The sequence below is a fragment of the Pseudoalteromonas shioyasakiensis genome (assembly GCF_019134595.1).
In the GTDB taxonomy this organism is placed as follows: Bacteria; Pseudomonadota; Gammaproteobacteria; order Enterobacterales; family Alteromonadaceae; genus Pseudoalteromonas; species Pseudoalteromonas shioyasakiensis_A.
The window spans coordinates 1,137,400-1,252,742 of the sequence record NZ_CP077770.1 but is presented as its reverse complement, the minus strand read 5'-3'; the positions used below and the strand labels follow the sequence as shown (position 1 = coordinate 1,252,742).

98 protein-coding genes and 5 tRNA genes (2 of these 103 only partly in view) are annotated in these 115,343 nt (G+C 41.5%); 48 read left to right on the top strand and 55 right to left on the bottom strand.

Annotated elements, in window-relative coordinates; all coding sequences use genetic code 11:
• Positions 1–80, bottom strand: partial view of a translation elongation factor Ts gene (gene tsf / locus KQP93_RS05830; RefSeq protein WP_062566883.1) — the start only. 772 nt of this gene lie to the left of the window's left edge; the window shows 80 of its 852 coding nt (coding positions 1–80); it begins with the start codon at positions 78–80; the stop codon falls past the left edge of the window.
• A 103-nt stretch (positions 81–183) separates the two neighbouring features.
• A complete protein-coding gene (rpsB, locus tag KQP93_RS05825) occupies positions 184–912 on the bottom strand; it encodes a 30S ribosomal protein S2 (RefSeq protein ID WP_054553123.1) in 729 nt (242 codons plus the stop codon).
• Positions 913–1,183: 271 nt separating this feature from the next.
• Between rpsB and map the strand changes: the two genes are divergently transcribed.
• From map to KQP93_RS05795, 6 genes are all read left to right on the top strand, one after another.
• A complete protein-coding gene (gene map / locus KQP93_RS05820; protein ID WP_217876314.1) occupies positions 1,184–1,969 on the top strand; it encodes a type I methionyl aminopeptidase in 786 nt (261 codons plus the stop codon).
• Between the two features lie 12 nt (positions 1,970–1,981).
• Entirely contained in the window at positions 1,982–4,600 is a 2,619-nt protein-coding gene (glnD, locus tag KQP93_RS05815) for a [protein-PII] uridylyltransferase (RefSeq protein ID WP_054553125.1), read from the top strand.
• Between the two features lie 9 nt (positions 4,601–4,609).
• Entirely contained in the window at positions 4,610–5,437 is an 828-nt protein-coding gene (gene dapD / locus KQP93_RS05810; protein WP_054553126.1) for a 2,3,4,5-tetrahydropyridine-2,6-dicarboxylate N-succinyltransferase, read from the top strand.
• Positions 5,438–5,670: 233 nt separating this feature from the next.
• Positions 5,671–6,000, top strand: a complete 330-nt coding sequence (locus KQP93_RS05805) for a hypothetical protein (RefSeq protein ID WP_217876313.1) — start codon at positions 5,671–5,673, stop codon at positions 5,998–6,000.
• A 217-nt stretch (positions 6,001–6,217) separates the two neighbouring features.
• On the top strand, positions 6,218–9,328 hold the full coding sequence (locus KQP93_RS05800) for an efflux RND transporter permease subunit (RefSeq protein WP_217876312.1): 3,111 nt from the start codon (positions 6,218–6,220) through the stop codon (positions 9,326–9,328).
• Complete coding sequence (locus KQP93_RS05795; protein WP_414628180.1) at positions 9,325–10,416, top strand: efflux RND transporter periplasmic adaptor subunit; 1,092 nt, start codon at positions 9,325–9,327, stop codon at positions 10,414–10,416. The genes KQP93_RS05800 and KQP93_RS05795 overlap by 4 nt, the downstream gene beginning before the upstream one ends.
• 743 nt (positions 10,417–11,159) lie before the next feature.
• Here KQP93_RS05795 and KQP93_RS05790 read toward each other — a convergent pair.
• The 13 genes from KQP93_RS05790 to pspA all read right to left on the bottom strand — a co-directional run bounded on the left by KQP93_RS05790 (position 11,160) and on the right by pspA (position 21,431).
• On the bottom strand, positions 11,160–11,546 hold the full coding sequence (locus tag KQP93_RS05790; RefSeq protein WP_217876311.1) for a hypothetical protein: 387 nt from the start codon (positions 11,544–11,546) through the stop codon (positions 11,160–11,162).
• Between the two features lie 66 nt (positions 11,547–11,612).
• A complete protein-coding gene (locus KQP93_RS05785; RefSeq protein WP_217876310.1) occupies positions 11,613–12,011 on the bottom strand; it encodes a hypothetical protein in 399 nt (132 codons plus the stop codon).
• Between the two features lie 119 nt (positions 12,012–12,130).
• Positions 12,131–12,700 (bottom strand): hypothetical protein, encoded by a 570-nt coding sequence (locus KQP93_RS05780; RefSeq protein ID WP_217876309.1) that lies wholly within the window; start codon positions 12,698–12,700, stop codon positions 12,131–12,133.
• 191 nt (positions 12,701–12,891) lie between these two features.
• Positions 12,892–14,058 (bottom strand): lipase family protein, encoded by a 1,167-nt coding sequence (locus KQP93_RS05775; protein ID WP_217876308.1) that lies wholly within the window; start codon positions 14,056–14,058, stop codon positions 12,892–12,894.
• A gap of 33 nt (positions 14,059–14,091) precedes the next feature.
• A complete protein-coding gene (locus tag KQP93_RS05770) occupies positions 14,092–14,601 on the bottom strand; it encodes a DUF4198 domain-containing protein (RefSeq protein WP_217876307.1) in 510 nt (169 codons plus the stop codon).
• Positions 14,602–14,879: 278 nt separating this feature from the next.
• Positions 14,880–15,224 (bottom strand): 4a-hydroxytetrahydrobiopterin dehydratase, encoded by a 345-nt coding sequence (locus KQP93_RS05765; protein ID WP_217876306.1) that lies wholly within the window; start codon positions 15,222–15,224, stop codon positions 14,880–14,882.
• 9 nt (positions 15,225–15,233) lie between these two features.
• Complete coding sequence (gene phhA, locus KQP93_RS05760; RefSeq protein ID WP_054553132.1) at positions 15,234–16,031, bottom strand: phenylalanine 4-monooxygenase; 798 nt, start codon at positions 16,029–16,031, stop codon at positions 15,234–15,236.
• A gap of 226 nt (positions 16,032–16,257) precedes the next feature.
• The gene (gene megL / locus KQP93_RS05755) at positions 16,258–17,439 is read right to left on the bottom strand and encodes a methionine gamma-lyase (protein WP_063529998.1); all 1,182 of its coding nucleotides are present in this window, start codon (positions 17,437–17,439) and stop codon (positions 16,258–16,260) included.
• Positions 17,440–17,573: 134 nt separating this feature from the next.
• Positions 17,574–18,608 (bottom strand): TIGR01620 family protein, encoded by a 1,035-nt coding sequence (locus tag KQP93_RS05750; protein WP_217876305.1) that lies wholly within the window; start codon positions 18,606–18,608, stop codon positions 17,574–17,576.
• The gene (locus KQP93_RS05745) at positions 18,605–20,017 is read right to left on the bottom strand and encodes a YcjX family protein (protein WP_217876304.1); all 1,413 of its coding nucleotides are present in this window, start codon (positions 20,015–20,017) and stop codon (positions 18,605–18,607) included. Before KQP93_RS05745 ends, KQP93_RS05750 begins: the two co-directional genes overlap by 4 nt.
• A 62-nt stretch (positions 20,018–20,079) precedes the next feature.
• A complete protein-coding gene (gene pspC, locus KQP93_RS05740) occupies positions 20,080–20,481 on the bottom strand; it encodes an envelope stress response membrane protein PspC (protein WP_054562063.1) in 402 nt (133 codons plus the stop codon).
• Complete coding sequence (gene pspB / locus KQP93_RS05735) at positions 20,478–20,711, bottom strand: envelope stress response membrane protein PspB (protein WP_036969793.1); 234 nt, start codon at positions 20,709–20,711, stop codon at positions 20,478–20,480. Before pspB ends, pspC begins: the two co-directional genes overlap by 4 nt.
• A gap of 57 nt (positions 20,712–20,768) precedes the next feature.
• Entirely contained in the window at positions 20,769–21,431 is a 663-nt protein-coding gene (gene pspA / locus KQP93_RS05730) for a phage shock protein PspA (protein WP_054562064.1), read from the bottom strand.
• 188 nt (positions 21,432–21,619) lie between these two features.
• Between pspA and pspF the strand changes: the two genes are divergently transcribed.
• From pspF to KQP93_RS05700, 6 genes are read left to right on the top strand one after another with little or no spacing between them, the layout of a single operon-like run.
• Positions 21,620–22,693: a phage shock protein operon transcriptional activator gene (gene pspF, locus KQP93_RS05725; protein WP_054562065.1), complete on the top strand. Its 1,074-nt coding sequence runs from the start codon at positions 21,620–21,622 to the stop codon at positions 22,691–22,693.
• 15 nt (positions 22,694–22,708) lie between these two features.
• Complete coding sequence (locus KQP93_RS05720) at positions 22,709–24,316, top strand: ABC transporter substrate-binding protein (protein ID WP_054562066.1); 1,608 nt, start codon at positions 22,709–22,711, stop codon at positions 24,314–24,316.
• Entirely contained in the window at positions 24,316–25,350 is a 1,035-nt protein-coding gene (locus KQP93_RS05715; RefSeq protein WP_217876303.1) for an ABC transporter permease, read from the top strand. The genes KQP93_RS05720 and KQP93_RS05715 overlap by 1 nt, the downstream gene beginning before the upstream one ends.
• Positions 25,337–26,230: an ABC transporter permease subunit gene (locus KQP93_RS05710; protein ID WP_054562068.1), complete on the top strand. Its 894-nt coding sequence runs from the start codon at positions 25,337–25,339 to the stop codon at positions 26,228–26,230. The genes KQP93_RS05715 and KQP93_RS05710 overlap by 14 nt, the downstream gene beginning before the upstream one ends.
• A gap of 1 nt (position 26,231) precedes the next feature.
• Complete coding sequence (locus KQP93_RS05705; protein WP_217876302.1) at positions 26,232–27,224, top strand: peptide ABC transporter ATP-binding protein; 993 nt, start codon at positions 26,232–26,234, stop codon at positions 27,222–27,224.
• Positions 27,224–27,985 (top strand): ATP-binding cassette domain-containing protein, encoded by a 762-nt coding sequence (locus KQP93_RS05700; RefSeq protein ID WP_217876301.1) that lies wholly within the window; start codon positions 27,224–27,226, stop codon positions 27,983–27,985. The genes KQP93_RS05705 and KQP93_RS05700 overlap by 1 nt, the downstream gene beginning before the upstream one ends.
• A 99-nt stretch (positions 27,986–28,084) precedes the next feature.
• Here the strand turns inward: KQP93_RS05700 and KQP93_RS05695 are convergent, their stop codons facing one another.
• The 14 genes from KQP93_RS05695 to KQP93_RS05630 form a co-directional block, all read right to left on the bottom strand.
• Positions 28,085–28,789 carry an alpha/beta fold hydrolase gene (locus tag KQP93_RS05695; RefSeq protein ID WP_217876300.1) on the bottom strand — a complete coding sequence of 235 codons (705 nt, stop codon included), beginning with the start codon at positions 28,787–28,789 and terminating at the stop codon, positions 28,085–28,087.
• Between the two features lie 5 nt (positions 28,790–28,794).
• Positions 28,795–29,136 carry a cupin domain-containing protein gene (locus tag KQP93_RS05690; protein WP_217876299.1) on the bottom strand — a complete coding sequence of 114 codons (342 nt, stop codon included), beginning with the start codon at positions 29,134–29,136 and terminating at the stop codon, positions 28,795–28,797.
• Positions 29,133–29,531 (bottom strand): GNAT family N-acetyltransferase, encoded by a 399-nt coding sequence (locus KQP93_RS05685; RefSeq protein WP_217876298.1) that lies wholly within the window; start codon positions 29,529–29,531, stop codon positions 29,133–29,135. Before KQP93_RS05685 ends, KQP93_RS05690 begins: the two co-directional genes overlap by 4 nt.
• An 83-nt stretch (positions 29,532–29,614) precedes the next feature.
• Complete coding sequence (ppiD, locus tag KQP93_RS05680) at positions 29,615–31,516, bottom strand: peptidylprolyl isomerase (RefSeq protein ID WP_217876297.1); 1,902 nt, start codon at positions 31,514–31,516, stop codon at positions 29,615–29,617.
• Positions 31,517–31,674: 158 nt separating this feature from the next.
• Positions 31,675–31,947: a nucleoid-associated protein HU-beta gene (hupB, locus tag KQP93_RS05675; protein ID WP_054553319.1), complete on the bottom strand. Its 273-nt coding sequence runs from the start codon at positions 31,945–31,947 to the stop codon at positions 31,675–31,677.
• 215 nt (positions 31,948–32,162) lie between these two features.
• Positions 32,163–34,523: an endopeptidase La gene (lon, locus tag KQP93_RS05670; protein ID WP_217876296.1), complete on the bottom strand. Its 2,361-nt coding sequence runs from the start codon at positions 34,521–34,523 to the stop codon at positions 32,163–32,165.
• Positions 34,524–34,666: 143 nt separating this feature from the next.
• Positions 34,667–35,950, bottom strand: coding sequence for an ATP-dependent protease ATP-binding subunit ClpX (gene clpX, locus KQP93_RS05665; protein ID WP_217876295.1), 1,284 nt, complete (start codon positions 35,948–35,950; stop codon positions 34,667–34,669).
• 135 nt (positions 35,951–36,085) lie between these two features.
• Positions 36,086–36,703 carry an ATP-dependent Clp endopeptidase proteolytic subunit ClpP gene (gene clpP / locus KQP93_RS05660; RefSeq protein ID WP_217876294.1) on the bottom strand — a complete coding sequence of 206 codons (618 nt, stop codon included), beginning with the start codon at positions 36,701–36,703 and terminating at the stop codon, positions 36,086–36,088.
• A gap of 273 nt (positions 36,704–36,976) precedes the next feature.
• A complete protein-coding gene (tig, locus tag KQP93_RS05655) occupies positions 36,977–38,281 on the bottom strand; it encodes a trigger factor (RefSeq protein WP_217876293.1) in 1,305 nt (434 codons plus the stop codon).
• A 438-nt stretch (positions 38,282–38,719) separates the two neighbouring features.
• Positions 38,720–38,796, bottom strand: a tRNA-Pro gene (locus tag KQP93_RS05650).
• Positions 38,797–38,837: 41 nt separating this feature from the next.
• Positions 38,838–38,914: transfer RNA gene (locus KQP93_RS05645), tRNA-Pro, on the bottom strand.
• A gap of 16 nt (positions 38,915–38,930) precedes the next feature.
• Positions 38,931–39,006: transfer RNA gene (locus KQP93_RS05640), tRNA-His, on the bottom strand.
• 23 nt (positions 39,007–39,029) lie between these two features.
• Positions 39,030–39,106 (bottom strand) — tRNA-Arg (locus tag KQP93_RS05635).
• A gap of 50 nt (positions 39,107–39,156) precedes the next feature.
• Positions 39,157–39,233, bottom strand: a tRNA-Pro gene (locus tag KQP93_RS05630).
• 337 nt (positions 39,234–39,570) lie between these two features.
• On the opposite strand from KQP93_RS05630, the gene folD reads away from it, so the two are divergent.
• Complete coding sequence (folD, locus tag KQP93_RS05625) at positions 39,571–40,425, top strand: bifunctional methylenetetrahydrofolate dehydrogenase/methenyltetrahydrofolate cyclohydrolase FolD (protein WP_217876292.1); 855 nt, start codon at positions 39,571–39,573, stop codon at positions 40,423–40,425.
• Positions 40,426–40,638: 213 nt separating this feature from the next.
• Here folD and KQP93_RS05620 read toward each other — a convergent pair whose 3' ends face one another.
• Positions 40,639–41,523 (bottom strand): DMT family transporter, encoded by an 885-nt coding sequence (locus KQP93_RS05620; RefSeq protein ID WP_217876291.1) that lies wholly within the window; start codon positions 41,521–41,523, stop codon positions 40,639–40,641.
• 137 nt (positions 41,524–41,660) lie between these two features.
• Positions 41,661–43,040: a cysteine--tRNA ligase gene (gene cysS, locus KQP93_RS05615; RefSeq protein WP_217876290.1), complete on the bottom strand. Its 1,380-nt coding sequence runs from the start codon at positions 43,038–43,040 to the stop codon at positions 41,661–41,663.
• A 177-nt stretch (positions 43,041–43,217) separates the two neighbouring features.
• On the opposite strand from cysS, the gene KQP93_RS05610 reads away from it, so the two are divergent.
• The 3 genes from KQP93_RS05610 to KQP93_RS05600 are packed head-to-tail and all read left to right on the top strand — an operon-like array spanning position 43,218 to position 45,347.
• Positions 43,218–43,709 (top strand): peptidylprolyl isomerase, encoded by a 492-nt coding sequence (locus KQP93_RS05610; RefSeq protein ID WP_054562080.1) that lies wholly within the window; start codon positions 43,218–43,220, stop codon positions 43,707–43,709.
• Positions 43,710–43,764: 55 nt separating this feature from the next.
• Positions 43,765–44,499: a UDP-2,3-diacylglucosamine diphosphatase gene (locus tag KQP93_RS05605; protein ID WP_217876289.1), complete on the top strand. Its 735-nt coding sequence runs from the start codon at positions 43,765–43,767 to the stop codon at positions 44,497–44,499.
• Positions 44,500–44,549: 50 nt separating this feature from the next.
• Complete coding sequence (locus tag KQP93_RS05600) at positions 44,550–45,347, top strand: substrate-binding periplasmic protein (RefSeq protein WP_217876288.1); 798 nt, start codon at positions 44,550–44,552, stop codon at positions 45,345–45,347.
• On the opposite strand, the gene KQP93_RS05595 is transcribed toward KQP93_RS05600, so the two are convergent.
• The 3 genes from KQP93_RS05595 to miaE all read right to left on the bottom strand — a co-directional run bounded on the left by KQP93_RS05595 (position 45,340) and on the right by miaE (position 50,464).
• The gene (locus tag KQP93_RS05595) at positions 45,340–47,241 is read right to left on the bottom strand and encodes a sensor histidine kinase (protein WP_217876287.1); all 1,902 of its coding nucleotides are present in this window, start codon (positions 47,239–47,241) and stop codon (positions 45,340–45,342) included. The genes KQP93_RS05600 and KQP93_RS05595 overlap by 8 nt on opposite strands.
• Before the next feature lie 5 nt (positions 47,242–47,246).
• Positions 47,247–49,469 carry an EAL domain-containing protein gene (locus KQP93_RS05590; RefSeq protein WP_217876286.1) on the bottom strand — a complete coding sequence of 741 codons (2,223 nt, stop codon included), beginning with the start codon at positions 49,467–49,469 and terminating at the stop codon, positions 47,247–47,249.
• Positions 49,470–49,705: 236 nt separating this feature from the next.
• Positions 49,706–50,464 (bottom strand): tRNA isopentenyl-2-thiomethyl-A-37 hydroxylase MiaE, encoded by a 759-nt coding sequence (gene miaE, locus KQP93_RS05585; protein ID WP_217876742.1) that lies wholly within the window; start codon positions 50,462–50,464, stop codon positions 49,706–49,708.
• 230 nt (positions 50,465–50,694) lie between these two features.
• Here miaE and KQP93_RS05580 point away from each other — a divergent pair, with 230 nt between their 5' ends.
• On the top strand, positions 50,695–51,294 hold the full coding sequence (locus KQP93_RS05580; protein ID WP_054553157.1) for a Yip1 family protein: 600 nt from the start codon (positions 50,695–50,697) through the stop codon (positions 51,292–51,294).
• A gap of 53 nt (positions 51,295–51,347) precedes the next feature.
• Here the strand turns inward: KQP93_RS05580 and KQP93_RS05575 are convergent, their stop codons facing one another.
• Positions 51,348–52,220 (bottom strand): mechanosensitive ion channel family protein, encoded by an 873-nt coding sequence (locus tag KQP93_RS05575; protein ID WP_217876285.1) that lies wholly within the window; start codon positions 52,218–52,220, stop codon positions 51,348–51,350.
• A 197-nt stretch (positions 52,221–52,417) separates the two neighbouring features.
• Between KQP93_RS05575 and KQP93_RS05570 the strand changes: the two genes are divergently transcribed.
• From KQP93_RS05570 to KQP93_RS05550, 5 genes are all read left to right on the top strand, one after another.
• A complete protein-coding gene (locus KQP93_RS05570) occupies positions 52,418–52,627 on the top strand; it encodes a hypothetical protein (protein ID WP_054561957.1) in 210 nt (69 codons plus the stop codon).
• A 217-nt stretch (positions 52,628–52,844) separates the two neighbouring features.
• Positions 52,845–54,983: a M3 family metallopeptidase gene (locus KQP93_RS05565; RefSeq protein ID WP_217876284.1), complete on the top strand. Its 2,139-nt coding sequence runs from the start codon at positions 52,845–52,847 to the stop codon at positions 54,981–54,983.
• Between the two features lie 89 nt (positions 54,984–55,072).
• Positions 55,073–55,930: a carboxylate/amino acid/amine transporter gene (locus KQP93_RS05560; protein ID WP_217876283.1), complete on the top strand. Its 858-nt coding sequence runs from the start codon at positions 55,073–55,075 to the stop codon at positions 55,928–55,930.
• 95 nt (positions 55,931–56,025) lie between these two features.
• The gene (locus KQP93_RS05555; protein ID WP_254907735.1) at positions 56,026–57,195 is read left to right on the top strand and encodes a glycerophosphodiester phosphodiesterase family protein; all 1,170 of its coding nucleotides are present in this window, start codon (positions 56,026–56,028) and stop codon (positions 57,193–57,195) included.
• An 89-nt stretch (positions 57,196–57,284) separates the two neighbouring features.
• On the top strand, positions 57,285–58,022 hold the full coding sequence (locus tag KQP93_RS05550; RefSeq protein WP_217876281.1) for a dienelactone hydrolase family protein: 738 nt from the start codon (positions 57,285–57,287) through the stop codon (positions 58,020–58,022).
• On the opposite strand, the gene KQP93_RS05545 is transcribed toward KQP93_RS05550, so the two are convergent.
• A complete protein-coding gene (locus tag KQP93_RS05545; protein ID WP_217876280.1) occupies positions 58,019–58,930 on the bottom strand; it encodes a LysR family transcriptional regulator in 912 nt (303 codons plus the stop codon). The two genes, KQP93_RS05550 and KQP93_RS05545, sit on opposite strands and share 4 nt — an antisense overlap.
• A 134-nt stretch (positions 58,931–59,064) precedes the next feature.
• Here KQP93_RS05545 and KQP93_RS05540 point away from each other — a divergent pair, with 134 nt between their 5' ends.
• Positions 59,065–59,751: a type 1 glutamine amidotransferase domain-containing protein gene (locus KQP93_RS05540; RefSeq protein ID WP_062565094.1), complete on the top strand. Its 687-nt coding sequence runs from the start codon at positions 59,065–59,067 to the stop codon at positions 59,749–59,751.
• 112 nt (positions 59,752–59,863) lie between these two features.
• Positions 59,864–60,454 (top strand): rhomboid family intramembrane serine protease, encoded by a 591-nt coding sequence (locus tag KQP93_RS05535; protein WP_217876279.1) that lies wholly within the window; start codon positions 59,864–59,866, stop codon positions 60,452–60,454.
• An 11-nt stretch (positions 60,455–60,465) separates the two neighbouring features.
• Here the strand turns inward: KQP93_RS05535 and KQP93_RS05530 are convergent, their stop codons facing one another.
• Together KQP93_RS05530 and KQP93_RS05525 are read right to left on the bottom strand one after the other, a co-directional pair.
• The gene (locus KQP93_RS05530; protein ID WP_254907715.1) at positions 60,466–61,485 is read right to left on the bottom strand and encodes an endonuclease/exonuclease/phosphatase family protein; all 1,020 of its coding nucleotides are present in this window, start codon (positions 61,483–61,485) and stop codon (positions 60,466–60,468) included.
• An 8-nt stretch (positions 61,486–61,493) separates the two neighbouring features.
• Positions 61,494–61,868 (bottom strand): STAS/SEC14 domain-containing protein, encoded by a 375-nt coding sequence (locus KQP93_RS05525; protein ID WP_217876278.1) that lies wholly within the window; start codon positions 61,866–61,868, stop codon positions 61,494–61,496.
• A gap of 111 nt (positions 61,869–61,979) precedes the next feature.
• Here KQP93_RS05525 and yghU point away from each other — a divergent pair, with 111 nt between their 5' ends.
• From yghU to KQP93_RS05510, 3 genes are read left to right on the top strand one after another with little or no spacing between them, the layout of a single operon-like run.
• The gene (gene yghU / locus KQP93_RS05520; protein WP_055021453.1) at positions 61,980–62,819 is read left to right on the top strand and encodes a glutathione-dependent disulfide-bond oxidoreductase; all 840 of its coding nucleotides are present in this window, start codon (positions 61,980–61,982) and stop codon (positions 62,817–62,819) included.
• A gap of 35 nt (positions 62,820–62,854) precedes the next feature.
• Complete coding sequence (locus KQP93_RS05515; RefSeq protein ID WP_055021473.1) at positions 62,855–64,153, top strand: MFS transporter; 1,299 nt, start codon at positions 62,855–62,857, stop codon at positions 64,151–64,153.
• Between the two features lie 60 nt (positions 64,154–64,213).
• Positions 64,214–64,600 (top strand): hypothetical protein, encoded by a 387-nt coding sequence (locus KQP93_RS05510; RefSeq protein WP_217876277.1) that lies wholly within the window; start codon positions 64,214–64,216, stop codon positions 64,598–64,600.
• Positions 64,601–64,914: 314 nt separating this feature from the next.
• On the opposite strand, the gene KQP93_RS05505 is transcribed toward KQP93_RS05510, so the two are convergent.
• A complete protein-coding gene (locus KQP93_RS05505; protein WP_217876276.1) occupies positions 64,915–66,837 on the bottom strand; it encodes a S9 family peptidase in 1,923 nt (640 codons plus the stop codon).
• Between the two features lie 187 nt (positions 66,838–67,024).
• Between KQP93_RS05505 and KQP93_RS05500 the strand changes: the two genes are divergently transcribed.
• Positions 67,025–67,624, top strand: coding sequence for an FMN-dependent NADH-azoreductase (locus tag KQP93_RS05500; protein ID WP_217876275.1), 600 nt, complete (start codon positions 67,025–67,027; stop codon positions 67,622–67,624).
• A 54-nt stretch (positions 67,625–67,678) separates the two neighbouring features.
• Here the strand turns inward: KQP93_RS05500 and KQP93_RS05495 are convergent, their stop codons facing one another.
• Positions 67,679–68,146, bottom strand: a complete 468-nt coding sequence (locus KQP93_RS05495; protein ID WP_054561972.1) for a hypothetical protein — start codon at positions 68,144–68,146, stop codon at positions 67,679–67,681.
• Positions 68,143–68,430 (bottom strand): EF-hand domain-containing protein, encoded by a 288-nt coding sequence (locus KQP93_RS05490; RefSeq protein WP_055021451.1) that lies wholly within the window; start codon positions 68,428–68,430, stop codon positions 68,143–68,145. Before KQP93_RS05490 ends, KQP93_RS05495 begins: the two co-directional genes overlap by 4 nt.
• A 168-nt stretch (positions 68,431–68,598) precedes the next feature.
• Here KQP93_RS05490 and KQP93_RS05485 point away from each other — a divergent pair, with 168 nt between their 5' ends.
• The 4 genes from KQP93_RS05485 (at position 68,599) to KQP93_RS05470 (ending at position 71,673) form a co-directional block, all read left to right on the top strand.
• Positions 68,599–70,095, top strand: a complete 1,497-nt coding sequence (locus KQP93_RS05485) for a cryptochrome/deoxyribodipyrimidine photo-lyase family protein (protein ID WP_217876274.1) — start codon at positions 68,599–68,601, stop codon at positions 70,093–70,095.
• Positions 70,085–70,237 (top strand): DUF2256 domain-containing protein, encoded by a 153-nt coding sequence (locus KQP93_RS05480; RefSeq protein ID WP_082401584.1) that lies wholly within the window; start codon positions 70,085–70,087, stop codon positions 70,235–70,237. Before KQP93_RS05485 ends, KQP93_RS05480 begins: the two co-directional genes overlap by 11 nt.
• An 89-nt stretch (positions 70,238–70,326) precedes the next feature.
• Positions 70,327–70,755, top strand: a complete 429-nt coding sequence (locus tag KQP93_RS05475; RefSeq protein WP_217876273.1) for an OsmC family protein — start codon at positions 70,327–70,329, stop codon at positions 70,753–70,755.
• A gap of 126 nt (positions 70,756–70,881) precedes the next feature.
• Complete coding sequence (locus KQP93_RS05470) at positions 70,882–71,673, top strand: putative porin (protein ID WP_217876272.1); 792 nt, start codon at positions 70,882–70,884, stop codon at positions 71,671–71,673.
• Positions 71,674–71,739: 66 nt separating this feature from the next.
• Here KQP93_RS05470 and KQP93_RS05465 read toward each other — a convergent pair whose 3' ends face one another.
• Complete coding sequence (locus KQP93_RS05465) at positions 71,740–73,230, bottom strand: dipeptidase (protein WP_217876271.1); 1,491 nt, start codon at positions 73,228–73,230, stop codon at positions 71,740–71,742.
• 156 nt (positions 73,231–73,386) lie between these two features.
• Here KQP93_RS05465 and KQP93_RS05460 point away from each other — a divergent pair, with 156 nt between their 5' ends.
• Both KQP93_RS05460 and KQP93_RS05455 read left to right on the top strand, forming a co-directional pair.
• A complete protein-coding gene (locus KQP93_RS05460; protein WP_064971746.1) occupies positions 73,387–73,533 on the top strand; it encodes a DUF2986 domain-containing protein in 147 nt (48 codons plus the stop codon).
• Positions 73,534–74,885: 1,352 nt separating this feature from the next.
• On the top strand, positions 74,886–75,743 hold the full coding sequence (locus tag KQP93_RS05455; protein WP_217876270.1) for an AraC family transcriptional regulator: 858 nt from the start codon (positions 74,886–74,888) through the stop codon (positions 75,741–75,743).
• A 1,082-nt stretch (positions 75,744–76,825) separates the two neighbouring features.
• Here the strand turns inward: KQP93_RS05455 and KQP93_RS05450 are convergent.
• Positions 76,826–78,958, bottom strand: coding sequence for a TonB-dependent receptor (locus tag KQP93_RS05450; RefSeq protein ID WP_217876266.1), 2,133 nt, complete (start codon positions 78,956–78,958; stop codon positions 76,826–76,828).
• 104 nt (positions 78,959–79,062) lie between these two features.
• Positions 79,063–79,914: a universal stress protein gene (locus KQP93_RS05445; protein ID WP_062565077.1), complete on the bottom strand. Its 852-nt coding sequence runs from the start codon at positions 79,912–79,914 to the stop codon at positions 79,063–79,065.
• A gap of 267 nt (positions 79,915–80,181) precedes the next feature.
• On the opposite strand from KQP93_RS05445, the gene KQP93_RS05440 reads away from it, so the two are divergent.
• Positions 80,182–81,372, top strand: coding sequence for an MFS transporter (locus KQP93_RS05440; protein WP_217876265.1), 1,191 nt, complete (start codon positions 80,182–80,184; stop codon positions 81,370–81,372).
• A 96-nt stretch (positions 81,373–81,468) separates the two neighbouring features.
• On the opposite strand, the gene KQP93_RS05435 is transcribed toward KQP93_RS05440, so the two are convergent.
• Both KQP93_RS05435 and KQP93_RS05430 read right to left on the bottom strand, forming a co-directional pair.
• Positions 81,469–81,660 (bottom strand): helix-turn-helix transcriptional regulator, encoded by a 192-nt coding sequence (locus tag KQP93_RS05435; protein ID WP_054551820.1) that lies wholly within the window; start codon positions 81,658–81,660, stop codon positions 81,469–81,471.
• Positions 81,657–82,085, bottom strand: a complete 429-nt coding sequence (locus tag KQP93_RS05430) for a hypothetical protein (RefSeq protein WP_217876263.1) — start codon at positions 82,083–82,085, stop codon at positions 81,657–81,659. The genes KQP93_RS05435 and KQP93_RS05430 overlap by 4 nt, the downstream gene beginning before the upstream one ends.
• Before the next feature lie 400 nt (positions 82,086–82,485).
• On the opposite strand from KQP93_RS05430, the gene KQP93_RS05425 reads away from it, so the two are divergent.
• From KQP93_RS05425 to KQP93_RS05410, 4 genes are all read left to right on the top strand, one after another.
• Entirely contained in the window at positions 82,486–85,728 is a 3,243-nt protein-coding gene (locus tag KQP93_RS05425; protein WP_217876261.1) for an nSTAND1 domain-containing NTPase, read from the top strand.
• A gap of 16 nt (positions 85,729–85,744) precedes the next feature.
• A complete protein-coding gene (locus KQP93_RS05420) occupies positions 85,745–86,122 on the top strand; it encodes a DP-EP family protein (RefSeq protein WP_217876259.1) in 378 nt (125 codons plus the stop codon).
• Positions 86,123–86,281: 159 nt separating this feature from the next.
• Positions 86,282–87,262 carry a GGDEF domain-containing protein gene (locus KQP93_RS05415; RefSeq protein ID WP_254907714.1) on the top strand — a complete coding sequence of 327 codons (981 nt, stop codon included), beginning with the start codon at positions 86,282–86,284 and terminating at the stop codon, positions 87,260–87,262.
• Positions 87,263–87,398: 136 nt separating this feature from the next.
• Positions 87,399–89,918 (top strand): TonB-dependent receptor plug domain-containing protein, encoded by a 2,520-nt coding sequence (locus KQP93_RS05410; RefSeq protein ID WP_217876257.1) that lies wholly within the window; start codon positions 87,399–87,401, stop codon positions 89,916–89,918.
• Between the two features lie 63 nt (positions 89,919–89,981).
• On the opposite strand, the gene KQP93_RS05405 is transcribed toward KQP93_RS05410, so the two are convergent.
• On the bottom strand, positions 89,982–90,863 hold the full coding sequence (locus tag KQP93_RS05405) for a dioxygenase family protein (RefSeq protein WP_254907713.1): 882 nt from the start codon (positions 90,861–90,863) through the stop codon (positions 89,982–89,984).
• Between the two features lie 231 nt (positions 90,864–91,094).
• On the opposite strand from KQP93_RS05405, the gene KQP93_RS05400 reads away from it, so the two are divergent.
• Genes KQP93_RS05400 through KQP93_RS05390 form a run of 3 tightly spaced genes read left to right on the top strand, consistent with a single transcriptional unit; the run spans position 91,095 to position 93,917 of the window.
• A complete protein-coding gene (locus KQP93_RS05400; RefSeq protein WP_217876255.1) occupies positions 91,095–92,612 on the top strand; it encodes an ATP-binding protein in 1,518 nt (505 codons plus the stop codon).
• A gap of 1 nt (position 92,613) precedes the next feature.
• Positions 92,614–93,309, top strand: coding sequence for a response regulator (locus KQP93_RS05395; protein ID WP_055022099.1), 696 nt, complete (start codon positions 92,614–92,616; stop codon positions 93,307–93,309).
• Positions 93,310–93,368: 59 nt separating this feature from the next.
• Positions 93,369–93,917, top strand: a complete 549-nt coding sequence (locus tag KQP93_RS05390) for a hypothetical protein (protein ID WP_217876253.1) — start codon at positions 93,369–93,371, stop codon at positions 93,915–93,917.
• Here the strand turns inward: KQP93_RS05390 and KQP93_RS05385 are convergent.
• From KQP93_RS05385 to KQP93_RS05375, 3 genes are all read right to left on the bottom strand, one after another.
• On the bottom strand, positions 93,914–94,819 hold the full coding sequence (locus KQP93_RS05385; RefSeq protein WP_217876251.1) for a tetratricopeptide repeat protein: 906 nt from the start codon (positions 94,817–94,819) through the stop codon (positions 93,914–93,916). The two genes, KQP93_RS05390 and KQP93_RS05385, sit on opposite strands and share 4 nt — an antisense overlap.
• Before the next feature lie 67 nt (positions 94,820–94,886).
• On the bottom strand, positions 94,887–95,624 hold the full coding sequence (locus KQP93_RS05380) for a hypothetical protein (protein WP_217876249.1): 738 nt from the start codon (positions 95,622–95,624) through the stop codon (positions 94,887–94,889).
• Positions 95,625–95,718: 94 nt separating this feature from the next.
• Complete coding sequence (locus KQP93_RS05375; protein WP_217876247.1) at positions 95,719–97,362, bottom strand: amidohydrolase family protein; 1,644 nt, start codon at positions 97,360–97,362, stop codon at positions 95,719–95,721.
• A gap of 107 nt (positions 97,363–97,469) precedes the next feature.
• Between KQP93_RS05375 and KQP93_RS05370 the strand changes: the two genes are divergently transcribed.
• Positions 97,470–98,369: a LysR family transcriptional regulator gene (locus tag KQP93_RS05370; RefSeq protein ID WP_217876245.1), complete on the top strand. Its 900-nt coding sequence runs from the start codon at positions 97,470–97,472 to the stop codon at positions 98,367–98,369.
• Here KQP93_RS05370 and KQP93_RS05365 read toward each other — a convergent pair.
• Complete coding sequence (locus tag KQP93_RS05365) at positions 98,366–99,718, bottom strand: magnesium transporter (protein ID WP_054560666.1); 1,353 nt, start codon at positions 99,716–99,718, stop codon at positions 98,366–98,368. The two genes, KQP93_RS05370 and KQP93_RS05365, sit on opposite strands and share 4 nt — an antisense overlap.
• 261 nt (positions 99,719–99,979) lie before the next feature.
• On the opposite strand from KQP93_RS05365, the gene KQP93_RS05360 reads away from it, so the two are divergent.
• From KQP93_RS05360 to KQP93_RS05350, 3 genes are all read left to right on the top strand, one after another.
• Positions 99,980–102,739 carry a cadherin-like domain-containing protein gene (locus KQP93_RS05360; protein ID WP_217876242.1) on the top strand — a complete coding sequence of 920 codons (2,760 nt, stop codon included), beginning with the start codon at positions 99,980–99,982 and terminating at the stop codon, positions 102,737–102,739.
• 289 nt (positions 102,740–103,028) lie between these two features.
• Positions 103,029–105,680, top strand: a complete 2,652-nt coding sequence (locus KQP93_RS05355; protein ID WP_217876241.1) for a TonB-dependent receptor plug domain-containing protein — start codon at positions 103,029–103,031, stop codon at positions 105,678–105,680.
• A complete protein-coding gene (locus tag KQP93_RS05350) occupies positions 105,673–106,743 on the top strand; it encodes a cytochrome-c peroxidase (RefSeq protein ID WP_217876239.1) in 1,071 nt (356 codons plus the stop codon). The genes KQP93_RS05355 and KQP93_RS05350 overlap by 8 nt, the downstream gene beginning before the upstream one ends.
• A 36-nt stretch (positions 106,744–106,779) precedes the next feature.
• Here the strand turns inward: KQP93_RS05350 and KQP93_RS05345 are convergent, their stop codons facing one another.
• Together KQP93_RS05345 and KQP93_RS05340 are read right to left on the bottom strand one after the other, a co-directional pair.
• On the bottom strand, positions 106,780–107,778 hold the full coding sequence (locus KQP93_RS05345; RefSeq protein WP_217876237.1) for a helix-turn-helix transcriptional regulator: 999 nt from the start codon (positions 107,776–107,778) through the stop codon (positions 106,780–106,782).
• On the bottom strand, positions 107,762–108,679 hold the full coding sequence (locus KQP93_RS05340; RefSeq protein ID WP_105174698.1) for a GGDEF domain-containing protein: 918 nt from the start codon (positions 108,677–108,679) through the stop codon (positions 107,762–107,764). Before KQP93_RS05340 ends, KQP93_RS05345 begins: the two co-directional genes overlap by 17 nt.
• Before the next feature lie 284 nt (positions 108,680–108,963).
• Between KQP93_RS05340 and KQP93_RS05335 the strand changes: the two genes are divergently transcribed.
• Positions 108,964–111,264 (top strand): TonB-dependent receptor plug domain-containing protein, encoded by a 2,301-nt coding sequence (locus KQP93_RS05335; RefSeq protein ID WP_217876235.1) that lies wholly within the window; start codon positions 108,964–108,966, stop codon positions 111,262–111,264.
• Positions 111,265–111,322: 58 nt separating this feature from the next.
• Positions 111,323–113,251, top strand: coding sequence for a phytase (locus tag KQP93_RS05330; protein ID WP_217876233.1), 1,929 nt, complete (start codon positions 111,323–111,325; stop codon positions 113,249–113,251).
• Between the two features lie 58 nt (positions 113,252–113,309).
• Here the strand turns inward: KQP93_RS05330 and KQP93_RS05325 are convergent, their stop codons facing one another.
• Together KQP93_RS05325 and KQP93_RS05320 are read right to left on the bottom strand one after the other, a co-directional pair.
• Positions 113,310–114,896, bottom strand: a complete 1,587-nt coding sequence (locus KQP93_RS05325; protein ID WP_217876232.1) for an L-lactate permease — start codon at positions 114,894–114,896, stop codon at positions 113,310–113,312.
• A gap of 94 nt (positions 114,897–114,990) precedes the next feature.
• Positions 114,991–115,343, bottom strand: partial view of a YqaA family protein gene (locus tag KQP93_RS05320; RefSeq protein ID WP_217876231.1) — the 3' portion only. The gene runs 232 nt beyond the window's last position; only the last 353 of its 585 coding nucleotides appear in the window; its start codon lies off the right edge, out of view; the stop codon is at positions 114,991–114,993.

The following is a 115,343-nucleotide window of genomic DNA, read 5'->3' as shown; positions in this document are numbered from 1 at the left end:
GTTAACGCTTTTTTACAATCCATCATGCCAGCGCCAGTACGCTCGCGTAATTCTTTAACTAGGGCAGCAGTTACAGCCATTAGAATATCCTCAATTGAATTCTGTTATAGGGAAGCGGTATAGGCCGCTTAACAAGAATAACAAGTCTTCACCTTGATTAGATGAAGACTTGATGACAGCTAATTACTCAGCTTCTACGAAGTCGTCTTTCTCAGCTTGAGCAACGATGTTGTTCTCACGACCTTCAGTGATCGCAGCTGATACAGCGCCAGTGTAAAGTTGGATAGCACGGATCGCATCGTCGTTACCAGGTACGATGTAATCAACACCGTCTGGGTTAGAGTTAGTATCAACGATAGCAACAACTGGAATACCTAGGTTGTTAGCTTCACGGATAGCGATGTGCTCGTGGTCTGCATCGATAACGAAAAGCGCGTCAGGAAGACCGCCCATGTCTTTGATACCACCAAGGCTCTTTTCAAGCTTTTCCATTTCACGAGTAAGCATTAACGCTTCTTTCTTAGTTAATTTCTCGAAAGTACCGTCTTGGCTTTGCGCTTCAAGGTCTTTAAGACGCTTGATTGATTGACGAACTGTTTTCCAGTTAGTCAACATACCACCTAACCAACGGTGGTTTACGTAGAACTGCTCGCTTTGAAGAGCTGCTTCTTTAACTGCTTCGCTTGCTGCGCGCTTAGTACCAACGAAAAGTACTTTACCTTTGTTAGAAGCAGCGTTCGATAAGAACTTAAGTGCTTCGTTGAACATTGGTACAGTTTGCTCTAGGTTGATGATATGAACACGGTTACGTGCGCCGAAGATGAAAGGCTTCATCTTAGGATTCCAGTAACGTGCCTGGTGACCAAAGTGAACACCAGCTTGAAGCATATCGCGCATTGAAACGTTTGCCATTTGTATAATCCTCTATAATTTAGGGTTAGGCCTCCACATATCCCATAGCACCAACACCGCAGTTAATTTGTAACTTAAGTGCACCCAAGTGTATGTGACGATACGTGTGTGTGTTAAAATAAAATTGTGTTTGTCTTAAATACAAAAAATCAGTTAAGAATTTATTTGTAAAAAGACGGCGCGCTTTATACCATATTAAAATTGAAAACTCAACGTCTAGTGCAAAATTTGTGCACTAAAAACTGACCTGAAAAACAACTTTGGAGCCTCAATGAGTGCTGTGATCAAGACCCCTGAAGAAATCGAAAAAATGCGTGTTGCCGGGCGCTTAGCCGCCGAGGTACTAGAAATGATAGAACCGCATGTGGTGCCAGGTGTAACCACAGATGAACTAAATACAATTTGTCATGATTATATTGTTAATGTTCAAGATGCTATTCCAGCACCGCTTAATTATCACGGTTTCCCAAAATCAATTTGCACCTCAGTGAACCATGTAATTTGTCACGGTATTCCAAATGACAAACCGCTAAAAGAAGGCGATAGCGTAAATATCGACGTGACTGTGATCAAAGATGGCTATCACGGTGATACATCGAAGATGTTCCACGTTGGTACACCTAACATTCAAGGCAAGCGTCTTGCTGATATCACGCAAGAAAGCCTTTACCTTGCAATTAAAATGGTAAAACCAGGCGTACGCTTAGGTGATATTGGTGCTGCAATTCAAAAATACGCAGAAAGCTTTAGCTATTCTATCGTTCGTGAATATTGTGGTCACGGCATTGGTGCTGAGTTCCACGAAGAACCTCAAGTAATGCACTATGGTAAAGCAGGTACTGGCGAAGTATTAAAAGCAGGTATGTGCTTAACAATTGAGCCTATGGTTAATGCTGGTAAACGCCAATGTAAGCTACTTAAAGACGACTGGACAGTTGTAACAAAAGACCGTTCATTGTCTGCACAGTGGGAACATACACTGTTAGTGACTGAAAATGGTGTTGAAATTTTAACGCTCCGATCAGATGATACTATTGACAGGATCATCGAACACTAGGAGCCAGCCCCAGTGGCATTACCCAATAAAGTAAAAAAGTTGCTCAGCCAAGCTGAGCAACTTAGCGATTATCGCGATTGTTCTAGTTATTTTTATAAATGGCTACAGAACGAATTCTCAAAACAACCCGTTAGCAACTTAATTAATGCCCGCGCTGAGTTTATCGACCGCTTATTAATTAAACTGTTTCACGATTACGACCTTGCTCACGAAAGTGATCTTGCCCTGATTGCTGTGGGTGGTTATGGTCGTGGCGAACTACACCCCTATTCCGATATCGACTTTATGTTGCTGGTAAGCGAGCAGCCAAGTGAAGCCGTGTGCGAAAAAATTGGCCAGTTCGTTACCATGCTTTGGGATCTAAATTTAGAAATTGGTCACAGCGTTCGCACTATAGAACAAGCATTAGAACAAAAACGCGAAGATGTGACATTTGCCACCAGCTTACTCGAAAGTCGATTAATTTTCGGTAACCATATCGAATTCGAAAAATTAAAAAACCATTTAATCGATACGCCTATTTGGCGCTCAGACGAATTCTTTTTGGCAAAAGTACAAGAGCAAAGTTTACGCCATAAAAAATGCCATGGTACGGCTTATAACCTTGAACCCAATATCAAAGAAAACCCTGGTGGCCTGCGCGATTTACAGACCATTATTTGGGTTGCTAAAAAGCACTTTAGAGCCGAAACATTACAAGAACTCATAAATCACGGCTATCTTACTCACGAAGAATACCAAGAGCTGTCTGAGTGTTTAGAAAACCTTTGGAACATTCGTTTTGCGCTGCACATCGCTGCGGGTCGCTCTGAAAACCGCTTATTGTTCGATCACCAGCCTAACGCCGCTGAAATTCTTGGGTTTGGTAGTGATGGTAAAGCCTCGGTCGAGCGCATGATGAAACGCTTATTCAGGATCATGAGCCGCGTACGTGAGCTTAACCAAATGCTGCTTTCATACTTTGAGCAAAGCATTTTACCGGGTGCTGGTGAGTTACCTGTGATTGAACTTGACCGTAACTTTGAGCGCATTGGCCATCAAATTCGTGTTAAGAATCCGTCGGTGTTCTTCCGCCGTGATCAGCTATTTGTGTTGTTCGAGCATATAGCTGATAACCCAGAAATCACTCATATTTACCCAAGTACCATACGTACAATGCGCCAAGTTCGCCGTCGTTTATTGGGTGATTTACAAGACTACGCCGCCTGTCGCGAAGCATTTTTGCGTTTAATCAAACATCCTAACGGTATGGGGCGCGCATTTACGCTAATGCACAAACACGGCATTATCGCTGCCTACTTACCACAGTGGCGAAATATCTTTGGGCAAATGCAGTTTGATTTATTCCATGCCTACACCGTGGATGAACATACCCATAAACTCATCAACAATATTTATAAGTACTTTGATAAATCAAAAGTCAGCGAATTTCCGCTATGTAGTGAAATTGTCACTCGTATGGACAAGCCTGAGTTACTTTATTTAGCAGGTATTTTCCACGATATTGCTAAAGGCCGTGGTGGCGATCACTCTGAGCTTGGCTCGGTTGATGCAATCGCGTTTGCTAAGCTACACCGCTTCCCTGCCTCAGATGGCAAGCTTATTTCGTGGTTAGTGGCTAATCACTTACTTATGTCGGTTACAGCGCAGCGTAAAGATATTAATGACCCAGATGTGATTAAAGACTTTGCAAGCAAAGTGAAAAATGAGCGCCAGCTTGATTACTTGTACTGCTTAACCTTGGCCGATATTCGCGCAACAAACGATAACCTGTGGAACGATTGGAAAAATACCCTACTACGTGAGCTGTATTTACACACCCAGCGCGCGCTTCGTTTAGGGCTTGAAAACCCAATGGACCAACGTGATCAAATACGTGATAAAAAACAGCAAGCCAAACAGCGCTTATTGAACCACGGTTGTAACGAAGATCAAATCGACTTAATTTGGAGTCGCTTTAAAGCCAATTATTTTACCGCTTTCAGCGAGCAACAGATTTCGTGGCACACAGAGCATCTACTAAGCTGTGACGATTTAAGCCAACCTAGCGTTGCCGTGTCTAACACCGCAATGCATGGTGGTACACAAGTATTTGCTTATAGTCCTTACTCGGGCAGTTTATTCTCGCGTTTAGTTAGTGTGATTGGTTCGAAAAAAGCACAGATTCAACATGCGCAGGTACTGACCACAAAAGATGGCTACGTGCTATTTAGCTTTGTTATTTTAGAGGTTAATGGTGACCCGATTGCGAGTAACCGTTCGCAAGGCATTAAACGTGCTTTAGATCTTGCAATTAGCGACCCGAAAAAGAAAATTCGCCTTAAAAAGAATCGCTCACAGCGCTTCAAAGACTTTAATATCAAGCCAAAAATTGTGCTTAGACCGCATGCCCGTAAAGACCGCAGTTTAATTGAAATTCAAGCGGTGGATATTCCGGGTCTATTAACAAAAATTGCGGAAGTGTTTCAAGCACACTTATTACATATTCATGCCGCACGGATCACCACAGTTGGTGAGCGTGCAGAAGATTTCTTCGTGGTATCAAATAACGAATACCAAGCATTAACAGACGAAGAACAGGCTAAAATTCATCAAGCATTGCGTAAAAAACTCAACGCAGAAACCGAATAAGAGGATCTTATGTCAGATTTAAAAACCATGATCGAAAACGCCTGGGACAACCGCGATAGCATCAGCCCAAGCACGGTATCAAGTGAAGTAAAACAAGCTATTATCGACGCGCTTGAATTACTTGATAGCGGCGCTGCACGTGTTGCTGAAAAAATCAGTGGTGAATGGGTTGTACATCAATGGTTAAAAAAAGCGGTGCTACTGTCTTTCCGTATTCGTGATAACCAACCAATGAGCGATGGTGTTAATCAGTTTTACGACAAAGTACCACTTAAATTTAGCGACTATACACCAGAGCAATTCCAACAAGGCGGCATGCGTGTTGTGCCTAATGCTGTGGCACGTAAAGGCAGCTTCGTAGGTAAAAACGTGGTGCTTATGCCATCTTATGTCAACATTGGCGCCTACGTTGATGAAGGTACCATGGTTGATACATGGGCAACGGTTGGCTCATGTGCACAAATTGGTAAAAATGTTCACTTGTCAGGCGGTGTAGGCATTGGTGGTGTGCTTGAGCCACTACAAGCTAACCCAACAATTATCGAAGACAATTGCTTCATTGGCGCACGTTCTGAGATTGTTGAAGGCGTTGTAGTTGAAGAAGGCGCCGTTATCTCGATGGGTGTTTACATCAGCCAAAGCACACGTATCTATGACCGTGAAACTGGCGAAATCCATTACGGCCGAGTACCAGCCGGTGCGGTTGTTGTTCCAGGTTCTTTACCGTCAAAAGATGGTTCGCACAGCCTATATGCTGCCATCATCGTGAAAAAAGTGGATCAGCAAACTCGCGAAAAAGTAGGTATTAATGCCCTACTTCGCTCGATTGATGAATAATAAAACTGAGCTGTAAGCCGTCAGCTTTAAGTTTGAGATAAGAAGCGCGATGCTAACTAGTTTCGCGCTTTTTTGTTTTCTGTAATGCAGTGATTTTTAGCTACTTTGTTGAGATATACCCGCAAATATGTTTTAGTATAAAAAACAAACAAAAAATAATAATGAAAATGTTTAAGTCTTTTCGGAGTTTTACCCACACGGAGTTATTTTATTACACAGGGTTATTCTATCTTGTGGCAATCTTGCTGTTTGTATCACGTAGCTATCTATACGAATTGCTTGTAACCGATACCAATTCACATCGCGCTGAGGTCAAAAAACTTGAAGTTGCTTTAACATCGCACGTTCGTAAAGAATATGTTTTTGAAGCATTGCAAGCGACCTTAGATAGCCTTGCAACCCCAGATCGAGTTGCAGTTAAAATCCAGTGTTATACAGCTTTGTGTGATGTTAGTTTTACGAACCCGTTTATCATCATTAACGACCACAACCACTACAGTGCAGAAGTAAAGCGTGTGTTTGAGCAAAATGTTGCTGCCATTCGCCGAAAAGATATTCATTAAGCTGATCTGCTTCTCATTTAGCGCTTTTTTGTACTTAGATCTTTAGGCTTAAAACTTAAAGCTCCTCGGCTAAATTGTTACACCTTATTTCAAATACACACTTTATCGCTTAATTACGGCTATTCAGCGTTACTTCTGAAACACATTTCATTTACCTCACTGGCACTTTTTTTACATCGCACTACAATGCACACAAACTGATTTTGGAACACACACAATGAATCTGACACGTAGTTCGCTGAAAAACCCTGCGAGTGTTATTGTCATCTTGGTGTTGATTATGTTGTTTGGCATGTTGAGCATTTTTAAGCTGCCAATTCAGCTCACACCAGATATTGAGCAACCACAGATCACTATTTTCTCTGGCTGGCGCCAAGCTGCACCTGAAGAAATTGAATCGGTGATCATTGAGCCGCTCGAGAACGCAGTAAAAAACACCCCGGGTGCGCTAGAGGTTAATACTTACATTAACCGTGGCAATGGCTCTATCACGTTGACTTTTGCTGTTGGGCAAAACATGCAGCAGGCCATGCTTGATGTGTTAACTAGCCTTAACCAAGCGCCGCCTCTGCCGTTAGATGCATTTGATCCTGTGGTATTTGCTGGCGGTAATAATGGAGAAGCCGCAGCAACGTTACTGGTCACCCCGAAAGATTTTAATAGCGACAGCCTTGATTTAGACATGGCGCAGTTCCAAAAACAAATCGATGAATTTGTTGAGCCCCGTTTGGCACGTATCCCTGGTGTTGCCCGTGTTGATTTAGCCAGTGAACGACCAAAAGAATTACGTATCACCTTTGACCCTCACAAAGCCGCCGCTCTTGGCGTCAGCCTTGACCAAATCAGTAACGTGTTAGCCAGCTCTCGCGATACCTCTGGTGGCCTTGCCAATGTTGGCCGCCGTCAATATACCGTACGCTTTACTGGGCAATATGATTTATCGAGCATGGCACAAATGCGCGTTGGTTATTCAGGCGACAGACCCATTTACCTTGGTGATATCGCAAGTGTAGAGCGCACTTTTTCTGACCGTTTAGGGATGAGTGGTCGAAATGGTAAACCCGCGTATTACATTCGTATTTCGCGCGCTAACGAAGCCAACACCGTTGCCCTACTCGACGACATTAACCTTGCTATTAAAGAACTAAACGAAGGGCCGCTGGCTGAAAATGGCTTATCGATTGAATTAAGTTTTGATGCCTCTGTGCATATTCGTAATGCCTTGTCGTTGGTTAAAAGTAACTTAGGCCTAGGTGTTCTGCTGTCGTGTTTAATCTTGTGGCTGTTCTTTAGAGGCTTAAAGGCCACGTTTGTGATTGCAGCGACGATTCCTGTCTCTTTGTTAGTTGCGTTTTTAACGTTGAATATTTTTGACCGCAGCTTAAATGTTATTTCACTGGCAGGCCTTGCCTTTGCTGTTGGCTTAGTACTTGATGCCGCCATCATAGTGCAAGAAAACATCGCAAGGCTCAGAAGCGAAGGCTTTGATACTAAAAAAGCCGCGCTAAAAGGCGCAGCTCAAGTAACTGGCGCTTTATTTGCTTCAACCACCACCAGCGTTGCTATCTTCTTGCCAATTTTATTTATGGCAGGTATTGAGGGGCAGTTATTCTCTGACTTGGCGCTCACCTTATCTATTGCTGTTATTGCCTCTATGATTTGCGCAATTACACTAATCCCGTTGGCTAACCACTTTTGGCCAGACAAAGAGCTAAAAGCGGATCCTTATCGTGAATATTGGCATAAGCTAACTAACTTCATCATGGCGCTTACCAATACCCGCGTTAAACAAATAGTATGGATAGTGTCGTTATTGGGTGGCTCAGTCATCGCGACCATGACCATGCTCCCGAAAACTGATTTTATGCCGCGCGCACCAACCGATGGCTTTTTCTTTAACTTAAATACCCCGCCTGGCGGCAATGTGCAGTTTATGGAAGAAGAGCTGCTGATGCGTATTAAAAAGCGCTTAATGCCTTATTACACAGGTGAAAAAGAGCCAGGGATAAAAGACTTTAACTTTTATGCTTTTGGTTCGAATGCTGGCGGTTTTATTTATTCTGCCGATCCACAACGTGTTGAAGAATTAATGAAGGTAGCACGAGAAGAAATCTTCATCGATTTACCCGACACCCAAGTATTCTTCTTTCGAGGGTCGATGATCCAAGTTGCTAATGGCGGTGATGGTCGCAATATCAATATCGATTTAACGGGTCCGAATATGGACGAGCTAATAGCCGGTGCTAATGTGGCGCTGCAAGCTGTCACCGAAGCAATGCCGAATGCCACCGCAAGGCCACAACCACGACTCGATATGGCAGAGCCAGAGCTTAGGCTCACACCCAATGACCGCCGTATAACCCAAGCAGGGCTAACTCGTCGTGATGTATCTCAAGCAGTGCAAGCCTATACAGGTGGGTTATTTGTTAATGAATACTTTGATGGCAACGAACGCATGAACGTGATTTTGCGCGGCATACCGTGGCAAACTCCAGAGGAGCTTAAAGCACTGCCCATTGTGACCCCACAATCAGGTATTCAAACTTTAGGCGAACTTGCCAATATTGAACGCACCGTAGGGCCAACCCAACTTAGACGTGTTAATGGCCGCCGTACCGTGAGTATTGTTGTCACGCCACCAGCAGACATGAGCTTGCAACAAGCGCAAACCATTCTCTCAGAGCAAGTTATGCCAAAAGTTCGTGCAAGTTTGCCCGACAGCTCTGGCGCAATTTTGGCGGGTAATGCACAAAAGATGAATTCGGCCATGCAAGAAATGACAATCAACTTTATCTTGGCTCTGTTTATTTTATTCTTGCTAATGACCGCATTGTTTAAGTCAGCCAAAGACAGCGCGTTAGTTTTACTCGTCATGCCATTGGCAATTGCAGGCGGTGTACTGGCCCTATTCGTACTTAACTTATTTACCTTCCAATCGCTCGACTTACTAACCATGATTGGCTTTATTATCTTGCTGGGTCTGGTGGTAAATAATGCCATTTTATTGGTTGACCAAACCCGCGTTGCGATGGCCGCAGGACTCAGTCGAGAAGACGCAGTTCGTCAAGCTGTACTGCTGCGCGCAAGACCCGTTTACTTAAGTACTTTAACCAGCTTATTTGGCATGCTGCCACTGATGCTAATGCCGGGGGTAGGATCAGAAATTTACCGTGGCCTTGCCACTGTGATCGTCGGCGGCATGGCCATTAGCGCCCTATTCACCCTGATATTAATGCCAAGTTTATTGCAACTTGGCAGACAACTGCCGCCCGTTAATAACAAACAGCAACCAGAAAAAACGCCTTTAAGCTTGGTATCGAATCAATGAGTATTAAAACAATGAACACACCTTTTCGTAAATTAACCGCTCGCTTTTGTGCGCTATTCAGTCTTATCGCATTTAACGCCTTCGCAGTCGTACCGGTTACAGTAGAAACCGTCACACAAGCCCCGCTGACAAGCGAAATTGAAGTCAGCGGCACTTTGTATGGTAAAGATGATGTAACCCTAACAGCAGGCGTTAGCGGGCGTTTATTATATGTTGTTGAGCCAGGTACTCTGGTTAAAAGTGGCGACACCTTAGTTCGTATGGACACCTTACCGCTTGAACTTGAAAAAGCACGCCAGCAAGAAATGCTCAATCGCGCCAAAATAAACTTACGTTTATATCAACAAGAGCTCGCTCGTTTACAAAAACTCGCCAAAGCCAGCAGTGCTGCAGCAAGCCAAGTCGATGATATGCAAAATAAGCATGACCTTGCGTTATCTGATATCGCACTGGCTAAGGTTGAATTAAAAGTAATAGACGATCAGCTTTCGCGTGCAACCGTTCGCGCCCCATTTGATGGCGTGATCAGCGAGCGTTTTAAACGCGCTGGTCGTGAAATAAATCGCGCAGATGAACTGGTCACCCTGCTCGATATTAATAACTTAGAAGTGCGTTTGTACGTGCCTGTTAAATACTTAAAGTTTTTACACAAAGGCATAGAGTTACCAATTCAAGCCGGCGACTTATCAGCCCCAGATATGACAACAGCCACCGTAACAGCGGTGATCCCATCAACCGATCCGCGTTCACAAACCGTAGAAGTACGTGCCTTACTAGCAAATGATGCCGAGCAAACATGGGCAATTGGCCAACTGGTAGATGTAGCCGTGCCACTAAAAAGCAAAGGGGATGTACTACTGGTGAATCGCGATGCACTGATCTTACGCAAAAAAGGCACCCATATCGTCAAAATCGACAACGACAACAAAGCCCTGCAAATTCCCGTAAAAGTCGGTAATGGTAAAGACAAGCTTGTTGAAGTCACCCCGACTTCTAACATCGCTTTAAATGCGGGCGATAAAGTCGCAGTACGCGGCGCTGAGCAACTACAAACCGGGCAAGAAGTTGAAGTTCAGGTAAAGCAATAACTGCAAGGCTTGAGATGACTGCCAGCTATTTAATATTTTAAGAGCTGGCAGTTCTGATAAAGGATAGTAATGATTATTAAGACTTACGCTTGTTTTTTGACTTTCTAGGAAGCAAAAAGCAAGACCTACCCCCTTTACTTACTAGTTTTTAAAGCCCCGCGAGTGCGAGACTAAAGAATAGAAGCTCGTTTAGAAGTCATAGCTTCTTTTCCGTGTAATCAATGATAAATAGAATAAGTGCTAAAACAATTGAAGCTGGTAATATTGCATATATAAAGCCATCAAGCATTCGTTGAAAACTTAATTCATAAATTTCTCCATTCAGAGCTACTTTTAAAAACGTAAGCCCTGTTAAAATTCCAATACAAACAATAGTCAATCTAAAAAATATTCTAAAACTAGTTCTAACACTCATTTTTAAGACTCGAATATGAATCACTAATTATCTTTTCACTACCTTGCGTTGCAGCCCTATCTAACTCGGAAACCACAGCTTTAGTAAACTAACCTCTTTACCAGTAAATTAGGCAAGCAAATTCAACACCTGTGCCTACAACAAAGCCTATTGCTAAATGAACAAGCTCACCAGTAGGATCTGTCATATTTATAGAATCATTCCCCAAATAAGGAGTGCTATGAGAGACTGGTCTTGTTTTTTAAATTTGTATGCAAGCAAGAGGCAAGACCTAAGCTTTCAAAATTAAACAATTCATTATTTTTACCAGCTACAGGGTACAAAAAAGTTAAACCTTACAATTTGTATCACCAAACTTAATTAAGTTGTTTAGTTGATTTTTTGATGGTTGGTATGGTGAGCACAATACTTTAATGAATTGTGATTTATCTTCCTCATCCATATCAATCCAACATCTAGTTTCTCGTATCCAATTCTTTATACACTCATAGCCATGCCAATCTTCATTTAGTTTAATTAATGACGACCAACCAATCGCTTCATCGTGCTCGCCGTTTTCCAACAGAGTATGAACAATATCCGCAAGAATCCTTGATGATAAATCTGCAATAATCCCACTATATGGAATGGCGGAATCAAAGTGCGACTCTTTGAACTTTGCCTCAACTATGGCTCTGTGAAGGGCCATCAACTCTGATGCTTTTGTAATATTCATATTTCCCAACCTAGAGTTTTATGAGGGTCAAGTCTTGTTTTTTGCCTTATGAAAGAAAAAACAAGATCAGGGCCCTTCGACTTCCTTACTATCCAGAGTACCTAATTTAATTCCGGTGACAGTACCAAGAATCGCAAAGGCTATACTCAAAGGCACTTCTACAAACCATAAAGGTGGGATAAATAACATTTGTAATAGTATCGATACCATTACTGTTCCCACTATAAAGCTCAGTAAATATACACTTAGGGCATAATTCCAAACTTTTACAACATTGCGCTTAGCCATAACGGTATAAATAGCCGCGTTCAATAAATAAGATGGTAATAACTGGTATGTAAAGTATTTGCCGAATGGGAGTGAAGCTAAGTTATCACTACCAATTATTAGAGTGATAAAGGTACTTAATACGGTATTCAAAACCAGCATGACTAAAGTGTATTTTACTATCCTTAAACTTTTCAATTTGTCTCCATGTGTTATGCCACAATCATGATTTAAAAATGGCTGATAATGGCTTCTGCAGAGCATGTATTCAGAAAACCACTTATAATTGCAGCCTCCTTTCACAAAGCCAACACCTCTCACTGCAAACAGCCAAACCCTTTTAATGAAATTTCTTGAGTATTCGCGCCGCTTTGGTTTTTATGTTGAATGATCAAACGTGAATCTTGGCTAGTAAACGTAAAGGTTCCGAGCCAAGGTAGCTGGGCAATTGGTTGCAGGTGGTAAAAACCATTGGCATCAAAGCATATAAATGAAAACTCATGATGTACCGGAGCAAATACGCCATAATCAGCGGTAAATACAGCAATGTTGTCTTGCAGCATAAAGTGTTTCGCTTGCGTGCCCGCTACTAAATACCAAAAGCATATTGCTGTCATTATCACCACCTGTAAGCCGCCGAGTAAAAAGACTGAAAATTTAATAATACGGGTCGACTTACTGGCTTCCATATAAAGGCGCTTTGCTTTAAGTAATAACCAAAGCCCAATGGCAACCATAGTGAGCTTTACAATCATCAGTGCTACGCCTATTTGATACATCAGCTTAGGGCTGTGCCATTGAATGCCAAATGTTTGCGGGATAAACAAGCTATCAATTAAGGGCAGTAAAATGAGTAGGAATGGCAGAATAAGCGCTTTGTTTTTCATTATTTACTTTTCTAGTGTTCTCGCATAGATAAGAGCCTAATGTTAATTCTTGGACTCTAAAAAAGCAAAAAGGCGCAACCTAAGGTTACGCCTTTTATCGTTCTGGGCAGAACTTAAAATTTACAATGCAGCAAATACATCGTCTGTTGTGACTTTAGCAACTTCATAAATATTTATTTATGTAATGGTTACTAGTTTTGCTTCATTGCTTGTCTAGCAGCTTTATACAAACGCCCAATAGTTACACTGAATACCCAACGAATGAAGCTCTCTGTTAATTTTATTGGGATACTTACGCCTTTACCTGCAAAAGCCAGCATACATGCTAACAAACCTCTAAGGGGTTCTGTTTGCTCTGTTTTTATCTTAGCTATATCAGCCAGAGTACGAGCCATAACATCATAAACAGTGGCAACAGGCACTAATGTAGCTTGTAAACTAGCGACGATACCTGACGCTCCGCCATCAACCAATATTGTCATTAATGCAGCCGCTATTTTATCAGCCCAATGTGTTGAGTATGTAGTCTGAAGGCGATGGTTATAATTGAGTATTACACGCTGGCTTATAGAGGTTGATGATTGCACATCTAAACTCTCCCAACGATTATGATCTGCTGTATTTATATATCCAGGCCCATTCGGCATTCCATGGGCTGCGAAACTAATTCCTTGAGCTCGTGACAATATATATTCTCGTCCATTTAACGGAGCATGGTAAAAAGGCCAGACAGGTACTTTTGGAACAGGATCATTACCATGAACACAACGGTAAGTCTTTTCAATTCTTGAGTGATTACTTATTACAAAGTCTTTTTTGCCGACTCGCGGAGCTCCAAAGGTATAAACGTAAACTGTTTTATCAAATTCTGTACTTATCCAGTCAGCAGCTAATGTCGCTAAGGCTCCGCCCAAGCTATGTCCTACACAATGAACAACCCCACCTTTTTTGTCTCTTACGCCAGGTTGGTTAAAATAATCAAAAAGACTAGGTCTTATAGAAGCAAAACTGCGCTGAAAACCAGTGTGAACAGCATTCCCATTATCACTATTCGTGCTATGGGCTGTTGCATCGGTAACCCAGTCAGCTAAGGCATCAGTTCCTCTAAAAGCAACTACATAATCATTTTTATGTATCATACTACTAGCCTTTCCTTGACCAATAAGAGCAAAGCCTGTTTCTTTACGCCAGAAAAAGCCCCCAGAAGTCCCCTTATGTACTCCGTTTGATAGGTCAAAGCTGAAGTGTTTATCGATATCTTGATTAACTGCTAATCGAGACCCTTTTGATAAGCCATTTTTAATAGAGTATGAGGCTAGTGCTAAGCTAGATGCCATCCTGGGTGAAATTGCGTGCATAATGTTTCCTTACATTAAAAAAAATATTAAAAATTAATCAATATCTGCATAAGTAGATATCTCTTGATTATTATAAAAAGATGTTATGAGGCTATCTTGGAAATAGCATATAGATAGAACGACTTGAGAACGCATACCACCATAACTTCTTGTATCAACTTCATGGTGTATTTCTTTATTTTGTAGATCTGCATTCAATCTCAATAACAAATCACTTATCGGCTTAACTGGCTCCCACACCTTACTCGTATACCATAGTTGATATAACTTATCGTCGCGCTCAACATAAATCGCTTGTAATACTGGCATGTTCTGTCCAAAGATACTGCCTGGTTTACGAGATTTGATTACCATTTTTGTAAACGAAAACTCACCATTTTCATTAGTAAATGTATGCTCTAGTTGCTCTTTACCATCTTTGTACCCATCATATGCTAGGCTTCTTGCTACTTGCACACCTGATAATGGCTTACCCCCATCAGTTATTCGACCTGATACCTCCGGCGACATTTCTACAGTATGCAATTTAAATCGACCAAACATAGCTTGTACCTCAAGTGGCTTTAATAAAAGTAATAGATAAAGGCAAATATAAGCTGATAAAAAGATATGGCGTAAAAAATAAAAGCTCTGGGTTTGAGTGCTTTTTAAAACCTTAGAGGAATAAACGATAAACCACCTTCCCTAGTATTTACCTATATGGGGTTCATGCTAGCCTTTTTATGAAATCCCTTCAAGTAGGGTGCTGAAAACAGCTCTAAAAAAGCAAAAAGGCGCAACCTGAGGTTACGCCTTTTATCGTTCTGGGCAGAACTTAAAATTTACAATGCAGCAAATACATCGTCTGTTTTAGCAGCACAGATAAAATCATTTTTGTGTAACCCTTTGATAGAGTGGCTCCACCAAGTAACGGTTACTTTGCCCCACTCTGTTAACAGACCTGGGTGGTGACCTTCTTCTTCAGCCATAGCGCCCACTTTATTAGTGAACTCAAGTGCTTGCTTGAAGTTTTTAAACTTGTAAACACGCTCTAATTGCATAATGCCGTCGCGCACTTCAGGAACCCAGTCTGGGATCACTTTGATCAATTCTGCTAATTCAGCATCAGATACTTTAGGCGCATCCGCACGACACGCTTCACACTTTTGTGTGCTTAATGAAGACATTATAAATCCTTAACTTGCTAATTTTTCTTTAGGAGGAAACTTTGGCTCATGTAGCCCTAATTCTTTTGCTTTACTCACCAGCGACATGATATCCATTTGTGAAATATCAAATAAGTCATTGATTGAGTTAATGGTGTAGTACACAGGCTGCATAATATCAATACGATAAGGTGTACGTAATACATCAAGCACGTTCATCGCATTGATTTCTGGCTTATCTGAATACACATACTGCGTTTCGCCTGGGCTTGATAAAATACCACCACCATAAATACGCAGACCTTGTTCGGTTTGCATTAAACCAAACTCAACGGTAAACCAGTAAAGGCGTGCTAAATAAACACGATCTTTCTTTTCAGCGGCATAACCTAACTGACCATATTTGTGTGTAAATTCAGCAAATGCTGGGTTGGTAAGCATGGCACAATGACCAAAAATCTCGTGGAAGATATCTGGCTCTTGTAAGTAGTCAAACTCTTCACGGCTGCGAATAAAAGTCGCTACTGGGAACTGCTTGTTTGCTAGTAATCGAAAGAACTCATCAAAATCGATCAGTGCCGGAACAGGCGCAACTTGCCAGCCCGTTGTTTCGAGTAACACTTCGTTGAGTTCACTAAGTTGTGGAATACGATCTGTTGGTAAATTAATTTTCTTAAGACCTGCTAAATATTCATCACAGGCTTTACCTTCTATGCAAGCGAGTTGGCGAGCAACTAGCTCAGACCATATTTTATTTTCTTCTTCGCTCCAATGGATAACCCCATTTTCATCAGGTTGCTTGGAGGTGTAATTACTTGCTTTAGCCATAATAACCTTCTTCGTTAAATCTTGATCAGCATTGATCAGAATCTCATTAACTTGTTAAGCCGATACTATGTAAAAGTAAGCGAAATTTTAATAGTTAAGGCTGTTTCTAAGGTTTGCAGAAACAGCCCTAACGTAAAGTTTAAATTACACCAAAAGATCTAAAAGTTTACACACCACATTTTTAAAGGGATAAAAGCAAGCACAACCGTAAATTTAAAATTACAACCTAACCAATGAATGTAAATGCAGTTTTAAGATCGTTAATAATGTCGTTAACATCCTCAAGACCAACTGATAATCGAATTAAGCCATCACTGATACCAGCAGCTGCTCTTTCTTCAGGTGTATAAGGCGAATGTGTCATCGATGCAGGATGTTGAATGAGGGTTTCAGCATCCCCTAAACTCACAGCAAGAGTGCAAAGCTGAGTGTTATTTATAAATGTTTCACCATCTTCAAGGCTGCCTTTTATTTCAAAGGCAATAACACCACCAGCGGCTTTCATCTGTGAGCCAATAAATTGATGACCCGGATGTGATTTAAGTCCTGGATAATAAACTTGGCTAACTAACGGGTGTTGCTCTAAATATTCAGCAACTACTTGGGCACTTGCACAGTGGCGCTCCATGCGTACAGCAAGAGTTTTTAAACCACGATTAATTAACCATGCATCATGAGGACTAATCGTTGCACCAATATCTTTTAGCACCGTCATTTTTATCAGGTTGATATGCTCCTCTGTGCCGCATACAAGCCCTGCCACCACATCACCATGGCCATTTAGGTATTTAGTTGCGCTGTGTACCACAATATCAATACCAAACGAGGTAGGTTGCTGTAGCAGAGGGGTTAAGAAGGTATTGTCGATAACGCTTATCAGTTGATGCTGCTTGGCAACATCGGCGATTAAACTTAGATCAAGCACCGCCATGGTCGGATTAATTGGCGTTTCTGCAAAAATCATTTTTGAATTGGCTTTAACCGCGCCGCGAAGTTCAGCCTCATTGGTCATGTCAACAAAAGTAACTTCGATACCAAAGCGCGGCAACATGTGAGCAAAAAATGCAAAGGTACAACCGTATAACGCGCTTGATGCGACTAGGTGGTCACCTTGTTGTAAAAAGCTAAGCACAGACGCAGACACCGCCCCCATACCCGTTGCTGTGGCAGCTGCTGCTTCACAGTTTTCTAACTGAGCCACTTTTTGTTCTAGCTCTTGGGTTGTCGGATTACCTAAACGGGTATAAATAAAGCCCTGCTCTTCACCAGCAAATCGGGCTGCACCTTGGGCTGCATTAGCAAAAGAGAAGGTAGAGGTTTGGTAAAGTGGCGCACTCAGTGCGCCATGTGGATCATTTGGTTTTTCTGGACCATGAATACATTGTGTATGTAAGTGATGCTTAGTCATTGTGTGTTCTCGTTTTTATTATCAGTACTTCATACTCATAAATAAAACGTAGATACCCACAATGCACAAGCATGCCGGATGCTCAGATGGCTAAATATCACTCAGCCGTTTTTATTAACTGTACACAAAAGTTGTCATTTTGTATTTTCGGTCTCTTTGTCGCTCGTGCGTGAGGCAATTTTACGGGCAATACTATTGGCGGTTTCTTTTAGCAAGCTGCGCTTATGCTCTAAGCGAGGTAATGGGCGACTAAGCTCCATCGCTTTATACCCTATACGCGCGGTAAAAATACCTGCACTTAGCCCTTGCGCTGCTCGGCCCGACAATTTCCCCAGTAATTCAGCGCTTAGTGCCGTTGCCGCTAAATCTGAAACTAACTCTGCACTACCAACAAACAATACTTGTTTCACTAATAAGCGGTACAATTTAATACGGCTTGCATAACCAAAACCAATACCGTAAATACGGCCAATTTGCTCAATGAGCTTAGTGCCACGCCATAGCACCGCCATCATATCGACTAAAGCCAACGGGCTTAGCGCAACCAATAAGCCAGACTCAGTGGCAAAACGGTTAATCAGTTTTTTCGCTTGCTGATCTTGGCTTACCAATAAGCTATCGGCATATAAGGTCATGATTTCTTTATCGGTATGGTGACTTGCAATTTGCAGCTTAAACTCTTCAAACCCAGTAAGCGTTTGATGTTTATTAAGCTTTTCAAGCCACGGCAGTGCTTCACCTACTTGCTCGCTATTAAGTAAGCGGTCGGCCTCGGTACGATGCAATTGATTACGCTTTAAACTTCTTAGCATGCGGTACTCGCGCCAAATAACACGGGCAATCAGTAGCACACCACTAAGAACAGCCGTTAAATACACCGAACCTAAAATAATTGATTGCTGAAACGTCACAAACAATGACAGCGCAAACTCAAGTAACACTAAAATTAAAAAGCTAACAACAAACACCCCTTTTAGGGTTTGCCATTTCGACTTTTTATACACAGGCTCAAGCTCAATGCTATCTTGCTGATCTTCTTCAGTGTCGATAAATTCGGCGTTTTCTATCACTTTAGCAACTGTTAACTCCTCTGCAGGAGCTTCGTTGCTTGCAGAGCTTGAAATACGGCGACCTGACTGAAAGTTCATCTCCTTTGGTTGCTCACTCATGTTAGTTTATCTCCTATCAGGTACTGCATGACATGATCTAAACGAATATGCTTTAACCGTTTATCAGGGCATGGCAGTGGCGAAAACGATAAGAACTCAAAGCCCTGTTTTGGCCACTCTTGTTTGTTGAGAAGGCGTGACGGTGGTTGCGGTGGTAAATACGTTAGCCATTCTTGTTCGCCTAAAGGCTTGCCATAAATACAAGCTAGCTGCTGGCCTTTTTCAGCCACTTGGCGCGGCTCTGTAGCGCAGATAGATGACATTGCCATAGTTTCGATTTGCACGCCTTCGAACTTTAAGTGATTCGTTTGGTCATGCACGATTGAATCAAGCAATAGCGCTAAATCTTTATGATATTGCGCACTAATATGATCTGACTTATTGGCCGCAAACAGTAGCTTGTCGATGTTTGGTTTAAACAAACGTTTAAAGAAGCTTGCTTCACCATAATTAAAGTGCGCCAGCAATTGGTTAATAACACGGCTTTGCTCATGCAAGGTTTCGCTGCCTTCATTCAAGGCGCTGAGCACATCCACCAGCACAATTTGTCGGTCAAAATGACGAAAATGCTGCTCGTAAAAAGGTTTTACAACCTCTTTTACATAGGCTTTATAGCGCTTTTTTAGATGCGCTAGATTCGACCCTTCGGTTATGTCGTCAGGCACATTCGCAACCGGAAAAAACTGTAGTAGCGGCGCTCCTTTAAGCTCGCCTGGCATCAGCATGCGACCAGGTTGCAGCATGGCAAGTTTGGTGTCTTTTTTAAGGCCCACTAATAACTGCTGATAAAGCGCAGCGACATCAGCAAGTTTGCTCTCATCAACACTGGCTGATAAATCAAGTTCAGCAAGGACTGTTAAAAATGGCTTCGCTTTTTCGTTGCGTGCTGTTTGCTGCAAGAGTGAGTATTGTGACTCACACCAATCAGCAAATGATTGCTCTAGCATTGGCAAATCAAGTAGCCATTCACCTGGGTAGTCAATAATGTCTAAATAGAGCGTTGATTGCGGTGCAAAGTGACCACGTAGCCCCGAGTTACTTTGGTACTTAATTGCCAAACGTAGCGTATTTATACGCTCGGTAGAGGCAGGCCATGCAGGCTCACCTTCAACAGGTAATAACGCTGATAATGCATTTGTGTATTCAAATGTCGGTATTGTCAGTGCTTGCTGCGGCACTATTTTTGTGGCGATATGACGCTTTTCGCGCATCACATCAAAAAAAGGTAAGTTTTTATCGTCAGCTTGGCTGGTTAAATGTTTAACCAAGGCGGTAATAAAAGCGGTTTTACCGCTGCCACTTAAGCCTGTGACGGCTAATTTCACGTGTTGATCTAAACTACGGTGAAGGGCTTTTTCCGCTTTATTTTTTAACGAATTAAAGGTGTTCTTTGCAAATGATTGGCTCATAAAGTGTCTAGCACCTTATTTGCGCTGGGTATCACGATGCAAACAAGGTGCGTATATATCCTTTAAAGTTTGTTGATTTCACGGCTAACCGTAAATTCTGTTGATGTGACATAGCGTTCCATCTCTTGTAAACGACCATCAACTCGAGCAAGACGATCTTTTAAATCTTGCAATGCACGGCGAGGTGGTTCCCCTTTTTGCCATACTTTAAATTTTACTTCAAGCGGGTCTTGGTGAATGCTGTCTGTGCTTTTCTCTGTTTTTTCTGCTGGTTTTTTATCTAATATAAACCAAGCAGCAATGTAAGCAACTACAATAAATGGACCACCTGATAATAGCACTGCTGTCACGACTAAAATACGTACCAGCCAAAGCTCCATGTTAAAGTAATCGCTGATACCTGCGCACACACCTGCTATTTTGCCACGCTCTGCGTCTCTAAATAATTCGCGTTTGGTACTCATACTTTACGTCTCCACTGCGGAGCCTCTTGGTCAAGTAAGGCTTCTAATGTTTCAACACGCTCTGCCATTTTATCTGCTTTTTGTGCAAGCTCTAATAATTGGCGGTGCTCGTGTTCACTTAAACCTTGGCTCACTTGTTTTTTACTACGGTAATGTAAAATTAGCCAAAGTGGGGCAACAACCACCATAAAAACAATAATCGGTGCCATCAAAACTTCTGCGTCGAACATGGTACTCTCCTGTCAATCCGTTATGTGTTTAAGCATTGGGGGACATGCCCCCATTTATTATTTTTTATCTGCTAGTTTTTTCTTAAGCTCAGCTAGCTCATCATCAATCTTTTCGTCTTGCTGAAGACCAGCAATTTCGTCAGCTAATGATTTTTTACCAAGATCATAAGACTCTATTTGTGATTCTAGACCATCGATCTTAGTTTCGTAACGTTCGAAGCGGTTTAAAGCGTCTTCAACTTTCGAGCTGTCGAGTGCTTTTTTAACTTCAAGACGTGACTCAGCAGAGCGTTGACGTAAGATGATTGCTTTTTGACGCGCTTTTGCATCAGCTAGCTTCTCTTGTAACGTGCTGACTTCTTGCTGTAGTTTCTCGATGTGAGACTCTACATGCTCAAGCTCAGTTTCAACCGCTGCGACTGCATCTGCTGACTTTTGCTTTTCAATCAGTGCTGCACGTGCTAAATCATCACGGTCTTTATTTAGTGCTAATTCAGCTTTTTCTTGCCAGTCTGCAACTTGAACTTTTAAAGTTTCAACGCGACGTACTAGCTCTTTTTTCTCAGCAAGTGTTTTTGCTGATGTAGAGCGAACTTCTACTAATGTATCTTCCATCTCTTGGATGATCAGGCGAACCATTTTTTCTGGGTCTTCTGCTTTATCTAAGATGGCATTGATATTAGAATTAACGATGTCTGCAAAACGTGAAAAAATTCCCATAACATTTACCTCTTTGGTGTTTTAACTTAATCAGTTGGTATATCTAGTATCAATATGCTTGCCAACTTTTATAAACTTAGAATAACTTAATATATTCAAACAGTTAAACTAAATTTATAAATTTCTTTAGTTCTCATAGATAATGAAATACACTAGATCTTAGTAAAAATGACTAAGAGTTAGGGAATATGAGCCAATTTCGCCAACAGGATAATTTACTCGGCCAATCTGACAGTTTTTTAAGTGTGCTTGATCAAGTTTCGCAACTAGCCAGTTTAGAAAAGCCAGTCCTTATTATTGGTGAGCGCGGTACGGGTAAAGAACTTATTGCTGCGCGTTTGCACTTCTTATCTAAGCGTTGGGACCAAAACTATATAAAGCTCAACTGTGCAGCGCTTAACGAAAACCTGCTCGAAAGTGAATTATTTGGTCATGAAAGTGGCGCATTCACCGGTGCTAGTAAACGCCACGAAGGCCGCTTTGAACGTGCTAATGGCGGTACGCTATTCCTTGATGAATTAGCCAATACCTCGGCGATGGTACAAGAAAAACTACTACGCGTTATTGAATATGGCGAATTTGAACGCGTTGGTGGTAAGCAAACCGTTAAAGTCGATACCCGATTAGTCTGTGCGACCAATGAAGACTTACCAACCCTAGCTGAGCAAGGCGAATTTAGAAGCGACTTACTCGACCGCCTCGCTTTTGATGTTATTACCCTGCCCCCGCTGCGTGAACGTCAAGAAGATATCATGTTATTGGCAGAACAATTTGCAATTAACATGGCCCGCGACCTTGAGTGGGAGCTATTTAGTGGCTTTACGCGTAGCGCCATCGAAACGCTACAATCTTATGAGTGGCCGGGTAATATTCGTGAATTAAAGAATGTGGTTGAACGTAGCTTATATCGCCATGGTAATGAACATATTCCCGTTCACCAGATTATTTTAGACCCATTTGCGAGTAAATTTAGACCTAAACAGCGCGTTAAAGCTGCAGTTAGCAGTGCCCCTGTTGCAAACGTCGAAGCTGCGCCTATCGCCACGACACAAAATCAAGACGTTGTGACACTCAATAAGCCCGACATTCAATTTCCTTGTAATTTAAAGCAGCTGTCTAACGACTTTGAAATTGATGTCATTAAAAAAGCGCTTGAACATAGCCAATTTAACCAAAAGAAAACTGCAGAACACTTAGAATTAACGTATCATCAATTACGTGGCTATTTGAAAAAATACAATTTATTAGATCAGCAGCAATAGTTAGAGGCTAATCAGGTGTTTAAACCGTTACTTGCTTTGTCTTTGGTGTGCTTAGTAGGCTGCCTAGATAACGAAGAAAAAACCACAGAACAAAAAAACCAGGGCTTAGTCTATTGCGCTGAAGCAAACCCTGTGTCGTTTAATCCGCAAGTGACAACGACAGGTTCAACTATCGATATTATCGCCAATCAGCTTTATGACCGCCTGTTAAGTATTGATCCGGTGTCTGCCGAGTTTAAAGCAGAGCTGGCAACTGATTGGAAAATTAGCCCAGACGGCAAAGCAATTACCTTTACCCTGCGTAAAGGGGTTAAGTTTCACACCACAAAATACTTTACCCCAAGCCGTGATTTTAACGCTGATGATGTAATTTTTACCTTTAGCCGCTTATTCGACGTTTATAACCCCTATCACTTTGTTGGCGATGCCAGCTACCCTTATTTTCAAAGTGTGGGTATTGATCAGCTTATTCGTCGCATTGTGCGTGTTTCTGATTACCAAGTACGGTTTGAGCTTTATAATGCTGAAAGCAGCTTTTTAGCAAACCTTGCAACCGACTTTGCCGTGGTGTTATCCGAAGAATACGCCATGCAGCTTAAAGCGCGAAATCAAGAAAACTTATTTGACCAATACCCTGTGGGTACTGGCCCTTATGTATATAAAGAATATCGCCGCGACCGTTTAATTCGCTATTACCGCAACCCAGACTACTGGAAGCACCCGGTAGTACTTGAGCAACTGGTGTATGACATTACGCCAAACGGCACCACACGCGTTGCGAAAATGCTCACTAAAGAGTGTGATGTTACTGCGCACCCAAGCAGCGCGCAGTTGAGTATTTTATCGCAACGTGAAGATATTAAAGTTCAAAAAGAGCAAAACTTAAATATTGGTTATTGGGCCTTTAACACAGAGCGCCCGCCTTTTGATGACGTTCGTGTACGCCAAGCTCTCGCAAGCGCCATTGATGTCGATAAAATCATGCAAGCCGTATATTACGGTAACGGCATTAAAGCGCAGTCATTACTGCCTCCTGCTTCTTGGGCATTTGAAGCGCAAAAAGCCATGCCTGAATTTAACCCTGCACTTGCCAAAACATTACTCGCAGAAGCTGGCTACAAAAATGGCTTTGATATGAATATTTGGGCTATGCCAGTAAGCCGTATTTATAACCCCAATGCCCGTAAAATGGCTGAGCTGATGCAAAGTGATTTACGCAAAATTGGTGTGAACGTTAATATTGTCGAGTACGAGTGGAATACCTTTTTACAACGAATTGGTGAGCATAGACACGATAGCGTGTTACTTGGTTGGGCTGCAGATACGCCAGACCCTGATAACTTTATGAGCCCATTATTAAGCTGTACTGCGACTTTCAGTGGTAAAAACCCAGCAAATTGGTGTCACCCTGAGTTTGATTTATTACTTACTCAAGCCTTAGACACAACAGATCTTGAAAAGCGTAAACAATACTACAATCAGGCTCAGCGGATCATAGTGCAAGAGCTGCCTATTTTACCGATAGCCCATGGTATGCGCTTTCAAGCAGCAAGTAGTGATGTTAAAGGCATAAGCTTAAGCCCTTTTGGTGGCATTTCACTAGCTAACGCGAGGAAAGAATAATGATCCTAGATTATATTCTACGCCGCTTAGCACTGTTAATGTTTATGATGCTGACACTGAGTATCTTTACATTTTCATTGAGCTTTTTGTTCCCGGGTGATGCGCTAACTAACTTAAGCGGTATTACCAATAGTACCTTTTCACAAACCAGTGTTTTAGAAGAAAAGTTCCATTTTACTGAAAACTACGTCGTGCAGTATTTTGCTTTTTTAGAGCGTATTATTCAGGGTGATTGGGGAATTTCTTTTGCATCCGGCGAAAGCGTATTTCAGCATATTCAAGATTTATTTCCTGCAACACTCGAATTGAGTCTTTATGCGCTCATTGTATCCGTCATAGTTGGCGTACCAAGTGGTATTTTAGCCGCTGCCTACTACAAACGTTGGCCTGATAAACTGATAAATTCCGGCACACTTTTTGGCTACTCAATGCCCGTTTTTTGGTTAGCATTGTTACTAATCATGGTGTTTTCACTGCAACTAGGTTGGTTTCCGATGTCGGGCCGTATGGGTCTACTTTACGAAATAGAACCGGTTACAGGCTTTATTTTAATCGATATCATATTAGGTGACTTTCCGTATGATGGCATGGCATTTTTAGATGCAATACACCATCTAACCTTGCCTACCATTGTACTTGCCATGTATCCGACCACAGTATTGGTTCGCTTTACCCGTGATTCAATGCTGAAAGTACTCGATCAGAGTTACATTAAAACTGCACGCGCTAAAGGCTTAAACCGTGCACAGCTGATCCTTCACCACGCTCTGCGTAATGCGCTGCTACCGGTTATTAAACAAATAGGTTTACAGTTTAGTACCTTGATCACCCTTGCGATGATCACCGAAGTTATTTTCTCATGGCCGGGCATTGGTCGTTGGCTTATCGATAGTATTTATCAGCGCGACTACCCTGCGATTCAAGGTGGCTTACTCGCTGTTTCTATGTTCGTTATTTTAGCTACCATTATTGCTGAGCTCACTTATACATTATTCGACCCATTATCGCGGAACCAAGCTCATGGCAAAGTTTAATTTATTCTCTGAAGAGTCGAATAAATCGCCGTTAGCGCGATTTTGGAAGAAATTTAAAACCAATCACCCTGCCCTTGTGGGTTTATGGTTGTTTATTGCTTTGGTGTTACTGGCCGTGTCTGCACCACTCCTTGCACCTTATGGCGTAAACCAACAACACAGCGATGCACTACTGTTACCACCATCGTGGCATGATGCAGGTGACGTACGCTTTTTATTAGGTACCGACGATTTAGGCCGAGATGTGTTATCGCGCTTAATGAATGGTGCAACCTACACCTTTGGTTTGTCAGTAGTCGCGGCTTTGATCACCACTGTGATTGGGGTATTAGTGGGTACTTTTGCTGGGATCAGCCGGGGTATTCGCTCAAGCTTTTTGAATCACTTGCTTGATATTACGTTATCGATTCCTTCACTGTTGCTTGCAATTATTATTATCGCGATTCTTGGCCCCGGCTTAATGAATACAGTGTGGGCGATTATTTTAGCCTTACTGCCACAGTTTATTCACTCGGTACGTAACTTAATTGTTGAAGAGCTGAACAAAGACTACATTACAGCGTTTAAACTGGATGGCGCTTCAAATTGGCATATTCTTGCTCGTGGTATTTTTCCGAATATTTACGAGCATATTGTGGTTATTTTTACCATGGCGCTTTCTACGGCTATTTTGGATATCTCGGCACTTGGCTTTTTAAAATTGGGCGCACAGCCCCCAACCACAGAATGGGGTGCTATTTTGGCTGAAAACCTTGGTTTAATTTACCTTGCCCCTTGGACTGTTGGCTTACCGGGCGTATTATTGTTTTTAGCTGTACTGTCTACCAATTTAGTAGGTGACGGTTTACGCCAAGTGCTTAAAGAACGTAAGGCCGACTAATATGCAATTACTCGATATTCGCAATCTCACGATAGAGTTACGCACCTCAGATACCGTTATTCGTGCGGTTGATAAAGTCAGCATGACCTTAAAAGAGGGTGAAGTACATGCTTTAGTTGGCGAGTCTGGCTCAGGTAAAAGCTTAATTGCAAAAGCCATTGTTGGGGTTTTAAATAAACGCTGGCATATCACTGCAGACCGCATGCATTGGCGTGGTGTTGATTTAATGCGCCTATCTAACGAGCAACGCCGTAAATTGGTTGGTCAAGACATTGCCATGATCTACCAAGATCCAAGTCGCTGCCTAGATCCAACTGCCAAGATATTTGACCAAATTGCCGAGACCCTGCCTACGCAAGCAACCAGTGGCTTTTTCTTAAAGCGAAATAAACAGCGTAAAGACAGAGTTAAAGCGTTAATCCACAAGGTCGGTATTAAAGATCATAAAAAGGTACTCGACAGCTACCCTCATGAGCTCTCTGAAGGTATTTGTCAAAAAGTGATGATTGCCATGGCCATTGCGCGTACCCCTAAACTTTTGATTGCTGATGAGCCAACTACCGCCCTTGAGAGCACCACGCGTGCGCAAGTATTTAGACTTTTAAAAAGCTTGAACCAGCTAAAGAACATGTCGATTTTGATGATTTCTCACGAACTTGAAGAAATTGTTGAGTGGTCTCATGGCATGCATGTTCTATACTGCGGACAAATGGTTGAAGCTGGCCCAACTAATCGTATTTTTAGTCAGCCATATCATCCGTATACTCAAGCGCTATTAAAAAGTTTGCCTGACTACGAGCAAGGGCTTTCTCACAAAGAGCCGTTTTATGCTTTAAAAGGCACCATTCCGACCTTACAGCATTTGCCAATAGGCTGCCGCTTAGGTCCGCGTTGCCCACAAGCGCAAAAAGAATGTGTCGTTACCCCGAAATTGACCAAGCATCATAGTCATAGTTATGCCTGCCATTTCCCATTAATTAAGGCGATGAAATAATGCAACCACTGCTCAAAGTTCAAGCGTTATCAAAGAGTTTTAACCTGCGTGCAGGCTTGTTTTCACGCAAACGATTCTCTGTTTTAAGGGATATTTCGTTTTGCTTAGGACAAGGTGAAACCATTGCAATTATCGGGGAAACCGGCTCAGGCAAAAGTACCTTAGCTAAATTACTATCAGGAGCCGATAACGCTGATAAAGGGCAAATTTTACTCGACGGTAATATCATCGAAAATGATGGCTTGCGTGATAACGACTGTCGCCATATTCGTATGATCTTCCAAGACTCTGAGGCGTCGTTGAACCCCGGTTTAACCATTGGCGACATGCTCAACGACTGCTTACAGTACAACACTGATTTAAACATAGAAGAGCGTGAAGATAAAATAAAACAAACCCTCGCAAAAGTGGGTTTGCTGTTAGATCATCAGCACTATTACCCGCATATGTTCAGTAGTGGTCAATTACAACGTATCGCGCTTGCACGGGCTTTAATCTTAGACCCTAAGGTTGTAGTGCTCGATGAAGCGTTATCGTCTCTAGACCCGTCTGTACGCGCACAAACGGTAAATTTATTACTGCGTCTACAAAAAGATACTGGCCTTAGCTATGTGCTTATTACTCATCACCTAAGTTTGGTGCGTCATATTAGCGACCAACTTGTGGTACTTGATCACGGTGAGATTGTTGAATACGGCCAAACTGAAGCGATTTTCCAAAACCCGCAGTCTAGCGTAACGCAGAAGTTGTTGAATTGCTGATCTTTAGCTATCAGCTATCAGCTATCAGCTATCAGCTATCAGCTATCAGCTATCAGCTATCAGCCGTAAGTTTAAGATAAATCGGCGAAAAGACACACCTTACCTATCATCAATGTTAATTTGCTTGGCCAATTTAACTGCTTTACAAATAACCTCTGCGCACTCTTTTGGCTTTAACTGTGCGATAAAATGCCCGCCTGAAACACTCACTTCATTGTAATTAAAGCAGTTTTTAGCAAGATCATTAACCGCTTGTCTGGAAACGAGTCGATCTTTCGATGGGCGAATATAAGTCACAGGTATTGAGATAATGTTATGCGCCTTTTGAAGAGTCGCAATATTATGTAAACGATTTCTCAGCTTTATTTTATTCGCCATATTAATTGAGTTAAAAACAGCACTAATTAGCTGGCTTTCATAGTGGGAGTTAAAACCAAAGTAAGTTAAGCTTTTGCGAGTAAAGCGATTCTCTTTAAAAAGGACATTCGGTATTAAATGAGCCATGTATGCAATTGTTGATGGCCTTGATATAAAGCTCGCAAGAAATACAATTCCCGAAATCTGATTGGGCTTTAACAGCTGAGTTAAGGCATATGCGATAGGCCCTGAATATGACTCTGCAATAATAAATATGCAGTCATTTTTTAATTGCTCTGCAATCTCAGCCGCTTGCTGCTGATAACTCTGCCCTGAAACGCCTTCAAATGAGATGATGGTTACTTCAAATTTTCTGGAAAGCTCTTTAGCCAAATTTTCGAACAGTAATCCAGTACCATCAAGGCCGGGTAACATTACAAGCTTCATAAGGGCTACACTTCTTCTCTGTCACCATGGCTTGGTGGTGTAGATGTAACAATAAAATGAAGTGGTTCAGTACCTTGATTACTTAGCTGATGTACTCGGCCAGCACTTACATGCAAACCTTGTTGCGCAGTGAGTTTGTGTATTTGGCCATCAAGTTCAATGGTGGCACAGCCACTAAGTACAAAGAAAAATTGTTCGGCATGTTTATGATAGTGTTTTACTTCACCCTCACCTACTGGGACATGCTCTTGAATAACACTCAGCGCATTAGACTTTACCAAATGCCAACCGTCGCAATTGTTACCCCATGTGTAATGATCTGCGTTGTGTTTGTCTATGATATTCAAAACTTTTTATACATCCCTTGGCTTTGTGGTGCGACAAACTTGTAGCCAAGCTTTTCGTAAAAGCCAGGTTTGTCGGCGACCATAGTGACATAACTACCTTCAAAGGCGACAGATTCAATGTAGCGGTCTACGTGTTCCATAATGACACGCCCTAATCCTTGCCCTTGATATTCAGGTGATACAGCAATATCAACCACTTCAAAATTACAACCGCCATCATCAATAACGCGGCCCATGCCAATCAACTCATCGTTTTTACTAATACAAATAGCATAAAGAGAGTTTGGTAATCCCGCCTTTGCAGCCGCTAATGAACGTGCTGATAAGCCAGCTTTAAGGCGCATATCACAGTATTCTTCGGCGCTTGGTAGCTGCTCTATTAGACTGTACTCCATAAATGCTCCTAGTAATATGCATTACCTTTAACGGTAACAAAAAAGGCGCCAGTAGGCGCCTTTTATTTAACTCATTTTACTAATTATTCAGCAGCTTGAGTCGCTTGTGGTACTTGCACTTCAGCTTGTGCTTTTAGTGCTGCAATAAATACCATGTAGTTTTTATTCACTTGAGCCATAGTGATGTTTTGCTTTTGTTGCTCATTAATCTCAACTTCAGTCGCTGGATTAACTGCTTTTAGCGCAACAATTGCCGCATCGCCATTGTTTAGGTCAACAACTTCAACCTCTGGTGCACCTTGTGGGTGAGCCATTTTGAAAGCTTGTTGAACAATCGCTGGTGACACTGTGTAAGCTTGTCGAGCAAGTGCAGCTTCTTGGCGTACTGTTAAGCCTTCAGCTTGTGCAACTTCGTTTAGGCTCTTACCAGCTTCAATCTCAGCGTATAGAGTGCGTGCTTTTTCTTTAGCAAGCTCCGATGCTTTTTGTGAAACTAACGTCGCTTTAATTTGCTCAGAAACATCTGCTAGTGCTTTCGTAGTCGCAGCTTTGTGGTCGTTTACACGAACAACAACAGCATGCTCATCGCCTACTTCAATTACTTCTGAGTTCATGCGATCTTCTAACACTTCAGGTGAGAAAATAGCAGTAACAACTTGTGGGTTGTTTAGCGGCTCAGGTAATGCATTGCGAGTAACAAGTTCTGTTTTCTGTACTTCAACGCCTGCTGCTTCTGCTGCATCAATTAAAGTATCTGAAATTTCGAACGCAAGCTCACCCATTTGAGTTTGCTTTTCATAGAACGCATTAATTTTCTTAGTACGCTCAAGTTCAGCGCGAAGCTCATCTTTTACGTCAGCATATGGTTTAACTTGCTGTGTTTGAATATCAGTAAGTTTGATGATGTGATAACCAAATTCTGATTCTACAACGTCAGAAATGTCACCTTTGTTTTCAAGAGCATACGTTGCATCTTCAAACGCAGGGTCCATCATGTCACGTTCAATCCAGTCTAGGTCACCGCCCATTTCTGCACTCACTACGTCATCAGAAGATGACTCAGCTAGTTCAGCAAAGTCAGCACCGTTTTGTAACTGCGCTAGTAGCTCTTCAGCTTTCGCTTTTGCTGCATCATCGTCTTCGCTGTTATCAATTAAGATGTGCGATACACGACGTTTTTCAGGCTCAACATATTGTGCACTGTTTTGATTATAGTAAGCTTTGATATCTTCTTCTGAAACACTTGAATCAAGCGTTAAGCTAGCTGCATTTAAGTCAATGTAGCTTACTGACACTTGCTCTGGTGATAAGAATTGCGGTTGATTCAACTCATAGTAATCAGCAATTTCTTGCTCTGTTACTTCGATACCTGCTTGTAATGATTCTTTAGCAACAACTAAGTAATCAATACTGCGCGTTTGCTGTTGTAGAGCAACGCTGTTGTTTAATTCGTTTTCTAAGATGAAATCAGTACCAGCAACTGCGCCCACTAATTGGCTGCGAGTCATGTCTTCACGTAAATATTCGCGGAAAGCATCTGGTTGGAAATTCATTTGACGAATAACTTGTAAGTAGCGGTCGTTGCTAAACTGGCCGCCTACTTGGAAGTAAGGCATTTCTAAAATTGCTTTACGAACACTTTCGTCGCTTACACGAAGACCTAATTCTGCCGCTAGTTGAGTTTGCAATTCTTGTTGTACTAAACGGTCGATTACGCCTTGGCGAATTTGTGCCATGTAATTTGGATCAGCAGCGATTTGTGCAAAGTATTCACCAAATTGTTGTTCTAAACGGTTACGTTCGTTTTGGTATGCACGGCTGAATTCGGTTTGGCTAATTTTAACTCCATTTACTTCTGCAACGGGTTGCTCTGTGGTTTGTCCTAAATAACCACCGATCCCAGCTAAAGCAAAAGATAAAATCACCGCGCCTAAAATAATTTTGGCTGCAGGTCCCTGCGAACCTTCTCTGATTTTCTCAAGCATTTATCTATCTCTATTCTGATCAGGTACAAATTAACCCTGCTCATGTAAAAAAAGCGTATCTTACCAGATACGCTTTTTCACTTGAAGTAACTGGTGATAAGTTACCTAAATTCAATTTAAGTGTGACTAGGTATCTCTCACCAACTAATCTTTAATGATTAGTTTACTGCGTCTTTCAGCGCTTTACCTGCTTTGAAAGAAGGAATGTTTGCTGCAGCAATCTGGATAGTCTCACCAGTTTGCGGGTTGCGACCTGAACGCGCTGCACGCTCACGTACAGAGAAAGTACCAAAGCCAACTAGCGCTACTGAATCGCCATCTTTAAGAGCGCCTGAAACAGCCTCGATGAATGAATCTAGTGCACGACCTGCAGCCGCTTTAGAAATGTCAGCGTCAGCTGCGATTTGATCGATTAATTGAGATTTATTCACAATATCATCCTCTTTCATTGTTATTATCAAGAGCGATTGTTTTTATAAAAAATAACATCACTGTTTTGAAAATTTATGAGCAAATTAAGTTTATGCTCAGTTTATTATATTTTTCTCAACCCTAGGCCACATAAGGCCTAGGCTTGAAAACTAGTGCTTAACTTATCATACCCTTTGTATTTGAAAAGCCCCTAAATGCACTTTTTTGCGGTTTTTTACTGGTTTTTTTCAGTTTCGACAGAAAAACTCTCAACTGGGTGCTTCAAAGCCAGTTTTAAAACGTCATCAATCCATGTAACTGGGTGAATTTCAAGGCCCTCTAATACGTTGTCTGGGATCTCTTTTAAGTCACGTTCGTTAATTTTTGGAATAATAACGGTTTTAATTCCACCACGATGTGCTGCCAGTAGCTTCTCTTTTAAGCCACCAATTGGTAATACTTCACCACGTAATGTAATTTCACCTGTCATTGCTACATCTGAGCGCACTGGATTACCTGTTAAGCTCGATACCAAACCAGTTACCATAGCAATACCAGCACTTGGCCCATCTTTTGGTGTTGCACCTTCTGGCACGTGAACATGAATGTCACGTTTCTCATAGAAGTCGCTATTAATGCGAAGTTTTTCAGCACGATTACGAACAACCGTCATTGCAGCCTGAATTGACTCTTGCATTACATCACCAAGCGAACCTGTGTAAGTTAGCTTGCCTTTACCTGGTACAGCCGCTGATTCGATAGTCAGTAAATCACCACCTACTTCAGTCCACGCAAGACCCGTTACTTGGCCAATACGGTCACCGTCTTCTGCTTTACCATAATCAAAACGTTGTACGCCTAAGAACTCTTCAAGGTTGTTATCGTCGATAAGTACCTTTTTAGTGTCTTTATCAAGCAAGATGTTTTTAACTGCTTTACGGCATAGTTTTGACACTTCACGTTCTAAGTTACGAACGCCCGCTTCACGTGTGTAATAGCGGATAATGCCAATAATTGCGCTGTCAGCAATTTCAACTTCATGCTCTTTTAAGCCATTGCGCTTAACTTGTTTTGGAATCAAGTGTTGTTTAGCAATGTTTAGCTTCTCGTCTTCGGTGTAACCCGAAAGGCGAATAACTTCCATACGGTCTAATAATGGACCTGGAATATTAAAACTGTTTGATGTTGCCACGAACATCACGTCAGATAGGTCGTAATCAACTTCTAAGTAGTGATCAGCAAAATGGCTATTTTGCTCAGGATCAAGTACTTCAAGTAATGCTGATGCTGGGTCGCCACGCATATCTGATGACATCTTATCGATTTCATCTAATAAGAATAATGGGTTCCTTACACCTACTTTAGTCATATTCTGGATTAACTTACCAGGCATAGAACCAATATAGGTACGACGGTGACCGCGGATTTCCGCTTCATCACGAACGCCACCTAATGCCATACGCACATATTTACGACCTGTAGAGCGTGCGATTGACTGACCCAATGAAGTCTTACCTACACCAGGAGGACCCACTAAGCATAAAATTGGGCCTTTAAGCTTATTAGTGCGCTGCTGCACCGCTAGATACTCAATAATACGCTCTTTAACTTTATCTAAGCCGTAATGGTCACTATCTAAAATCTTTTGTGCGCCAGCTAAGTCTTTTTTCACCTTAGAGCGTTTTTTCCAAGGTACATTGATTAGCGTATCAATGTACGAGCGCACGACGGTTGCTTCAGCCGACATCGGCGACATCATTTTTAATTTAGATAACTCAGCGTTCGCTTTTTCTTGCGCTTCTTTAGGCATACCTGACTCTTCGATGCGTTTTTTAATTGCTTCGAATTCATCGGGTACATCATCAAGTTCGCCAAGCTCTTTTTGAATCGCTTTCATTTGCTCGTTGAGGTAATACTCGCGCTGCGATTTTTCCATCTGCTTTTTCACGCGAGTACGGATTTTTTTCTCAACTTGCAGTAAGTCAATCTCGTCTTCCATCAGTGCCATCAAGTATTCAAGACGCTCAGTCACATCGGCAATCTCAAGTACTTTTTGCTTTTCGGGTACCTTAAGCGGCATGTGTGCTGCCATGGTATCAGCAAGGCGTGCAGCTTCATCGATGCCAGACACAGAAGTAAGTACTTCAGGTGGGATCTTCTTATTAAGCTTTACATAGCCTTCAAATTGGCTAATTGCGCTGCGAATAAAGATATCTTGTTCTTGCTCGTCGATATGGCTTGATTCGATGAACTGTGCTTCAGCAACAAAGAAATCATCGTTATCTAAAAACGTTTCAACGCTCGCACGTTGTGTGCCTTCAACAAGCACTTTAACGGTGCCATCAGGTAACTTTAATAACTGAAGTACTGTGGCAATGGTGCCAACACGGTAGATATCATCTTGCTGCGGATCATCAACAGAGGCGTCTTTTTGCGCCACTAGGAAAATTTGTTTGTCCTTGTCCATCGCCGCTTCTAGGCATTTTATTGATTTTTCACGACCAACAAATAGCGGGATCACCATGTGTGGATAAACCACTACATCGCGCAGTGCCAACACGGGGATTTCGACTCGATCTGTTCTCTCAAGCGTCATTATATTCTCTTCGCACTTCATTTATTTTAAAGATTACTCAAGTATATGGGGATATGTAAGGGAAAGTTCAACATATTTATAAAAAAAGGAGCCTTTGGCTCCTTTTTCGTGTTCAACTGCTTAACTTTTAAACTATTACAGCTTTATTCTGATGCAGCTTTGTCTTGGTTACCGCTTTGGTAAATCAAAATTGGGTCTGATTCACCTTTAATAACGGTTTCATCAATAACCACTTTGCTAACATCATCCATCGAAGGTAATTCATACATAGTATCAAGTAATACGCCTTCAACGATTGAACGTAAGCCACGAGCACCTGTTTTACGCTCCATTGCTTTGTGAGCAATTGCGCTAAGTGCATCTTCACGGAATTCAAGCTCAACATCTTCCATCGCAAACAATGCAGAGAACTGTTTAGTTAATGCATTTTTTGGTTCACTCAGAATTTGAATAAGCGCCGCTTCATCTAGCTCTGTTAGTGTCGCAACAACCGGAAGACGACCAATGAACTCTGGGATTAAACCGTATTTCACTAAATCTTCTGGTTCTACATTTTTAAATGTTTCACTTAAGCTGCGGCTACCTGATGATTGCTTAACTTCAGCACCAAAACCAATACCGGTATTTTTATGGCTGCGTTGTTCAATCACTTTATCTAGGCCGGCAAACGCACCGCCACAGATAAATAGGATCTTAGATGTATCAACTTGCAAGAACTCTTGCTGTGGATGTTTACGACCGCCTTGTGGTGGCACAGATGCAACCGTACCTTCAATTAGCTTAAGTAAGGCTTGTTGTACACCTTCGCCCGATACGTCACGAGTGATCGATGGATTGTCAGACTTACGAGAAATCTTGTCGATTTCATCAATGTAAACAATACCACGTTGTGCTTTTTCTACGTCGTAATCACATTTTTGCAGTAGCTTTTGAATGATGTTTTCAACGTCTTCACCTACATAACCTGCTTCAGTTAGTGTCGTTGCATCCGCCATCGTGAATGGTACATCAAGTAAACGAGCCATGGTTTCAGCAAGTAATGTTTTACCACTACCTGTAGGACCAATTAATAGGATATTACTCTTACCAAGCTCAATATCTGCATTGATTGTTTGATTGCGTAAACGTTTATAGTGATTGTATACCGCAACCGACAGCACTTTTTTCGCGTGGTCTTGGCCAATCACGTAATCATCTAGATGATCACGAATTTCTTTCGGCACAGGCAGTTTATCAGACGCATTATGCTTCGGCGCAATGTCTTTGATCTCTTCCCTGATAATATCGTTACACAGCTCTACACATTCATCACAAATATATACTGAAGGACCAGCAATTAGTTTGCGAACTTCGTGCTGGCTTTTGCCGCAGAAAGAGCAGTATAACAATTTATTACTTTTGTCGCCGTCTGTAGGAGTGTCAGACATTCAGCTACCTCATTTATTACGTTGGCAGTAGCACTGGGCTACTGCTAATTCACTATGTTTAACTATATCAAAGAATATCAGTTTTCGCATAGTAAAGGGTGATAGCTAACAATACGTTATTATTAGCTATTCAGATTACTTCGATTCGCGGCTTGAAAATACTGAATCAACTAAGCCGTATTCAACTGCTTCACTCGCAGTCATAAAGTTATCACGGTCTGTATCACGAGAAACCACATCGAGTGGCTGGCCAGTATGCTCAGCCATTAAACGGTTTAGCTTATCTTTAATCGATAAGATTTCACGGGCGTGGATCTCAAAGTCAGACGCCTGACCTTGGAAGCCACCTAATGGTTGGTGGATCATTACACGTGAGTTAGGTAAACAAAAACGCTTACCTTTAGCGCCACCTGATAGCAAGAATGCACCCATGCTTGCCGCTTGGCCAACACAAATTGTGCTCACATCAGGCTTGATAAAATTCATTGTATCGTAAATTGCCATACCCGCAGTCACAGAACCGCCTGGCGAATTAATATAAAGATAAATATCTTTTTCTGGGTTTTCTGATTCTAAAAACAGCATTTGCGCAAGAATCAAATTAGCCATGTTATCTTCTACTTGGCCAGTTAAGAAAATAATGCGCTCTTTTAAAAGACGTGAGTAAATATCATATGAGCGCTCACCTTTAGCTGTTTGCTCAACAACCATAGGGACTAATGCGTTTAGAGGGTCTATCATACCGCTATTCATTCTTATTTAATTCCTTATCCGCTGCGACTCATCCTTACTATAAGGAAAGCACATTTATACTAATGTAAGTTAAGCTGTCTATTCAATCTTTATAACTATATAGGAACTTATCAGAACAAATTCAATCCTCGTCGAAAAAAGTTCTGCAATAACATCAGTATTGTTGGTTTTTTTGAAACTGATACCACAAACTAAAATGGCCCGAGTACGCTGTATAAATACAGGGTAACACGAGCCATTTAATCGCTAGCGAGAGCTTAAGTCAATGACTTATTAAGCACCTTGCTGTGGATTCATGATGTCGTCGAATGCTTTTTCAACGTCAGTCACGCTTGCTTTAGCTAGGATAGTTTCAACTGCTTGCTCTTCCATTGCTACGTTGCGCATTTGCTGCATAAGCTGATCGTTTGCTTTGTAGTACTCTACTACTTCAGTAGGATCTTCGTATGCAGAAGCTACAGTTGCGATTAACTCTTCAACTTTAGCGTCATCAACTTTAAGCTCGTTCGCTTTAATTACTTCACCTAGTAATAGGCCAGTCTTAACGCGAGTTACAGCTTGCTCATGGAATAATTCAGCTGGAAGCTCAGGCATGTTATTAGCGTCGCCACCGAAACGTTGTGCAGCTTGCTGACGTAGTGCATCAATTTCTTGATCTACTAGCGCTTTAGGCACTTCGATTTCGTTGTTAGCTAAAAGACCTTTGATAGCTTGATCTTTAACGTTAGCTTTAACCGCTTGGTCAAGCTCACGTGTCATGTTCTTTTTAACTTCTTCTTTAAGAGCGTCAACACCGCCTTCAGCTACACCGAATTTAGTTGCGAACTCGTCGTTAAGCTCTGGAAGCTCTTGAGTTTCAACTTTCTTAACAGTGATTGCGAAAGTAGCTGCTTTACCTTTAAGGTTTTCAGCGTGGTACTCTTCAGGGAAAGTTACTTCAGCAACAACTTCTTCGCCCGCTTTTTTGCCAACGATGTTGTCTTCGAAACCTGGGATCATACGACCTTGACCAAGTTCTAGTGGGAAGTCTTCAGCTTTACCGCCTTCGAACTCTTCGCCTTCGATAGAACCAACGAAGTCGATAGTTACACGGTCGTTCTCGCCTGCAGCTGCGTCAACTTCAGCCCAAGAAGCGTGTTGCTTACGTAAAGTTTCTAGCATGTTAGCTAGGTCTTCGTCAGTTACAGATACAGCTGGTTTTTCAACAGCGATTTTATCTAAACCTTGAATTTCAACTTCTGGGTAAACTTCGAAAGTTGCATCGAATTCTAAATCTTTACCAGCTTCTAACGCTTTAGGAGCGAAAGTAGGAGAACCAGCTGGGTTAATTTTTTCAGAAACGATTGCTTCGATGTAGTTGCGTTGCATTAATTCGCCAGCAACTTCTTGACGTACTGCAGCACCGTAACGCTTGTTGATGATAGACGCTGGTACTTTACCAGGACGGAAACCATCGATACGCTGGGTTTTAGACAGTTGTTGTAAGCGTTTTTTTACTTCAGTCTCAACGTTCTCTGCAGGAACGGTGATGGTCAGACGGCGCTCAAGGCCTTGAGTCGTCTCAACAGAAACTTGCATGATTTACCTCAATCTTCAATTTTGGCGACTGTTCGCCTTCCTTACAAACAAGGTGATCTCCATGAGTGATAGCAAGTTTTAACGCTGAATATTTCAACTTAAAACGGCGCATTGTAACCATGAGATACCATTGCTGCTTTGCCGCTATGGGCACTATGTTAAACAATAGACGCGGCATTATAACCTAATATTTATGATAGTCGAGTCTGGGGGGCAATTATTTGGCGTATATAGCAGCAATCAGCGTTTAAATGCGTAAAAAACGAACGCAATAAAATAACAAAAGAGAATTAAGCTGAATTAAAGGATGAATTCTGAATTTAAGAAGCTTTGAATGAGGAATTAAAGCTTAAAAGTGGTCGGCGATGCAGGATTTGAACCTGCGACTGAATTGGATATATCCAAACCAATCGTTCTTTGACCATAAATCTTTAAAAGTGGTCGGCGATGCAGGATTTGAACCTGCGACCCCTTGGACCCAAACCAAGTGCGCTACCAAACTGCGCTAATCGCCGATACTGAGAGAAGTTATGAAAATAAAGACCATTCAAGAAAATGGTCGGCGATGCAGGATTTGAACCTGCGACCCCTTGGACCCAAACCAAGTGCGCTACCAAACTGCGCTAATCGCCGATATCTTAGAGTAAATTGGGGTGACTGATGGGGCTCGAACCCACGACAACCGGAATCACAATCCGGGGCTCTACCAACTGAGCTACAATCACCACGGCATTTACATATTTTCAAATGGCGCACCCGGAAGGATTCGAACCTTCGACCAACGCCTTAGAAGGGCGTTGCTCTATCCAGCTGAGCTACGGGCGCATCGAAAACTTCATAAGTTTGCCTGTAAGCACCGCTTCTTAAAGAAGAAGTGGTCGGCGATGCAGGATTTGAACCTGCGACCCCTTGGACCCAAACCAAGTGCGCTACCAAACTGCGCTAATCGCCGATGCTTACCGTTGTTTGCGAGTGACCTCGTTAACAACGGGGTGCATAATAGTGATTTGACCGAGTCAGGTCAAACATTTTTTTAAGAAAATAATTCAATCGGTCACTTTTAGTTCATAATGGTTAAATATTGCAAATATAAGCTAAAATTTGAACTCTTTTTTATAAAGTAGCGCTTTATATAAGATTGCATCTTGGCGCTATGATGCTTTTCTGCGAAAATACGCAACATAAATATGATCAAACAAACATGATTTGTGTATCCACGCCCCCTTTATTGGATAATCATATTTAGATGTATCAGTATCAAGTTAACTAACCCCAATTAAAGGTCACCCATGACGGCAAACATCATCGATGGTAAGGCAATAGCTAAACAAGTACGCAGCAATGTAGCAGAGCGAGTTGCACAGCGTGTAGCGAATGGATTACGCGCTCCAGGACTAGCAGTTGTGTTAGTTGGTCAAGATCCAGCTAGCCAAGTGTATGTTGGTTCTAAACGTAAAGCATGTGAAGAAGTCGGCTTTGTATCTAAGTCTTACGATTTACCTGGCGACACAACTGAGCAAGATTTACTTGCATTAATAGATCAACTAAACGAAGACAAAGAAGTAGACGGTATTCTAGTACAGTTACCTTTACCTCAGGGTCTTGATGCTGAAAAAATTCTTGAACGCATCACACCACATAAAGATGTTGATGGTTTCCACCCTTATAACATTGGTCGTTTAGCTCAGCGTATGCCGGCACTTCGTCCTTGTACACCGAAGGGTATTATCACCCTACTCGACTCTACCGGTGTTCGCTACAAAGGTATGCACGCAGTTGTTGTTGGTGCGTCAAACATTGTTGGTCGTCCTATGTCACTTGAGCTTTTACTTGCAGGCTGTACAACAACGGTTTGTCATAAGTTTACTCAAGATTTAGAAACTCATGTTCGCCGCGCTGATTTATTAGTTGTTGCGGTTGGTAAACCTGAGTTCATTCCGGGTGATTGGGTTAAAGAAGGTGCTATCGTAATTGATGTAGGCATTAACCGCCTTGAATCTGGCAAGCTTGTTGGTGATGTTGAATACGATATCGCTGAACAAAAAGCACATTTCATTACACCAGTACCAGGTGGTGTTGGCCCAATGACTGTGGCAAGCTTAATCGAAAACACCCTTGAAGCGTGTGAAAAGTACCACAGCTAAGAAGAGCTAAATTATTGCAAAAGGCTGCCAATTGGCAGCCTTTTTTGGTTTTATACCAATCCGCTTAATTAAGTAGTCTATTTTGAGGCAATAAAACCTCGTTGATAACAAGGCAAAAACTTCGTTATTTAGTTGTTCTAAATGAGAAATTTTTAACGCAGATAGCGACAGGTTTAATCCCTCAAAATGATTAAGTATTATTGCGGGTTGGTATTAAGAGCGCTGTAGTTTGAACTGCCTAAGCTTTAGCATCTGGGGGAGCACAGAAAACACAATCATCAAAAACATTAATAGGTATTGCCAGTCTTGATATTGTTCGTTTATGAGTAAAACAGCGCATACGATTCCCGCGATTGGGTTGGCTATTGTGCCGAATGAAAACTCAGCCACAGTCATGCGTCCTAATAACCAAACATACAGAATATAGGCGATGGCGGTATTGGGCACAATTAACCAAAATAGCGCAGAATATTGCAGCGCTGAGATAGGCTCAAATATCACTTTGTATTGCTCTGGATGAAGTAAACTGCCATCAATAAACGCAGCCAATAACAAAATAGTGCCGCCAATGATTAACTGCCAGGTAAGTACAACCCACCAGTGTATATGCACCGACAAACTCTGTACTAAGGTGCTACCAATCACAATAGTCAGTAAGGCCCCAAATAAAGCGGCCACTCCCAATACATTTAATGCCACGTGTGCTGGATCGAACAACAGCCAAGCCAATACCACCAGCGCCATAGCGCAAAATGCTTGAATTTTTGCGGGTCGCTGTCCTTTAGTAAGCCAAGCATATAACAAAGCCACAACCGGCACTGACACCATCCCTACCCCAGCAATGGCAGCAGGAAGGTTTACTGCCATGATAAAAATAAAGGCAAAAAACAGCGCGATATTCACAGCACCTAGCGTTAACAAGCTTGGCAACTGCGAACGGGTTGGCAAACTAGGTTTAAGCAATAAAAGTAATAACCCTGCTGGCAGTGCACGCAATGCGCCTAATAAAAGTGGCGGCCAATCAGGTGTGGCATATTTGGTCACTGCATAGGTGGTGCCCCATAAAAAGGCGGGGATCATGGCAAGTAAAATATTCAATGTCTGTCCTTGTTAATACGAGAAGATGGCAAGGTAAAAGCTCAAGTACAGTTGAGGTCAATAGCTGTATCACGTTAAAAACAAAAAAGGTTGCCTCGTTGGCAACCTTTTTTAATGAGTCATGCTTCGATGAATAGTTAGGCTTTACGCCATGTTGTTTTACCAGCTGAATCTTCAAGTACCACACCAAGCGCATTCAATGCATCGCGAGCTTCATCAGCTGCCGCCCAATCTTTGCTTGCGCGCGCTTCGTTACGTTTAGCGATTAACGCTTCGATATGTGCTACTTCGTCATCAGCTTGGCCACCTTGTAAAAAGGCTTCTGGGTCTTGTTGTGCTACCCCTAATACCTCAGCAACACTGCGTAGTACATAAGCTAGCTTACCTGCTTGCTCTGCATCGCTGTCTTTAACACGGTTTAGCTCTTTTGCTAATTCAAATAATACAGGCAATGCTTCTGGTGTGTTGAAGTCATCATCCATCGCTTTTCTGAATTTAGACACATATTCATTGCTAGCTAAATCACATTCGATTGGCGTTACGCCGCGCAGTGCAGTGTAAATACGTTCAAGTGACGAACGTGCTTGCTCAAGGTTTTCTTGCGAATAGTTAAGCTGGCTACGGTAATGACCTGAAATTAAGAAGTAACGAACTGATTCAGCATCGTACTCTTTTAATACGTCACGTACGGTAAAGAAGTTGTTTAAAGACTTAGACATCTTCTCTTTATTAACCTGTACCATACCTGTGTGGATCCACGTATTTACGTACTTGCCGTTATTTGCACAGCATGACTGAGCAATTTCGTTTTCATGGTGCGGGAACTGTAAATCTGAACCACCACCGTGAATATCAAAATGTTCACCTAAGTGCTTAGAGCTCATTGCTGAACATTCAATGTGCCAACCAGGACGACCCTCACCCCATGGTGAAGACCATGACGGCTCTTCTGGCTTGGCTTTTTTCCAAAGCACGAAATCAAGTGGATCTTGCTTATCTTGTGCAACTTCAACACGTGAACCAGCCTGTAGCATAGTTAGGTCTTGTTGCGATAAAGCACCGTATTGGTCAAAGGTTGATACATCAAACAATACATCACCATCTGCAGCAACATACGCATGGCCTTTGGCAATTAAACGCTCAACCATCGCGATGATTTCATCCATATGGTTTGTTACTGTAGGCTCAACATCCGGACGCAGCATATTTAAGCTGTCGAAATCTTCATGCATAGCTTTAGTCATACGAGTCGTTAAATCATTAATCGACTCACCATTTTCGTTAGCGCGTTTAATGATTTTGTCGTCAACATCGGTGATGTTACGAACATATTTTAAATCGTAACCAATGTGACGAAGGTAACGCACAATTACGTCAAACCCTACAAATGTTCGTGCATGGCCGATATGGCAGTAATCATAAATGGTGATACCACACACATACATGTCGATTTTGCCATCAACAAGGGGTTTAAACTGCTCTTTTTGTCGCGTAAGTGTGTTGTAAATTTGTACCATTTATAAAATGTCCTTAACGGTTTTTCGAGATTCTCTATGTTAACACTTGCAAAGCCGCTGCTCTAGCGCTTTATCAATTGAATAAGCACTTTGTTAATGGTTTTAAACAAGCTCTTTGTTAATCAAAGGCAACTACTATAAAATAGCCCCATTATTAAACCTGATATAGGAAACCTCATGGTTGTACTACACACAAACTTTGGTGACATCACTATCAAGATGCACGAAAGCGATGCACCAAACACAGTTAAAAACTTCTTAGAATATGCTAACGCTGGCTTTTACAACGGCACTATCTTTCACCGTGTAATTGATGGTTTTATGGTACAAGGCGGTGGTTTTGAGCCGGGTATGGTTCAAAAAGAAGTAAACAACCCTATCGAAAATGAAGCAAACAATGGCCTTGCAAATAAAGTGGGCACCTTAGCAATGGCACGTACGCCGGATCCACATTCAGCGACTGCGCAGTTCTTCATTAACGTTAACGACAATGACTTCTTAAACTTCAGCAGTGAAACATCACAAGGCTGGGGCTACTGCGTGTTCGCAGAAGTTGTTGAAGGTATGGACGTGGTAAACAAAATCAAAGGTGTTGCTACTGGCAGCGCTGGCTTCCACCAAGACGTACCTCTTGAAGATGTCATCATCGAAAAAGTAACGGTTAGCTAATCTAATCGTTTAGTCTTTTTAAGCGGGCCTGTTGCCCGCTTTTTTGCGAGTAACCATGAAACAAAGTTATTTTATTGCCGACCTCCATTTAACAGAAAACCGCCCAGACATCACAGCGGCATTTTTTGATTTTCTTGATAATAAGATTATTAATGATGACGTTGATGCACTGTATATTTTGGGTGACTTTTTTGAAGTATGGGTCGGTGATGACTATCAAACTGACCTTTCAAAGAGTGTTGCCGCACGTTTAAGCCAAGTCAGTGGAAGTGGTACTGAGGTGTTTTTTATCCATGGTAATCGCGATTTCATTATGCGAGAAGACTATGCAAAAAGCGCGAGCATGACTTTATTACCCGAGCAAGTTGTTATTGATTTATACGGCACCCCTACAGTTATCTTGCATGGTGATGAAATGTGCACTCAAGATATTGAATATCAAAAGTTTCGTAGAAAAAGTCGTGGTTGGTGGTGGCCAAAATTAATGCTTGCTATGCCGCTTTGGTATCGTAAAAAAATTGCCCGTAACGCCCGCGAAAAATCAAAACAAAGCCAAGCTGGCAAAGCGTTAGAGATTTTAGATGTGACTGAAGATGCTGTATTAGACATGTTTGAGAAGCATCAGGTTGCTAATATGATCCACGGCCATACCCACCGCCCTAATGTGCATCACTATAATCACGCAGGTAAAACACTAACCCGCACTGTACTGGGTGACTGGTATGAGCAAGGTTCATACTTAAGAGTTACTCCAGAGCAGCAAAAACTAGTCCACACGCCCTTTAAATAGCCGATATTTTAACTATGCTTTAACCAGTATTGTCAAAAAGTGCATTATCTATGATAAGTCGGTTAAGCCTTTTATGTTGTTGTTTACTATTTAGTTTCTCAATCAATTGCCAAACTTGGCAATTGGTCACAGAGCCGTTTCCTCCTTATTTTATTGATAAGCCAAACAAGCAGGGCTGGCTCCACGAAGTAATCATCGCAGCATTAAAAACACAAAAACATCAAGCCACCATTGAATACACCCATTGGGCTCGCGCGCTAAAGCTTGCCAAGCGCCATAAACGTGTTGCAGTGCTAGGTGCTTTTTATACAAAACAAAGAGCAAGAAATTTTGTATATTCAGCCTCATTAGCAACCGCGCATACCGTGTTATTCAAGCGTGTTGATAGCAAGATAACTTACACAGGCTCTTTGTATTCATTAAAGCCATATACAATTAGCAAAGGTGAAGACTATGTGGTTAGTGAGCAATTTGAACACCACCCAAACCTTAGCATAGCAACAACAGGTAGCTTGGTTGAGAGCTTGTTGCTATTAAAGCATGGTCGTGTTGATTTAGTTGCAGGCACAAAAGAGGTTGCCTTGTATTGGCTCGACAATAGCGAGCGCTTACAGCAAGCAAAGCAAACAGAGTTAGAAATAGTTACCCCCTATCTTGCTACTCAACACTTACATGTGATTACCAATAAAAATCACCCTCAGGCTGAGCTTTTTCAGCAAAGTTTATCTTTAGGTCTAAAAGCAATTACAGCGTCAGGCAAGCTTTTAGAGATACTGAAGCATTATGAACTGAATGAAAAAGAAATTAGCCACATTACACAACTATACGAAAAATCCTATGCTAACTAATTTTGTTCTTTTTCAAGCGTGGCAAGGTAATCTTAAACTGCGTTGCTATACCTTCAGGTAAGTCTTCGTTTGCAACTAGCTGGATTTTTCCGTTAAGAACGCTCGTAACCCACTCATGAACAAGGTACAAACCTAACCCTGTATGACCATGGTTTCTAGATGTAGTAACAAAGGGGTCAAATAAGTTACTACGTAGCGAGGCATCAATACCACAACCATTATCAGAAACGCTAATACAAAGCTCACCTTGTTTATTTAAATGTATATGTAATTGAATTAGCTTGTTATCAAGCTCGTCAAAGGCGTGAGAAATTGCATTAACGATTAAGCTCTCGATAACCTGAGAGATAACCCCTGGGCGACTGATAATGTCTTTTTTGACATCGATTTTAGTTTCTATGGTTACTTTTGAGGCTTTAAAGCGGGATTTTAAACCAAGTAGTAGATCATCGATGACTTTTTCGATATTAAAGCTAACATACTGATCATTTGACCGATCATGGGCCATCTCCTTAAAGCTTTTCACATGTTCAATAGCCTTCTCTAAGTTTACTTGAGAGAGCCTTAAGTTATCAGCAACTTTTGCTACGCTTGATTCTAAAAATTGCTTAGTGAAGCCTTCATCTATTTTATCTTTGAGTTGTTGATTAATTAATTGCGCATTCGATAATGAAATAGCAGCACCACCCAGTGGCGTATTCATTTCGTGGGCCACCCCTGCCACCATTAAACCCAGTGATGACAACCTTTGTGCTTCAATAAGTTCACCTTGTAGTTGATGCTGCTGTTTTATGTAACGTTGTAATTTAGTATTGGCTGCTAACAGCTCTTGCTGCTCGTGTTCTAAGTGCGCTCTGGCTTTAATAATCTTACGTTGATCTCGATAACTACGTTTCAGATATAAACCAGAAATTGATATCAAGCTTACAGCACAAGCTAAAGCTATTATAAAAGATCGTAAGATAATCTCGTTTTGCACCGAATCATCCGCCTTTACCAGTACAATAATATCGTTTGTACCATTTGCGCTATTATTACCTAAGGTCATTTTTAAAAAGCTAGTTGCATGACTATGCGATGCAATAAGATCCTGAGATTTTGGCAATTGGGTGATTACTTGCCATAATTGGCTATCTTCGTTACCGAGTGTCAGCATCGGCTGCTCCAGCATAAACCCCCACTCTTTCTCTTTCTTTGGGTGTAACAACCAATAACCTTCGCCATTAATTAATTGTATTTGTGCTTGTAAGGTACTGAGTGACTTTATTTGCTGTAGGGTTTTCGACAGGTCAAAATTGACAACCACTAGCCCATCTAATAAGAAGCTATCGCTTGTGGTTCGATAAGATGCTCTTAATGTTGGTTCATGTGGTGTAACAACTGCGCCGAGCTCTACATTTAAATCTATTGGGGAGATATAAACTTCACCTTCGCTGTGATCCATCCCCTCGGTAAAATAATAACGGCTACTTTTATTTTGTAACTGCTGTGTTGGTACTAGCTCCGCTTGCCCTACTTTAAAGTTAACCCGATACCTTTCTTGGCCTTCACTATCTAGCCAACGTATTTGGGAAATGTTTTCTGCGGCTAAACCAAAGTTCACAAAATGGGTTTGTATTTGATGCTCAAGTAATGCGTTTTCACCACTTTGCTTTAATATGTCATCGGCCACCAGCAACTTAACTACTTTACGTACATCACCAAGCTCTCTACTTAAGGTATTGTGAGCGGCAAGTAAGGTGTTATCTTGCAAAAGCGTGACACTACTTTTTTGTATTTGATATTGAATCACATAAACCATCAAGCTAATTAATAAGCTCACAGCAACCATGACCATAAATTTAAAAAGTAGACTTTTTTTCATTGATTTATATTGGCTTGTTACTTCTACCATAATAGTTAATTATACCTGCCCTTTAGCCACTGTAATGCATCATCATAAAACATGGGTTTTGCGTAATAGTAGCCCTGCCCTATGTTACACCCAGCTTTAATAAGCCAGTTGTGTTCGGCTTCTGTTTCAATGCCCTCTGCCGTTACTTCAAAACTAAATTTTTCTGCTAAAAGCATAATCATTTCGATAATGTGTTGGTTAGATTTTGACTCTTGGACGTTAGTTACAAAGCAGCGATCTATTTTTATTATCTGCGCAGGAATTTCACTAATATGGGCAAGTGACGAATAGCCAGTACCAAAGTCATCAATACTAATTTTTATACCCAAGCCCGCAAAACGACATAAACATGTATTGATCTTTTCATAGTTAAAAATCGCTTGAGTCTCTGTTACTTCAAGCTCAAGTAACGAAGGTGAAATGCCATATTCCTCAATGCGTGCTGCAACCTCAACAAAGTAATCATCGGCTAACAAATCAAACGTCGATGCATTAAACGCGATTGGCAAACTAACGCCCTGCTCTGCAAATTGCTTAATCGTTTGCATTACTTTATCGAAAATAAGTTTATCTAACTCACTAATAAGCCCTGCAGTTTCGGCAAGTTCAATAAACTCATCGGGTCTGACAAATGTTCCATCGTCTCTTTGCCATCGCGCCAATGCTTCAAAACCAACCACTTCATTAGTGGTTAAATTAATCTTGGGCTGTAGGGCTACTTGGAGTTCTTTGTTGCGTATTGCTGTGCGCAACTCCTGCATTAGCTCATAGCGCCGTGTGATTGCTTTGGTATTATCTAATGTATAATAGAGTAGCTCAGCTCTTTGTGTGTTCTCTTCGTTGAGTGTCGACTCTGCAAGGTTAAAAATTTGCTCAGCGCTATGTTCTTCAAACGCGATTAGCTGCATGACTAAAATACGCACATCTAAAAACTGTTTTACTCCATCAATTTCAAAAGATTGACGTTTTAAAGAGTCAACAATACTTTCATCTTCAAATGCATGACTTGAAACTAAAACGCCTAAACAATCACTTTTAAAAACGGCGATACGAGGGTGATACGGCGCTAAGGCCTGCAAAATATTCTCGCGCATTTTGAGATGTGTTTTTTTACAAAATTCATGACCAAACCGAAAAGACTTTTCGTCAAACTGGAGTATTTCAAATACCACTAACTGAGTTTCAGCTTGCTCGTATTTGTTCATATTATCGATTTCGCGCTGTAACCAGTTTCTATTTGGTATATTTAGCGTTATGTCGGTATATGCAAGCTCAGTAAGGCGGTTCATCAGTGCAATATTCGAAAAGCCTGTACTGACATTTTCACTAAATACCTTTAATAAAAATACATTATGCTCGTCGATAGGCGTATCTGACTTAACAATTGTGATGTAATAGCTAATATCAACATCTGTGGTATCAAAATAAAAAACACTGTAATGCTCAGAAAACACATGCTCTTTTTTATCTCTGGCTAAAATATACGATTGCTGCGCTTCTTCACTGAGCACATCTGTGGTGAGCTCTTTACCATCAAGCCCCCTAAAGCAGCCAATACTCGTTATAACTTTTGGGTGTGTATCAAGGTGCTTTTCATTGCCAACACATAATACGCCGCCTCCCTTAGATAGATGCAAAATTTTACCTATTTCATCTAGCACTGCATGGGAAAACGCACGTATATCGTGTTTGCTATTAATGCTTCTTGCTGCATCGAGTACTAGCTGAAGCCCTTGTTTAGCACTTGAGATTTGCGAAATATATTGATACGTACGAAGGTGGCTACTGACAATAGATTTAAGCTTATCTACCGTCATGTCTGATTTATTCCAGTATTCGTCAATATCAAGCGATTGCATTACTTGCGGTTCAGGGGCAAAGCTTGGCTGCCCTGTTAATAGCACTATGCGTATATCGTTATTGCCTAAAACGTGACGAATGGTATTTACAATCCGTAGACCAGAATCATCCTCTTCCATTACCACATCAAGAAATACAATAGCGATGTCTTTGTGACGCGATAACACAGACGATGCTTCTGACACTGAATTTGCGGTTAAGAGCTCCAGTGACTCATTGTTATCAAGAGATATGGCATTAAAGCTGTTTAGTAATGCTTGTTGATAGTCTAAGTCGTCTTCAACCGTTAATATTTTCCATATTTTTTGGACATGCGATTGTTCAGAAGCATCCTCTTTAAACTCGAAAGGCACATTAGAATCAAGCATGATTTCTCCTTTTAACAACTTATGATTCTATTTTACGAATGTTAATAGCAATCTAGGTCAAAGGTAGTGCAAAATTTAAAAAGGTACAAATTATTCACTAAAGAGATAAATGAATAAGTATTAGAAAATTAATGAGAATTAGTTAAATTGAATAGGGGTAAAACCTAACTAATAAAAGACTAAGTTTGGCAAGATAAAAGAACTAGAGCACCAAACAGGCGCTCTGATTTAATATTTTATGCAGGCACACCGCTGTGAAATTTAAAGTCTTCATCTGGGGTTGAAATAAGCTCAGCTTCAAGTTGACCAAAAAATTCAACACGCTCAGTAATATCAAACTCACTGATTTCTTGCGCAAGGGTTAAATAATCTTGGTAATGACGCGCTTCAGAGCGCAGTAGTGATATATAAAAATCACCTAAGCGCTTATCAACATGCGGGGCTAATTTAGCAAAACGCTCACACGATCGGGCTTCGATGTAAGCACCGATAATTAACTTATCTACCAAGGCATCTGGCTCGTAAGTTTTTACGTGGCGCAGCATCCCTTTGGCATAACGGCATGGTGTAATGCTTTTATATTCAATACCGTACTCATCCATGATCTCAAGAACTTGATAAAAGTGATGTAGCTCTTCTTTGATAAGCATCACCATTTTATCAATGAGATCTTGCCCATAAGGTGAGTTAGATTTTGGGATCATTGATTTAGTCAGCTTGTTTTTATCTGCAAGCTCACGCCAATCCCCTTCACGCTTATAAATAAGCGTCTCAAATGGTTTTAACCACTCAAGCAAAGCATCGCTACTTTCTTTATCAACCGCATACTTACGAATTAAAAACATAGCAGATTGCGCCGCTTTTAATTCACAGATAAGGTGGTCGATTAAAACCACATCTAAGTTTTCTTTTTTGGTTGCCGTAGCAATCCATTCATCAGGCGTTCCGCACTTTAAAAAAGAATGAATGGGCGCTAATAAATCAGAATAAGGCACTGAATAACTTCTCATCAAAAATCTTAATTCGATTTTATCACATAAATTAGCCCGCATTCCATGACCCATATCAGTGCAAAGTAATTTTCTATATGCACTAAAGAGTTACATTTAATCGACTATTTCGATTATTTCAGCTTCTTGACAAGACTTAATTACTGAACCATAACTTAATCAAAGCTGTACAAAAATAAAACAGCTCGTATTCCTTTTTTACAGGGGCAATAATTATGATTCTAAACCACTTATGGGGCTTATACGCTCACCCACTCGAAGAATGGCAGACAATTGATAACCGTCACGAAAGCTTGCGCTATAGCTTATCGCACATTTTACTCATTGCCTGTATTCCTTCATTAATGGGCTACTATTCATCAGTTTATTTGGGCTGGAGTATTGGCGCAGGTGAGGCTGTATATTTAACCCATGATAGTGCATTACTTATCGCGGTTGCGATGTACTTTGCACTAATTGCGGGCGTGTTTGCACTGGCTTACTTGGCTCATTGGATGGCAGTGACCTTTGGTGCAAAACCCACCTTTACACAAACCCTAGAGCTTGCTGCATATACAGCAACGCCAGTATTTATGTCTTCATTTGCAGCATTCTTACCTGAGCTGTGGTTTGTGGTGTGTGTAGGCCTTGTAGCACTGGCCTACTCTGTTTACTTACTTTACACAGGGGTGCCAATTTTAATGCACATTCCTGAAGAGCGAGGTTTTATCTATGCCAGTTCAGTAGTCACTTGTGGGCTGATCTTACTGGTAATAATTTTAGCTGCGACAGCTATCTTATGGACTAACGGAATTGTCCACCCTATGTTTACCTAGTTTCATTATTATTCATTCTTTCGTAAAGCAAAAAAGCGGCCTAGCCGCTTTTTTTATTTTTGGTTATTACGCCTTGTTAAAGCTATCTCACCATCGATATGAATGTCGCGCTGCGGGAATGCAATGGTAATGTTATTTTCGGCAAATACTTTATAAATGCTAAAACGCAGTTCACTGCGCACTTGGCGAAGCGGGGCTTCTGATTCAGCACACACCCAGAAAATAGCGCTAAAAGTTAAAGAGCTATCAGCAAAGTCATCAAATAACACGGATGATGCAGGTGTTTTTAAAATGGCTGGGTGATCATCAAGAATTTGCTTCATCAGCTTTTCAACTAATATCACATCTGAACCATAAGCAACGCCAACATTCACAAATGAACGAGCATTACGGTCAATTAAGGTCCAGTTAGTTACTGTGTTTTCTAATAACTGGCTATTTGGTACCAACATATGCACACCATCGTTACGGCGGATACGCGTAGAACGAGTATTAATTGTCTCAACGACCCCTTTAGCTGTTCCCACTTCTAAAAAATCACCAATACGAATTGGTCGCTCCCACATTAATATCCAACCACTAATAAAGTTATTAATAATGTTTTGCGCACCAAAACCAACACCAATTGCAATGGCACCAGAAACAAATGCAAACGCCGTTAGAGGAATGTTGAGTACCTCTAGCGAGGTAAACACAAGTACTGCGATGGTCACTACAAGGTAAATACGGGTAAATAAATGAACCGCGTCAGGGCCTAAGTTTTTTGCCAGTAATGCTTTTTTAATTAACCGACCAATCCAGGTGACCACAAACCACATTAAAAACAGTACCAAAGGTACTTGAATTACTTTTAGTACAGTAATTTGCACATCGTTGTAGGTGAACAATACAAACGATAATGCAGATTGCAGATCAGCAAGGGTCATAAATTAACATTCCTAGTAAAAATCAGTTTGGTTCAGTTGTGACTAAGTTTAGCACGGCATAATAGGTGAAAACTTGGTAAATACTAAGTTCTTTATGCGCAATATGCGCTAATTATTAACTATTTTAGCCTACAGCTGCTATATACATAGAGAGAGCTTGAGGTTTCACAGGCTTTGAATAGCACGAGGAGAACACAATGTCACAAATGACACTCACACAAAAACTTGCCACTTTACAACCCTTGGTTGATCTAAACTTATTTGAATCAAGTTTAGAGTACCGTAACCGCATCTTAAACTTACTTGCTGAGCAAGAGCACTCACTGAATTTAATTAACAAAGAGTTTGGCAACGCTATGCCAGAAAGCTTTGGCTCAGAGAAAAAGTTTGTGTTGGGTTACAACTAATCTATGGTGACTTATTACCATCAAGATTTAAACTGGCAGCTAGTGCCACTTTTTACTTAAGTGAGCCATTAATACACAATTGATGGCTTTTTACACACATTTATCCTCTCAATCACATTATTTGCGTTCAAATTCCCTAATCAAACGACAAACTTGATTGTTTCTAGCCAAAAATTTGATAAGTTAGAAAAGATTTATCCACATTTTTGGAGCTCTCATGCGTAAGACCTTAGTAGCAACTACGATTGCTAGTGTGCTTTTATTATCTGCTTGTAGTTCACAACAAGCCGACACTCAAACTCAAGTTGAAACTGCCGCTGAAACACAAACAGCTAATGTTGAAAACGTTCTTTTCAAGCCAAGCCCTTTACAATATATGGCCCCTGAGTTTGATAAAATTTCGACCAAAGACTACGAGCCAGCGTTTGAAGCAGGCATCGCACAGCAAAAAGCAGAAATTGCAAAGATTGCAAACAACCCAGAACCAGCAACATTTGAAAATACCCTTGTTGCAATGGAGTACTCTGGTGAGCTATTAGACCGCACGTCTGCGGCATTTTTTAATTTATCGGGTTTAATTTCTGACAGTGAGTACCAACGTATCGCCGCGAAAATGGCGCCGATTATGTCAGCTCACACTGATGACATTTACTTAAACAAAGCTTTATTTGCTCGCGTACAAAGCATTTACGACAACAAAGCGTCTTTAAATGCTGAAGATCAACGCCTTGTTGATTACTACTACAAAAAGTTCGTTAACGCGGGTGCAAAACTAACTGAAGCTGAAAAAGCAAAAATGCGTGAAATCAACGCAGAGCTTGCCAAGCTTTCAACTGAGTTTTCACAAAATATCTTAAAATCATTTAAAGAAGATGTGATTTTAGTTAAAGATAAAAGCGAACTAGCGGGTTTATCTGAAGGTGAAATTGCAAGCCTTGCAGCTGCTGCCAAAAAAGCAGGCAAAGAAGGTTACATGATCACACTGGTGAACACGACTCGCCAACCTATCTTACAAAGCCTTGAAAACCGCAAGCTTCGTGAAAAGATTTGGACAACTTCTTCAACGCGTGCACAATCAACAAACAGCCCTATCATCATCAAAGAAACTAAGCTACGTGCAGAAAAAGCGGCATTACTTGGTTATAAAGATTGGGCTTCGTATGTAATGACTAATCGTATGGCGCAAACAACTGAAAATGTTTACGGCATCCTTGATGACTTAGCACCGAAAGCGGTTGCTAAAGCAGAAGCAGAAGCAGAGCAAATCCAACAAGTAATTAAAAAGTCAGGTGAAACGTTTGCGCTTCAACCTTGGGACTGGGCGTTTTACGCTGAAAAAGTTCGCCAAGAGAAATACGATTTAGACCCAGCTTTAGTTAAGCCTTACTTTGAAATGCAGTCAGTGATCCACGACGGTTTATTCTTTGCGATGAATAAACTTTACGGCATTACCTTTAAAGAGCGTAAAGACCTACCGGTTTATCACGCAGACGTCATGGTGTTTGAAGTATTTAACGAAGACGGTAGCGCTATCGGTCTATTCTACATGGACCCTTACGCACGTGAAGGTAAACGTGGTGGTGCATGGATGAGTGCTTATGTTAGCCAAAGCGGCCTTAAAGACACTATGCCTGTGATCTACAACGCGCAGAACATTCCTAAGCCAGCTGAAGGTCAACCTACACTCATGACTTTCTCTGAAGTTACAACGATGTTCCATGAGTTTGGTCACGCTGCACACGGTTTATTCTCTGATGTTAAATACCCAAGCTTAGCGGGTACAGCAACTGCTCGTGACTTTGTTGAGTTCCCTTCACAAGCACACGAAGACTGGAATATTGAACCAACAGTACTTGCAAACTATGCCAAGCACTACAAAACGGGTGAGCCAATTCCAAAAGCGCTTTTAAATAAAGTACTTGAGTCACAAAAGTTCAACCAAGGCTTCGATACAACTGAGTATTTAGCAGCGGCATTGCTTGATATGGAATGGCACTCATTTGGTGTTGATGCTGACATTACAGACGTTCAAAAGTTTGAACATGATGCATTAGACAAGCACGGTATTGCTTATTACCCAGTACCACCACGTTATAAGTCTTGCTACTTCAGCCACACCTTTGCCGGTGGTTACTCAGCAGGTTACTACGCATACCTTTGGACTGAAGTATTCGCAGCAGATGCGTTTGCACACATGACCGAAGAAGGTGGTTTAACACGTGAAAACGGTGATAATTTCCGTAAAGAGATTTTATCTAAAGGTAACAGCCGCGACTTAATGCAAAGCTACATTGAGTTCCGTGGTCAAAAACCAACAACAGACGCACTATTAAAGCGTCGTGGTTTAGTTGAATAATCTAAAATTATTCGCAAAATGATGAAAGCCCGCAATTAATGCGGGCTTTTTGTTATAGTGCAATTTTTAAAATGACAAATTAATCAAACATGACCTACTTATTTGCTGTAACCCTGCTTTGGGCCTTTTCGTTTAGTCTTATTGGTGTTTATTTAGCAGGCCAAGTGGATGCATGGTTTAGTGTTTTAATGCGCATTGGCTTAGCAACTTGCGTGTTTTTGCCCTTTTTACACTGGCGTAAAACCCCTAAAGCTTTAGCATTAAAGCTCATGGCAATAGGCGCAGTACAACTTGGTGTGATGTACAGCTTCTATTACCATTCGTTTTTGTACCTTAGCGTGCCCGAGGTACTGCTATTCACGGTAATGACGCCACTTTACATCACCCTGTTAAACGATTTGCTTGAAAAGCGCTTTAACCCCAAGTTTTTATTCGCCGCAATGCTGGCTATTTTGGGCGCCGTAGCTATTCGCTATGAAGGCGTCGATGAGAACTACCTTATTGGTATGTTAATGGTGCAGGCTGCCAATATTTGCTTTGCTACCGGGCAAGTAACTTACAAACGTTTAATGCAAGATGAGCAGCTACCCCACTCTCGGGTGTTTGCTTGGTTCTTTATCGGTGCCCTTATCGTCGCACTGCTTTGCTACGGTTTATTTGGTGATACCAGTAAGCTGCCCACCACAACGACGCAATGGGGCGTGTTAATTTACTTAGGCACGATTGCTTCAGGGCTTGGTTATTTCGCTTGGAATAAGGGCGCAACTATTGTCAATGTAGGTGCCTTGGCTGTAATGAATAACCTACTGATCCCAGCAGGGATCATCGTTAACATTGTGATTTGGAATCGTGATGCCGATATCATCAAGCTTGCCATCGGCGCAGCGATTATCTTATTAGCACTTATTATAAATCAGAAACTTAATAAAACTGCCACGGAGTCATGATAGGCTAAACTCTATTCGATTAGAGGGATGCTGTTATGCGCGCACTGGTTTTATGTTGTTTAGTTTTCGTTATTCAAGGCTGTAAGAATCTGCCTATGGATCAGGCAGTGCAAGTGGGTGCAAGGCCTTACTATTTAATCGACAAGATGACAGATGGGCCTTTAAAGCAGCAACTTACTGAATGCGGTAATGGCCCTTTCTATAAAACTGATTTTGTAATTGGTCATCGCGGTGCCCCTATGCAGTTTCCTGAGCACAGCAAAGAGTCATATTTAGCCGCAGCAAGAATGGGCGCTGGCGTGCTTGAATGTGACGTCGCTTTTACTAAAGACAAACAACTCGTGTGTCGCCATTCACAGTGTGATTTACACACCACTACCAACATTTTAGCGATTCCTGAGTTGGCTGCAAAATGCAGCCAACCTTTTACTCCGGCCAAAGACGGCCAACCAGCTCAGGCTAAATGCTGCACCAGCGATATCACCCAAGCCGAGTTTTTAACCTTAAAAGCTAAAATGGATGGCGCCAATGCAAATGCCAAAACGGTCGCAGAGTATATGCAAGGCACACCAAGCTGGCGCACTGATTTATACTCAAACAGTGGCACCGTAATGACCCACCAGCAAAGCATTGAATTATTCAAATCACTGGGTGTAAAAATGACACCCGAGCTAAAAAGCCCACAAGTCAGCATGCCATTTAACGGTTTTAGTCAGCACGATTATGCGCAAAAAATGCTTGATGAGTATCGTGCTTTAGGTGTGAATAGCCAAGATGTTTATCCGCAATCATTTAATCTTGAAGATGTGAAGTATTGGCTAAACAATCACCCTGAATTTGCAAGCAACAGTATTTATCTTGATGGCCAAGATGAGCAAGCAGACTTTAATGCCATGGATGAAACAACTTGGCAGCCATCAATGCAGGCTCTATATAACGATGGAGTACGCATTATCGCACCGCCAATGTGGATGCTTTTGAGCCTTGGTGAGTCAGGTGTAATCGTGCCTTCCCTTTATGCTATTAAAGCTAAACAAGCCGGACTGAACATCATTACTTGGAGTTTAGAGCGCTCAGGTCCATTAAATAATGGCGGTGGTTATTATTACCAGTCGATTGCCCCTGTGATTAAACAAGATGGGCAAATGATGAAAGTGGTAGACGTCCTTGCTAAGCAAGTGGGTGTGATGGCTATTTTCTCTGACTGGCCTGCTACTCTTACCTATTACGCAAGCTGTATGCAGTATCCTGCCTCAGAGAGTTAACTGAGTATCAATAAATTTCAAGGGCTTTTACTCGTCCAAAAGGTGGGGCTGAGGTATTATTAGCTAAACCGTTTTTTACAAGGATAAACATGATTATTCAGCACCATAGCCACGACATAGCGACCAACACAGGTGTAATGCGCACCAGTATTTATCGTCCTGTAGAAGAAGGTAAATACCCATGTGTTATTTTCTATTCTGAGATTTTCCAAGAAACAGCCCCTATTGCGCGCTCTGCGGCAATACTTGCTGGTCATGGTTTTGTCGTGTTAGTGCCAGAAGTTTTTCATGAGTTAAATCCTATTGGGACAGTACTTGCCTATGACGATGCAGGTAAAGACAAAGGCAATGCCGACAAATGGGCAAAACCGCTTGAGAGCCATGACTCAGATACTAACGCCTTAATTGCATTTGCACGTCAGCAAGATTACTGCACAGGAAATGTAGGTGCGATGGGCGTATGTATTGGTGGTCACCTTGCATACCGTGCTGCATTAAACCCAAGTATCAAAGCCGCTTTTTGTTTATACGCAACAGATATACACAGCGATACCTTACCGGCGCAAGCGGGTAATAACTCATTTGAGCGCATGGCAGATATTAAAGGTGAGATCCACTTTGTTTGGGGTAAACAAGACCCACATGTACCAAAAGAAGGCCGCCTTAAAATTTACCAACAAGCGGTGGCAACAAGAATTAATTACCAGTGGCAAGAAGTGAACGCCCAACATGCGTTTATGCGCGACGAAGGCGACCGATACGACCCAGCCCTTGCCATCAGCATGTATCAACAAGCAGTCGCTTTATTTAATCGCACGCTTGTTTAAATCGTCATAGTGGCTACTTGATTAGTAAAATAATCCTTCAAGTAATCAAGTAAAACCCGCAGCTTTTTACTTCCCGCCGCCCCTGGCGGGAATACGCCATAAAGTTCAATATCAGCAGTTTTGTAATCATCTAAGATTGTGCGTAACAATCCTGCTTTGATCCTGGGTAGCGCATCATAAACTGGGATTTTCGCTAAGCCATGCCCAGCTTCTACAAAGGCAGTTCGTGCAGCAGCGTTGTTGGTACTTATGCCACCACTAACAGCCACTTCAAAACGGCGTTTATCTTTTTCGAGCGTGACAACAGCACTACTTGGTTGATACACCACCCATGTATGCTCTGCTAAATCGGCAATGCTCTTTGGTATAGGGTATTTTGTAAAGTAATCGACTGAACCGCATAAGCAGGTCGCCATACTTGCAAGTTTAGTCGCTTGTAAGTTTGAGCTTTCAAGGGCCACGCCTCTAATCGCTAAGTCGTAGCCCTGTTTGATGATATCAACCACATCATCACTAAGCTGTAAATCAATATCAATTTTCGGATACAAACGCTTAAACTGAGCCAGTGCCGGTACCACAAGTTGCAAGCCTACATTAACCGGACAACTCAATTTAATAACCCCAACCGGTTCCCTCTTTAAGTTCTCAAGGTGTAAGTTAGCAGCCTCAGCGTGCTCAGTGATAGCCTGACAACGTTCGTAATAAGCCATACCCGCTTCGGTAAGGGTCATGGTACGCGTTGAGCGGTTAAGTAACGTGAGCTTTAATTGCTGTTCTAATTTCTTTAAGTGATAACTAACTACGGCCCTTGATAAACCAAGTTGTTGAGCCGCTTTAGTTAAGCTGCCTTGCTGCACAATGTGGGCAAACACCACCATGCTTTTTAATTGCTCAAACGATACTTTCATACAAACTCCTAATCTAACCTGAATAATTGTATCAATAATTAAACCAATGAAGTCAAATTTATCTGCGTTGTTTAACTCGGTTTTCACCCCTATAGTGTTATTAACGATGTTTAATACACAAAAAGGGATTCACTATGTCAGCTAAGAAAATTTTAATGGTACTCACTTCACACGATGAACTTGGCGATACCGGCCATAAAACGGGCTTTTGGGTCGAAGAATTTGCGGCGCCCTACTACGCCTTTATTGATGCCGGTGCTGAGGTAACTTTAGCTTCTGTTAAAGGTGGCCAACCTCCGGTTGATCCAAATAGTGCAGCCCCTGATGCAGCAACCGATGCCACAAAACGTTTTGAGCAAGACAGTGCAGCAAAAACTTTAATGGCTAATACTAAACCTCTGGCTGAAGTTAAAGCCGATGATTTTGATGCGGTATTTTACCCTGGCGGCCATGGTCCGTTATGGGACTTAGTTGATAACCAAGATTCAATTAGCTTGATAGAGCAATTTCTTAACTCAGAGAAGCCAGTGGGTGCAGTATGTCACGCCAGTGCCGTATTACTGAATGCGAAAAATGCAGCTGGTAAATCTGTGGTATTTGATAAAAAAGTAACCGGCTTTAGTAACTCAGAAGAGGATGCCGTACAACTTACCAATGTCGTGCCATTACTTGTTGAAGATGAGCTAATCAAACAAGGTGGTCAGTATCAAAAAACCGATGATTGGGGCGAGCTTGCGATTGAAGATGGCCTACTAATCACAGGGCAAAACCCTGCAAGTTCTGAGCTTGCTGCGAAAAAACTACTAACCAAATTAGGTTAAACTAGGTCAACATGCCCTAGACCTTTAGTAAACACCTTGCATATCAAGGTGTTTACCTTCACTTTTAATAAGTTATACTCATTCGGTCACATTGATTTAAGAGCTTCTCATCATGACTGAAAAAAAAGCTGTCAAAATTCCTCCTATCAGTAGTAAGCGATTCGCAATTTTAGGCATTATGCTGGTGTGCTTGGTACTGCAAATAATTAATACCCTACCCGGCATAAACTTAAACGGTTTAGGTATTTTGCCAAGACAGATATCTGGTTTATCGGGGGTGTTTTTTGCGCCATTTTTACATGGTGGCTGGGCACACCTTTTTAGTAACCTAGTGCCATTTGCTATTCTCGGCTGGCTAGTTTGCCAATTTAGCGTAAAACGCTTTTGGCTGGTGTTTGCAGGCACAGCGCTCATTGGTGGATTACTAGTATGGCTATTTGGCCGCAGCAATATTCATGTAGGGCTAAGTGGTGTTATCTACGGTTTATGGGGCTACCTAATTAGCTACGGCATTATGCACCGCTCATTCAAAGCCATTTTAATCAGTATTGCAGTTGTTGTGTTATACAGCGGCCTGATTTGGGGTGTCTTTCCGCAGCGCATTCATATTTCATTCGAAAGCCATTTATTCGGCGCAATTAGCGGCGCATTCATCGGCTATATTATGGCAAAGCGTGATAAACAAAAGAATCTGAAGCTTTAAACTTAAAGCTTCTAGCTTCTCAGCTTCATTGTCACCATCACAACGCCATGGTCGGTACTTTGATCATCATAGGCAAACTGTGGGTTGATTAAGTGCTGATCATAGGTGTGATAATCAACCACCTCAAAAAAGCTGCCCTGAAATCCGGCATCAAACTCACGGGATAACAAAATATAATCAAATACTGAGCTACTACTACCAAAATAGTGGGTGGCTTCTCTGTCGTTCTCGGTGACAACATGGCGCTGATAGAGTTGCCAACTATCTTGTAGTTTGAACTCTGAACGAGATGGGCTATTTTGCCTATGACCGCTAAAACGAAGGTGGTCAGCGATTAAATGGTTAAGCACACCATCGTGTAACTCATTATTAAAGTCCCCCATCACAATCACAGGGTTATTGGAATTTGCTCTGCGCTTAATGATTTCAACGAGTAACAGCGCTGCTTCACTGCCACGCTGCATGCTTGATGCCCAGCGCCCAAGGGCTTGTGATTTTAACTGCATAACTAAGTTTTGCTGTTCGCTGTGGCTTTCATCATCTTGGTGATGGAGCATGCTGCGCTTTGATTTAAAGTGCACTACATAGCAATCGACGTGTCCTAAGTGAGGTACTTCAAGTGTCGCGCGAATAATACTGCGGCTAAAGTTAAAATTAGCGCTCAAGCCCATCGCTAAAATATCATCTTGTTCTGCCTCAACCTGACTGACAGCAACAATTTTATAGCGTGAGGCAATGGCCACAACCGGATCGCGATAAATAAAGTCATCAATCACCGTTGGCTCATCAACTACCGCAAAATAGGGGTAACCCTGTGCGTTAACTTGCTGTTTTAGTTCATTGATGCTGAACACTTCTTGAAAGCCAATAATATCTGGCTGCTGATTTTTAAGGTAATCGGCCAACCAGCGCTGCTTTTTGGCCCACTGCTCAGCGCTATAAATGCGCTGAAAATCATAAAATGCGTCAGGTGGCGCTAAATAATTATATAAATTAAACGTCGCCACCTTTATTTGACTGTTTTCTATCACTTAATTCCTTATTCGTTTAACCACTCAGTGGCAATGTTCGGGTCTTCAAAGTATTTCACTTCGCCACTGATAAACCAGTTACCCACTTTGCTTGCCACTTGTTGCCAGTTTTTGTTACCAAGTACTGCTATCCGGCAAAACTCTTTGTTATGTTTAAGGCCTAACTTAAAGTCATCCCACGCCGCTTGTAACTCCCAGCCTTCTAACTCAGTAATATCAACATAGGCTCTTATTTTTGCACTCGGAACTGCTGCTACAGCATTATCTATAAGAGGAGTGAGAGTTTTGTAATCGTCGTGGGTGAGCTTTCCAACTACTTTAATTGTGAGATAAAAAGTCGTGCCAGTACGCTCAAGGCCAATGGCTAAACCATGCTTTTTCATGTCATCCTCCTTGTTATTCATAATTAATAACTGTACTTCCCTTGCTCTATCTGATCAACTAGGATGGTAGTCTCGTAATGACATTCATTAAAGCACAATTTAGGAGTTTCAATGAGTAATACCGACAGTTATACGCCACCTAAAGTGTGGCAATGGGATGCAGAAAACGGTGGTGAATGGGCGAAGACGAATCGTCCGGTCTCAGGTGCAACCCACGAGCAAGACTTGCCCGTTGGTAAACATGACCTACAACTCTACTCGCTTGCGACACCAAACGGCCAAAAAGTGACTATCATGCTCGAAGAGCTATTAGAGCTTGGTATTGATGAAGCCGACTACGATGCATTTTTAATTAAAATTGGCGATGGTGACCAATTCTCTTCAGGGTTTGTCAGTGTTAACCCAAATTCAAAAATCCCAGCCTTAATGGATCACAGTACCACGCCCGTTACTCGCGTGTTTGAGTCAGGTGCAATTTTACAATACCTGGCAGAAAAGTTTGATGCGCTGATCCCAAGCGATCACGCCAGTAAAACAGAATGTCGTAATTGGCTATTTTGGCAAATGGGCTCGGCCCCATACTTAGGTGGAGGCTTCGGTCACTTTTATAGTTATGCCCCTTTCAAAATGCAGTACCCAATTGATCGCTTCACCATGGAAGTAAAACGCCAGTTAGACGTATTAAACCGCCATTTAAGCGACCATGACTACATGGCTGGTAGCGAATATTCAATTGCCGATATCGCTATTTGGCCTTGGTATGGCAGCTTGGTACTTGGCAATTTATATGATGCAGCAGAGTTCTTAGATGTTGAGTCATATAGTCATGTGATGCGCTGGGCAAAACAAATTGAGCGCCGCCCTGCAGTAAAACGAGGTCGCAGAGTTAACAAAACATGGGGTGATGAAGCTGAGCAGTTAGCAGAGCGCCACTCTAAGGAAGATTTTTAAGGGCTTAAGTGCCCTTTTTCATAAAAATAAAAAGTATGCAAAAGCTCAGTAAAGAAGATATCTACCAACGCCTTAGTAACACCGAGGATGCTCGTGCCTGCAAAGCGATTGATGAAGCTGCTTGTAAAGTGGTGCCCGGCAATTTTCTTACCTTATTAGTAAGCCAACTATTTAGTAAGTTTGCAGATGCCCTGTTAAACCCTAAAGTGACCCTACCGTGGCTTTTACAGAGCATTAATGTACCAAGTAGTTTTATTGCTTGGCTTGTGCCTATTCGTGAGTCAGGCTCAATGCTGCCACAACTAGCCATCGCCAGTGCTATTCGTAGGCTGCCTGTCAGAAAGTGGGTTTGGGTGATTGGCGCCATAGTGCAAGCCTTGTGTATTGTTGGCATGCTTATTTGTGCTTTAACACTCCAAGGTGCAACGGCAGGTTTTGCTATCATCGCTATTTTGATTATCTTTAGCCTTGCTCGTGGCTTTAATTCCATTGCTGCAAAAGATGTATTAGGCAAGGTCATACCTAAACAACAACGAGGCAGCATTAGCGGTCTTGCTGCTAGTTTTGCCGGATTTGCAACGCTCACCTTTGGTCTTGGTTTATGGTATCTACAAAGCCTTGGCTATGAAAATGGGGTGTATGTTGCTTTAATGCTGGCTGCTTTAATGTGGCTGTTTGCAGCGCTCAGTTATAGCCGCATTCAAGAATACAAGGGCGCAACCGAGGGCGCTGAAAACGGCTTTTTGCATGCTTTATCAAAATTAAAACTGCTTTACCAAGATAAACAATTTGCTCACTTTATTATCACTCGTGCGTTGTTGCTATGTTCTGCTTTGAGCGCCCCGTTTTATATCGTTCTTGCTAGTGAACAGGCTTTCGACTTTTCACTACTTGCTACCTTTATGGCGCTTTCGGGGCTTGCCAGCTTAGTGTCTGCGCCTATCTGGGGTCGACTAAGTGACTTATCGAGCCGAAAGGTATTAGTGTTTGCTGCAATGCTCGTCACCCTCAACGGTTTCGCCGTTTATTTAGTTGCTTATTTGAGCCCACAAACGCTCAATGAATTTTGGCTATTACCGCTATGTTATTTTTTACTCACCGTAGCTCATCAAGGGGTTCGCCTTGGTCGTAAGACCTACCTTGTTGATATGGCTGAAGGAAACAAGCGCACAGACTATGTCTCTGTTAGTAATACGGTGATCGGAGTTATATTATTACTGCTAGGTAGCGTCGGCTTACTAAATACTTACTTAACGACTGCTGAGTTAATTTTTTTCTACAGTATCTTAGGCTTACTTGGTGCAATTAGTGCGTGGTTTTTACCCGATGCCTAGACCCCGCAGTAAAAAAAGCGCATAATCGCGCTGATTTTGTTCCCATAAAAAGGATTTACTATGAAAAAGGCAGCGCTTGCACTTCTTACGCTACTTACACTTTCTGCTTGTAGTACCAGTGTGCCTATTCGTAACTTTGACGCAAACCCTGTACCGCAAATGGCGTCTGGCCAACATGACCTTGAAAGTATCAAAACTAATATTTTAAAAGCATGTATGAAACTAGGCTGGACGTGTCGTTCAAATGCCGAAGGTCAAATCTTAGGAAAACTAGATATTCGTAAACACCAATTACGCGTTGATATTACGTTTAACGAGCAAGAATACTCTATTAATTACAAAGATTCGATAAACCTTGATTACAATGGCAAAAAAATTCACCGCCAATATATCAATTGGGTTACCAACTTAATGCGCAATATTGATGCTGAATTAGCCTATAAATAAAATTGACGCAGAATCAGGTATTAAAAAAGGCGACCTAGGTCGCCTTTAATAGGGCGTGTTGACCTTTTATGATTGATTTTGCAGCAGTGTGTTTGGTATTTAGGCAAGGCAGAGCCTATGTAGTGTGGTTGTTCCACATAAATAGGCGATAATGCAGCATTAATGCCAAACACGCGCTGCCCTTCGGGTTCTTTCTAGGGGCGATTAACTCTTTGTTGCTCGATTTTTACTTAGCCCACTAGGTTACAAATCTCGCGCCGCGATTAAATCGCACCTAGAGTGAACAAATTTCAATCCACAAAGGCCAACACGCCCTAGTTTTTCAAGTTCTTATCAAAGAACTCTAAAAACGCTTTCAACGTTTTAATTCTATATGGCTGGTGCGATAAGTAATGGTCGCCGTCTTTGAGCTCAATGTAAGTAACATCTTTGCCTTCGTCTTTAAGTTCATCATCCATTTCACGGCTGTGATAAACAGGCACCACGTTATCATCAGAGCCATGAACCAATAGCACCGGACGATTAATTTGCTTTGCAAAATTAACAGGCGACACTTTTTCTAGTTTGTCGCCATCAGTCCCAAACTGCTTACGCACAATTTCTTTATTAGTAAAATAACGCGCCTTACTAACAATGCGCTCAAGATCAGTAACGCCAGCAAAACTTGCTGCACATTTGAATGTTTCAGGGTGTTTAACCACTGCCATTAATGCGGCATAGCCACCATAACTTGCCCCGCCAATACAAATTTTATCTTTATTAGCGATACCTTCTTCAACAAGCCAATTCGCCGCATCTTGCAAATCATCTTGCATTTCTTTACCAAAGCCTTGAACTGCAGCCATCTCAAATTCATGCCCATAGCCACTTGAACCACGGAAGTTTGGTTGCAGTACTGCATAACCATTATAAGCAAGTAACGCAGTCCAATAGTCAAAGCCAGCGTAATCACGAGCCATTGGCCCGCCATGAGGGAACACTATAGTTGGTAACTTATCACCTTCTTTGTAACCCACAGGTAGAGTTAAATACCCTTCAATAGTTAAGCCATCACGGGCTTTATAACTAATTTTCTTTTTACCGCTGAAAACAGTTTCATCAACATCTGGAAATGCCGAGGCAAATGCAGTTAATTCGTTAGAATCCCGGTCACCCAACATATAGGTACCAGGGATTTGCTCACCTGAAACGTAAACCACATATTGACGCTGTTCTTTACTGGTATCAATAATATCAATATCAAATTTATCTTTAGGTAAAACAGCGCGCAAACCTGTATAGAGCTTATTTAAATCCTCATCCCAGTAACGGATCCCCTCATCTAATTGAGAGTGCGTAAACCCTGCTACTTCACCTGTAAGAGATGAATAGAATATATGACCATCGAAGTCATAGTTATCATCGCTGAACACTAACTCTTTTTTCATGGTCGTTAGGTCCATTTTATAAAGCGCATCATAGCCATCTTTAAGAGCTTTGAAGTAAAGAATATTAGGGTCTTTATCGAAGCCCAAAACAGTCACTACATCAGGGCTAAATGCTTTATATTTGAATAACGTTTTACGGTTATCTCGATCTTCGTCATAAAGAATATATTCAAATTCGTCTTCATCCATTTTTAGGGCAATACGCACATTACCTTGGCGATCTGCTGTCCAATCAATAACTTTACTACGTGAGCGCTGAATTTTTTTCTTACGAAGTGTACTTAAATCAAGTTCATACACGCCAGGGGCATTGGCAACATCAAAGTCACCTTGAACTAAGATTTTATCTTTTTTATCGGTTAAAAAGCTGATGACCTGATCACCAAATTGCGGTTGGCGTTCATCACGATTAAAGTTAGGCTTTATAGCTAGTTTTGCCTTACCATCACCATTTATGTTGTATGCATATAAACGCGTAGAGGTATATTTAGGGCCGCCAAATTGACGTTGAATGTAGCGCGCACCTAGAAGCAGTACTTCATCATTAGCCCACTCATACCAATCGAAGAAAATAGTGTGATTATCTGAGCGAATAATAGAATCGGCTTCTTTAGTTTTACGGTTATAAACCATTAAAACCAACTCACCATTCACATTTCGAATAAACGATATATATTCGCCACTAGGCGAAAATTTTACTTGGCTAAAAGCGCGTAAAGAGGCAAATGATTCAACAGGGAGTTGCGTGTTTTCAGCAGCACGGGGCATTAAGCTCAGCACTGCAAAAAGAGTAAGCAGTAAGTACTTCATAATAAAGTCCATTTCATTTTTATTGTTCCTACAATAATAACATTAAATTAAAAAGGAAGAACAGCAGGCAAATCTAGGTACCTATCATATTCGTTTAAAGCGAACATAACACTCGATTAATAGCATTATTAATTTATTTTTTGCTAATTATAATGGCTGCACAACTTCAGTTTTCTTAGGTGACATGATGAAAAAAGTACTTGTGTTAAATTCATCTTTAAATGGTGAACAAGGTAATTCAACCAAACTTAGCCAACAATTTGTTGAGCAGCTTGCTAACAACCAACAAATTTCAGTAACAACTCGCGATTTAAGCGACAATGCGATTGCTCACTTAACGCAGACAGAAATGGCTGCTTGGATGACTGATGCAAACGAACGCAGCGATGAGCAAAAAGCACTTGCTGCAATTTCTGACGATTTAATTGCTGAACTTAACGATAACGACCTGATTGTTATTGGTATGCCAATGTACAACTTTGGTATTCCATCAACATTTAAAGCTTGGATTGATCGTATTGCTCGTGCTGGTATTACATTTAAATACACAGAGCAAGGCGCTGTAGGTTTAATTAAAGACAAAAAAGTAGTGATACTTGCTGCGCGTGGTGGTGTATATCAAGGCACCGACACGGATACCCAAACTACATACTTAAAAGGTGTACTTGGTTTTGTGGGTATGACTGACGTTAACTTTATTTATGCAGAGGGCCTTGCGATGCCGGGCGCGGAGCAAAGCTTAGAAACAGCACAAAACGAAATCAATGCTTTTGCTGCAGCACTTTAATAAGTGACTAATAAGTTAAATATAAAAAAGCGGTCATCATGACCGCTTTGTGATTTACGCTGTGACCGATAACAGCGAATCACCTTCAGATAAACCAAACTTTTCTTGCACAGAGGCTAGAATCGCTTCTTTATCTTCTTCTCCCAGTTGATCAGAATATTGCGCTAACAACTCATCTAAATAACTGACAACTTCTTCGCTATCAACCTGCTCAAGTGAATTACCACTTGGCGGCGGTGGTGGCGGACCAGGCGGACGCTCACCTTCAGGACGACCTAATTCACCGACTTCAGCGGCATCAAAGCCAGCTTCAGCCATAATTGCTTCCATTTCTTGACCCGGTTGAATACCCGCATCCATAAATGTTTGCATAATAGATTGTGCATCTTCTGCAGTTAAGTTTTCAGGATCAAACTGAGCTAAGGTCTCATTCATTAACTCTGTTTGTTCACTGGTCAACGGCTCTGCTTGAGGTCGTTGCATGGGCTGAAAATTCGCACCCGATGAAACACTGTTGATCATCGTTGATTTTCCTTACGTTTTGGTGGTTTATGGTTGTTGAACTCGTCTTCAGTTACTTCACCATTTTGATCAGCATCCATGTCATTAAAAATGGTTTGCAGCATATCTTCAGGCATAGGCTGTTCACTAAACTCAGTAAAATCAATCGCCCCATTGCCATCAATATCAATCGATGCAAAGTCAGGTCGCTGGGGTGGACCGCCTTGATGGTCGCGAGCAAAGCAAGCGGGCGCTGTGGCTAACAACGAAATAGCTAAAACAGAAAGTGCAGATAATTGCTTCATAGCGAGCCTCTTATGTCATTCAATTGACCGTAAGCATAATCTGAATACCATCCAAAAGTGTGTGGGCAATATGCTACAAATGTGGAAACTTTGTGGATTGCTTTAGTAATTAATCTAAGTTGTGACTTGCTACGTATAATCATCAAAGCAATTTTCAACTCCACGTTTATGGCAGGCTCAAAAAAACAAAAAGTAAATCTTGTTTGGTTTAAACGTGACCTACGACTATCTGATCATCAGCCACTTGCCAGTGCAATTGCATCAGAGCTGCCTTGCTTACTTATTTACAACTTTGAGCCACTGGTACTCGAAGACCCCCATTACAGCTTTAGGCACTGGCGTTTTGTTGCTCAGTCACTTAAAGACATCAACCAACAGCTCGAAAAATATAACGCTGGAATCGCCATTTATAATTTAGAAATGATTACCTTGTTAGAAACCCTTAGTGAAGATTTTGATATTGCAGGGGTTTATAGTCATGAAGAAATAGGTCTTTACAATACCTTTGAGCGAGATAAACAGGTCAAACGCTGGCTAAACAACAAAGCAATTCCATGGCACGAAACGCCACTTGGAGGTGTAAAACGAGCGCGACCAAAACAGTTTGATTGGCAAACACATTGGCATGGTGTGATGAACCAACGTCTTGTAACGCCAAATTGGCAAGCCTTTAATGCAGTGCAGCCTCATAATTACCAAGCAGCAACCTGTGTTGATGATTTTCTTAAGCACGACCCGCAGTTTCAATATGGCGGCCCTCATGCAGCCAGAGCTTGCCTTCAGAGCTTTATAGAAGAACGTGCGAAAAACTACCAAAGCGGTATTTCAAGCCCATCAAAAAGCAGAGACTCATGCTCAAGGCTCTCTCCATATTTAGCGTGGGGAAATTTAAGCCTAAGGCAGGTTTATCAAACATTAAGATACTATCTACCAAAACAACCTAAAAGTTGGCGACGTTCATTGCATGCATTTGAGTCACGATTACATTGGCATTGCCATTTTATGCAAAAATTCGAAACTCAATGCAGCATGGAGTTTGCACCACAAAATGCGGGCTATAAGCACTACCCTTATCGTAATGATGAACATGTTGCTGAGCACCTAAAGCGCTTTGAGCAAGGTCAAACAGGTATTCCCATTATTGATGCGTGCATGCGCTGCCTAGCAGCAACGGGTTACATTAACTTTCGAATGCGCGCTATGTTAGTCAGTTTTATGACTCATCATATGAACATTCATTGGCAATCCGTCAGCTTTATTTTATCGCGTTATTTTTTAGATTTTGAGCCGGGTATTCACTACCCACAAATCCAAATGCAAGCATCTGTCACAGGAACCAACACGATTCGTTTGTATAACCCAATAAAGCAATCTGAAGATAAAGACTCAGATGGTATATTTATAAAAACATGGTGCCCTGAACTTAAAAGCCTACCCATCGAAGATCTCCACCAGCCATGGCAACAGCCGCCAATGGAGGCCTTGTTTAATAACTTTAAACTTAGCGAAGACTACCCTGAGCCCATGGTCGATATAGAACACGCAGCAAAGCAGGCACGTGAGCGATTATGGTCATTTCGAGAACGTGATGATGTAAAACGTGGCACAAAAGCCGTACTGAATAAGCATGTGATAAGCCTTAAAAGACAACGCCATGGCTCATAAAAAACTTAATTTACCCAGCAAAACCTGCCCCGTTTGCGACAGGCCATTTATGTGGCGTAAAAAATGGCAACGTGACTGGGAGCATGTAAAGTACTGCTCAGAGCGTTGCAAGCGCGAAGCGAAAAGAAATATTGGCGTTTAAGTTGCACTTATATCGTTAACTCACAGTTTTCGGCACAAAACCCTGAAAGCCTTTCACGGTTGTCGAAAAAATTTACAAAGGAGATGACGATGACGATTAAAAAATCTGCACATACGAGTTGGTCTGGTGATATTAAATCTGGCAAAGGCTATATTTCTAGTCAAAGTGGCGCGCTTGAGAAACAGCCATTTGGCTTTAACACTCGCTTTGAAGATAAGCCGGGCACTAACCCTGAAGAGCTGGTTGCAGCGGCACACAGTAGCTGTTTTAGCATGGCGCTATCGCTTGCACTAACTGAAGCAGGCTTTGTCGCTGACGACATAACGACCAAAGCAACAGTGAACCTTGATGAAGTTGATGACGGCTTCGAAGTGAGCCACATTGCACTTGATGTTAGTGCAAAAATAACTGAAATTTCGAGCGAAAAATTTGAGCAACTTTGTGAGCAAACTAAGCAAGGCTGCCCTATTTCTAAACTGATGAATGCCGAAATATCACTCACCACAACGCTCAATTAATCTCTGTAGGCCAAGCGCTGCTTGGCCTCTTCATATTCTAACAGACCCACAACACTTTATTACAATGTATATACCAGCTTGTTGTATTATCTTTATGAAACAAAACCAAATACAACAAGGATATGTATGTTTAAACAACTAGCCCCTATTGCTCTGGCAACACTTGCTTATTCAAGCTGCTCAATCGCAACAGAACAACTGGTGAGTAAACAATGGTTCAATAGTATCGACTATACGCACATAGAGAATCACAGATATAGTTTTAATGCTTACCAATTAGTGAGTCATTACTACTTTGAGGAGCAGCAAAGCTCTGGGGTACTTGATGATTATGGCTACCTAGATACAGATTCAAACATTCGAGTGAATTACTTTAATAGCGATTACACTGATTATCTCGGCATGTTTGGTGAAGGGTATTATAAAAACTGGTTTGTTACAGGTGAAATTTACGATGTTGATGATGCTGATGACTATACCCTAGGAATAGGCTACTTATTTGCCGATGCCATAAAAGTCTCTGTAAATAGGGATGTGCGTGAATATGGTGATGATTATTTCCGCTTAAAAGCCCAGTATAACCTCCAAATCAACGATAAGGATTACCTTGGTTTTAGCGCAGAAACAGATGATGAACTTGACGTTTGGAATGTCTCTGCTAGATACTTTAATCATTTAAGCGGCAGCCATTACATTACTGTTGATGTTGGCCACCAAGACAGTCTTAATAATTCAGCAAGTAATGCCATGATCAACTACTACTTCGGCGAACACTATGCCATAGGCGCAGGTTTGGATGATTCTGAACTCGTTTTACAAGGTAAGTACTTTATTAATGATAAATACTATTTAACCGCTAATTACACTGAAAGCGGCTCTGCTGAACTTTACAACCTTAAGTTTGTTGCCCAGTTTTAAACTGAAATGAGCCAACAGCTTTAAACAAAAAACGCCACTATAAAGTGGCGTTTTCAGTTTATAGAATTACATATTACCTAGCTTAATCATCATTGCAGTGTACATTTTTAAATTCAGTGCTAACTGCTCTTCAGTAATAAACTCATGCTCTGAGTGGCCTGTGTACTTTTTACCTGGCATTGATGGGCCGAATGACACCGCATTATCAAATAACTTAGCATTTGTGCCACCACCAATTGACACAAAGCCCGCGTCTTTATCGCCAGTAAAGTGCTTAAAGATATCGAGTAACGCCTCTGCATGAGGCGCACCATCTAACAGCATTGGCGTACCAATCACCACTTTAGTGTCTTTTAACGTAACACCATTAGTGGTTTGCCAAGCGCTAAGCGCTTCATTAATTTGCTGCTTAAGCACCGCTTCTTGTTTACCTACCGGACGACGCATATTAATCGACAATTTAATGTCGTTACCGTCACGGCTTAATAAGGTTGGCGAAACAGTCATCGGGCCCATAAAGTCATGCTTGTAACCAATTTCACCGAATTGTGCGCCGTATAAATCAAGACCAATTAGCTGATTGATAAACTCAATTGCTTGACCATCACTATTGTTCTCAAGATCAATACCTTTAAAGATTTCTGCAAGATGCGCGATGGCATTTTCACCCGCTTCTGGTTCAGATGAATGCGCTGAAATCCCCTTCACTTGGACTAACAAGCCATTGTCTTGCTCTGTCATCGCCACTTTGACGTTTTTAAGCTTAGCGACATTGTCGTGTAATTTAGCCACTGTCGCCGCATCAGCATTATGTACTAACACGCTGGCATCTTCAGGGATTTGGCTAACAAAGGCGCCGCCTTTTAAGTCACTAACATATAAGCCTGTTTGTGCTGAGGTCGCAGAGAAAGTCGGGGCAATTAAGCTCCAGCCTTTTTCTGCAACAACCACAGGGTATGAAGCATCAATAGTGACAGCGTATTTTGGTTGCTGATAGGTTTTCATGAACTCTTCGAGTGGTGCCCAGTCAGACTCTTCTGCAAGGTAAACCATTAATTCAATACGGTTATTTAATGTAATACCCTTGTCTTTAATCGCCTTCATTGCATGCAGTGCAGTCGCAATTGCGCCTTTATCATCTTCTGTACCACGTGCAATTAGCTTTCCTGGCTCAGAGGTTTTATCCATTTTAAATGGACTTTGCTGCCATTTACTGGCATCTGCAGGTTGCACATCACCATGGGTTACTATGGTTACTTTGTCAGCTTGGTTCCCCATGCCAATTAATACTGTGTAGCCTAAATCTTGATAATCAAAACCAAACTGAGCCGCTTTCATTTTTAAGAACGACTTAAAGCCAATGAAATCTGGGTTATCAGGAGTCGCTAGACCTTCTTTATTTACCGTTGGATACGAAACTAAATTCTCTAAGGTATGAATTTGCGCTTGTTGATATTGCTCTACCGCGTAGTTAGCCAGCTTTTCACTTTGCTCAGACACAGCTGCCTGACTAGAGAAAGCAGTTAATAAAAATGCAGCAAGTAATGAATGTTTCAAGATAAGCTCCAGAGTTTAAGAAGGTTTTTAGAGAGTCGCCTTGATTGTAACGCTTATAACGCCGACATAACATCTCTAATTTAAGCAAAATAGATCGCTTAAAAATACCAACAAGGTACAATAGCCACTCACCCTATTAATTCGTTTGTTAGACTCATGAACCGCAGAAAAAAGATCTTCACTAAACTTAAGCAAAAAGATAAGCGTGCCAATGCAAAATTGCATAAAAGCAATAAACCGGCCTACATCTCAAAGGCAGAACGCGAAAAACTAGCACAGCAAGAAGCTGAGCAGGAAAGTTAAAATACCTAGCGGTCAGCGGTAAGATTGCAGGCGCGATTTTATATCGCGCAACACGCAAAAGAAATTTCACGCCGCTGCCAGCTGTAGGCGTCAAGCTTGCTTGGCGCGTCTCAAACGCCACCACAAAACAAACACCCTCGCGCAAAATAAATTTCACGCCTACGTCAAAGACATTTATTTTCACAAAGAGGATAAGAGACGCTTCGCTTTAGAGAAAACATTTTGAAAAAGACAATTTGAACCACAGAGTACACCGAGGCGCTTCGCGCTGCACAGAGAAAATAATACTAACAAAGAGTTTATGGTCTCTTCCTCTGCGCTCTCTGTGTCCTCTGTGTCCTCTGTGTCCTCTGTGGTTAGAAAAAAGATCTTTAACTCACAATGAGGGTAAGAGGCGCTGCGCTTTAGAGAAAATAAAAAGTAATCTATTGTTTTTCATCACTTTCTTCTCATTCTATTCTCTTTATGTAAAAGACAGTTTGAACCACAGAGTACACCGAGGCGCTTCGCGCTGCACAGAGAAAATAATATTTACAAAGAGATTATGGTCTCTCCTTCTCTTCCTCTGTGCTCTCTGTGTCCTCTGTGGTTAGAAAAAAGATCTTTAACTCACAATGAGGGTAAGAGACGCTGCGGATTTAGAGAAAACAACAAGTAATCTATTGTTTTCCCTCATTGTCTTCTCATTCTTTCCTCTTTGTTAAAAGACAATTTGAACCACAGAGAACACCGAGGCGCTTCGCGCTGCACAGAGAAAATAATATTAACAAAGAGATTATGGTCTCTCCTTATCTTCCTCTGTGCTCTCTGTGTCCTCTGTGGTTAGAAAAAAGATCTTTAACTCACAAAGAGGATAAGAGACGCTGCGCTTTAGAGAATACAATAAGTAATCTATTGTTTTCCCTCATTGTCTTCTCATTCTTTTCTCTTTGTGCAATTTGTTTTAACGCGAAATAAATTTCACGCTTACGACAGAGACATTTATTTTCACAAAGAGAATAAGAGGCGCTGCGCTTAAGAGAATACAACAAGTAATCTATTGTTTTCCCTTATTGTCTTCTCATTATGTTCTCTTTGTGCAATTTGTTTTAACGCGTAATAAATTTCACGCAGTCATCAAAGACATGTATCTGCACAAAGAGGATAAGAGGCGCTTCGCTTTAGAGGAAAACAAAAAGTATTTACTTAACTATCCCAAACTGATTTTTTCTAGAAACTTCGAACGCTTTCTCTGACTTAAAAGCAGCTGCTACAATTCGTGAATGTTAAGCAAAATGCGCAATTTCAATCAGGTAACGGCTTAGAGGCCATGGCAAACTGGCCCCACTTCTGAAAAGCATTAACGAGTAACCATGAAAACGAAGCAACAACAACGCATTCAGTTAGTCTGTGACTACATTAGCCAGCATCTTGATGAACCTTTATCACTGGAGACACTCAGTGAGGTGGCATGTTGTTCGAAATATCATTTTCATCGTTTATTTGTCGCTGGAGTTGGCCTAAGCGTTACCAAATATGCGCAGCTTGCGCGCTTAAAGCGTGCCTCATTTCGACTTGCATTTGAACATCAACTTAAAATTATTGATGTTGCATTAGAAGCGCAATTTGATAGCCCAGAAGCATTTAGCCGTGCTTTTAAGCGCACCTTTACGCAGTCGCCTAGCGAATTCAGAAGCAAACCAAACTGGCCTAATTGGCACTCACAGTTTGAATTTTCATTACCTGACAAAAAGGTTTGCCCTATGAATGTAAACATTGTTGATTTTAAAGCACAGCCGGTGGCTTTATTAACCCACCAAGGCGCTGCTAATACCCTGATGAATACCGCTGCACAATTTATTGAGTGGCGCAAAGAATCAGGCTTCTCACCTGTTAAAACCAGTAACACATATGGGATCCCGTATAGCGATCCGGCCACCACTGAAGACCATGCATTTCGTTTTGACTTTGCAGGCAGTATCACCTCACCGATTACTGAAAACCCGCAAGGTGTGCGAAATGGTGAAATTCCAGCAGGACGCTGCGCCGTAGTTCGGCACAATGGCTCTCATGACACCATTAGCGATACAGTTTACTACTTATACCGTGAATGGCTGGTGCAAAGCGGCGAAGAAGTCAGAGACTTCCCTTGCTTCTTTCATTACCTCAACCTCATCCATGAAGTTGACGAATGTGATCTGCAAACGGATATATATTTGCCGATAAAATGATTGCGAGTTTCGAGGCAAAGATTGTAGGCGCGATTTTATATCGCGCAATACGCAAAATAAATTTCACGCCTACGTCAAAGACATTTTTTTCACAAAGAGGATAAGAGACGCTTCGCTTTAGAGAAAACATTTTGAAAAAGACAATTTGAACCACAGAGTACACCGAGGCGCTTCGCGCTGCACAGAGAAAATAATACTAACAAAGAGTTTATGGTCTCTTCCTCTGCGCTCTCTGTGTCCTCTGTGGTTAGAAAAAAGATCTTTAACTCACAAAGAGGATAAGAGGCGCTGCGCTTAAGAGAATACAACAAGTAATCTATTGTTTTCCCTCATTGTTTTCTCATTCTTTTCTCTTTGTTAAAAGACAATTTGAACCACAGAGAACACCGAGGCGCTTCGCGCTGCACAGAGAAAATAATATTAACAAAGAGATTATGGTCTCTCCTTATCTTCCTCTGTGCTCTCTGTGTCCTCTGTGGTTAGAAAAAAGATCTTTAACTCACAAAGAGGATAAGAGACGCTGCGCTTTAGAGGAAAGGACTAAACTAACTTCTAAGGTTACCTCATTGTCTTCTCATTCTTTTCTCTTTGTTAAAAGACAATTTGAACCACAGAGAACACCGAGGCGCTTCGCGCTGCACAGAGAAAATAATATTAACAAAGAGATTATGGTCTCTCCTTATCTTCCTCTGTGCTCTCTGTGTCCTCTGTGGTTAGAAAAAAGATCTTTAACTCACAAAGAGGATAAGAGACGCTGCGCTTTAGAGAATACAATAAGTAATCTATTGTTTTCCCTCATTGTCTTCTCATTCTGTTCTCTTTGTGCAATTTGTTTTACCGCGAAATAAATTTCACGCCTACGACAGCTCAATTCACATTTGTATCAGGCACGTGATCAGGCTCGCTAACTTTACTCTCGTAACTAGAAACTCTGGTTTTTAATCTGAAAGCTGACGGCTCGTCATTTTCTTTGTGAAGATATTTTCGGCACTAAAGTACCTCCTACGAGCTAGGCCTTTGATAAAGGCCTGTAAGCAACACCGTTCAGCTTCAAACTGACAGCTGAAAGCTGATAGCTTTCTCTAAAACCTATAACTCACACTGGCATTATACGAGCGGCCTTGTCCGGCAAGTTGCTCAAAACCATTGCTCATATCTTGCTTGTAATTAGCAATGCTTACACCGCCAAGTGGCTGTTGGTAGTATTCATCAAGTAAGTTGGTAATTGCTAACTTAAAGGTTAAATTTTGCCACGTTTTCTGACTTGAGATAGCCAATAGCTGATAGCTGTCGGTTTGGTTTTCTAAACGGCGCTCATCAACATGGGTTTTACTATCAACCCACTGCCAGCTCAGTGCGTTTTGCCAGCCTTTGTATTCGTGCTCTAGGCTCAGCTCAGTGTGCAGTGGCATAATTTGATATAAGTCTTCATTGCTATCATCACGCTCGCCATGAGTACTGGTTAGTGAGCCTTTTAACTGCCACTTTCCTGCTTGCTTTGTGTTGTAAAGCTCTACCAGGCCCGCCAGTTTTGCACCGTAAAGTGTCGCATCTAGGTTCGTAAAAGTAAGAATATTACGCTTGGTATGCGCCATGTCAGTGCGATTAAAGCTTTTAGTCACTTCAGCATCAATATAATCATTTACTTGCGTGTACCAAACATTTGCCGTTACTTGCCAGCTATCGTCTTTGGCAAGTTTGGTGTAGCTAGAGCTCAACGTATGAGCTGTTTCGGCTTCTAAATCTGGGTTACCAATATAACCATTACCATCGCCAAACCAACCAATCATGGTGGTTGCCATCGTACCTACACCCCAGCTATAACGCTCATATAAATTAGGAGCACGGTTTTTACGAGCTAAACCAAATTGTAGCTCATCGTTGTTCGATAATTGATAGCGAGCTAGTAAACTAATATCAACTAAGGTGTCGTCACGTTTACGGTCTAATTGGTTAAATTCCATCGCAGCTTGGGCGTCGGTTTTTGACATATCCATCATTGAGCCCATATTAGCCATACCGCTCATGCCACCTTCGTTATAAGCCTGCACTTCGCCAGTATCTGTGGTGACTTGCTCAACACGAACACCTGCCGACACCCACCATGCTTTGTTTACTTGGTTTTGGTACTCAGCAAATGCCGCAAGACGGTCACGTTTGCCATCGTTAATATTTACGTATTCATTTGGGCCCATCATCATTGACCCTGCAACCGCTGGCCACCAATCATCTATTCGATAACCGTAATATTCTTGCCCTAGCATTAATGATGACTGTTTTGATAAATCAGTGCGCCAATGAACTTGATAACTGTAATCTTGTGCATCGGTATTCATTGGCATCATGCCGGTTTTCTCATTACTGAAAAAACCCATTTCGTGTTTTACATCATGCGCATTCACTTGCACCTGCAAATCACCATTTTCAAGCTCACGTTGATACTGAGCAACAAAACCATAGCTGGTGTTATCGGTCATATCCATGTATTGATTTGCAAAGCCTTGGTAAGGAATCTTTTGATGTGTCAGCTTAACTACAAGTTGTTGTTTCTCATCACGAATAGCGCCCGTTAACGCATGATTTTGTACTCGATATAAGGTATCTAGTACACGCTCACCATGCCCATCATCATAGCTGTTCGCATCTTCAAAGCTGCCTTGGTAAGACAAGCTAAACTGTTTGCTCGCAAGGCTGGCACCTAGCGCGTATGCTTGACTATCGTTAACGCTTTTGTACTGAGCGGTAACATAGCCTGCGCGCCAGTTCACTGAGTCTGAATCACTAAATTCAGGGGCAATCGTATTAACTCTAATAACACCGGCAATATTATCACCGCCACTGCTTACCGGTGATACACCAGCAACGACACTGTAAGAGGCAATTTGGTTTGCCGACACATAAGAGAGTGGCGGGTTCATTTGGTTAGCACACGCTGCTGTGACATCAGCACCATCGACTAAAACTTTAACTCTATCGCCCATCATGCCGTTCATCACCGGCAAGTTAGACACCCCTCCGGCTGCTGAAAAATCAACACCTAAATCTTTTAGTAACGCGTCTGCAGAGCCAACTAATTGATGGTTATTTTGGGCATGACCTTGTACTTCTATCACTTCAATAGAATCATCAGCAAAGGCCGAAATACTTAAAACACAGCTGAGTGCTGCAGCAATTTTAGAAAATAAAAAACCAGGGCGAGAAGATTGCGTGTTCATAACTCTTTTAAATTCAAAGCAAATAATTAATGACGCCGATTATAAAACTCATTAATTAGTCTGAACACGTGACATATTGTCGCACCCTGTCACAGGTAAATAACTTAGCGCAACACCACTAAAGGAATACGGCTATCTTCAAGCATTTTTAAGGTCGTGCTGCCTAAAAAGAACTGCCGCCATTTAGAGTGACCAAATGCGCCCATCACCATTAAGTCAACGGCGTGGTCACTTTTATATCGCCACAGCGCTTGGTAAACATCGCCATCGAGCATGCGCGCTCTCACATTAAAGCCATTTTCTGCCAGCCTTGCTGAGGCAGTATCAAGTTTGTCTTGGCAGTGACCGTCTTGTTTATCAACCATCACCAAGTGGCAATCTAAGCCGGATAAAATCCCGCCATTGATAATTTGTGTAATCGCTTTGTCGGTACTTTCGCTGCCATCATAAGCCAGCATAAAATTTGTAGGCTCATGAAATTGCGGCGGCACAATCGCAACCGGGGTATGCACCTGACGGATCAGCGTTTCAATATGCGAGCCCAGTACTTTAAAATCATCGTAATGGCCTTTACCAGAGCGGCCAATAATCATCACACGGGCATTGTCTTCATGTTCAAGTAAGGCATCAACAAGACTCATTGAAAGTTGCTGTTGCTCAATCTCGGTTAGGCCTGCATGCTCGGCTTTTTTCATTGCTTCATCTAGCAATAATTGACCATGCTGCGACGCTACTTTGTTGCGTTCTTGTTCAAGTTTTGCCAATTGCTCTAACAATGAGGTTTGCGAGCCTAAACCAATAATTGCGGTTAAATCATCACTGCCCTGCGGCAAAGGTGGCTCTAATGCATGCAGAAAATTAATTGGATGGCTGGAGCGCTTAGATATCCAAATAGCCGCTTCTGTCACCGCATCGGTCATGCATGAACCGTCGATACAAGCAAATATCTTCTTCATTGCGCTCTCCTTTAAACCAATTTAGTTAACCAAGTATAGTTGGCTTTTTATCTGTATTTATTTTGAACAGCAAAGACTTAAGAAGTTCAGGTTATTTTCTTATAGCAAACAAATATAGAACGTTCCAAAAAGTACTGTATCAACCCCGTCAATTTGTATTACAATAGCGCTGGGCACACATCTCTAGTCCAGAACAAAGTATTTGTTACTGGCATTTTCAATTATCAAAAATCTATTTTGTTTTTAAATTTATTTTAAAGGAATTACATGACTAACGTAGCCAACTCCCAAGGCAACGCAAGCACGTTTACCATTCTGATAGTATTGGCTTTAGGCACATTCATTTTAGGCCTATCAGAGTTTTCTATGATGCCAATGTTGCCCCTGATCAGCGAAACATTTTCGTCTACGCCAGCGCAAAGTGGTTATGCCATCAGTGCTTACGCGATAGGCGTAGTCGTCGGTGCGCCGCTATTTATGATCACAACCGCCAACATGCGTAAGCGCAATGCACTGTTGATGTTTGTCAGCATGATGTTTTTATTCAATGGCTTAAGTGCTTTTGCAAACTCACTTGAGCAACTTATTTTATTTCGATTTTTAAGTGGTTTACCACACGGTGCCTACTTCGCCGCTGCTATTTTATTGGCTGCCGACATTGCCCCTGCCGATAAACGCGCAAGCTTTATGTCAAAAGTATTTATGGGTTTAACCATTGCTACTATCGTTGGTGTGCCCATGGTCACCCTAGTGGGGCAAAACTTTAGCTGGCGTTATTGTTTGGCAGGTACCGCTGTACTTGCGTTAGTTGCCTTGGTATTGATTGTGAAATACGTACCTAACGTAAAAAATACCGCGCCAACATCGATTCTCGATGAGTTAAGTGTATTAAAGAACAAGCTCGTATGGACCATTCTAGGTATCATCATTATTGGTTTTGGTGGTGTATTTTGTGTTTACACTTACATTGCCGACACTATTTTAGAAGTCACCCATACCCCTGCTTACACTATCTCTATTGCTATGATCATGTTCGGTATTGGCTGTACTTTAGGTAACTATGTATTAGGTAAAGCCGCCGACCACTCACCGCTGAAAACCACAGGCGCAGCGCTGATTGCTGCTGTGGTATTTGCAGCCAGTTATGTAAGCGCAAGCCATAATATTTGGCTGTTATACGCGGTGATTTTCTTTATTGGTTTTAGTGTTGGTTTAGGTACCGTGATCCAATCTTTATTAATGGATGTGTCACCACAAGGGCATGCCATGATTGGTGCGCTAGTACAGTGTGCGTTTAATACAGCCAATGCGATTGGCCCTTGGCTTGGCGGCATGGCTATTGCCGAAGGTGCACTCCCTAGTCAAACAGGCTATGTTTCGGCGGCACTATTCTTAGGTGGCTTTTTAATGTGGTCGTTAAGTGCAATGCAGATGAAAAAACTACGAGTCGAAAGTTAGCAAAAATGTAGCAGCGATTTTATATCGCGTAGCAAAAAGGCGTTTAACCAGAATGATTTAACATTCGGCGTTAAAACGCCTCCTACGCTATCAAACTTATTCATCCTGAAATATCTCTTCGATACTCAGGTTAAATAAACGCGCGGCTTTAAATGCTAATGGCAAACTTGGGTCAAATTTACCTTTTTCAATCGCATTAATGGTTTGCCTAGACACATCCAAAAGCTCTGCGAGTTTCGCTTGGGTATAGTTGTGCTCAGCACGGAGCACTTTCAAGCGGTTTTTCATTCTTCGCCCTCGTCGTTTAACTGCTTATTCATAATTAAAAGACTCACTAAATAGGTTAAGCTCATAAAGATTACGAGGTGCGATATATCTTCTTTAAAACTAATTAAACCGCTTGATTGCACCACCGAGTAAGCTAAACCAAATACCAAGCTTGCACCCAAGGTAATCGCCATTGCATTAAGGTGCATACGCTGCTGCAGCTCATCCATCCCTTGTAGTTGTCGTTTGTTCGATAAAATCATCATGATACCAACTACAACATTAATTAAGATTGCTACAACACTAAAAACAGCCTGCTCTTGCCATAAAAAATGCGGCCCAAATGAGGCAATTGCTAAAGTAATCACCCATGCTGATGTCCATTTAGCGAGGTTTAGCGTGTTCTGCTTATTACGTTGTTTAAAGGTTAATCCTGTTTGATTCATTATTCTCACCTTAAAAGTAAAGTAAACTTGACTAAAGATTAACCTAGCAACACAAAAAGTCAAATAAACTTTACAAAAAGTTTTATATACACGACATCAATATGATTTTTTAATGTCAGAAAAGGCAAGGCGCTTGCTGTTAATCTCATAATATTGTATTAATCAGAGTATCACGTAATACCAATTTGCTTAATTAAGTGAGCTATTTTGAGGCAATAAAACCTCGTTGAAAACAAGGCAAAAATTTCGTTGTTTAGTTGTTATAAATGAAAAATTTTTAACGCAGTTAGCGACAGGTTTAATCCCTCAAAATGATTAAGTATTATTGCAAGTTGGTATGATCTTATAAAAACGGGTCCAATCGGACTGCGTTTCTAACAATAACAATGAAGAAAACACTATGAATACGGCACTGTTTTTCGTTGGCGAATGGCAAGTTACTCCGGCCACTAATTCAATCAGGCGCGGTGAACAAACAAAGCATCTTGAACCCAAGGCGATGGATGTATTACTGCTGCTTTGCGAAAAACAAGGTGAGCTACTAACAAGTGAAGAAATTATCAGCCATTGCTGGCCAAATGTAGCGCTGGGTGACAACCCCCTACATAAAGTGATCACCCAATTACGTAAAGCCTTTGACGATAAAGCAAGCGATCCGCATTACATAGAAACCATTCGTAAACGTGGTTATCGGGTTATTGCCGAAATCAACTTTCCACTCAACGAAGAACAAAAAGCCAGCCAAACCAGTTGGCAAGGTGATTCGCCCTTTGTTGGCTTAAGTGCGTTTGCACCAGAGCAAGCCGATGTATTTTTTGGTCGTAACAAACAAATTGCCACTTTGCTACAGCGAGTGTCGGCTCAAATTGAGTTTGGTCGCGCCTTTTGCTTAATTTTAGGCGCCAGTGGTTCAGGTAAATCGTCGTTAGTTAACGCAGGTGTATTGCCCGCTTTAATGTCGAGTAATGGCTACGATGGCATTAGAGTACACAGTTACTGCCAACTCGACTTTGCCGATGTCAGCAAAGAGCGCTTACTGCTTGATTTAGCCTCAACCTTGCTCGATTTAGAAATAAACGACGCACCTGTACTTAGCGATATAAGCGCCGATGCGTTGGCTGAATTGTTATTAACAGATCCAGAACAGGTTATTTCCCGCTGTAAAGCAGCACTTGCAATGCTAAATGCAGAGCACACTACGCCCTATTTATTTTTATTTATCGACCGGCTCGAAGTACTATTGTCATCGCCGCTATTTAGCGATGACGAGCGCAACCAGCTGTTAGCTCTTATTGAGCGCTTAGCAACAAGTGGCTGCATGATCATTTTTAGTGCCTGTCGTAATGACTTTTACCCGCAAGTAGTGAGTCAACCAAGTTTAATGGCAGGTAAAGCCAATGGCGCACACTTTGATTTATTAGCGCCAACTCGCTCTGAGCTTAAGCAAATGATCCGTTTGCCAGCACTTGCAGCAGGCTTAAGTTGGCAACATCACCCAGAGCATCACACACCGCTTGATGAACAACTTTGTAACGATACTGCCAATAACCCTGATGCATTGCCAATGCTGCAATACACCTTGCAGCAGCTTTACTTGCAGCGAAGCCCAGACAACGAATTATTGTTTTCTGAATACCAAGCCCTTGGCACTATCGAAGGAGCCATCGGCCAAAAAGCCGAACAGGTATTTTGCCAATTACCCAAAGACCAACAAACTGAACTTGCTGCAGTTCTTTCTAAGCTGATCACCTTAAACCCAGATGGCGAAACGCTCACTAGTCGTGCAGCACATTGGAGCGAATTAACCAGCCCTGCTGCAACCAAGCTTGTTCAGGCTATGGTCGATAGCCGCTTGTTTGTGTCGCACCTTAAAAATGAGCAAGCCTGCTTTAGCCTTGCCCACGAACCGCTGCTGCGCCATTGGCAACGCGCCATAGATTGGGTGCAAGAACACCAACAAAGCTTAGCAATTCAAAGTCGTGTGCAACTAGCCACCGAGCGCTGGCTGCTTGAACATAAACACAGCGACTTTTTATTAGCCCAAGGCAAACCGCTGCAAGAAGCACAAAGCCTAGTTAAAAACCCTATGTTTAGCTTATCGAGCGACGAACAAGCGTTAATTAAAGCTTCTAACAATAAAGCCAAACGTAAAAAACGCATGTTACAAATAACGGCTGCAACACTTGTGTGCTTAACCTTTATTGCTACATTTATGAGCGTGCGTAGCTACCATGCAGAGCAAGTAGCAAAACAAAAACGCCAAGAGGCTGAAAGTTTATTGGGCTTTATGGTTGGTGAATTTGCCGATAAACTCAGAAGCGTTAAGCGCATGGATTTACTGGATGGTATTAGCAACAAAGCCCTTGAGTATTTTTCCAACCAAGACGAAGAAGCAGCCTCGTTGTTTGACTTTAGCGATAAACAAGCCGAGTTTAATAACCGTTTTCAATACGCTCAAACCTTAGAGGCCATGGGCGAAGTCGCCTACTCTCGCGGCAAAACCGACGAAGCCTTCACCGCCTTTGAAAATGCGCGAACGCGCCTAGAATCATTACTAAAAATTCAACCCAACAACCTTGATGTTTTAATGCTCGCAGGGGCTAATGCATTTTGGCTTGGCCAATTACATTATGACAACAGCGACTACTATGCGACCGAACCTTGGTTTAAACGGTATCAAGAATACAGCGAAAAAATGTATCAGCTTGCCCCTAATGACTTTAATTCGATTATGGAGCTATCTTACTCGCACAATTCACTGGGTTCATTGTATTTAAAGCAGTTTAATTACGCGCTCGCAAAACAAAGCTTTACTGAGTCTTTAAAACTTAAAAACCAAGCCCTTGTGCTTAAACCTAATAACAAAAATTTATTACGCGATAAGACAGATACCATCAGTTGGATTGCAACTACAGAAGAAAACTTAGGGCATTTCAATGAAGCTCTCAAGATTTTTGAACATGCAGAAAATGAAACAAATAAAATGTTAACTAAGTATCCGGCCGATGCAAGTGTATTAACATCCTTAGCATATAAACATATCCAGCAAAGCTACTTACTAAGTTACTTCCCTGATAAATCAAAATCTTACGAAAAAGCAAAGCAAGCAACAGAAACGATTAACAAAGCAAGATTACAAGATGTTCAAAATAAAACTATTGAAAGAACATACTATCAGTTTCTAGCTTATCAACTTTCTCTCTCTGATAACCCTAATATAGATAATAGAGTTAGTGAAATAATAGAGTTTTTAGATACTAACAAGTCATCGAACAGTCAAATTATCAGTATAAAAACCAGCTTAATAGAATATTTAATTAATAGAAAAAATATAAATAGGGCATTAGTGATTCTAAAAAGCTTGGATGAAAATAATATACTACCCAGCGCGCTTGATATAGAAAATGTACGACTTCATACAAGAATCTTGTTAATTAAAGCTCGTTTAGCTAAATCACAACAAGAAAAGAATGCTTTATGTGAAAATGCAGCAACCACTCTAAATAAAATAAGTAAAAAAACTAAAAGTATAAATTTTACTTTCCCATTAATTCAGGCATATACCTGTTTAAATAAATCACACGAAATAGAAGCAACCATTGTTCCGGTAAAAAAACTGGGAATAATTAATTTTCAACTATAAAAGCAAAGGAAAAAACATGAGTGAAGGTAAAGTTTACAATTTCACAGTAAATATTGAATTAGATAGCAACAAAAAAGCTGTATTTACATACTTCCAAGATGGTCAACAAGTATCTGGTGGTGGGGTTGTTACAGAAAGAGATAGTCTTGGTATTTACACCCTAAATGAAGAAACTCAAAAAAGAGGGTTCTTATTTTCTGCCGCTACTTTTAGTAATCATGAGGGTGACTGTGCTAAAGATTTCAGTTACGAGGTTACAAACGCTGGCACGGTAATCAATATTTCAGATACCGACGAAAACAATGGCACAGCATGTATGATTTTCACGGTTAGCTGCAATGGTGAAGAATATCAAAGCGAAGACCCGCAAGTCGAAAATAAAGACCGAGTGTAGTTAATAGAAATAACACCTACAAAAGGCTCCACCAAGGAGTCCTTTTTTTATTTGAAAACAACAACTTAAAACCAGAAGGTTACCAGAAGGTTAATTTGCACTTTTTTAAGTAACTTTATAGACACCAAAATCGTTTGCATCGGCAAAAAGGAAACGAACGTGTCTACTAATAAAAATGAACAACCAAGCACTAATAAATCAGAAGCGAAAAGCGCACTTGCGCAGTCTATCAATTCAGAGCAACTTGCGCTGATTGCCCAAATGTTTCAGAACATTCCTGAGGGAGTGTTTATCATTAATGGCCAAGGCACGTTTGAATTTGCAAACCCGATGGCGGCACAGCTTTTAGGTGACAATCAAGAAGCGTTAATCGGGCAAAACATTTTACATTACCTACACGACACCGACCGTGATAAATACATGTATACCCTACTAAGTTGGTTAGACCATAAAGACTCGCCGATAAGCCTTGGGCCAAACGAAGTTAAAATAAACCGCGCTGATAATAAAACCCTTGAGGCGGATTTATGTATATCGAGCCTACCAAAAAACATTGCCGTTGTAGAAAATTTATTTATTTGTGTATTACATGATTTATCATCACACAAAGAGCAATATAATCGTTTAATTAAACAGGCTACTACTGACCATTTAACCGGCCTTGCAAATAGATTAACCCTTGAAGAGTCATTAAAAGAAAACTGGCAAGAAAGCGTACAAACCAACCAAGCTATTAGCACTATATTAATCGACATTGATTACTTTAAATTATTCAATGACCGATTCGGTCATGTAAAAGGCGATAAATGCTTACAAAAAGTAGCAAGTATAATCGCAGAATCACTCCCTTCTCGCGATTGTTTAGCATCCCGTTATGGCGGTGAAGAGTTTGCCATTATATTACCCCGCTGCCAAAAAGACACGGCCGCCGCCATTGCTAAACACATTCAAATAAAAGTAAATAACATGCCATTTACTGATATAGGTTTACCAAGTGATTTTAGAATAAGTGTAAGCCAAGGAATTGCCTGTGAGTTTAATAATCAATATCGTACTTCAGAGGCATTAATTTGTGCAGCAGATACTGCTTTATACCGAGCAAAAACAGAGGGTAGAAATAAAATAAGCATTAGCGCTTAACTAAGTTAATATAATGTAAACACCGTGAGCTAAATAGCTTGTTAAGATAATCATATAGTATACTTTTATGTTATTTGTTTGTTCCTTTTTTATTGATAAACTGCGAAGCGAAATCAACGTCAGAAGGGATCCAACAATGACAATTTTTAAAAAAGTACCTTTGCAACTCGCTATTGCAAGTACGCTAGCTACATCAGTGACTGCAATCGCTGCTGAGCAAACAACTGACAACACCGTTCAAGATGTTGAAGTTATTTCTGTTACAGGTACTCGCCGTAGCCTTCGTAGCATTTCTGAAAGTACCGTGCCTGTCGATTTATTAACAAGCCGCGATCTATCAAGCACAGGCCAGCTTGATATGAGCCAAGTATTGGCATCACAATTACCAAGCTTTAACTACCCAAGTGCCACCATTGCTGATGGCACTGACCACGCGAAACCAGCTGTTTTACGTGGCCTTGCTCCGGATCACACATTAGTGCTGATCAATGGTAAACGCCGCCATGCCGGTGCATTATTAAACTTAAATGGTACGGTTGGCCGTGGTTCAACGGCAGTAGATCTAAATAATATTCCTACTTCTGCAATTAAACGTGTTGAAATTCTGCGTGATGGCGCTGCAGCTCAATATGGTTCTGACGCGATTGCCGGTGTGATCAATATTGTATTAAAAGATGCCGATGAAGGCGGTAGCGTGAGCTACACATACGGTGAATACGACACACAAATGGCAGGCTCTCCTCAGCTACTAAACACTACAACGGATAGCGAAGGCAACTTAAGCTTTGAAACTGGCAGCGACCGTGAAGTAAACGACGGCATTACGCGCACAGCAAGTGCTAATGCGGGCTTTGCACTAGGCGATAATGGCTTTATTAACGTGTCGATTGAGTCACGTAATAACGAGCCAACAAACCGCTCTGGCTTTGATGCACGTGAGCAATATAGCCGTGATGAGAATGGCGATTTAGATTCACGTGAATTTGACTTTGACCGCTATAACCACCGCTTTGGTAAAGCCGATATCGAAGACTTCGCGCTTTTTTATAACCTAGGTTATGAGTTTGATAACTCGCTGTCGCTTTACTCATTTGCAAGTTACTCAAACCGTAAAGGTAACTCAGGTGGTTTTTATCGTCGCGCCAAAGATTCTCGTAACTTAACTGAAGTGTATCCTGACGGTTTCTTACCGCAAATTGATACCGATGTAGATGATTACTCATTTGCAATTGGCTTAAATGGCGAAACCAATGATTGGGCTTGGGATGTAAGCAGCAATTATGGTCGCAACGATTTTGGTATTGGCGTAAGCAACAGCTTAAATACCTCGATGGGTGTTAGCAGCCCAACAGAATTTGATGATGGCTCGCTTGTTTATGAACAATACTTGGTGAACATGGATGCTAGCAACACACTAGACTTAGGTTTACCTGATGATGTGTTTGTTACGATTGGTGCTGAGTATCGTCACGAAAACTACCAAATCAAAGCAGGTGAAACAGCCTCTTACCTAACTGTATTAGATGACGATGGCAACCCAGTTGCTGCCGGTGGCGCGCAAGTGTTACCTGGTTTCTCACCAGAAAGTGCAACAGATAAAAGCCGTCATAACATTGCGGTATTTGCAGAGTTTGATACTTACCTAACGACAGATTGGAACCTTGTTTTAGCAGGTCGTTTTGAAGATTACAGTGATTTTGGTAGTACCTTTACCTCAAAACTTGCTTCGCGCTACAGCATTAACGAGTCGCTGTCATTACGTGGTGCAATTAGCACAGGTTTCAGAGCGCCTTCACTGGCCCAAACATCGTATAAATCAGTAAGCACTGTTTTTGAAAATGGTGTACCAAATGAAGTAGGTTTATTCCCTGTTGATGAACCTGCAGCGCAAGCACTGGGAGCTCGTGATTTAGACGCTGAAGAGTCAGTTAATATGACGGCGGGTTTCATCTTTACGCAAGGCGGCTTTAGCTTAACCCTTGATGCGTATCGCATTGAAATTGACGACCGTATCGTATTGTCTGAAAACTTAAGCGGCCCAGAAGTTGAAGCGATTTTAGCCGAAGCAGGCGAAGTAAATACGCAGCGCGTTCGTTACTTTACTAATGCCATTGATTCACGTACGCAAGGCGTTGATATTGTTGCGACCTACTCATTAGGTTTAGAAAGCTATGGTGATTTACGCTTAAGTGCAGCAGTTAACTTTAACGACACAGAAGTGACACATGTTAAAGAAAACCCAGCAGAGCTAGAAGCCCTTGGCGATAGCTACGAGTATTTTTCTCGTCGTGAAATCACACGCTTTGAAAAAGGCACACCAGCCGATAAATGGAACCTATCTGCAACATGGGATTATGAAAACTTCCAAACGACATTACGAGCAACTCGTTATGGTGAAGTAGTTGACACTGCAAGCAGTGAAGATGGTGATGAAGTACTTGACGCTAAATGGATTGCTGACTTAGAAGTGGCTTACCGCCCTGATGAGCAGTGGAAGTTCGCATTAGGCGCTAATAACCTGTTTGATCAGTATCCTCAAGATACTGTAAGTAATATTGGTTATAGCGATTTCAACCAAATTTTCCCTTATAGTGGCTTTGCGCCATACAGCTTAGATGGCCGTTTTATTTACGGTAACATCACTTATAGCTTCTAAAAAAATAGGGCGTGAAAGCAGTAATTGCTAACACGCCCTAACCTACAATGATGAGTGAATAAATTAACTAATTTGAATAGTGTGATACGCCAATAAAGTGCCATCACTATTTTGTGCTGTGTTTAAAATAAACTGCTCATAATCACTACCAAACACGTTGTCGTTGCTAGCAAGTGTTGTATCTTGTTCACCACGTGATTTGTAATCGCTATGAGTGGTACAAATTTCTTTTGCAAACGCATCAGTAAAACAGAACTGACTAATTACATAGTCGTTATTATTGTTTGCTACTTTAAAGTGAATATGAATAGTACGGCCAGAGTACCAACCTGGGAAATGCGTTTTAAAGTTCACACGACCACTGCTATCTGTGATCAATGAACCACGATACCAGGTACTTGCCTCAGCTTCGGCATCGCCATCAGTACAGAAATCACCCGCAAAACGTGAGCTATCAGAACTACTGCTAGTATCGCCCGAATAAATACCGCTGGTATCACAGTGCCAAACCGAGATTTCGTAATTTGCTAATGGGTTACAGTCGCTATCGATTAACTGTAAGCACAGCATCATAGGTAAACCCATTAGGCCATCAGAGATGTCTTCGTCTGAATCAGCTTGGAAGTAACACGGGCCTTCGGTTGTTGCCTCAGTAAGTGCTAACACACATGCTGTTGATGTTTCAAAAATACTGTCATCAGGAAAGTCATCGGTAATAAGTGCTGTTGTGCCCGATACATAATCACTGTCGTTCGTGGTTGTTGTATCGTCTGTATCAGTACTGGTGTCTGTATCTGTTGATGTATCGGTGTCTGATGTTATATCTGTTGACGATACTGTATCTGAGTTACAGCCTAAAAATGCCAACATAGGCACAGCAGCAACTGAAACACCTAATGTTTTAAGCATTTTTCTACGAGTATAAAGTTCAGGTTTTAAAGTCATCTTGTGCCCCTTCGCTAACATGAGTAATTAACGTCGAGTATAAAGAACAAATGTAGAGACTTTGTGTAGAAAAAGTGGTGCTTTTATAGAGTGACTAGGATGCACATGCCAAAAAATAGACATTTATAGTATATTCATTTCTGGCTATTACATTTTACTATTACATCTATGAAGTTAATTCACAAACTCTTAATTACCAATCTTATCATTACGCTACTACTGGTGCTGACCATGTTTGGTCTGAATGCAATTTCCAATAAGCGTATGCTCAATAATGTATTTGAAGATATAGATAACGAAGCATTTAACCGAATAGCCACTGAAATTAGCCTGCAGTATCAGCAAACGGGTTCGATTGGGATGTTTATCGATTCTAAAGCCCTGTGGTATGAGTTAATTAACCGTAATTTTCATTCAAGCCGTTTATTGTTTTCGCCCAATAGCCCAAAACCAGGAGAGTCCGGCCCTTTTCTATTAAATGGGCCTCCTGAAAAGCGCATGCAAAACAAGGCGATGCCACCTCCCGATGACTTTGGGGTGCCACCATCGTTCGACCAGCCACCTGAATTTGACCCATCAACTGAGTTTAACGAGCCTGCAAACTTTGCTGACATGCATGAGCCGCCACCTCACAATAAACCCATGGCTGATGACTTCATGCCCTTTGAAAAACGCCTAAGTTTGCTTGATGAAAAAGGCGAAATATTGATTGCAGGCAATACCGAAACTGAGGTCGTGAACGAGCAAGAAATCACCCACAATGGCGACGTTGTTGCGGTGCTTCAGCTGCATGCTAACCGCAATCATGTCAGCGCACTGACTCAGCATTACCTTAATACACAAATTAATATCAGTTTGTGGACAGCAGGGGTTGGTTTGTTAATTGCGTTATTGTTTAGTTACTTACTCGCACGTCATTTTACTAACCCTATTTCGCAGCTGAAAAAAGGCGCAAAAGCCCTTGCAGAGCGAGAGTTTGAGACCAAAATAACCGTCAATAGTAGTGATGAATTTGCGACCTTAGCGGATGATTTTAATCGTATTGCCACAGAGCTCAGACGCTTTGAATCGCAGCAAAGCCAATGGCTCATGGATATTTCTCATGAACTACGCACGCCTTTAACTATTTTAGAGGGTGAACTAGAGGCTATTAACGATGGCATTATCGAACCAAACCAAAAAGCAATAAGCTCACTGCAAGAAGAAGTGGCGCTGTTAAGCCGACTTGTGAACGACTTACATAAAGTCAGCTCACTCGACAGACACAGCTTTAACTATCACATGGAAACTATTGATTTTAATGCCTTGGTGGCCCTACAAGCGCATAAGTATGCGTTTAAATTTCAATCCAAAAACATCACGCTAAATGCCACCTTACCAGAGCAAACGGTGATGGTTTTGGCCGACCAAAATCGTATTACACAAGTTCTACAAAACATTTTAGAAAATAATTTACGCTATACCGATGAACAGCAAAAAGTCTGGTTAGATTTAACCGTGTCTAACCATCATGTGTTTTTGTCGGTAGAAGATTCAGGCCCCGGTGTTCCTGATGAGGCCCTTGAAAAACTATTTGATCGTTTATATCGCACCGATAGCTCTCGTAACAGAAAAACCGGCGGTTTTGGCTTAGGCTTGGCAATTTGCCAAACAATTGTTGAAGCCCATCTGGGAAAAATTAATGCAACTAAAAGCCGTTTAGGCGGTCTGTGTATAACGTTAAAACTCCCGCTTGCAGAGGCGCAATAATATGTCAGAAACCTTAGCTAAACAGCATATTCTCGTTATTGAAGATGAAGTTAAAATTGCCGAATTAATAGAAAAGTATTTATATCTTGAAGGGTTTAAAACAAGCCTAATTCACGATGGCAACTGCGCACTGGATGCTGTTAATGAGCTAAACCCTGATTTGATTATTCTCGATATCATGCTGCCAGGCACAAATGGCATCGAGTTGTGCAGCAAGATAAGACAATACAGTGATGTGCCTATTATTATGCTTACAGCAAGGGTCGAAGAAATTGATCACTTAATTGGTTTTGATGTGGGTGCCGATGACTATGTTACTAAACCATTCAAACCAAAAGAGTTAATGGCGCGTGTGAAAGCTATTTTAAAACGACGCCGAATGCCAAGTAGCAAACCTAGTACATTCAAAGCAGGCAATATTATTGTTGATCCGAGCGAATACAAAGTGTTGGTAAAAAATGAAGAACTGAAACTAACAATTAATGAATTTAGCTTGTTAAAAATATTAATTGCCTCACCTAATAAAGTTTTTTCACGCCAAGATTTACTAACCATGACTCAAGGTAAGTACTTTGAGAGCTACGAGCGCAGTATTGATTCGCACATTAAAAACTTGCGTAAAAAGCTGACTCAAGCCGACCCTGATAGCCATTACATTGAGTCAATTTATGGCGTGGGATATAAATTTAAAATTTAAACAACCTTTTTCACACTTGCGACGACTAACTAAATAACATAACCCATTAGGACATCATTATGAATTTAGTACGTATTAGCGTAAGTGCACTCTTAATCACGGCCACTACTGCTTGTATTGGCCTCTCTAATGCCAGCACAACAAACAACCAGGGTGATTATCGCGTTATCACTTTTAAAGACTGTAAAAAAGTAAGCGAAAGTCCCCTCAATAACGAGCAAATTGCAGCATACCTAGAGCTTGAGCGTGAACAAGTAAAACTTGAAGCACTTGAGCAACCAATTAATGACATAGAGCTACAAGTTACTGAGTACTCTGAGCAAATAGAAGCAATCACCGAAGAAGCAGTTGTTGAAGACGAGAACCACTTGCGAATTAATAAAAGTTTATTAAAAGAGCAAGATAAGCTGGCTAAAGAGCTTAATAAACTTATGGCTGCTCATGATGCTGATTTTAAAGCACTGGAACAGCAAGCAAAATTAATTGAACATGCCGCTAAGCAGTTTGATAAAACTATGAAGCCTTTGATGGAACAAGGTGAGTCAACCCATCTACAAATTTTAGCGCCGGGTGAAGACGAAAAACCAGGGTGTTTTTACACTATCTAAAGCACGTTACCTAGGTGTGCATAAAGTTTCGCATGTGATTGCCGAATGTCTTCTTTATGCACTTGCTTAAACCATTTTAATGCTTGATCTTGCTTTCCTGCTTGCCAATTGATTTCAGCAAGACGTAACTTATAAATAGCAATCACATGTCTATCTGAATCTGTATCCATGTACTTAAGAGACTGTACATAAACTTCATCGGCTTGCTCATAATTTGCCAGAAGTTGGTGGGTACGAGCTAAATTACCTAAAGCAACAGAGATTTTTCGGTTATGGTTGGTTTTTAAAATCCAATCAGCGGCGGTTTTTCGATTTGCAAGTGCACCGTCTATATCACCTAATGAGTGAAAAACATTCGCTTTATTCGAAGCCAATTCAAAGTGAAAAATGGGATCTTTGCTTTTGCCAAAGCGTCGCTCTGCCCTATCAAGAATTTGCAATGCCGTTTCTTTATTACCAAACACGTATTGCAAATTAGCCAATTCAACCATACGCATAGGGTTACCAAAAGAGTCGAAGATTGCTTGCAGTTTTTCAAATGCTTTTGTGGCATATTTACGACCAGTTTCAAAGTCACCTAAATAGTGCATTGATTTTGCGTAATAAAAATAAACTTGTACTTGAAAGACAACAGGTAATTCTTCACTGTTAATGAAAGGCTCAGTGCTATCTTTCAGGATTTGATATTCCAATTTGTCGTAGAAATAATCAAACTGATAAGATTTAATCTCATACCAACGCGCAGAGCCAAGCTCACTGCTTGCTAGCTGTTGATTAATGTAATCTAAGCAACTAATTTGTGATTGTTGCTCACAAAACATCTCATGATCACTAAAGTTTTCAGAGGCATTGGCATTAAGGCTCGATAATCCTAACAATAACAAGGCTAACTTTTTCTTCATGCTCTATTTTCTCAGCGATAACTCACTCAGAAAACTAACAAAATTTAACAGCTTATAACAGTAATTTTTAATTAAATTGATAAGTGTAACCCAGTACTAAGTTTTGATCTGAGCCATAATCACTGTCTTCTGTTGCAGCAAATAGCTTGAAACTTTGTTGTTTATCAAATTGATAACTTGCACCAATGGCTGCGAAATAACCTGAATAATCGTTAGACCCAACCGAATACGCTGCGGCAGTCATTAATGTCCATTTTTCGGATAATGGCTTTAAAGCAAACGCCCCTAAATAACCACCATCACTACTGTTTGGAATAAGCACCCAACCTTCAGGGCCAGGTATTTCTGTTGTTAAACACGCCCCTTGCCCTGCTAAACAAGCAATTTCACCATCAACATGGCTATAACCACCCATAGCGAAAATTTGCCAACCATAGGGCGCAATATCAAAGTAACTCAGTGGCATAAAGGTGCCAACACTATAGGTTGTTCGCTCAGCTCCTTGATCATAACTTTGCTTACCAAAGTTAAAATTAACAATGCCAATATCAAATAGCCACGAGCCACCAATACGCCATTCATCACCATTAGCACTCACACTAGCATTAAGCTTTTTAACTGCTCCCAAACTTAGCGAACCGGTGATCCTTAATTCATCTGAATAACTTGCACCAAACTGAGTGACGACCTTGGTGGGATCTTCACTCAGCTTAGTTTGTTCACCCGAAGCGCTTTGTGCTGCTGATGCACTAAACACTGACATTACCGATAAAGCAGCCAGTGCTGCTTTTTTACCTAATACCATATTAACGTCCTTTTAGTTTGACTGAGTCACAATTCATAATAACTGTGTATTAGGTAAATAAAAGTGTTTATTTTATGTTCGCTTACAATTTTAGCTACAACGCAGCGATACACTCCACTTCAACCTTTGCGCCAAGTGCCAAGCCACTGGCTGCAAAAGCACTTCTGGCGGGTAACTTAGTAAAAAATGGCGTGTAAGCTTTATTGGCTAAAGGCCAGTCTTTTATATCTGCCAGCATAAGGGTGCATTTAACAACATCGTTAAAATCTAAATTGTGATCTTGCAAAACAAAGCCGATGTTTTTCATTGCTTGCGTCATTTGGGTGCTGATGTCACCGCCAGCCAAAGCCATAGTAGTTGGCAAATTACCTAATTGCCCCGATAAAAATAATAACCCAGCCGCTTCACGCGCCATCACAAAGGGTAATTTTTCATTATCACCCAACTGGATAAATTGGCCATTTTTAATTACATGAACAATGTTTTGACTATTGGTGATCTCAATACTTGGATCACTGTTAAGTACCACAAGATTCGCCGTTTTACCTACCTTTATTGAACCTGTTTGCTTCTCAATGCCAATCACTTTTGCACCATTAATGGTTGCAGCCTGTAAAGCCTCTAAAGGTGTTAAGCCTGCCCGCTCAACTAATAATTGCATTTCATAGTGCACCATAGGTGTTACAGTATTAAACCTATCACTGGTCACATCGGTACCTGCTGCAATAGTTACACCGGCTTGATGAGCCAATTGCGTAAACAGCCCGCCCCACTCATTGAGCAATAACCCTTTTTCACCACGAGAGGCTTTGGTTTTATCAAAGACCGTTAAGGTTGAGTCTAGAATTGTGCCCTTATTTTTCATCTGTTTTATGAGTGTTTGATAAGCTTCTAATTGCTTTGCATCGCTTTTTTGCTGCTCTGTTAAGGCAACATTTTTACGGCGCATATCATAGAAATTTTCAATTACTTGCGCGGCAAAATCGGCAGCATGTGAAATTGTTTCAACCCCACCATTAACGGCTTCAAGCGGTGTTGCTGGGCCAATAAAAGCATGCGACCACACCTTGAGGTCATGTTTTTTAGCAGCTTGAGATAGCTTTGCTACCACTGTTCCTGGCACATTTGCATAAATTTTGATGCCGGTTGCCCCCAACCCTTTGCTACGTAGCATAATGGCATCAAAGTCACTGTGTTCATCAACGGCACGCATCCAGTCCACAGCACCGGGAATTTCGCCTTTTGCAGAGGCGACTGTGCGGGGGTCAGAAAAGAACGCTTTACCACCAATAATCACAGAATAATAAATATCCGGTGATTGAATAATATCGTTATCGGCTCGCCTTTTAAGTGAACTCAAAGCACGGGTATCGCCGCCCATATCGCGCACACTTGTCACACCCCCCTGTAAAAGCTGACGCAAGCGAGTGCGCGTGATTTCATCGTTATCTGAATCATCAGGCGAAGTAGCATGGTGCACATGAGTATCAATTAAACCGGGTATTACATACTTACCTGCTAAATCGATTTTAATGACATCATCGGCAAAGCGACGAGAGCTTGCAGGAACAATTTGTTTGATTTTGTCATCTTCTATGATGATGGTTTGTGCTTTATTAACCGACAAGGCTTCGACGTCGATTAGGTTCACATTTTGTAATGCAATGGTTTGAGCCATCACCGACGACGATAAGCCCAATGCAATGCTGGCAAGTAATGTGTTGATGCCCGATTTCATAATCACCTCTTATTCTTGTTTTAACTCCCAACTTACACCTGAATTACTTGGTTTTACATCTCACAAAAGTTTATAGTGTATGAACTTATAGTTTAAAAATAACAACAATGAACAAACTAGAAGCCGTTAGAGCCCTATGCTTAGTCGCTGAATATCAAAGCTTTACACAGGCTGCTAAGCAAATGCAGCTGTCTACCACCATGGTAAGCCGCTATGTTAAACAGTTAGAGCAAAACTTAGGCTGCTTGCTGCTAAAACGAAACACCCGTAAAGTTTGCTTAACTGATGCAGGACAAAACTATGTTCTGCAAATGAAGCCTTTACTGAATAAGTTTAATGAAGTTGATGAAGAGATAAGCGGGCTTAGTCAAGCGCCTAGCGGCAAGCTGGCTATTTCAGCCAGTATTGAATTTGGTTGCCAATATTTAACACCTTTGATCAGCCAATATCAGCATGCTTTTCCCGATGTTAAATTAGATATTGTATTGTCTAATACGCCCGTTGATTTATTTGATAGCCAAATTGATCTGGCATTTAGAGTTGCTCCTTCATTACCTGATGCCAGCCATATAGCGCAGACAGTTTGCCATTCATCATTATCTTTGTGGGCAAGTCCTGCCTACTTAAAAAAGCATGGCACGCCAATAGATATAGCAGCCTTATCGGAGCATAGGTTACTGTTTTTCAGTCATCATATTCGTCATGACCAATGGATATTTTTGCTAGATGGTCAGCATGTTTGCCGCAAGTTTAACTGGGCAATGACCTCTAATAATGGCCGATTTTTAAATGAAGCAGCGGCAGCGGGTGATGGGATAATTCAAGCCCCTCGTTATTCAGTCGCCCCGTATATAAAATCAGGTGAATTAGTCGAGGTGTTAGCAGAGCATACCCTAAAACCATTAACGATTGCTGCGGTTTATCCGCATAGGTATGCGCTGTCAAATAGGGTGAAATCATTCGTTGAGCTGGCTAAACACTACTTTAGCCAGCATCCGATCCCTTAAAGAAGGAGTAAACTACCTAAACCTAGGAAGGTGACAAAGCCAACGATGTCGGTGACAGTGGTCAGGATCACAGAGCCTGAAAGAGCTGGATCGATTTTAAGCTTATCTAAAATCGATGGGATCACTACCCCTGATAACGAAGCTGCAACCAAGTTAAGTAAAATAGCGATAGTAATTGTTAAACTTAACATGCCATCGTTGAACCAGAAATAAGTGAGCACACCAATCACAAAGGCCCAAACACAGCCATTTAACGCCCCTACTCTTAGCTCTTTTTTCAGCAGTGCTCTACGGTTGGAGTCGGTAACCTGACCAAGCGCTAAACCGCGCACAATAACCGTTAACGTTTGACTACCTGCAATACCACCCATTGAAGCGACAACCGGCATTAATACCGCCAGCGCAACCACTTGCTCAATAGTTGCACCAAACAAACCAATAAACCAAGAGGCCAAAAACGCCGTTGCCAGATTAATACCAAGCCAAATACCGCGGTTTTTTGCCGACTTAGTGACGCTTGAGAACAGATCTTCGTCTTCACGTAGACCACCGGCTTTTGCAGCGGCTTCGTCGGTCACTTCTTGGCGCAATTCATAAGCTGATGACACCGACAAACGGCCTAATAGTTTGTTGTCGGCATTAACAACTGGCATTGCCATTTGTTCACTGTGAATAACCACTTCAGCAGCCTCGTATAGGTCGTCATCAGCATGTAAAGCTGATACATCAAGGTTCGCGTAATCCAGCAGGCTGTCATTATCATTGGCTTTAAATAAAGCATTGATAGCCACTTCACCAATGAGAGTGCCCTTACGGCTGACTAAATAAATCACCTCGGTATATTGCGGTAAGCCTTTTTGAAAAATTTTACGCGCGCCTGCCACGGTGAGTTTTTCTGACACTTTTAGTGCATCAAAATCGAGCCAGTGACCTAACTGCTCTGGGTTATATTGCTGTGCAAGGTCGTACTGCTTTGTTTGAACTTCATCAAGTTGTCTGCGTGCATAATCAACAAAGCGCTCAGGAATAATTTCTTCAAGTTCAAGTAACTCTTCTACGCTCACTTCGTCAAGTAGCTTAAAGCCTTCGGCTTCTTCTAGGCTTTGCAATAACCAACGACAGCTATCGCCACCTAAGTTAATGAAGATTTCATGTTGCGTATCTTCATCAAGTAATTGCCATATTTCTAAACGCTGTTCTTTAGGTAATGCTTCAAACAATAACGATAAATGTTCAGTAGAAAGCTTCTCTTTAGCATCAGCAAGTAACTTATTTTTGCGTGTTGTGGTATCACACTGAAGCAAGTCATCAATTAACTGGGGAAGTTGGTCAACAGGATACTCAATCATTTGAGACCTCGGTTAATTACATCAATAACAATAGTCTAACGCAGCTCGGGAAAAATAACTGCTCTGAAAAGGTATATTTTTTGAAACCAAACAATTATCCCCAGCTGTAATACATCGTTTTTAAATTACTGTTTCAAGCTAGAGAATCACAATTGCACAAAAAAGCACACCCAAACGCAATTAAGATCTATTATCATTCGTATTATAATGATAATATCTCAACCCTCCTTAACTTCCCCAATAATAAATACAGGTATCAGCATGAAAAACAGAATAAAGTATTTACCACTTGTGATTGCATTTGCTCTCACTGGATGCGGTGGTTCAGATAGTAATGATGCACCTGAGTTCACCAGCAACTTAACATTCACATTAGATGAAGACACATCTATTACGGGCCAAGTTGTGGCAGCAGATGATGACGCTGTTAGCTATACCCTAGGCTCTGCAGCAAGTAACGGACTATTTGCTTTAAATGCTGATGGTACATTTACCTATACCCCAAAAGAAAATTTTGCAGGCCAAGACACAGTAACCGTTACCGCCACTGACGGCAGCTTAAGTAATGATGCAGTACTTACTTTTACAGTTAACAACGTTAACGATGCACCAACGCTTACGAGCCAGTCAATCACTGTAACCACCTCAACAACAACTGAAGGTTCATTAACTTTTAATGATGCCGACGGTGACACTGTAACTGTCTCTTTAGTAACGCCTCCAGCCAACGGTACCCTTACTCTAGATGAACAAACAGGGGCATTTACATTTACCGCAGAAACGCTGTCAGAAATTAACGATAGTTTTGTTATTGAATTTACCGATGGCAATATTAGCTCGCCTATCAGCGCAACCATTGAATTAAAACCGTCGTATGTTACGAACGAAGATAAGCTCAATTACTACTACAGCTCAGATAAGTCTCATTTAAAACAAGCTGAAGCGATTAGTGAAAATATCAATGATGATATTTACATGGACGAAGTAAACACACAATTAGCTATTGGTTACCTTATTGCAGGCTTTGCTGAAAAAGCAGACGAACACTTCAACAAAATTACAGCAATAGACACAAAAGCAAATGCCTATTTAGATGCAGCAAAATCTCTTGATTTAATAAATTTAAGTGAAAAAGCTTTAACATTTAGACAAGATGCTGCAACTCTTTACAATCAATACCTTGCTGAAAAAGGACTGGATAATATCAGCAACTCAGATCCGGGCTTTTATCTGACTCTAACGAATCAATACAACGCAGCTGGCCAAACTGAGGCCGCTCAAGCCATGTTAGACACACTAAAACTTTATGCAAATGAAGTTTATACAGAAGAATATAATAAGACTTATATTAGGTTCATATCTGCAATCAAAAAAACCGTTGAATCTTCTAAAGAGCAATATGCTGCAACCCACAAAGAAACATTAAGAAATGAAGGAGTAAAAGTCACTCAAGCCATGGCCGAATTAAGTGAAAAAATCGGTTACTTTATACAAAAGTCAGGTGACTACAAAGGCCAAGCAACTGAGCGTATGCGGGCACTTTACATTGCATGGTCTGCTCAATCTTTTATACAACTCAATGAAGTTGATTTGGCAAAATATTATACGAACTTAGCGCTTTCATATTATGGTGTTGTTGGTTTTGATAATACATATAGCTTTACTGCAAGCCCATATGCAGAAGCAACTTTAGCTTCATACACCTATCCATTAGAAGTTTTAACAGCAAATATTAAAGCTTTATATGATGTAGAGCTTTCAAATAATCCCGCTTTTGCTTTACTCACAGATCAAGATGACAAAGATGATGCTGTTGAATTTTCTTTTGCTTATGAAGTAGCTAACAAGCTACAAGCAGGTATCACCATAGATGATGCAGTACAAAACGCGAAAGAATACTTTATGAGTGGCGAATCACCTAATGCAACAAGCTTCTATCAAACACTTATAACTTCATCAGGCCAACCTGGTGCAGCTGATATTCTTCGAGTTCGAGGTGAAAATGAACTTGGCCTAATTCTGGCGGATTACGCCGCAGATATACTATTTTCTGAAGACTATGTTTTAAGCCAGACTAGAATTACTTACATTACTGACCGGTATGGTTGTGCTGGTCTAGTCGATCTTGCAATAGCATTAGGTAATGAGCAACAAGCTAAAAATTACGCACAGCGCTGTTCAGATATTATAGATACTTACTTTATTGAAAATAATACTAACTTCACTACCGACGCAGCTGCTTATGTATTGAATCACCAGCTAGCTACTTTCGGGCTCGTATCTCAACCTGAATCGATAGCTATCACCGCAGAAAAACTTAACACTCTAATTAATTTGTTTGATAAAAAACAAACACAAATAGAATGGCGATTAAGTTCACTCGGTTACCTTGTGCAAGCTGGGCTAATTGATATGGCATTAAATTGGTTAGATATCAGCTTGACCACACTTCAATCAGAACAATCAAACCTTGATATTAATGACTATAAATCTCTACTTACTAAAGCACTTTACGCGACACTTAGCACTGGTGAAATAAGTGGTGGACTATTCGAAAGCTACTCTCTCACCTCATCATTAGTTAGATTCCAAGTAAATAACGAGCAATATGCTTCAGCTTATGCTGAAACAATTGAAATGTTAGAACCATTTGTAGCAAATGCAAATACGTTTATACTCTTACAAGACGATAAAGTTATACAAAGCAACCTTGAAACATTGCTTACTTTTCAAGCCCTACTTGGCAATGATGCCGCGGTAAAAGAGTTAATTGAGCACTCGGTCAATGCAGAAGCTGATAAGCTATCACTTACAGCCCTTTATGCTAACTTACTAGCTCAAAGAGATGACTTCCCTACATCTTCGATTGCGAGTATCGATACTGATCACGATGGCAAACCCAACTTCTTCTTATCAGGCGCATCAGAGCAAGCAATTGCCGACTCAGGCTTAATTGCTGATAACGATGCCGACAATGATGGTATTGAAGACAGTATCGATTTAACTCCTTTAGGGGAGTAGTACGTTCATATCACGGCGAGGCAATTATGCCTCGCCCGTCAAGTTAAAACCTCAAGAAATTCATAAAAAATACAAACAAAAAGAATTTAATATTCCTTAAAAAGTTAAAAACCCAACAAATACAATTGAGATCTATTTCTATTCGCATTTTTAATTGATACAATCACCCGCTCTTACCTTTGTGCAAAATATGCAACAAATTAAGCTATTTAATAAAGGTAATTAACTATTGCCAGCTCTTAAGCGGCCTTCTCTTTAATCTAATTGGTACTATTTCAGGAGTTTTACCATGCAAATGCGCTACTTATCAGCGTGTTTGATGCTTTTACTTAATGCCCCTTTACACGCTAATGAAGTAAAGCAACAAACAACATATCCTCAATGTAACGATAAGAACAATAAGCAATGCAAAGAGATAGAGCGCATTACTGTTAAAGGGCAATACATCGGGATTGAAGTACCTGAGGTGATAGGTCGTGCCTATTTAGATAGAAACTTTATCGAAGCAACCCCCAAAGGTAATGGTGATATCAACGAATTGATTGCCTTACTACCGGGCGTGCAATTAAGTGAAGACTACTACTCAATTGATAACCTTGCTGAAATTAGCGCCCCTGAAATAAGTATCTCGGGTGCAAAGCCTTGGCAAACAGGCTTTATGATTGATGGCATGAATTATAACAATCGTCTTGATCCTGCCAGTGCGAGCCGTATTGGAGCCTCTGAAAATGAGGTGTCAGGCGGTGTGCAGAGCATGAATATTAACAGTCAAATTGTTGAGTCGATTACTGTTTACGATCATAACATTCCAGCAGACTTTGGTGACTTTTCTGGTGGCGTTGTTGATGCCGAAACTATTTCACCTTTTTCTACAGATACTCGTGTGAGCTTTGGTATTCGTGGTAACCGCAGCGACTGGGGGGAGTACCATATAATCGATAACGATGAGCCTGATGACACCGCAGAGGGCAAAGACGATCTTGAGCCACCAATCTATGAAAAAACTAATATCGATTTTTCAATACAAAAAAAGTTAAATGAACAGCATGCTTTACTAATGAGCGTAAGCTATTTAAAAAGTGATATTTCGGATATTTCACTCTCAGCGCAGAAGGTAGAAAGTAGAGAAAACATCAACGCCCTACTGAAATACAGCTATCGCGATGGCTGGGTTGATTCACTTGATTTAAGCGTTATGTATGCCCCTTATACTTCAGACTCGTACTTGAAAGACGTTCTCAATAGTGACTATCAAGTTGAAGGGGGAAGTTTTGGTTTTACTGCAAATTTAGCTGAAGAAACTCGCTTTGGTCACTTCAGCAGCAAATTTAATATGAGTCAAAGTGATAACAACCGTACAGGGCCTGCGCATTTTTATACTTGGCTTCAAGCAAAAGGTAAAGAGTGGGGTCAATTAGCAGACCAAAGCGCCGACTCAACTCCTGTTTCAGAGTACGGCGGCTATGGCAATCTTGATAATACGCAAACCAGCTTTAATTGGCGAAATACCTTAACACTTGAGCGTAAAAAGTGGGGCAATACTGAACACGCAATTCGCGTTGGCGCTGAACTTAACCACCAAAATTATGAGCGCACTCGCCAACAAAACTATTATAAATACGACTCGCCAATTCAATACTCATCAACCAGCGCACAACTAAACTGCAGTGGCTATACCCTTGATTGTGTTGAACAAAGTTTTTATGTTGATTTAGATACCCTTGCCGAGCAATTAGGTGGCAGTATCGACTTTAATAACCCAGAGCACTTACTTGCCTACTCGAATAACGTAGCGACAACAGCTCAGTATTTTAACTCACGTTTGGTCACACCCAGTGAACAAATAGACGTAAGCTTAAATAAAGCAGCACTATATGCAACCGATGTGATCACTTGGAAACAGTTTGATTTTCATTTAGGTGTTAGATACGACTATGATGATTTTTTCAAAAATCACAATATCGCGCCACGCTTATCAATGGGTTATGACGTATTTAACGATGGCAATACACTATTGACTGCGGGTTTAAACCGTTATTACGATGCAGGCCTACTCGGTTATAAAATTAAAGAGCAACAAAAGTTTGCGTATCGTGAGTATCGCCCTATTCAAAACGGTTATTTACAAGCTTGGCTTCCTTCTTCTTACACAGGTAACTTTCTTTATATTTTTGACGATGTGAAAAGCCCTTACGATGATGAAATTGCCTTAGGTCTTCGCCATGCTACCGAGAGTTTCGGTAACTTTGCAGTTAAATACGTACATCGCGACAAAAAAGACCAGTTATCTAGAAATAAAGAAACCAACCTAAAAAACGACGGTTATCAATATATTACTATTTATAATAATGGTACTGGCGAAAGCGAGCGTTATTCGCTGTCTTGGGATGCAAAATTTGGCGACCATTCAATATGGGCCAATGCATCTTATAGCCAAAATAGTGAAAGCAATAGTGACTACACTGCAACACCTGACAACACCCCTATCGAGTCACTGGTTTACTATGAGGGTGAGCTCATGAGCCTATCTGAATTAGATACCCTTAAAGCGAATTTTGGTCGCCCTGTAACTGCAAACTTTGGTTGGAATACAGATTGGACTGATACTTTTTCAACTGGTTTAACAGCAACTTACAGCGGCAGTTACACAACTGCAATTAAGTCTAGTAGCGATCAACGAATTGGTATTGGTAGTGAGTGTACTACGTGTGAAGCAGTTGAAATATTTGTGCCAAAGTACGAAGCACATACCTTTGACTCTCGCATTATGTTTGCCTTAAGTAGCCGTTGGAATTATCAAATAAGTCAATCTCAATCTGTTGAAGTTCGCCTTGATATCAGCAACTTATTCAACGCACGTAGTCATGCTATTACAGAAGGAAACTCAGGGATTGAACCCGGTAGAATGTTTTGGTTAGGGGTGTCGTATAACTATGAATAAATGGTTATTTCTCTTTACGTGCAGCATTTTTACAGCGAGCGCCTTTGCGCAAGAGCAGTCATTACGGGAGTTATACGCAAAGCCACAGCATGAGTGGCCAGCGATTATTAGCAGTAAAGATGTGCCAGCTGCACCGCTCAAACCTTTAAAAGCCAAGCCGATTAAGCAAAATGATGAGATCATCGCATTAGGTGAAAAACTATTTAACGATACCCGCTTGTCACGAGATAACACGGTAAGCTGCGCAAGTTGTCATGAGTCTCGTTTAGCGTTTTCAGACAGGCGAAAGTTAGCTGTCGGCATTGACGGTCAAGTCGGCACACGAAACACCCAAGCCATTATTGGTATTGATCATTGGCAAAGCTTCTTTTGGGATGGCAGAGCTAAAACTGCAGCTCAGCAAGCATTAATGCCAATTGAAAACCCAATAGAAATGGGCAGTTCGGTTGAGCTTGTGCTTAATAAAATAAACAGGGCTGAGGACTATAAAAAACCAATACTCAATGCCTTTGGCAAAGAAGCGCTTAATAAGGAGCTATTAGCTCTATCGCTTGTTGCTTTTGAGCGCACCTTTGATGTACCTGAGTCATTATTCACGCGCTTTATTGATAAAGCGCAAACGAGTCCTAGTGAAGCTGTCGCACTTTTAGACGATCAACAACTTGAAGGCTTACATTTATTTAGAACCAAGGCGAGGTGTATGACTTGTCATGAAGGTGCTTTACTCAGCGACAATGAATTCCATGTTACGGGGCTACATTTTTATGGTAGAAAACTTCAAGATTTAGGCCGTTTTGATGCCACCCAAGACTCCGCTGATATTGGCAAGTTTAGAACCCCTTCTCTTTTAGCGTTACAACAAAGTACGCCTTGGATGCACCATGGTGGCTTTCAAAGTTTGCTAGGGATAGTCAACTTCTATAACGCAGGTGGAGCAAGGCCAAAACCGAGAAAAAAATTTAAAGATGATCCAAACTACCCACAGACAACTGAGTTACTGCATAAGTTAGAGCTCAGTAAGAATGAAAAAAATGCACTCATCGCATTTTTAGAAACCCTTTAACTGCACGCTCGCTCTTAGCGATAAGAGCGGGCTTTCTTACCCCTTCAATTGACTTGGCGTAAGACCGGTCCAGCGTTTAAACGCTCGTCTGAAATTAGCAATATCATAAAATGATAAGCGCATGGCAACTTGCTCATTGCATTGTTCGCGCATGGCAAGCAGGTAAATCGCTTTGCGCTTACTTTGCTCATCATACAAGGTAGAAAAACGCACGCCATGAGCTTTTAGTTTGCGCTTGAAGGTTGCAGGGCTCATGGCAAATTGACTGGCTACTTGGTCTAAATTTAACGCCGGAGTTTGATAAATTAATCGGCTCACGGCTTCAACAAAGGTGCTATTTTCAGAATTTAATGCCGCTAGTTGCGAGTTAATTTGTGAAAACCTAAAACTACTAAACGCGGGGTTAGTGAGCCTAAGCGTGTGTTTATTCAATACCCAACGGGTTATAGTCTTTTCAAAAGCGACTTTAAGGCCCAAATGCTGCTCGTATTCTTGGCTATGTCTGGCGCGTTTATAGGCAAACTCAAACTGACAAGGGACTCGCTCACCCGCCACTTTTTTAAGAACTTGGTAAAACGCGGCGCTGTAAATTTCCATAACGTACTGGCTTATTTCATCATCCAAGCCTACTGCGTTTTGCAGCACAATGTAATACTGCTCGTTATGCACATAACTGTAACTAAATAACAAAGGTGCCAGTTGCATGCGCAAATTGTGTAACTGCTTTAAAGCTTGGCCAATGTGCGCTGCATGTAACACGCCTTGGGCGGCAACAGAGGTATCGTTTGCCAGTTGACTGCCTAATAAAAAACCGCTGTCGGCGGACTTCATCAACTGCTTAAACTGCGTCAATAAACGCACTTGCTGCGAAATACTAAACTGATGCTGCACACTCATTAAGTCTTGCTCAAACACCCCTGTGCCTCTGAGTAATTTATGCAGTGCAATGCCGCGACTTAAGGCCAGCTCCACCAGCGTGGTGATCAGTCCCTGTGCGGTGAGGTATTTGTCATCTTGATTAAGATACTGCTTCACAATGGCTGACTCTTTGTTGTTTTTGTTGTTGTAACTTAGCGTGTAAACGCGAGCTTAAACTTTGTGGTGTATCGCCTTGTATACTGCCTACTAAGGCCGCTGTTACATCTTGAAACTTTGCGTGTTTTGCACCTTCGACCTTAAATGCACAATGGCTCAGCGCCGAGGTAATTTGCGCCACCAGCTCTTTTGCTTGTACTGCGCTGGTATTTGGCATTAGCACCATAAAGCAGTCTCCTGCATAGCGACACACCACATCGCTAAGGCGGCAATTCATCAATAAAAGCTCGCTCACTTCACCTAGTAAGCGGTCGCCTTCGATAAAACCAAATTCAGCGTTAAAATCAGCAAAACCGCGAATATCAATGGCGGCTAGTTGCAGAGGCTGTGGCTCACTTAATTGCTCTTTTAGCACTGCTTGTAAGTAATCAGCCTTATACAGCCCTGTTATTGAGCACACTAACTCATGCTCACGATGCTGTGCTTCACGGCGCTTTAATTGCCTGTTAAGTACATATTGCTCTTGGTGCCATTGATACAGCCCAAGGCTTGTGAAAATCATACCAATCGGCGCAGGCAATGATTCAATCCAAGTAAGCCAAGTATTGGTTGGTTGATGTAACCACTCATCAAATAAATCAAGGGAAGCTGAAAACATAAAAAGCCCAAGCCCAAGCACTAAAAAGCTGGTGACTTTGCCGGGCGGCCTCGAAATAAGCAGCGCAGCTATCCAAGTAAGGGTCATAAGCACAATGCCACCCTCGCCTAAAATATCTAACCATGCGATATCAGCAAAAGGCTTTAATTCTCCTGCTTGCGCGCTTAGCAAAAACGCAATCACAAACAAAGCAATAACGGCATTGGTTAAAAATCGATGATGAGTAAAAGGGTTATATCGCATTCTCAGTACCTAACAATAGTTCACGCTGCCATGCTAACTCGTTAGCGTTTAAAGCAGCAGGGTCATATTAGCTCAATGATGTGACAGCAAAACGACAGTCAAACCTTGTTAAACCCTTTAAGTACTGTAATTGCCTTAAAAAGATGGGGTTATTGCAGCTCAAAAGTACTTTTAAAACCCTCTAATCACTTGTTTTTACTGGCTGTTAGCGATTTTCTGTCACATTTGCGTCATTTAAGCTGCGTACTTTGCTCATCAAACCAAGGACAACCAGGAGCAAACCTATGAAACAATTTAAAACGAAGGCGTTAGTAAGCGCCCTCGCCTTATGCCAATTTGCCGCTTACGCACAAGACGAACAAAACAGCGAAGAGAAAAAAGTAAAAGTCTCTGAAGAGCTTGTTGTATATGGCGAGATTGGTTATCGCAACCGCTCACAAGAGCTGGCACCGACGCTTGAATACTCACAAGAATACTTTCAACGTTTTGAACCGCTTACTGCCGGTGATGCATTAAAACGCGTACCAAGTGTGACGTTTTTATCGGATGTTTTAGAGTCTGATGGCGCGCGTATGCGTGGTTTAAGCCCAGCTTATACAAAGGTTCTTATTAACGGTGAAGAAGTACCTGGTGCAGGTGCTGACCGCTCATTCTTTGTTGACCGTATTCCTGCTGAGCTAATTGAGCGTGTAGAAATTATTCGTGCTTCAAGTGCAAACCGCTCTGCCGATGCTATTGCCGGTACGCTGAACATTGTATTGCGTGACGGTTACAGCCTAGATGGTGGTTACTTACGTGCAGGTGGCCTGCGTTATGATGATGGCGAATTAAAAGAAAGCTTTGCCGGTGTTTACGGCACTGAGTTTGCTGGTGGCCGTCTACTACTTGGTGCGAACTTACAAGGTCGTTATAACCCAAAACAAAAATCAAGCCTACGCTATGGCGACAGCCCAGAGAATAACACCAATTACAAAACCGAAGAATTCGATAACCGCGAAGATCAATCAGACACTCGTGACGGTGACGACACCTCGCTAAACGCCAGCTACGAAGTAGCCTTTGATGATGGCAGCAAGTTCGATATCAGCGCAATTTGGGTTGATACCGACCGTACTGAAGATGAGCGTTCATTCGAATATGACGACCCAACAGCAATCAATAACTCAATTGTTGAAGGCGGTAATCTTGAAACCGACAACGCCAATGTATCTTTCATCGACCAAACCAACTACAACATCAACTCGGGTTATGAATTACCCCTTTTTGGTGGCACCAGTAAATTTAAGCTTGGTTTTGCAAGCTTTGAGGAGTCTGTTTACGAGCAAGAAGTAGAAATCGATACTTCTGAGCTACCAATGGTGTTTGAGGAAGAAGAAGAAACCGTAGACCTTGATGACAAAGAATGGTCATTACAATGGCAACATAGCTTATTTGCAGGCGAGAGCAAAACGATTCAATTCGGTGCCTTTGTGCAAGGTAAAGAGCGCGATACAGCGGTATATCAAGCCGAAGATGAAAGCGAACAAAGCTTTACAAGCTGGGATCAGTTCAGCAAAACACCACTGTCACTGGCAGGCTTTAACAACGAGTTTGAAGCAGCCGCTGGTGGCGTCAATAAACTCGAAGAAGACCGCCTTGATGTATTTGCATTAGTTAAGCACGAAGACCAAGACTTCTCGTGGGAGTTAGGTGTACGCTACGAAACAACCGACTCAACCATTACTGACAAAGCAGAAGGCGTGAGCGCTAAAAACGATTACGACTTCTTCTTACCATCGGCACATTTACGCTACAACGTCTCAGAAAACGGCCGCGTCAGCGCATCTGTAGCACGTAGCTTGCGTCGCCCTGATTTTGACTACATCACCCCAGCTCTACTTGAAAAAGAGTTAGGCGATAATGACTTTTTAGGTAACCCAGACCTACAACCAGAATCATCGTGGGGTATGGACTTAGGCTATGAGTATCGCTTAGGTAAAAGCGGCGTTGTGGGTATCAATGTGTTCTACCGTGATGTTACTGACCTTATCGAAATAGCTAATACAGGCCAACAAGGCTCAGAAGGTGATGGTACTTTTATTTTGCAACCGCGCAACACCGGTGATGGCAATGTACAAGGTATCGAGCTTGATTTATCAACGCCGCTAAGCGCCATTAGCATGCCAAACACCGGGGTATTCTTTAACTACTCATGGCTTGATTCAGAAGTAGATGACACCTTTGGTAGCCGTAAATTCAACGACCAATCTGACTACGTGTTTAACGTGGGTTTTATTCAAGACCTACCTGATTTAGGCGCTTCGTTCGGTGCAACTTACCGAAAACAAGGTGATGCGTATGGCCGTATCGTGGGTGAAGAAGTGACCACACATTACGGTGCTGACCTTGAAGTATTCGTAGAAAAACGCTGGCAAGACGTCACGCTTCGTTTAGTAGGCTCAAACCTACTTGATGCAAGTAAAGACGAAACCTTTAACAAGTTCGACACGGTTGATGACCAAATCAACCGCGACTTTGACGAGTATGAACTGGAGTCTGAAGAAGCAGGCCCTGTTATTCAGTTAATGCTGCGCTACGCGTTTTAATACACATAAGAGTTATTAAGGCAGCCCATTGCTGCCTTGTTGTATATTTGGGGATCCCATGAATTTTAAAAAACCACTTAATCTTGTTGCCAGTGCAGTGATGCTAAGCACCCTAGCTGCGTGTAGCCAAACAACGGCAACCGAGACACCAAGTAAAAACCAATTAACAGCCTTTGGCACGACTGAAAATATGCAAGGCTCACAAGCAGCAGCCCTTGCTGATGACGCTTGGCTATTAAGCTCACAAAGCCAAGGCCTGCAACTTATTGATGCCACAGGTAAACAGCACGCATTACAAAAAGGTAACTTCGAAGCGTTATCTGTTAAGGCGATCAACAAAAACAGTTATCTTGTTTCTAGCATCGACAACGAAGCTGACCAAGCGGTGATTTTTAGTTTACAAAAAGCAGTTAAATGGCAGCTAACTGAAATTAGCCGTATCAGCCCACCAAAAGCAAAACCTGAGGCGGTGTGTTTATTTGCTAACCCAACCACTCAGGCAGTTTCGGCATTTGTAGCAGACGCTCGTGGTCTTATCCGCGAAACACTGGTGTTTGATATGGCAAACAAACGCGCATTAAACCTTGAATTACGCGAGTTTGCTGGCGTAAGTGAAACATCAGGCTGTGCGGTTGATGATAACAGTAAAACTCTTTATTTAAGTGAAGGCGAGCTAGGCATTTGGCAAATTAACGCAGATGCTGAATCGCGCGCAGATAAAAAGCCCGTTGCGTTGATGTCGCCATTTGGCAGCTTAGCGCCTGAAGTTGGCGGTTTAAGCACAACAGATGATGGTAGCTTATGGTTTACCACCTCTGAAGATAACCAATTACATCGCTACGACAAGAGTACTAAACGTTTTAGTAGCTGGCAGTTTGCTGGTGAACTGGCAATTGAATCTGCCGCAGTGCGTTTTAACAATAAGCAAGCTGATATCGTGTTGTACGATGATGAATCAGGTCATTATGTAAAAGGTCAAATCGATGGGCAGGCTAAACAACATAATAGCGCTAAAACAGCCGCTGTTACTTACATCAATGCACAAGCGCAAACCGATGCAGTACGTGCTTTTGGTGATGCCGCCGATGACCCTGCTATTTGGGTAAACCCTAAAAATGCAGCAAAAAGCCTGATCTTAGGTACCGATAAACGCCGCGGTTTAATGGTGTATGACCTTGCAGGCAAAGAGCTACAAGCACTAGAATCAGGCCGCTTAAATAATGTTGATGTGCGCCAACATGCAAGTATCAGCAACGCAACAAATACCTGGATTACAGGTAGTAACCGTACTCATAACAGCATCAGTGTTTACAGCGTCGATACTCACAATCAGGTGCAACATCTTGCTGAGCTGCCAACGACTCTAAAAGAAATTTACGGTATGTGTATGTATTCATCAAACACAGGCAACTATGTGTTTATGAATGACAAATCAGGCCTATTTCAGCAATACAAACTAACTGGTAATAATGAGAGCGTATCAGCACAACTAGTGCGCGAGTTTAGTGTTCCAAGCCAACCAGAAGGTTGCAGTGCAGATGATAAAACCGCACAGCTATTTTTAGGTGAAGAAGACGAAGGTATTTGGTTTATTGGCGCTGAGCCAACAGCAGGAAATAAACCTGTAATGCTGCAAACCGTGAACGATATGTTGGTTGATGATGTAGAAGGCATGGAAATCTACTACGCAAAAGATGCCCGCTATTTAGTGGTTTCTAGCCAAGGTGATTACAGCTATGTGCTTTATAAAATTATTGATGGCAATACCCCTAGCCTAGAGTTTGCGGGTAAATTTGCAATCAGCAATAACCTAGAGTTAGCAATAGATGGCGTATCAGAAACTGATGGCCTAACGGTAACACCGGCTGCGTTACCGGGCTACCCTGAAGGGGTGCTAATTGTGCAAGATGGTTACAACCGTATGCCACAGGCACCGCAAAACTTTAAGATTATTGACTGGCGCGAAGTAAAAAAAGCTATTCAATAAATTACTCCGTAAGGGTGCTCGGTTTATCTGGGCACCTTTTTTATCTGAACATGCTTAATCAGTAAAATAGATAACTAAAACACCCAACTATTGCACCGTAAATTAGCATAGGCAAAAAGGTTTTCTTAAGCACTGGCCCTTCTTGATTATTCACTCCAACAATACTGGCTACAGCAATAATATTGCTAATGCAGATCATATTACCCATCGCCGCACCCGTTGATTGAAGCGCAAGCACTAAGGTTTCTGATAAGCCCACTTGCTGTGCAATACCATATTGAATACCGCCAAAGGTAAGATTAGACACCGTTGCAGAGCCTGAAAAGAAAGTGCCGAGTGCCCCCAAGTACGAGGCAAATAACACCCAGTGCTCACCGCTTAAATCAGCAAAGGTACTCGCCATATAAAATATGGGTGCATTATGGCCGCCTTGCATTAAAACATTCACCATCACCAACGCGCCGATTAAAGCGATACATGGCATAGCAATACGGCCTATGGTGTCGGAGCACATTTGCTTTACTTGTGGCTTGCTCATTTTAAGTAACGGCACACAGATCAACACAACTAATACAAACGGGAGTAACGCTGGTACAAACAAGGTTTTATACGACCACCCCACTGAGGTGCCAAATATCTCATGTAAAGATAAGATCAGTGCTTTGCTTAATTCAAATTGTGCAAAGCCCAAATGAATACTCAGCCAGAGCGTTTCGTCGTTAAGCAATGCTTTAATGCCCAACTGATGAATACGGGTTATCACCAGCACAACAATCAAAAGTAATAACGGGAATAATGCTAAAAATAGCGCTTTGGGTGTGAGCTCAGCTTTGCCTTTCGTGCTTTGTGCATTTACAGCTGACTTATCTAACCCCACTCCCCTACTTGCTAAATAGATAGTCACTAATAGACCCACTGCACCACCTATCAACGATGGAAATTCATAGTTCCACTGGGCAAACAACCAATAAGGTAAGACACATGAAAACACACTTAAATAAATGAATACGCTATTTTGACGCACCTTTTTTAGTGGTAAAACAAGACACAGCGCAATCATAGGAATAACCAAAGCAGCAATAACATGACAAAGCGCCGTCCATCTTGAGATAGCCAGCACTTGCCCATCATCTAAGTTTAGCGCCGAAAAGCCAAACCATGTTGGTGTGCCTACTGCACCAAAGGATACGGGGATCGAGTTTAAAATAAGAGTGAAAATAATCACTTTAAAAGGCGAGAAACCAAGCCCGACCAAAATAGGCGCAGCGATGGCAGCTGGCGTGCCAAATCCCGATGCGCCTTCAAGCATAAATGCAAATGCCCAACCAATGATCATCAACTGTGCAACTTGATTACTGCTAATTGATTCTAGCCAATGTTTTATCGTGGTTTCGGCCCCAGATATTGCCAACATGCGGTTAAGTAAAATAGCCCCTGCAATAATCGAAATGGGCGTCATAACAGACAACACACCAGCAAACGAATTAGCAAGCAACAGCCTTAAATCAGCTTGGAAGTAAAACAGTTGCAGTAAAGCAGCGAGTAGCGCTGTTATGGGTAAGGCAATATAAGAAGCGATGGGGCTGCGTTTTACCATCATCCAGATCAGCACCAAAATAGGTAGTGCAGCCACTAGGGTATTCATGGGTCATCCTGTTGTTTTTATTAAGCGCTTTCCTTAATTCAAAGTATAGACAGGATAACCATAATCAGTATTTTTTATTTGTTAAATGAGTGTATTAAATAAGTGTACTGAGCCACCAAAGTAACAGTACTAACACAGAAATAGCGACTAAAGCTTTGGTTTTGTGCTTTTGAATAACTCGCTCTGCCTGATTACCCGCGTAATAAACAACTGCGGCAAGGGCAAAGTAGCGGATTGAACGAGCAATAACCGTTGCCAGTAAAAATAGAAAAATTGAATACTTAGTTGCCCCAGCGGCCAGCATGGCAATTTGAAATGGAATGGGCACAATACCGAGCGTTAATACAAACCAAAAGCCTTGTGCCTGCATTTTTTGCTTAACTTGCTCGAACTGCTCAGGATTTGAGAAGGTATTGATAACCCAATCGCCTACAACATCAAATAGAT

Coding starts and splice junctions, on each gene's coding strand:
- rpsB (WP_054553123.1), bottom strand. CDS start 912: ATGGCAAACGTTTCAATGCGCGATATGCTTCAAGCTGGTGTTCACTTT.
- map (WP_217876314.1), top strand. CDS start 1,184: ATGAGTGCTGTGATCAAGACCCCTGAAGAAATCGAAAAAATGCGTGTT.
- dapD (WP_054553126.1), top strand. CDS start 4,610: ATGTCAGATTTAAAAACCATGATCGAAAACGCCTGGGACAACCGCGAT.
- KQP93_RS05800 (WP_217876312.1), top strand. CDS start 6,218: ATGAATCTGACACGTAGTTCGCTGAAAAACCCTGCGAGTGTTATTGTC.
- KQP93_RS05795 (WP_414628180.1), top strand. CDS start 9,325: ATGAGTATTAAAACAATGAACACACCTTTTCGTAAATTAACCGCTCGC.
- KQP93_RS05790 (WP_217876311.1), bottom strand. CDS start 11,546: ATGAATATTACAAAAGCATCAGAGTTGATGGCCCTTCACAGAGCCATA.
- KQP93_RS05780 (WP_217876309.1), bottom strand. CDS start 12,700: ATGAAAAACAAAGCGCTTATTCTGCCATTCCTACTCATTTTACTGCCC.
- KQP93_RS05775 (WP_217876308.1), bottom strand. CDS start 14,058: ATGCACGCAATTTCACCCAGGATGGCATCTAGCTTAGCACTAGCCTCA.
- KQP93_RS05770 (WP_217876307.1), bottom strand. CDS start 14,601: ATGTTTGGTCGATTTAAATTGCATACTGTAGAAATGTCGCCGGAGGTA.
- KQP93_RS05765 (WP_217876306.1), bottom strand. CDS start 15,224: ATGTCTTCATTAAGCACACAAAAGTGTGAAGCGTGTCGTGCGGATGCG.
- phhA (WP_054553132.1), bottom strand. CDS start 16,031: ATGGCTAAAGCAAGTAATTACACCTCCAAGCAACCTGATGAAAATGGG.
- megL (WP_063529998.1), bottom strand. CDS start 17,439: ATGACTAAGCATCACTTACATACACAATGTATTCATGGTCCAGAAAAA.
- KQP93_RS05750 (WP_217876305.1), bottom strand. CDS start 18,608: ATGAGTGAGCAACCAAAGGAGATGAACTTTCAGTCAGGTCGCCGTATT.
- KQP93_RS05745 (WP_217876304.1), bottom strand. CDS start 20,017: ATGAGCCAATCATTTGCAAAGAACACCTTTAATTCGTTAAAAAATAAA.
- pspC (WP_054562063.1), bottom strand. CDS start 20,481: ATGAGTACCAAACGCGAATTATTTAGAGACGCAGAGCGTGGCAAAATA.
- pspB (WP_036969793.1), bottom strand. CDS start 20,711: ATGTTCGACGCAGAAGTTTTGATGGCACCGATTATTGTTTTTATGGTG.
- pspA (WP_054562064.1), bottom strand. CDS start 21,431: ATGGGAATTTTTTCACGTTTTGCAGACATCGTTAATTCTAATATCAAT.
- pspF (WP_054562065.1), top strand. CDS start 21,620: ATGAGCCAATTTCGCCAACAGGATAATTTACTCGGCCAATCTGACAGT.
- KQP93_RS05715 (WP_217876303.1), top strand. CDS start 24,316: ATGATCCTAGATTATATTCTACGCCGCTTAGCACTGTTAATGTTTATG.
- KQP93_RS05710 (WP_054562068.1), top strand. CDS start 25,337: ATGGCAAAGTTTAATTTATTCTCTGAAGAGTCGAATAAATCGCCGTTA.
- KQP93_RS05705 (WP_217876302.1), top strand. CDS start 26,232: ATGCAATTACTCGATATTCGCAATCTCACGATAGAGTTACGCACCTCA.
- KQP93_RS05700 (WP_217876301.1), top strand. CDS start 27,224: ATGCAACCACTGCTCAAAGTTCAAGCGTTATCAAAGAGTTTTAACCTG.
- KQP93_RS05695 (WP_217876300.1), bottom strand. CDS start 28,789: ATGAAGCTTGTAATGTTACCCGGCCTTGATGGTACTGGATTACTGTTC.
- KQP93_RS05685 (WP_217876298.1), bottom strand. CDS start 29,531: ATGGAGTACAGTCTAATAGAGCAGCTACCAAGCGCCGAAGAATACTGT.
- ppiD (WP_217876297.1), bottom strand. CDS start 31,516: ATGCTTGAGAAAATCAGAGAAGGTTCGCAGGGACCTGCAGCCAAAATT.
- lon (WP_217876296.1), bottom strand. CDS start 34,523: ATGACGCTTGAGAGAACAGATCGAGTCGAAATCCCCGTGTTGGCACTG.
- clpX (WP_217876295.1), bottom strand. CDS start 35,950: ATGTCTGACACTCCTACAGACGGCGACAAAAGTAATAAATTGTTATAC.
- clpP (WP_217876294.1), bottom strand. CDS start 36,703: ATGAATAGCGGTATGATAGACCCTCTAAACGCATTAGTCCCTATGGTT.
- tig (WP_217876293.1), bottom strand. CDS start 38,281: ATGCAAGTTTCTGTTGAGACGACTCAAGGCCTTGAGCGCCGTCTGACC.
- folD (WP_217876292.1), top strand. CDS start 39,571: ATGACGGCAAACATCATCGATGGTAAGGCAATAGCTAAACAAGTACGC.
- cysS (WP_217876290.1), bottom strand. CDS start 43,040: ATGGTACAAATTTACAACACACTTACGCGACAAAAAGAGCAGTTTAAA.
- KQP93_RS05610 (WP_054562080.1), top strand. CDS start 43,218: ATGGTTGTACTACACACAAACTTTGGTGACATCACTATCAAGATGCAC.
- KQP93_RS05605 (WP_217876289.1), top strand. CDS start 43,765: ATGAAACAAAGTTATTTTATTGCCGACCTCCATTTAACAGAAAACCGC.
- KQP93_RS05600 (WP_217876288.1), top strand. CDS start 44,550: ATGATAAGTCGGTTAAGCCTTTTATGTTGTTGTTTACTATTTAGTTTC.
- KQP93_RS05595 (WP_217876287.1), bottom strand. CDS start 47,241: ATGGTAGAAGTAACAAGCCAATATAAATCAATGAAAAAAAGTCTACTT.
- KQP93_RS05590 (WP_217876286.1), bottom strand. CDS start 49,469: ATGCTTGATTCTAATGTGCCTTTCGAGTTTAAAGAGGATGCTTCTGAA.
- KQP93_RS05580 (WP_054553157.1), top strand. CDS start 50,695: ATGATTCTAAACCACTTATGGGGCTTATACGCTCACCCACTCGAAGAA.
- KQP93_RS05575 (WP_217876285.1), bottom strand. CDS start 52,220: ATGACCCTTGCTGATCTGCAATCTGCATTATCGTTTGTATTGTTCACC.
- KQP93_RS05570 (WP_054561957.1), top strand. CDS start 52,418: ATGTCACAAATGACACTCACACAAAAACTTGCCACTTTACAACCCTTG.
- KQP93_RS05565 (WP_217876284.1), top strand. CDS start 52,845: ATGCGTAAGACCTTAGTAGCAACTACGATTGCTAGTGTGCTTTTATTA.
- KQP93_RS05560 (WP_217876283.1), top strand. CDS start 55,073: ATGACCTACTTATTTGCTGTAACCCTGCTTTGGGCCTTTTCGTTTAGT.
- KQP93_RS05555 (WP_254907735.1), top strand. CDS start 56,026: ATGGATCAGGCAGTGCAAGTGGGTGCAAGGCCTTACTATTTAATCGAC.
- KQP93_RS05550 (WP_217876281.1), top strand. CDS start 57,285: ATGATTATTCAGCACCATAGCCACGACATAGCGACCAACACAGGTGTA.
- KQP93_RS05545 (WP_217876280.1), bottom strand. CDS start 58,930: ATGAAAGTATCGTTTGAGCAATTAAAAAGCATGGTGGTGTTTGCCCAC.
- KQP93_RS05540 (WP_062565094.1), top strand. CDS start 59,065: ATGTCAGCTAAGAAAATTTTAATGGTACTCACTTCACACGATGAACTT.
- KQP93_RS05535 (WP_217876279.1), top strand. CDS start 59,864: ATGACTGAAAAAAAAGCTGTCAAAATTCCTCCTATCAGTAGTAAGCGA.
- KQP93_RS05525 (WP_217876278.1), bottom strand. CDS start 61,868: ATGAAAAAGCATGGTTTAGCCATTGGCCTTGAGCGTACTGGCACGACT.
- yghU (WP_055021453.1), top strand. CDS start 61,980: ATGAGTAATACCGACAGTTATACGCCACCTAAAGTGTGGCAATGGGAT.
- KQP93_RS05515 (WP_055021473.1), top strand. CDS start 62,855: ATGCAAAAGCTCAGTAAAGAAGATATCTACCAACGCCTTAGTAACACC.
- KQP93_RS05510 (WP_217876277.1), top strand. CDS start 64,214: ATGAAAAAGGCAGCGCTTGCACTTCTTACGCTACTTACACTTTCTGCT.
- KQP93_RS05505 (WP_217876276.1), bottom strand. CDS start 66,837: ATGAAGTACTTACTGCTTACTCTTTTTGCAGTGCTGAGCTTAATGCCC.
- KQP93_RS05500 (WP_217876275.1), top strand. CDS start 67,025: ATGAAAAAAGTACTTGTGTTAAATTCATCTTTAAATGGTGAACAAGGT.
- KQP93_RS05495 (WP_054561972.1), bottom strand. CDS start 68,146: ATGATCAACAGTGTTTCATCGGGTGCGAATTTTCAGCCCATGCAACGA.
- KQP93_RS05490 (WP_055021451.1), bottom strand. CDS start 68,430: ATGAAGCAATTATCTGCACTTTCTGTTTTAGCTATTTCGTTGTTAGCC.
- KQP93_RS05485 (WP_217876274.1), top strand. CDS start 68,599: ATGGCAGGCTCAAAAAAACAAAAAGTAAATCTTGTTTGGTTTAAACGT.
- KQP93_RS05480 (WP_082401584.1), top strand. CDS start 70,085: ATGGCTCATAAAAAACTTAATTTACCCAGCAAAACCTGCCCCGTTTGC.
- KQP93_RS05475 (WP_217876273.1), top strand. CDS start 70,327: ATGACGATTAAAAAATCTGCACATACGAGTTGGTCTGGTGATATTAAA.
- KQP93_RS05470 (WP_217876272.1), top strand. CDS start 70,882: ATGTTTAAACAACTAGCCCCTATTGCTCTGGCAACACTTGCTTATTCA.
- KQP93_RS05460 (WP_064971746.1), top strand. CDS start 73,387: ATGAACCGCAGAAAAAAGATCTTCACTAAACTTAAGCAAAAAGATAAG.
- KQP93_RS05455 (WP_217876270.1), top strand. CDS start 74,886: ATGAAAACGAAGCAACAACAACGCATTCAGTTAGTCTGTGACTACATT.
- KQP93_RS05450 (WP_217876266.1), bottom strand. CDS start 78,958: ATGAACACGCAATCTTCTCGCCCTGGTTTTTTATTTTCTAAAATTGCT.
- KQP93_RS05445 (WP_062565077.1), bottom strand. CDS start 79,914: ATGAAGAAGATATTTGCTTGTATCGACGGTTCATGCATGACCGATGCG.
- KQP93_RS05440 (WP_217876265.1), top strand. CDS start 80,182: ATGACTAACGTAGCCAACTCCCAAGGCAACGCAAGCACGTTTACCATT.
- KQP93_RS05435 (WP_054551820.1), bottom strand. CDS start 81,660: ATGAAAAACCGCTTGAAAGTGCTCCGTGCTGAGCACAACTATACCCAA.
- KQP93_RS05430 (WP_217876263.1), bottom strand. CDS start 82,085: ATGAATCAAACAGGATTAACCTTTAAACAACGTAATAAGCAGAACACG.
- KQP93_RS05425 (WP_217876261.1), top strand. CDS start 82,486: ATGAATACGGCACTGTTTTTCGTTGGCGAATGGCAAGTTACTCCGGCC.
- KQP93_RS05420 (WP_217876259.1), top strand. CDS start 85,745: ATGAGTGAAGGTAAAGTTTACAATTTCACAGTAAATATTGAATTAGAT.
- KQP93_RS05410 (WP_217876257.1), top strand. CDS start 87,399: ATGACAATTTTTAAAAAAGTACCTTTGCAACTCGCTATTGCAAGTACG.
- KQP93_RS05405 (WP_254907713.1), bottom strand. CDS start 90,863: ATGACTTTAAAACCTGAACTTTATACTCGTAGAAAAATGCTTAAAACA.
- KQP93_RS05400 (WP_217876255.1), top strand. CDS start 91,095: ATGTTTGGTCTGAATGCAATTTCCAATAAGCGTATGCTCAATAATGTA.
- KQP93_RS05395 (WP_055022099.1), top strand. CDS start 92,614: ATGTCAGAAACCTTAGCTAAACAGCATATTCTCGTTATTGAAGATGAA.
- KQP93_RS05390 (WP_217876253.1), top strand. CDS start 93,369: ATGAATTTAGTACGTATTAGCGTAAGTGCACTCTTAATCACGGCCACT.
- KQP93_RS05385 (WP_217876251.1), bottom strand. CDS start 94,819: ATGAAGAAAAAGTTAGCCTTGTTATTGTTAGGATTATCGAGCCTTAAT.
- KQP93_RS05380 (WP_217876249.1), bottom strand. CDS start 95,624: ATGGTATTAGGTAAAAAAGCAGCACTGGCTGCTTTATCGGTAATGTCA.
- KQP93_RS05375 (WP_217876247.1), bottom strand. CDS start 97,362: ATGAAATCGGGCATCAACACATTACTTGCCAGCATTGCATTGGGCTTA.
- KQP93_RS05370 (WP_217876245.1), top strand. CDS start 97,470: ATGAACAAACTAGAAGCCGTTAGAGCCCTATGCTTAGTCGCTGAATAT.
- KQP93_RS05365 (WP_054560666.1), bottom strand. CDS start 99,718: ATGATTGAGTATCCTGTTGACCAACTTCCCCAGTTAATTGATGACTTG.
- KQP93_RS05360 (WP_217876242.1), top strand. CDS start 99,980: ATGAAAAACAGAATAAAGTATTTACCACTTGTGATTGCATTTGCTCTC.
- KQP93_RS05355 (WP_217876241.1), top strand. CDS start 103,029: ATGCAAATGCGCTACTTATCAGCGTGTTTGATGCTTTTACTTAATGCC.
- KQP93_RS05350 (WP_217876239.1), top strand. CDS start 105,673: ATGAATAAATGGTTATTTCTCTTTACGTGCAGCATTTTTACAGCGAGC.
- KQP93_RS05340 (WP_105174698.1), bottom strand. CDS start 108,679: ATGCGATATAACCCTTTTACTCATCATCGATTTTTAACCAATGCCGTT.
- KQP93_RS05335 (WP_217876235.1), top strand. CDS start 108,964: ATGAAACAATTTAAAACGAAGGCGTTAGTAAGCGCCCTCGCCTTATGC.
- KQP93_RS05330 (WP_217876233.1), top strand. CDS start 111,323: ATGAATTTTAAAAAACCACTTAATCTTGTTGCCAGTGCAGTGATGCTA.
- KQP93_RS05325 (WP_217876232.1), bottom strand. CDS start 114,896: ATGAATACCCTAGTGGCTGCACTACCTATTTTGGTGCTGATCTGGATG.